101 protein-coding genes, 4 tRNA genes, 8 pseudogenes and 1 riboswitch (2 of these 114 only partly in view) are annotated in these 115,343 nt (G+C 35.3%); of the genes and pseudogenes, 65 read left to right on the plus strand and 48 right to left on the minus strand.

Annotated elements, in window-relative coordinates:
- The 5 genes from AAGD91_RS05465 to AAGD91_RS05485 all read left to right on the plus strand — a co-directional run.
- Positions 1–167 carry the 3' end of a hypothetical protein gene (locus tag AAGD91_RS05465; protein WP_341820911.1) on the plus strand. The gene continues 1,138 nt to the left of window position 1, outside the view, so the window shows 167 of its 1,305 coding nt (coding positions 1,139–1,305); the start codon falls outside the window, past its left edge; it ends in the stop codon at positions 165–167.
- A gap of 101 nt (positions 168–268) precedes the next feature.
- The gene (locus AAGD91_RS05470; RefSeq protein WP_187297371.1) at positions 269–640 is read left to right on the plus strand and encodes a hypothetical protein; all 372 of its coding nucleotides are present in this window, start codon (positions 269–271) and stop codon (positions 638–640) included.
- A gap of 44 nt (positions 641–684) precedes the next feature.
- Positions 685–3,039 (plus strand): type VI secretion protein, encoded by a 2,355-nt coding sequence (locus AAGD91_RS05475; RefSeq protein WP_341820912.1) that lies wholly within the window; start codon positions 685–687, stop codon positions 3,037–3,039.
- Positions 3,020–5,923: a hypothetical protein gene (locus AAGD91_RS05480; protein WP_341820913.1), complete on the plus strand. Its 2,904-nt coding sequence runs from the start codon at positions 3,020–3,022 to the stop codon at positions 5,921–5,923. Before AAGD91_RS05475 ends, AAGD91_RS05480 begins: the two co-directional genes overlap by 20 nt.
- A 121-nt stretch (positions 5,924–6,044) precedes the next feature.
- Complete coding sequence (locus AAGD91_RS05485; RefSeq protein ID WP_341820914.1) at positions 6,045–6,548, plus strand: hypothetical protein; 504 nt, start codon at positions 6,045–6,047, stop codon at positions 6,546–6,548.
- Here AAGD91_RS05485 and AAGD91_RS05490 read toward each other — a convergent pair.
- Positions 6,545–7,036, minus strand: a complete 492-nt coding sequence (locus AAGD91_RS05490; protein ID WP_341820915.1) for an SH3 domain-containing protein — start codon at positions 7,034–7,036, stop codon at positions 6,545–6,547. The genes AAGD91_RS05485 and AAGD91_RS05490 overlap by 4 nt on opposite strands.
- Before the next feature lie 70 nt (positions 7,037–7,106).
- Here AAGD91_RS05490 and AAGD91_RS05495 point away from each other — a divergent pair, with 70 nt between their 5' ends.
- The gene (locus tag AAGD91_RS05495; protein ID WP_341821521.1) at positions 7,107–8,426 is read left to right on the plus strand and encodes a pyruvate dehydrogenase complex dihydrolipoamide acetyltransferase; all 1,320 of its coding nucleotides are present in this window, start codon (positions 7,107–7,109) and stop codon (positions 8,424–8,426) included.
- A gap of 79 nt (positions 8,427–8,505) precedes the next feature.
- Positions 8,506–9,423 carry a hypothetical protein gene (locus tag AAGD91_RS05500; protein WP_341820916.1) on the plus strand — a complete coding sequence of 306 codons (918 nt, stop codon included), beginning with the start codon at positions 8,506–8,508 and terminating at the stop codon, positions 9,421–9,423.
- Between the two features lie 45 nt (positions 9,424–9,468).
- Here the strand turns inward: AAGD91_RS05500 and AAGD91_RS05505 are convergent, their stop codons facing one another.
- From AAGD91_RS05505 to AAGD91_RS05515, 3 genes and pseudogenes are all read right to left on the minus strand, one after another.
- Positions 9,469–10,689, minus strand: coding sequence for a P-loop NTPase fold protein (locus AAGD91_RS05505; RefSeq protein ID WP_341820917.1), 1,221 nt, complete (start codon positions 10,687–10,689; stop codon positions 9,469–9,471).
- Between the two features lie 3 nt (positions 10,690–10,692).
- Positions 10,693–11,292 (minus strand): recombination mediator RecR, encoded by a 600-nt coding sequence (gene recR / locus AAGD91_RS05510; RefSeq protein WP_410541932.1) that lies wholly within the window; start codon positions 11,290–11,292, stop codon positions 10,693–10,695.
- A gap of 262 nt (positions 11,293–11,554) precedes the next feature.
- A pseudogene (locus AAGD91_RS05515) lies at positions 11,555–12,997 on the minus strand (IS4 family transposase).
- A 164-nt stretch (positions 12,998–13,161) separates the two neighbouring features.
- Between AAGD91_RS05515 and AAGD91_RS05520 the strand changes: the two are divergent.
- The 12 genes and pseudogenes from AAGD91_RS05520 to AAGD91_RS05575 form a co-directional block, all read left to right on the plus strand.
- Positions 13,162–13,470 (plus strand): annotated as a pseudogene (locus AAGD91_RS05520) (major capsid protein); the annotation flags it as partial.
- Positions 13,471–13,572: 102 nt separating this feature from the next.
- Positions 13,573–13,878, plus strand: a complete 306-nt coding sequence (locus AAGD91_RS05525) for a hypothetical protein (RefSeq protein WP_341820837.1) — start codon at positions 13,573–13,575, stop codon at positions 13,876–13,878.
- Positions 13,879–14,349 carry a phage tail protein gene (locus AAGD91_RS05530; protein ID WP_341820836.1) on the plus strand — a complete coding sequence of 157 codons (471 nt, stop codon included), beginning with the start codon at positions 13,879–13,881 and terminating at the stop codon, positions 14,347–14,349.
- Positions 14,350–14,369: 20 nt separating this feature from the next.
- Positions 14,370–14,843 (plus strand): hypothetical protein, encoded by a 474-nt coding sequence (locus AAGD91_RS05535; RefSeq protein WP_341820835.1) that lies wholly within the window; start codon positions 14,370–14,372, stop codon positions 14,841–14,843.
- Positions 14,830–15,293: pseudogene (locus tag AAGD91_RS05540) on the plus strand (phage baseplate assembly protein V). The gene AAGD91_RS05535 and the pseudogene AAGD91_RS05540 overlap by 14 nt, the downstream one beginning before the upstream one ends.
- 8 nt (positions 15,294–15,301) lie before the next feature.
- Positions 15,302–15,556: a PAAR domain-containing protein gene (locus tag AAGD91_RS05545; protein WP_341820834.1), complete on the plus strand. Its 255-nt coding sequence runs from the start codon at positions 15,302–15,304 to the stop codon at positions 15,554–15,556.
- A gap of 4 nt (positions 15,557–15,560) precedes the next feature.
- Entirely contained in the window at positions 15,561–15,896 is a 336-nt protein-coding gene (locus AAGD91_RS05550) for a GPW/gp25 family protein (RefSeq protein ID WP_341820833.1), read from the plus strand.
- A 2-nt stretch (positions 15,897–15,898) separates the two neighbouring features.
- On the plus strand, positions 15,899–16,690 hold the full coding sequence (locus AAGD91_RS05555) for a baseplate J/gp47 family protein (RefSeq protein ID WP_341820832.1): 792 nt from the start codon (positions 15,899–15,901) through the stop codon (positions 16,688–16,690).
- Positions 16,690–17,850, plus strand: coding sequence for a phage tail protein (locus tag AAGD91_RS05560; protein WP_341820831.1), 1,161 nt, complete (start codon positions 16,690–16,692; stop codon positions 17,848–17,850). The genes AAGD91_RS05555 and AAGD91_RS05560 overlap by 1 nt, the downstream gene beginning before the upstream one ends.
- 194 nt (positions 17,851–18,044) lie before the next feature.
- Positions 18,045–18,599 carry an ankyrin repeat domain-containing protein gene (locus tag AAGD91_RS05565; RefSeq protein ID WP_341820830.1) on the plus strand — a complete coding sequence of 185 codons (555 nt, stop codon included), beginning with the start codon at positions 18,045–18,047 and terminating at the stop codon, positions 18,597–18,599.
- A gap of 212 nt (positions 18,600–18,811) precedes the next feature.
- On the plus strand, positions 18,812–19,084 hold the full coding sequence (locus AAGD91_RS05570) for a hypothetical protein (RefSeq protein ID WP_341820919.1): 273 nt from the start codon (positions 18,812–18,814) through the stop codon (positions 19,082–19,084).
- Positions 18,993–20,456: a recombinase family protein gene (locus tag AAGD91_RS05575; RefSeq protein ID WP_341820920.1), complete on the plus strand. Its 1,464-nt coding sequence runs from the start codon at positions 18,993–18,995 to the stop codon at positions 20,454–20,456. Before AAGD91_RS05570 ends, AAGD91_RS05575 begins: the two co-directional genes overlap by 92 nt.
- 170 nt (positions 20,457–20,626) lie before the next feature.
- Here AAGD91_RS05575 and AAGD91_RS05580 read toward each other — a convergent pair whose 3' ends face one another.
- From AAGD91_RS05580 to mnmE, 3 genes are all read right to left on the minus strand, one after another.
- A complete protein-coding gene (locus AAGD91_RS05580) occupies positions 20,627–21,643 on the minus strand; it encodes an NAD(P)/FAD-dependent oxidoreductase (RefSeq protein WP_341820921.1) in 1,017 nt (338 codons plus the stop codon).
- Between the two features lie 177 nt (positions 21,644–21,820).
- A tRNA-Ser gene (locus AAGD91_RS05585) sits at positions 21,821–21,908 on the minus strand.
- Between the two features lie 47 nt (positions 21,909–21,955).
- The gene (gene mnmE / locus AAGD91_RS05590; protein ID WP_341820922.1) at positions 21,956–23,284 is read right to left on the minus strand and encodes a tRNA uridine-5-carboxymethylaminomethyl(34) synthesis GTPase MnmE; all 1,329 of its coding nucleotides are present in this window, start codon (positions 23,282–23,284) and stop codon (positions 21,956–21,958) included.
- A 213-nt stretch (positions 23,285–23,497) separates the two neighbouring features.
- On the opposite strand from mnmE, the gene nuoI reads away from it, so the two are divergent.
- The 3 genes from nuoI to infC all read left to right on the plus strand — a co-directional run bounded on the left by nuoI (position 23,498) and on the right by infC (position 26,598).
- Positions 23,498–23,980, plus strand: a complete 483-nt coding sequence (gene nuoI / locus AAGD91_RS05595; RefSeq protein WP_038199316.1) for an NADH-quinone oxidoreductase subunit NuoI — start codon at positions 23,498–23,500, stop codon at positions 23,978–23,980.
- Between the two features lie 185 nt (positions 23,981–24,165).
- Positions 24,166–26,067, plus strand: a complete 1,902-nt coding sequence (gene thrS / locus AAGD91_RS05600) for a threonine--tRNA ligase (protein ID WP_341820923.1) — start codon at positions 24,166–24,168, stop codon at positions 26,065–26,067.
- A gap of 12 nt (positions 26,068–26,079) precedes the next feature.
- Positions 26,080–26,598 (plus strand): translation initiation factor IF-3, encoded by a 519-nt coding sequence (infC, locus tag AAGD91_RS05605; RefSeq protein WP_265032780.1) that lies wholly within the window; start codon positions 26,080–26,082, stop codon positions 26,596–26,598.
- A 28-nt stretch (positions 26,599–26,626) separates the two neighbouring features.
- Here the strand turns inward: infC and nuoF are convergent, their stop codons facing one another.
- Positions 26,627–27,880: an NADH-quinone oxidoreductase subunit NuoF gene (nuoF, locus tag AAGD91_RS05610; protein WP_253309962.1), complete on the minus strand. Its 1,254-nt coding sequence runs from the start codon at positions 27,878–27,880 to the stop codon at positions 26,627–26,629.
- A gap of 19 nt (positions 27,881–27,899) precedes the next feature.
- Positions 27,900–27,972: transfer RNA gene (locus AAGD91_RS05615), tRNA-Lys, on the minus strand.
- A 434-nt stretch (positions 27,973–28,406) separates the two neighbouring features.
- Between AAGD91_RS05615 and AAGD91_RS05620 the strand changes: the two genes are divergently transcribed.
- The 3 genes from AAGD91_RS05620 (at position 28,407) to AAGD91_RS05630 (ending at position 30,679) form a co-directional block, all read left to right on the plus strand.
- Positions 28,407–28,482, plus strand: a tRNA-Ala gene (locus AAGD91_RS05620).
- A gap of 395 nt (positions 28,483–28,877) precedes the next feature.
- Positions 28,878–30,146, plus strand: coding sequence for a magnesium transporter MgtE N-terminal domain-containing protein (locus tag AAGD91_RS05625; protein WP_341820924.1), 1,269 nt, complete (start codon positions 28,878–28,880; stop codon positions 30,144–30,146).
- A gap of 41 nt (positions 30,147–30,187) precedes the next feature.
- Positions 30,188–30,679 carry a hypothetical protein gene (locus AAGD91_RS05630; RefSeq protein ID WP_341820925.1) on the plus strand — a complete coding sequence of 164 codons (492 nt, stop codon included), beginning with the start codon at positions 30,188–30,190 and terminating at the stop codon, positions 30,677–30,679.
- Between the two features lie 74 nt (positions 30,680–30,753).
- Here the strand turns inward: AAGD91_RS05630 and ccmE are convergent, their stop codons facing one another.
- The 8 genes from ccmE to AAGD91_RS05670 are packed head-to-tail and all read right to left on the minus strand — an operon-like array spanning position 30,754 to position 37,557.
- A complete protein-coding gene (ccmE, locus tag AAGD91_RS05635; RefSeq protein ID WP_341820926.1) occupies positions 30,754–31,146 on the minus strand; it encodes a cytochrome c maturation protein CcmE in 393 nt (130 codons plus the stop codon).
- The gene (locus AAGD91_RS05640; protein WP_182158513.1) at positions 31,130–31,267 is read right to left on the minus strand and encodes a hypothetical protein; all 138 of its coding nucleotides are present in this window, start codon (positions 31,265–31,267) and stop codon (positions 31,130–31,132) included. Before AAGD91_RS05640 ends, ccmE begins: the two co-directional genes overlap by 17 nt.
- The gene (locus AAGD91_RS05645) at positions 31,264–31,986 is read right to left on the minus strand and encodes a biotin--[acetyl-CoA-carboxylase] ligase (protein ID WP_341820927.1); all 723 of its coding nucleotides are present in this window, start codon (positions 31,984–31,986) and stop codon (positions 31,264–31,266) included. The genes AAGD91_RS05640 and AAGD91_RS05645 overlap by 4 nt, the downstream gene beginning before the upstream one ends.
- 4 nt (positions 31,987–31,990) lie before the next feature.
- The gene (locus tag AAGD91_RS05650) at positions 31,991–33,376 is read right to left on the minus strand and encodes an NADH-quinone oxidoreductase subunit N (protein ID WP_341820928.1); all 1,386 of its coding nucleotides are present in this window, start codon (positions 33,374–33,376) and stop codon (positions 31,991–31,993) included.
- A complete protein-coding gene (locus AAGD91_RS05655; RefSeq protein WP_341820929.1) occupies positions 33,373–34,815 on the minus strand; it encodes an NADH-quinone oxidoreductase subunit M in 1,443 nt (480 codons plus the stop codon). Before AAGD91_RS05655 ends, AAGD91_RS05650 begins: the two co-directional genes overlap by 4 nt.
- A gap of 3 nt (positions 34,816–34,818) precedes the next feature.
- A complete protein-coding gene (nuoL, locus tag AAGD91_RS05660) occupies positions 34,819–36,666 on the minus strand; it encodes an NADH-quinone oxidoreductase subunit L (protein ID WP_341820930.1) in 1,848 nt (615 codons plus the stop codon).
- A gap of 4 nt (positions 36,667–36,670) precedes the next feature.
- A complete protein-coding gene (gene nuoK, locus AAGD91_RS05665; RefSeq protein WP_019236815.1) occupies positions 36,671–36,979 on the minus strand; it encodes an NADH-quinone oxidoreductase subunit NuoK in 309 nt (102 codons plus the stop codon).
- Positions 36,970–37,557, minus strand: coding sequence for an NADH-quinone oxidoreductase subunit J (locus tag AAGD91_RS05670; RefSeq protein ID WP_253309432.1), 588 nt, complete (start codon positions 37,555–37,557; stop codon positions 36,970–36,972). The genes nuoK and AAGD91_RS05670 overlap by 10 nt, the downstream gene beginning before the upstream one ends.
- A 385-nt stretch (positions 37,558–37,942) precedes the next feature.
- On the opposite strand from AAGD91_RS05670, the gene AAGD91_RS05675 reads away from it, so the two are divergent.
- The gene (locus AAGD91_RS05675) at positions 37,943–39,856 is read left to right on the plus strand and encodes an ATP-dependent helicase (protein WP_341820931.1); all 1,914 of its coding nucleotides are present in this window, start codon (positions 37,943–37,945) and stop codon (positions 39,854–39,856) included.
- Positions 39,857–40,064: 208 nt separating this feature from the next.
- Complete coding sequence (locus AAGD91_RS05680) at positions 40,065–40,946, plus strand: Rpn family recombination-promoting nuclease/putative transposase (protein WP_341820663.1); 882 nt, start codon at positions 40,065–40,067, stop codon at positions 40,944–40,946.
- 9 nt (positions 40,947–40,955) lie between these two features.
- Here AAGD91_RS05680 and AAGD91_RS05685 read toward each other — a convergent pair whose 3' ends face one another.
- The 3 genes from AAGD91_RS05685 to AAGD91_RS05695 are packed head-to-tail and all read right to left on the minus strand — an operon-like array spanning position 40,956 to position 42,737.
- Positions 40,956–41,351, minus strand: a complete 396-nt coding sequence (locus tag AAGD91_RS05685) for a cytochrome c-type biogenesis protein CcmH (protein WP_264735675.1) — start codon at positions 41,349–41,351, stop codon at positions 40,956–40,958.
- The gene (locus tag AAGD91_RS05690) at positions 41,335–42,375 is read right to left on the minus strand and encodes a hypothetical protein (RefSeq protein ID WP_341820932.1); all 1,041 of its coding nucleotides are present in this window, start codon (positions 42,373–42,375) and stop codon (positions 41,335–41,337) included. The genes AAGD91_RS05685 and AAGD91_RS05690 overlap by 17 nt, the downstream gene beginning before the upstream one ends.
- 2 nt (positions 42,376–42,377) lie before the next feature.
- Complete coding sequence (locus tag AAGD91_RS05695) at positions 42,378–42,737, minus strand: ferredoxin family 2Fe-2S iron-sulfur cluster binding protein (protein WP_064125547.1); 360 nt, start codon at positions 42,735–42,737, stop codon at positions 42,378–42,380.
- Positions 42,738–43,580: 843 nt separating this feature from the next.
- Here AAGD91_RS05695 and murD point away from each other — a divergent pair.
- The 5 genes from murD to AAGD91_RS05720 all read left to right on the plus strand — a co-directional run bounded on the left by murD (position 43,581) and on the right by AAGD91_RS05720 (position 47,022).
- Complete coding sequence (gene murD / locus AAGD91_RS05700; protein WP_341820933.1) at positions 43,581–44,987, plus strand: UDP-N-acetylmuramoyl-L-alanine--D-glutamate ligase; 1,407 nt, start codon at positions 43,581–43,583, stop codon at positions 44,985–44,987.
- Positions 44,988–44,993: 6 nt separating this feature from the next.
- Positions 44,994–45,593 carry a COQ9 family protein gene (locus AAGD91_RS05705; protein ID WP_341820934.1) on the plus strand — a complete coding sequence of 200 codons (600 nt, stop codon included), beginning with the start codon at positions 44,994–44,996 and terminating at the stop codon, positions 45,591–45,593.
- Between the two features lie 89 nt (positions 45,594–45,682).
- Positions 45,683–45,925, plus strand: a complete 243-nt coding sequence (locus AAGD91_RS05710) for a hypothetical protein (protein WP_341820935.1) — start codon at positions 45,683–45,685, stop codon at positions 45,923–45,925.
- Between the two features lie 44 nt (positions 45,926–45,969).
- The gene (locus AAGD91_RS05715; protein ID WP_341820936.1) at positions 45,970–46,209 is read left to right on the plus strand and encodes a hypothetical protein; all 240 of its coding nucleotides are present in this window, start codon (positions 45,970–45,972) and stop codon (positions 46,207–46,209) included.
- Positions 46,210–46,239: 30 nt separating this feature from the next.
- A complete protein-coding gene (locus AAGD91_RS05720; protein WP_341820937.1) occupies positions 46,240–47,022 on the plus strand; it encodes a hypothetical protein in 783 nt (260 codons plus the stop codon).
- Here AAGD91_RS05720 and rsmD read toward each other — a convergent pair.
- The 8 genes from rsmD to AAGD91_RS05760 all read right to left on the minus strand — a co-directional run bounded on the left by rsmD (position 47,019) and on the right by AAGD91_RS05760 (position 62,529).
- Positions 47,019–47,567, minus strand: coding sequence for a 16S rRNA (guanine(966)-N(2))-methyltransferase RsmD (gene rsmD / locus AAGD91_RS05725; RefSeq protein WP_253309159.1), 549 nt, complete (start codon positions 47,565–47,567; stop codon positions 47,019–47,021). The genes AAGD91_RS05720 and rsmD overlap by 4 nt on opposite strands.
- 120 nt (positions 47,568–47,687) lie before the next feature.
- Positions 47,688–48,320 (minus strand): hypothetical protein, encoded by a 633-nt coding sequence (locus AAGD91_RS05730; RefSeq protein ID WP_264731533.1) that lies wholly within the window; start codon positions 48,318–48,320, stop codon positions 47,688–47,690.
- Positions 48,304–51,714 (minus strand): type IV secretion system protein, encoded by a 3,411-nt coding sequence (locus tag AAGD91_RS05735; protein WP_341820938.1) that lies wholly within the window; start codon positions 51,712–51,714, stop codon positions 48,304–48,306. The genes AAGD91_RS05730 and AAGD91_RS05735 overlap by 17 nt, the downstream gene beginning before the upstream one ends.
- Before the next feature lie 90 nt (positions 51,715–51,804).
- Positions 51,805–54,771 (minus strand): type IV secretion system protein, encoded by a 2,967-nt coding sequence (locus AAGD91_RS05740; protein ID WP_341820939.1) that lies wholly within the window; start codon positions 54,769–54,771, stop codon positions 51,805–51,807.
- Complete coding sequence (locus AAGD91_RS05745; RefSeq protein WP_341820940.1) at positions 54,771–57,215, minus strand: type IV secretion system protein; 2,445 nt, start codon at positions 57,213–57,215, stop codon at positions 54,771–54,773. Before AAGD91_RS05745 ends, AAGD91_RS05740 begins: the two co-directional genes overlap by 1 nt.
- A 33-nt stretch (positions 57,216–57,248) precedes the next feature.
- Positions 57,249–59,825 (minus strand): type IV secretion system protein, encoded by a 2,577-nt coding sequence (locus AAGD91_RS05750; protein WP_341820941.1) that lies wholly within the window; start codon positions 59,823–59,825, stop codon positions 57,249–57,251.
- On the minus strand, positions 59,818–62,223 hold the full coding sequence (locus AAGD91_RS05755) for a VirB4 family type IV secretion/conjugal transfer ATPase (protein WP_341821522.1): 2,406 nt from the start codon (positions 62,221–62,223) through the stop codon (positions 59,818–59,820). The genes AAGD91_RS05750 and AAGD91_RS05755 overlap by 8 nt, the downstream gene beginning before the upstream one ends.
- A gap of 9 nt (positions 62,224–62,232) precedes the next feature.
- Positions 62,233–62,529: a type IV secretion system protein VirB3 gene (locus tag AAGD91_RS05760; RefSeq protein WP_253307377.1), complete on the minus strand. Its 297-nt coding sequence runs from the start codon at positions 62,527–62,529 to the stop codon at positions 62,233–62,235.
- A gap of 111 nt (positions 62,530–62,640) precedes the next feature.
- Between AAGD91_RS05760 and AAGD91_RS05765 the strand changes: the two genes are divergently transcribed.
- A complete protein-coding gene (locus AAGD91_RS05765) occupies positions 62,641–64,176 on the plus strand; it encodes a lysine--tRNA ligase (protein ID WP_341820942.1) in 1,536 nt (511 codons plus the stop codon).
- Between the two features lie 33 nt (positions 64,177–64,209).
- Here the strand turns inward: AAGD91_RS05765 and AAGD91_RS05770 are convergent, their stop codons facing one another.
- The gene (locus AAGD91_RS05770; RefSeq protein ID WP_253309168.1) at positions 64,210–64,806 is read right to left on the minus strand and encodes an RDD family protein; all 597 of its coding nucleotides are present in this window, start codon (positions 64,804–64,806) and stop codon (positions 64,210–64,212) included.
- Positions 64,807–64,830: 24 nt separating this feature from the next.
- Positions 64,831–64,913, minus strand: a tRNA-Leu gene (locus AAGD91_RS05775).
- A gap of 107 nt (positions 64,914–65,020) precedes the next feature.
- Between AAGD91_RS05775 and AAGD91_RS05780 the strand changes: the two genes are divergently transcribed.
- Positions 65,021–66,472 (plus strand): replicative DNA helicase, encoded by a 1,452-nt coding sequence (locus AAGD91_RS05780; protein ID WP_341820943.1) that lies wholly within the window; start codon positions 65,021–65,023, stop codon positions 66,470–66,472.
- A 120-nt stretch (positions 66,473–66,592) separates the two neighbouring features.
- The gene (locus AAGD91_RS05785; RefSeq protein WP_341820944.1) at positions 66,593–67,714 is read left to right on the plus strand and encodes a hypothetical protein; all 1,122 of its coding nucleotides are present in this window, start codon (positions 66,593–66,595) and stop codon (positions 67,712–67,714) included.
- A 60-nt stretch (positions 67,715–67,774) separates the two neighbouring features.
- Here AAGD91_RS05785 and metG read toward each other — a convergent pair whose 3' ends face one another.
- A complete protein-coding gene (gene metG, locus AAGD91_RS05790; RefSeq protein WP_341820945.1) occupies positions 67,775–69,364 on the minus strand; it encodes a methionine--tRNA ligase in 1,590 nt (529 codons plus the stop codon).
- Positions 69,365–69,529: 165 nt separating this feature from the next.
- Between metG and AAGD91_RS06405 the strand changes: the two genes are divergently transcribed.
- Positions 69,530–69,979 carry a TrbC/VirB2 family protein gene (locus AAGD91_RS06405; RefSeq protein ID WP_410541914.1) on the plus strand — a complete coding sequence of 150 codons (450 nt, stop codon included), beginning with the start codon at positions 69,530–69,532 and terminating at the stop codon, positions 69,977–69,979.
- Between the two features lie 28 nt (positions 69,980–70,007).
- On the opposite strand, the gene ubiG is transcribed toward AAGD91_RS06405, so the two are convergent.
- Complete coding sequence (ubiG, locus tag AAGD91_RS05800) at positions 70,008–71,177, minus strand: bifunctional 2-polyprenyl-6-hydroxyphenol methylase/3-demethylubiquinol 3-O-methyltransferase UbiG (RefSeq protein WP_341820946.1); 1,170 nt, start codon at positions 71,175–71,177, stop codon at positions 70,008–70,010.
- Positions 71,178–71,352: 175 nt separating this feature from the next.
- Here ubiG and dnaG point away from each other — a divergent pair, with 175 nt between their 5' ends.
- The 3 genes from dnaG (at position 71,353) to AAGD91_RS05815 (ending at position 74,615) form a co-directional block, all read left to right on the plus strand.
- Positions 71,353–73,101 carry a DNA primase gene (gene dnaG, locus AAGD91_RS05805; protein WP_341820947.1) on the plus strand — a complete coding sequence of 583 codons (1,749 nt, stop codon included), beginning with the start codon at positions 71,353–71,355 and terminating at the stop codon, positions 73,099–73,101.
- Positions 73,102–73,119: 18 nt separating this feature from the next.
- Positions 73,120–73,245, plus strand: coding sequence for a hypothetical protein (locus AAGD91_RS05810; RefSeq protein WP_341820948.1), 126 nt, complete (start codon positions 73,120–73,122; stop codon positions 73,243–73,245).
- 287 nt (positions 73,246–73,532) lie between these two features.
- Positions 73,533–74,615 carry an efflux RND transporter periplasmic adaptor subunit gene (locus tag AAGD91_RS05815; protein WP_341820949.1) on the plus strand — a complete coding sequence of 361 codons (1,083 nt, stop codon included), beginning with the start codon at positions 73,533–73,535 and terminating at the stop codon, positions 74,613–74,615.
- A gap of 73 nt (positions 74,616–74,688) precedes the next feature.
- Here AAGD91_RS05815 and grxD read toward each other — a convergent pair whose 3' ends face one another.
- From grxD to AAGD91_RS05830, 3 genes are all read right to left on the minus strand, one after another.
- Positions 74,689–75,012, minus strand: a complete 324-nt coding sequence (gene grxD, locus AAGD91_RS05820; protein WP_164224629.1) for a Grx4 family monothiol glutaredoxin — start codon at positions 75,010–75,012, stop codon at positions 74,689–74,691.
- Positions 75,013–75,027: 15 nt separating this feature from the next.
- Positions 75,028–75,246, minus strand: coding sequence for a BolA/IbaG family iron-sulfur metabolism protein (locus tag AAGD91_RS05825; protein WP_096641415.1), 219 nt, complete (start codon positions 75,244–75,246; stop codon positions 75,028–75,030).
- A gap of 78 nt (positions 75,247–75,324) precedes the next feature.
- The gene (locus AAGD91_RS05830) at positions 75,325–76,647 is read right to left on the minus strand and encodes a malic enzyme-like NAD(P)-binding protein (RefSeq protein WP_341820950.1); all 1,323 of its coding nucleotides are present in this window, start codon (positions 76,645–76,647) and stop codon (positions 75,325–75,327) included.
- Between the two features lie 126 nt (positions 76,648–76,773).
- Between AAGD91_RS05830 and pgsA the strand changes: the two genes are divergently transcribed.
- The 11 genes from pgsA (at position 76,774) to AAGD91_RS05885 (ending at position 88,377) form a co-directional block, all read left to right on the plus strand.
- A complete protein-coding gene (gene pgsA / locus AAGD91_RS05835) occupies positions 76,774–77,316 on the plus strand; it encodes a CDP-diacylglycerol--glycerol-3-phosphate 3-phosphatidyltransferase (RefSeq protein ID WP_253309177.1) in 543 nt (180 codons plus the stop codon).
- A gap of 108 nt (positions 77,317–77,424) precedes the next feature.
- Positions 77,425–78,411, plus strand: a complete 987-nt coding sequence (locus AAGD91_RS05840) for a hypothetical protein (RefSeq protein ID WP_341820951.1) — start codon at positions 77,425–77,427, stop codon at positions 78,409–78,411.
- 60 nt (positions 78,412–78,471) lie between these two features.
- Positions 78,472–79,179, plus strand: a complete 708-nt coding sequence (locus tag AAGD91_RS05845) for an outer membrane protein assembly factor BamD (RefSeq protein ID WP_264735694.1) — start codon at positions 78,472–78,474, stop codon at positions 79,177–79,179.
- Positions 79,180–79,238: 59 nt separating this feature from the next.
- The gene (locus AAGD91_RS05850) at positions 79,239–79,979 is read left to right on the plus strand and encodes a YebC/PmpR family DNA-binding transcriptional regulator (protein WP_341820952.1); all 741 of its coding nucleotides are present in this window, start codon (positions 79,239–79,241) and stop codon (positions 79,977–79,979) included.
- A 3-nt stretch (positions 79,980–79,982) separates the two neighbouring features.
- Positions 79,983–80,879, plus strand: coding sequence for a peptidoglycan DD-metalloendopeptidase family protein (locus AAGD91_RS05855; RefSeq protein WP_341821523.1), 897 nt, complete (start codon positions 79,983–79,985; stop codon positions 80,877–80,879).
- A gap of 7 nt (positions 80,880–80,886) precedes the next feature.
- A complete protein-coding gene (locus AAGD91_RS05860; RefSeq protein WP_341821524.1) occupies positions 80,887–81,732 on the plus strand; it encodes an SPFH domain-containing protein in 846 nt (281 codons plus the stop codon).
- Between the two features lie 76 nt (positions 81,733–81,808).
- A riboswitch (TPP riboswitch) is annotated at positions 81,809–81,911 on the plus strand.
- A complete protein-coding gene (locus AAGD91_RS05865; protein ID WP_341820953.1) occupies positions 81,900–82,175 on the plus strand; it encodes a SemiSWEET family sugar transporter in 276 nt (91 codons plus the stop codon). It overlaps the preceding riboswitch by 12 nt.
- On the plus strand, positions 82,156–82,845 hold the full coding sequence (locus tag AAGD91_RS05870; RefSeq protein ID WP_341820954.1) for a thiamine diphosphokinase: 690 nt from the start codon (positions 82,156–82,158) through the stop codon (positions 82,843–82,845). The genes AAGD91_RS05865 and AAGD91_RS05870 overlap by 20 nt, the downstream gene beginning before the upstream one ends.
- 755 nt (positions 82,846–83,600) lie before the next feature.
- Positions 83,601–85,004, plus strand: a complete 1,404-nt coding sequence (locus tag AAGD91_RS05875; RefSeq protein ID WP_341820955.1) for a malonyl-CoA decarboxylase — start codon at positions 83,601–83,603, stop codon at positions 85,002–85,004.
- Between the two features lie 79 nt (positions 85,005–85,083).
- Positions 85,084–86,880 (plus strand): translation elongation factor 4, encoded by a 1,797-nt coding sequence (gene lepA, locus AAGD91_RS05880; RefSeq protein WP_341820956.1) that lies wholly within the window; start codon positions 85,084–85,086, stop codon positions 86,878–86,880.
- Positions 86,881–88,020: 1,140 nt separating this feature from the next.
- Positions 88,021–88,377: a TrbC/VirB2 family protein gene (locus tag AAGD91_RS05885; protein ID WP_341820957.1), complete on the plus strand. Its 357-nt coding sequence runs from the start codon at positions 88,021–88,023 to the stop codon at positions 88,375–88,377.
- Positions 88,378–88,379: 2 nt separating this feature from the next.
- Here the strand turns inward: AAGD91_RS05885 and AAGD91_RS05890 are convergent, their stop codons facing one another.
- Both AAGD91_RS05890 and AAGD91_RS05895 read right to left on the minus strand, forming a co-directional pair.
- Positions 88,380–89,378, minus strand: a complete 999-nt coding sequence (locus AAGD91_RS05890; RefSeq protein WP_341820958.1) for a pyruvate dehydrogenase complex E1 component subunit beta — start codon at positions 89,376–89,378, stop codon at positions 88,380–88,382.
- A 263-nt stretch (positions 89,379–89,641) separates the two neighbouring features.
- Entirely contained in the window at positions 89,642–89,827 is a 186-nt protein-coding gene (locus tag AAGD91_RS05895) for an IS630 transposase-related protein (RefSeq protein ID WP_341812000.1), read from the minus strand.
- Positions 89,828–90,119: 292 nt separating this feature from the next.
- Here AAGD91_RS05895 and topA point away from each other — a divergent pair, with 292 nt between their 5' ends.
- Together topA and AAGD91_RS05905 are read left to right on the plus strand one after the other, a co-directional pair.
- Positions 90,120–92,570 carry a type I DNA topoisomerase gene (gene topA / locus AAGD91_RS05900; RefSeq protein WP_341820959.1) on the plus strand — a complete coding sequence of 817 codons (2,451 nt, stop codon included), beginning with the start codon at positions 90,120–90,122 and terminating at the stop codon, positions 92,568–92,570.
- Positions 92,571–92,869: 299 nt separating this feature from the next.
- On the plus strand, positions 92,870–93,322 hold the full coding sequence (locus AAGD91_RS05905; protein WP_341820960.1) for a hypothetical protein: 453 nt from the start codon (positions 92,870–92,872) through the stop codon (positions 93,320–93,322).
- A 124-nt stretch (positions 93,323–93,446) separates the two neighbouring features.
- Here AAGD91_RS05905 and AAGD91_RS05910 read toward each other — a convergent pair whose 3' ends face one another.
- The gene (locus tag AAGD91_RS05910) at positions 93,447–94,274 is read right to left on the minus strand and encodes a rhodanese-related sulfurtransferase (protein ID WP_341820961.1); all 828 of its coding nucleotides are present in this window, start codon (positions 94,272–94,274) and stop codon (positions 93,447–93,449) included.
- Between the two features lie 128 nt (positions 94,275–94,402).
- On the opposite strand from AAGD91_RS05910, the gene AAGD91_RS05915 reads away from it, so the two are divergent.
- Positions 94,403–96,001 (plus strand): iron ABC transporter permease, encoded by a 1,599-nt coding sequence (locus AAGD91_RS05915; protein WP_341820962.1) that lies wholly within the window; start codon positions 94,403–94,405, stop codon positions 95,999–96,001.
- A 10-nt stretch (positions 96,002–96,011) separates the two neighbouring features.
- On the opposite strand, the gene AAGD91_RS05920 is transcribed toward AAGD91_RS05915, so the two are convergent.
- Complete coding sequence (locus AAGD91_RS05920; protein ID WP_341820663.1) at positions 96,012–96,893, minus strand: Rpn family recombination-promoting nuclease/putative transposase; 882 nt, start codon at positions 96,891–96,893, stop codon at positions 96,012–96,014.
- Positions 96,894–97,065: 172 nt separating this feature from the next.
- Complete coding sequence (gene apaG, locus AAGD91_RS05925) at positions 97,066–97,467, minus strand: Co2+/Mg2+ efflux protein ApaG (RefSeq protein WP_341820963.1); 402 nt, start codon at positions 97,465–97,467, stop codon at positions 97,066–97,068.
- 96 nt (positions 97,468–97,563) lie between these two features.
- Here apaG and AAGD91_RS05930 point away from each other — a divergent pair, with 96 nt between their 5' ends.
- On the plus strand, positions 97,564–98,628 hold the full coding sequence (locus AAGD91_RS05930; RefSeq protein ID WP_341820964.1) for a 5-(carboxyamino)imidazole ribonucleotide synthase: 1,065 nt from the start codon (positions 97,564–97,566) through the stop codon (positions 98,626–98,628).
- Positions 98,629–99,138: 510 nt separating this feature from the next.
- Here AAGD91_RS05930 and AAGD91_RS05935 read toward each other — a convergent pair.
- The 5 genes and pseudogenes from AAGD91_RS05935 to AAGD91_RS05955 all read right to left on the minus strand — a co-directional run.
- Positions 99,139–99,351 (minus strand): annotated as a pseudogene (locus tag AAGD91_RS05935) (toprim domain-containing protein); the annotation flags it as partial.
- A gap of 160 nt (positions 99,352–99,511) precedes the next feature.
- Complete coding sequence (locus AAGD91_RS05940; RefSeq protein ID WP_341820965.1) at positions 99,512–101,443, minus strand: ankyrin repeat domain-containing protein; 1,932 nt, start codon at positions 101,441–101,443, stop codon at positions 99,512–99,514.
- A 188-nt stretch (positions 101,444–101,631) separates the two neighbouring features.
- Positions 101,632–101,787 (minus strand): hypothetical protein, encoded by a 156-nt coding sequence (locus AAGD91_RS05945; protein ID WP_341820966.1) that lies wholly within the window; start codon positions 101,785–101,787, stop codon positions 101,632–101,634.
- A gap of 38 nt (positions 101,788–101,825) precedes the next feature.
- Positions 101,826–102,992, minus strand: a complete 1,167-nt coding sequence (locus AAGD91_RS05950) for an aspartate kinase (protein ID WP_341821525.1) — start codon at positions 102,990–102,992, stop codon at positions 101,826–101,828.
- Between the two features lie 90 nt (positions 102,993–103,082).
- Positions 103,083–104,027 (minus strand): annotated as a pseudogene (locus tag AAGD91_RS05955) (IS481 family transposase); the annotation flags it as partial.
- A gap of 126 nt (positions 104,028–104,153) precedes the next feature.
- On the opposite strand from AAGD91_RS05955, the gene recJ reads away from it, so the two are divergent.
- Positions 104,154–105,893, plus strand: coding sequence for a single-stranded-DNA-specific exonuclease RecJ (gene recJ / locus AAGD91_RS05960; RefSeq protein WP_341820967.1), 1,740 nt, complete (start codon positions 104,154–104,156; stop codon positions 105,891–105,893).
- Positions 105,894–105,911: 18 nt separating this feature from the next.
- On the opposite strand, the gene AAGD91_RS05965 is transcribed toward recJ, so the two are convergent.
- On the minus strand, positions 105,912–107,084 hold the full coding sequence (locus AAGD91_RS05965) for an NADH-quinone oxidoreductase subunit D (RefSeq protein WP_341820968.1): 1,173 nt from the start codon (positions 107,082–107,084) through the stop codon (positions 105,912–105,914).
- Positions 107,085–107,358: 274 nt separating this feature from the next.
- Here AAGD91_RS05965 and AAGD91_RS05970 point away from each other — a divergent pair, with 274 nt between their 5' ends.
- From AAGD91_RS05970 to AAGD91_RS06410, 8 genes and pseudogenes are all read left to right on the plus strand, one after another.
- The gene (locus AAGD91_RS05970; RefSeq protein ID WP_341820969.1) at positions 107,359–108,537 is read left to right on the plus strand and encodes an aspartate aminotransferase family protein; all 1,179 of its coding nucleotides are present in this window, start codon (positions 107,359–107,361) and stop codon (positions 108,535–108,537) included.
- An 88-nt stretch (positions 108,538–108,625) separates the two neighbouring features.
- Positions 108,626–109,909 (plus strand): HlyC/CorC family transporter, encoded by a 1,284-nt coding sequence (locus AAGD91_RS05975; RefSeq protein WP_341820970.1) that lies wholly within the window; start codon positions 108,626–108,628, stop codon positions 109,907–109,909.
- Between the two features lie 13 nt (positions 109,910–109,922).
- Positions 109,923–110,189: a DUF2312 domain-containing protein gene (locus tag AAGD91_RS05980; protein WP_064125346.1), complete on the plus strand. Its 267-nt coding sequence runs from the start codon at positions 109,923–109,925 to the stop codon at positions 110,187–110,189.
- On the plus strand, positions 110,182–110,847 hold the full coding sequence (locus tag AAGD91_RS05985; protein WP_253309371.1) for a UbiX family flavin prenyltransferase: 666 nt from the start codon (positions 110,182–110,184) through the stop codon (positions 110,845–110,847). The genes AAGD91_RS05980 and AAGD91_RS05985 overlap by 8 nt, the downstream gene beginning before the upstream one ends.
- The gene (folD, locus tag AAGD91_RS05990) at positions 110,831–111,709 is read left to right on the plus strand and encodes a bifunctional methylenetetrahydrofolate dehydrogenase/methenyltetrahydrofolate cyclohydrolase FolD (protein ID WP_341820971.1); all 879 of its coding nucleotides are present in this window, start codon (positions 110,831–110,833) and stop codon (positions 111,707–111,709) included. Before AAGD91_RS05985 ends, folD begins: the two co-directional genes overlap by 17 nt.
- A 198-nt stretch (positions 111,710–111,907) precedes the next feature.
- Positions 111,908–112,009 (plus strand): IS630 transposase-related protein, encoded by a 102-nt coding sequence (locus AAGD91_RS05995; protein WP_213863610.1) that lies wholly within the window; start codon positions 111,908–111,910, stop codon positions 112,007–112,009.
- Positions 112,010–112,058: 49 nt separating this feature from the next.
- Positions 112,059–112,346, plus strand: a pseudogene (locus AAGD91_RS06000) (IS630 transposase-related protein); the annotation flags it as partial.
- 184 nt (positions 112,347–112,530) lie between these two features.
- Positions 112,531–112,749, plus strand: a complete 219-nt coding sequence (locus tag AAGD91_RS06410; RefSeq protein WP_410541925.1) for a transposase — start codon at positions 112,531–112,533, stop codon at positions 112,747–112,749.
- A gap of 9 nt (positions 112,750–112,758) precedes the next feature.
- On the opposite strand, the pseudogene AAGD91_RS06005 reads toward AAGD91_RS06410, so the two are convergent.
- Positions 112,759–113,218: pseudogene (locus AAGD91_RS06005) on the minus strand (winged helix-turn-helix domain-containing protein); the annotation flags it as partial.
- 75 nt (positions 113,219–113,293) lie between these two features.
- On the opposite strand from AAGD91_RS06005, the gene AAGD91_RS06010 reads away from it, so the two are divergent.
- A complete protein-coding gene (locus tag AAGD91_RS06010; RefSeq protein WP_341820972.1) occupies positions 113,294–113,797 on the plus strand; it encodes a hypothetical protein in 504 nt (167 codons plus the stop codon).
- A 425-nt stretch (positions 113,798–114,222) separates the two neighbouring features.
- Complete coding sequence (locus tag AAGD91_RS06015) at positions 114,223–114,993, plus strand: hypothetical protein (RefSeq protein ID WP_341820973.1); 771 nt, start codon at positions 114,223–114,225, stop codon at positions 114,991–114,993.
- Positions 114,994–115,034: 41 nt separating this feature from the next.
- Here AAGD91_RS06015 and AAGD91_RS06020 read toward each other — a convergent pair.
- Positions 115,035–115,343: pseudogene (locus AAGD91_RS06020) on the minus strand (IS110 family transposase) (it continues 714 nt past the right edge of the window).

Raw genomic sequence — 115,343 nt, forward strand, 5'->3', positions numbered from 1 at the left:
TTGTTGCAGCAGCAATAGCAAGATCAGGAATATTGTGTGTCATAGGAGCAGTATTTGCTATAGCGGCAATGACTACATGGTGTTTAACCCCTTCAAGTGAATTAACATCCACCAATTTGAGTCGTCCTGTTGATGATAAAGAGCTTACAGCATGTTCACATCTGTAAAAATTAAATATGTGTTACTTGTAGTGGATAAGTGAATTCAGTTCTTGCCTATTGATATAAAAGTTGTTATATTTGAGGAATATTTAAAGGGTATTTAGTTGATGCGCATTCAATTGAATAAAGTTTTGGTTTTTATAGCCTTATTAAGTTTCATTTTTGCATCATATTCTAGCGAAGCTTCGGTGAGTGATGAATTAAAGGATGTACAAGAAACGGTAAAAGATTTTATTTCTTCATTTTCAATTAAAGATACTGTAGAAAATATGAGTCCTTCAACAATCATAGGGTTGTGTATAGCTGCGGTGATACTTGCAGTAGTGTTCAGAGGTCTAATCTTTTTTATGATAATGTTTGGTGTACTGATCATGATGTTTGGTAGTACAGAAAAGGCAACAGACTACTTAAAAGAAAAATTTAATTTTGCAAAAGATATAAAATTACAATCCGATAGCGAAAAAAAAGATAAAAATTAAGATAGTATTTTTATCTTTTTTAATTATCTTTATTGAATACGCATATGCAGCTAAAAGCACAAGCAATTAACTCTAAGTTTGAAAAAAAGAACAACTTAGCATTACTAGAGAGCATTGATTTAGATTTCATTCCTTATGCTTGTCATTACAATGAAGAAACTATACTAACAAAACAGGGAGAGTTGTTAAAAATAATCAAGTTAAAAGATTATTCTTCTGTTGATAATTACAGCGACCTTAGAACTGAAATTAGAAAAAGCATATCAAAAAATATTAATAGCCTATATTTTACCGTTTGGATTCATACTGTCCGAAAGCGCAATAAATTGAGCTTAAAATGGAATAAAACTGAAGACTTCTCTGATAAGCTAAATTCAGCGCGGTTTGATAAACTCACTGATAGTAAATTACAGTATATAAATGAATTATATATTGTAATATTGTTTAGCGATTTTGGTAAGCATACTAATAATTCATTTTTTTTTAATAGAATAAAGAATAAGCATAAGCTGTCTTTACAAGAAAGCCACCAGGAGTTGCAAAAGATAACTGACTTAATTCACGATGATTTAGGACCTTTTGGAGCTAAAAAACTGGGTCTAAGATTTAGTGAAGGTAAAATATATTCTGAAATGATAGAATTTCTCCACTATATTGTTACATTAACGCACAAAGATTATCCAATACATGAAAGGGACCTGTCGCAATATATTAGAAATTTTAAAATAGCTTTTGGTTTCAATACGTTTCAGACAATCTTTGAAAATCAACAGAAATTTGGCTCTGTTTTCAGCATAAAGGAATACCGAGAAATCTCCTTAGGCAATATAGATAGGTGCTTGCAGCTTGAATCTGAATTTATCATTACAGAAATAATGATATTTACTAGTAATAGTAAGGCAATAAAAGAATTTAATAAACAAATTAACATGCTGCAAATTAGTGAGGATAATACCTTACTTAAAAGCTCAGGAATTGAAGAAATAATAGAGCTTGAAAAGACCTCTAGTCTAGACTTCTGCCAACAGAAAATTATTTTTACAATATTTGCAGACGATAGGAATAAGTTAGCCGAAAATATTAGTGATTTATCTTCTATAATGTCATTAATTGGCTTCATGATATTTAGAACTGATCTACATATGGAAAGTCATTTTTGGGTACAACTTCCAGGCAATTTTACCTTTATTACACAACCGAAAAATATATTAGCAAAATATGCTTGCAGTTTTGCTATGCTGCATGATTTTACGTCAGGTACATTAAAAGGAGGAAGGTGGAAAGAAGCGGTAACAGTTTTTTTCTCAAAAGAAGGAAATCCTTACTTCTTTAATTTCCATGGAAAAAGAAATAATGGCCATACTACGATACTTGGAGCTCCAAATTCAGGCAGAACTTCACTCATTAATTTCCTATTATCAGAATCAAGAAAGTTTAACCCAAGAATTGTCATATTGGATAACACTGGAAAGTCGATAATTTTTACTAAAGCAGTGAGTGGTAAATATTATATAATCGATCCGAAGTATAAGGACAAAAGCCTAAAATTTAATCCACTAAACATTGAAGATAGTGCTTCCAATCGCAATATGTTGGTTGAACTGATCAAAAGAATGGTAGCCGATACGAGCTTGGTGGACGTAGAAGAAAAGATAAGAAAAATTGTGGATTCTATATTTGCTATACCCAAGGAGTCACGTTCTATTGCGCAAATTTCTGAGGTGCTTTTGCTCCTCGGGGGTAAAATAAGTAGATGGTGTGACGGTGGTGAGTTTGCTTACTTATTTCAAGATGGTAATGAATCAGATATTGACTGGGAAACAAAAATTATATCTCTCAACACCGCAAACCTCACAAAACAAAAAGAATGTATGTCCGTGATACTTTACTATTTTTTATATTCTTTTGAGGCAAAATGTGATGGCTCGCCTGCAATACTTGTTTTGGATGAAGCATGGGAGATAAGTAATATCTTTCCTACAGAGAAAGAGTTTGATAACTGGATGCAAAGAATGACGGAACTAAATGTTGTAGTAATCCTAAGTACTGAAAACTTAAACCTCGCATTTGCTAGCAAATTTACTCAATATTTAGACAAGCATGTTGATACAAGAATCTTGATGCCGAACATCAATGCAAATAGATTATACATGAAGGCATTTTCTTTATCAAAAGAGGAGCTGAATATAATTCTGCAGACGCCAACACAGGAAGGTTTATTTTTGATAAAACAGTACAAAGGGTTAGTAACTTTAAATTTAGATTTGAAGAATATGCAGGAAATACACGTACTTTCAGCTAACAAAGAGAATATAAAGTATATGTACGAGGCAATAAAGGAAAAAGGAGAAGAAGTTAATGAGTGGTTACCGGTGTTTTATGAGAAGTGTAAAGCTTAATTTCTTATTGATGTTCTTTTTGATACTTGATCTTTCGTATCAAGGATATGCTGATTGTCCGCCTCTTGTAGAGAGTAATACTAAACTTGAAGCTGGAGGCAAAAAAGCTTTGGAGGGTTTTTTAGCAATTTTTACTTTTGGTACTAAAGGTAGTTTTAAAGTTGATGAAAAGCTATACCAATATATTACAGTAAGACAAGTAAAAGACCAAGGAATTGATGGTTATTTTAATCCAAAGATTCAAGTCTGTGATTATGAAGGAAAAGATAATTGTTATATATTACCTAGTGGAACATCCTGCCGCCAGATATATGGTACACAAGATACAGGAGGTGGAGTCTCTGCAGCAGTGTTTATTGATTGGGAAGGAGATAAAACATCTGTTAATGCAAAAATAGTAGATAGTCTTGAGTGGGAATGGGCAGACAATGTTACTGATGAAGAAAAAACGAAGTTTGCTAAGTCTCCTAAAATATGTGCTTGTAGCCAAAAAGGCGCTTGTATGGGTAGTTCTGCATGGTTTTCAAGAGTGCTTCAGGGAGAAAATATTTTCCGTCCAGGGGATATGGAAAACGTTTGTGATACTTGTTCATCATGGAGTAAAGGAAAGCAAAAGATAAAATGTGCTCCTGTGCCACTTGCACCTGGCCCCCCTCCGTTTTGTGAACAACTTGCGATGTCGCCTCCACAAGTTAGAATTGTTCCTATAACAGATGAAGACAATGATTACTTTAACCCTAAAGTTAAGGTAATAGCTGGTGATCTAATAGAAGAAGACGGAAAGATTGGAAAAGAATTAGATTTTCCCAGAAAATACAAAAAAGATAAAGCTGAGGAGCTCCCTACTTCGGATGAAGTTAGGAAGGATTCTATTTTGGATAAAGATGGCACGACACATTACTTCAAAACTTATAGAGAAAAAGATAAGCTCTGTGCTGAATACCATGGAACTCAAAGTATAGATGAAAAAAATCCACAGTTCGTCCGCTGTTTCCCGGCACCACCTGCTCCGGAGCCTGAGGTAGTAGAGATAGTAAAAAGTAACACCCCTGGAAAGCAGAGTGACACGTTAAAGATAAGAATGAAGATGAGCGAGAGCGCTTGTACTTATGAAGCACGTGGAACCTACAGTAATGGTTCCTGTACTTTTAATGTTACCAACCATCCTGTAAATATTGGCCCCCTATCTTTAAAAGTAGTAAAACCGAGAATAGTTGAAAGAACAACTAGTACTAGTGACAATAAAAGTAATATTAACGATATTATAGAAGGTATATTAGAAAGTAATCCGCAACAATTTAAAGTTCTGAAAAAATATGGCTATGTTCCTGATATTGAAACGGAATGTAAAGAGTTTCAGGGAGATAAGTGCAAATTGAACAGCTTAGGACAACCGGAAGTAGAAATAAAATATAAAGAAAATTCTAACAGTAGAATGCTTTGTCTTTCTGGATGGCAGCCAGAACCAGAGGAGTTTGTTCTTGAAAGAGAAAATAAAATAATACCACTAAAATTAATGGGAACAAAATATATTCAATACAATGCTGTTTACTCAAAGGAATCAAATCGGTTCTATTATCTTCCAAGCAAGGAAATAGGTGACCCATTCAAAAGAAGTCAAGATAAGTTGGATAAAATAGTGTTCAATAAGCAAGGATACGTTTTCTTCCCTGACGACAATAAACAGGAAAAGGGGAAATGCAGTTACTGCGTGGATTACGATAAAGACATAGATGAAAAATTTATAAATAACAAAGTCAAAGTAGTATACAAATTGACGGATGTAGAGCAATATTTAGATAAAGAAGATAATAGTACATTTTACTTAGAGCACGAGGAAGTGGATTGTAAAGATAAGGATGGTAAAGTATTAAGAGATGAAAAAAATGAAGTACAAAAGTGTACACAATTAAAAGATCAACTGATTAAAGCAGATAGAACAGAGGTCTTTTACGCTGATAAATTGTGTAGGTTCGATTTAGAAGGTTTAAAAAAGAAAGTAAAAGAAAAATTACAAGAGAAAAAATTACAAGAGAAATTAAAAGAGATAATCAAGAAACAGCTGGAAAAAAAGAAACAAGAACTGGAAAAAAAGAGCGAAAAACCCACTGAGTTTGGAAGTGGAGATTTTGATGTGGATGGCTCACAAATACCATCTAGCCATGTTGAAATAGAAGTGTGGGGATGTGGTGAAGCAGGTCACATAAAAGATACACCTCGCAGTTACATACCTTGTTCTACTGAAAATAGATTGGGAATGCCAGGAGATTATATTAAAGCTGAATTGGAAATTGATCCTGATTATCCTATCATTGACATTGAAGTTTCAGAGGGAGGAGGTAACAGAGAAAAGAGATACACAGATAAGGATGGGGGTCCTATTTTTATAAGAAAGTGTTGTGTAGGCAAACAAGAGTGCAAGGATTTAATCACTATGGGAGGTGGAGGCATCTATAAAGAGTATGAGTATAAAGGTCAGTATAGGGATTATATGGAAACAATAATTGATGATAGTGTAAAATTAAAAGAAAAAACCACAACAACAGGATTGCGGGTTACTGAAGATAATAGGATAGCGTATATAGAAAATGGTGAAATCAAGTATGAAACAGTAGAGTGTAAAATGGGTTTTAGAAGCAGTAAACCTGGTGCAGGTGGTTGCATTTATAAAAGCAAAGAAATTTATGGTAAAGGCTCTGCAGGGTATGTGAAGATAACGCCTATTATAAAGGGATTTGACATAAACATAATAGATGATGCTATTGAAAAAATGATAGGAAATCGATATGATCTCGGCAATGTTAGGGATTTTTTGACAGGTGATGCTGACACGAGTATAATTAAGATGATTGAAGAGGAAATCAAAAAAGAATTATTAAGGTAAAAAGATATAGCTCTGGAAATGATGCTCTTGTTTTAATAATTAATTAAAGTAAAGCATGTAGTAAATGGTGTAACTGTTGTACCTTAACAAAAAGGTATAACGAATGTAAGGAGGGTACTTTATGTCTCTAAAGAATAAAATTTCTGAGCTAATAGAACAACAATTTAGCATTAAATACCATGACAATTATTTGGCTTACACTATACACAAGTGGGCTGCAAATGAAATATCTAATTCTATTGCTTTTTGCATAATTGGTTGTGGAAATTGCAAGATTGGATATCAAGATGTTGCAAATTCATTCAACATAACAAAAGAAGAAATTGATCAAGTTAATATTGCAAGCATAGAAAGCAAAATAAAAAGTGAAGCTGAAAAATCAGGTAGTGAGTTTTCTGAGTTGATTTCTAGAATGGATCAATCGCTAAGAGAACAAAGTGGAAAGTCTATTGTACAAATTTTAGATTCATCTGCTGAGGAGATGTTACAGAGTTTTTGTGACAGCACTATATGGCAAAATAATTCTCCAGAATCTCAAGAAGTTATTGCAACTCCTGCTTCATCTGAAGAGTCTGCTACAGAAGGTTTGGAAACTACTACTAATCAAGGTCTTTCGCCAGTCTAATCAACTCCCCATATAGATTCTTTCTGTACCCATGCTTTGCGTTTCGATGAGGACAGCAAACACCATTTTTCACTGCATTTTTTTATTTCTATTACAACAAACTTGTCTATTTTCATAGTAATCTTGCTGTCTACACTCTGTTTTTGATATCCATAAGTATCTTCTTTTATCATTGCGTGGTGCTTATCACTAAGCAGATTGCCTTTTATCCATCCGCAGTCTTCATCTATATCGCAGACCTTTTTCCAACTCTCAAACTCTTCTATCACTTTCAGGGGCAGATTTTTGCAAGTGTATATCCATTTTACAGGATAGTGAAACCCTGGCCCCGTTCTCATGTTGATTTTATTTGATTTGGTTGAAACAAAGTTATTAGCAAACAAGCTATGGCTAAATAATAAAAACAATAGGATAATAGTACTGAACCAAGATCCCAGTGTCACGCACTGGGATGACGTGAGGGATAGTGTAACAGACTTATTCATCATAATTCACGATTATATTGACATAAGATAAAGAGTAAATTAAAAATTGAATAGATCTTTAAATGCAAAATCAATGCCTATAGAAATATTAATGCCTGCTCTTTCACCGACAATGAGCAAAACTGGAGGAAAAATTGTCAAGTGGCATAAAAAAGAACAAGACAAAGTTGAAGTAGGCAACGTAATGGCTGAGATAGAGACTGATAAAGCCATAATGGAGTTTGAATCTGTAGATGAAGGAGTTTTAGCAAAAATTTTAGTAACAGAAGGAACAAGTGGCGTGCCTGTAAATCAACCGATAGCTTTAATGCTGGAAGAAGGAGAAGATGAAAGTGCACTCGGTAACTATGTTTCAGCTTCTGCTACCAATATTGAAGCTAAGAAAGAAGTTGAAACCAATCCCTCAGTGCCATCCAATTCCTCAATGTTACCCAACTCTTCAATATCATCCAATTCTTCAATATCATCCCAGTGCGTGACACTGGGATCTAGAAGAAAAGAAGCATGGATCCCAGTGTCACGCACTGGGATGACAGAGGGTTATGTAGAAGGTAGAATAAAAATAAGCCCATTAGCTAAGAAAATAGCTCAAAATGAAGGGGTTAATGTGCAGCAATTAAAAGGTACAGGACCATATGGTCGCATAATTAGGGCTGATGTGTTGGAGTCTTTAGGTAGTGGTACACGCATTGAAAGTCGTGAAAGGCCCGAGGAAGATACCATGGTTGAAGTAAGCAATATGCGCCAAGTGATAGCACAGCGCTTAACTGAATCCAAACAGAATGTTCCACATTTTTATTTAACTGTAGACTGCCAGGTTGATAAGTTAATATCGTTAAAAAACGAGATTAGCTCAGCAGATGAAAATAACAAAGTAACAATTAATGACCTAATCATAAAAGCTGCAGCTTTCAGCATGAAAAAATTTCCTGATATAAATTCTTCGTGGATAGATAATAAAATACTTAAATACTCGAATGTAGACATTTCAATCGCTGTGGCACTTGAAGATGGGCTAATTACTCCTATAGTAAAAAATGCTGATAAAAAGGGTATTTTATCTATATCAAAAGAAGTGAAAGATTTAGTAAGCAGAGCAAGATCTGGAAAATTAAGGCCAGAAGAATTTCAAGGAGGTGGGTTTACTATTTCCAATTTAGGAATGTTTGGTATAAAAGCCTTCAGTGCTATAATCAATCCGCCGCAATCTTGCATTATGGCAGTTGGTGCATCCAAAAAACAACCAATTGTTATGAATGAGAAAATAGAGATAGCAGAAATAATGACAGTAACACTTTCTGTTGACCATAGAGCAGTTGATGGAGCATTAGGAGCAAAATTTTTAAATGCCTTTAAGCATTATATAGAGAGTCCTCTGGCGATGCTTATTTGAAACCTATTAGCATCGTTATTACAAAATTAATACCTCTAAGTTTATAATTCTACTAGTTAATAGGCTTAGAGGTAAAAAAATGAATACTACAGTAGAAAAAAATAATCCAAAAATTTTTCCTAAAAATGAAGGAAAGATTAACTCAAAAGGCATGGTTGTCCCACCGGTACCACCAAGAGCACCAGAGACCAAGTTATCGTCGCAGAATGAGTTAGAAAAAATAGTAAAGCTTAAGAAAGTTGCTCCACCTGTTCCTCCGAAATCTTCCCAAGCTAAATTTGCTGGAATAAAAGCGATTTTTGAGCGAAATGCATCTCATTCCCAAGCAAATGATAGTAATAAAACAGTAAGTAGCAATCTTGGAAGAACATTTGGCCCAACAATGCAAAAACTCATGAAAGACAATATTCATGTAAGCGTTAGCGCTTCTAACAAACAACGCCGTGATTCAGGGGATAGTGGTATCAGTGATGTTAGTAGCAGCACTTCTGATGATGAGGATAGAACAATAAAAGATAAAATGATGGAAAATGTTAAGCAGGATAACCATCAAAAAAGCTTTGATTTACATCAAGTACAAGCAACTGATGAATTAGAAACCGTAAAATTTCTCAAAACGCTAAGCAAGAAAGAAAGAGAAAAACCAAGTTTTTCTCCTAAACAGCAAAATAACCAAAAGGTTGAGACTAGCAAAAAAACTTACAATCCACTTGATTGGAATCCAATCTATCAAGGTAAAAAGCGCTTTAGCTTAGACAATATGTCGAGTAATTCGTCTTCATGTAGTGAAAAAAGCAATATTTCAGATATAAGCGATAAGTCTAATAATTCAAACATTGTCAGATGTAATATTACTAGGAGTAACAGTAAGGAAGACCTTCGTAAACCTGATGCTTCACATAATGACAAATCTGCAGGTAAAAAATTATCTAATGTCAACGTAAGCGAATTAATCAGAAAGTTTGAACAAGGTAATAACATAGTAAAGGGGCGTTAATCAAATATTACCCTATCTTTGTATATGCAAAGGTAGGTTATCTTTTCAAAATATTATATCCTTTATAGCTTTGTTAATTTTTGATTCCTTCTCTGCAAAAGCAGCTTCTAGAGAGGTTTTAAGTTTTTCCCATTCCTCTTGACCATTTAGAATTAAAGATTTATATTCATTTTCAATTTTTTCCAATGCTCTTTGACATGAGGAATCTAACTCCTCATACAAATCAGTATTTACTGATTGCAGTATTACCAAAAACGAAAACAAATTTGGAGCAGGTAATTCTTCTCTTGTGTAATTCAGAAGACACAGCTTTATTTTTTTTACGCAGTATTCTATTGTTTTTAACGATAGTAAAAGGCTTTCTGCATAAAATATAAAACTATCTACAATCAAATTTTTTGACTTTTTCGGTAATTTAATATTTTCAAATAGTTCTTTTGTAAATTTTTCTATCGGTTGCTTCGGTAAATGTAAAGAGAGATCAGTAAAAGATTTTAGGTCAAAATTTGGTCCAAGTATCGTGCTAATGGCTTTATGCACATTGCTCTTATCTTTACTTACAGAAATAATGAAAACCAGCCCCTCCACATCAAGCATATACTTTATAGATTCCAAAAAATCGACAACGAATTTAGGGCGGCACACATCAAGATTATCCACCATTATATAAATGTTTTTGTCTTTTCTAATTCTATTAACTACTTTTGCCAATTGTGTTTTAAAATCCTTAATGTTTTCTTCTCTTCTTTGAAGAGTATTCAACTCTCTCAGTACAGAACCAATATCTTTCCTATCAGCCTCTTTTGTAGCGTCAAGCAATACGGAAAGCATAGCAAGTGGAGATTTACTGATCAGCTTTCCTAGTGTGTTTAGAGAAAATAGTTCTTGGTTTATGTTCTTGAACTGTTGTATAACGCTTCTTTTTACTTCATACGATGCAAATAAATCTTCAAATAGAAAATTTAAAAAAGAAGGAAGTGGTTGATCCAGTGCATTGATATCCCATGCGTTATAGTAAGCTGCAATTTCATTTTGCTGTTTTAACTCTTTTACCCACTCTTTCAGAAAAAACGTCTTACCCCATCCGTCATATCCTTCTAAAGATATTATTGTAAAAAACTGATCAATCGTTTTAATTATAGTGTTGAATTTGCCTGAAAATTGCTTATAGTTTAGACGGTCATTTTTCCAAGCCGCCACTTGAAGTGGTGGCGCTGTTTCTTTCTTCTTGAACATTATTAACGATGCAAGTTTTTTTAAGCACATACCTTATTTTATATTTAACTCATATTCTTGTCTTGAAGTGAGGGCTGCTTTTAACGTTCCTTCATCTAGATAGTCAATTTCTCCGCCCATTGGTATGCCGCAAGCAAGACGTGATATTTTCACATCCAAATTTTTTAGCAATTCAATTATATATTGTGCAGTAACTTGACCCTCTAATGTCGGATTAATTGCAGTAATTATCTCTTCAACTTTAGATTTTGTCACTCTTTCCAGAATAGTATCAAGGTTAAGTTCTTTTGGACCTATGCCGTTTATTGCAGACAATCTGCCCCCCAAAACATGGTATAAACCTGAATATATATTTCCTTTTTCAAACGCCCATAGATCACCCAATTCTTCTACTACACACAGTAACTTAGTGTCACGTTTTGGGTTAGTACAAATAGAACAAGGTGATTTAGTATCTAGATTTCCGCAAATCTCACATTCTACTATAAGATCTGCTAGCTCTTTAATCAAAGATACAAGTGGTAGCATAACTTTCTCTTTGTTTTGGAGTAAATGTATAACCAACCTGCGTGATGATGATGGTCCTAAACTTGGCAATTTAGAAAAAGCATGAACTAGATTCTTTATGTTAATGTTCATTCAATAAATTCAGAATAGTTCATCAAATGGTAACATCAAACCCTTTGTAAAGAAAGTGGTAAGTTTCTCTTGATCCCACTTTGATTAGCTATAGAAAAAATTTTTTACTCTAATGCAAAAAATTACTTCCGCACACTTAAAGCCTGATTATAATAGACTTCTTGCATAACCCAAACTAAGTAGAAAAAAGGTATAGCTGACCCAAGCAACACGTCATACCGCCGCAGTATCTCTAGATCCCGCTAACAACTTACTATTACCCACAAGTATAGAATTCATGAGCAAGTCTCCATCCTTCTGCTAAATCAAAGAGACGTTTCCATCCCTTCCACAAAGCTATAGGGCCTGGTTCTAAGTCATTTTTGCGAGCTAAAAACCCTCCTAACTTGGCCACCCACCTCACAATTTCTCTTATAGGTGGTGGAGTCTCAGGATAGTTTTTTGTCTTAAGCATTTTGGTATATAAAACCTTCCATTCGTCATCAGTCAGTATGACAGTGCAAGAAAGATTCGCTAGCTACCAATGTGATAAAAAATATTCTCCATGCAATTATACTCACAATTGTAAGAAAGCGGATCAATCTATCTGCTGTTTGGAGCCTACATTCTTCAACTTTAAGACCGGATTTCAAAATTTTATGAAAAACCTCTATTCTCCATCTTAAGCAATACCATTGTATTTTTTCTACTGCTTCTTCAAAATTATTAATATTTATATTTGTTAACAAAATCCAGTTCATGGGCTCTTTGCCAAATGGGGGATATTTTTCTATAACATAGACAGCATTTAAATTTAAATTAGGAAGTTTTTGGGTTTTACGTCTAGCGTTGTTTTTTGATGCATTCATCACAAAGTTACTAAACCTTACTTCTAAAACTGTTGTTCTTTGAGGTTTGTTATCGCGAGCAGACTTGAATTTCTCCTTGACAAGACATGCGATTCATCAAATCCCACAATCTTTCACCACCTTTTTCAGAATAAGTCGACTTCTTGTTTACTGTTCTGTTTTGATTTCCTCTTACTACAAAAAGAGATTGATTAGTGGAAGCAACTTCAAATAAATCATAAATATCTGCTTCTCTATCACAAACGGTAACTACCTTAACATCCTTTAATCCAGGATGTTTAGTAGAGTCTTTAAGTGATGCTATCTACCGTATGCTTTCTTTCTCTTCTATGGGAAGAGCAGTATTATGGCTTCTTCTTTTCAACTCCTTTAGGTCTTCAGCTAAGGAAGGTCTAGTACTAATTTTTTGATCCAATAATCCTATAGGTAGTCCTTCTGTTGTAACTGCAAACGTTGTATGCATCATGGGTTTTAAAATTAGTTGTTTTAGATGTTAATCTTGCTGCTATAATCCCTAACCCTTCGGTCTTTTTATGATTTTTATATGAAATATAACTCGTGTCCTGGATAGCTAAGATAGTTGAGTATTCTTTAGCTCTTTCAACAGTTTTAATTATATGACTGTCTAATATCTTTCTTTCAGAAACGGCATCGTTTTGGAAAAATCTATAAGCTGCTTTACTTTGATGCCACTCTTCACAAACTTGATTTATTGAACGCTCAGGCGATTCAGCAAAACTATTAACTATTTTTAGAAGCCTTTTACTTAATCTTATATCACCAAAATTAACAATTCCAAATTCACTTTCTGCCCATTCGCCAGTTGAGGTATTTATAGTTCTTTTCATCATATATTCCATTTTTAGACCATAGATCTATTTATAATAGAAAGTTGAATTAGTAAAATAGCAGCTTTTTCTCCATTTTTAGATTTATGGGTAATAGTAAGGTTCTTGCGGGGGAGTTATAGAAGTAAAACTCAATCAAGGGGGATAGGACTATGACTTTTACCGAACGATCAGGATTTACGTTCTGTGGAATAACATTTGAGGAGTACAGAGGACAAGCAACCGATCCTGAAGGAATTGTGAGAAGGTTTATAGAAAAAGATACAGGACATTATTTTTCACTAGGAACAGCAAGCACATTTACTACTTACTTTGCGCCAGCGGACTTTAATGAGACGGTAAATACCCTAGGACAGCCATTATATGCAAAACAAGAGCCAAGAAGATTTGATAGAGGGACCGATTTACATACTCAGTCAAATCCTTTACCAATGTGCCATCTTCCAGGAACATTAATCAAAGTCGTTGCAGCATAACAATACTGGTAGAGCAACTATAAAAGTGGTGAGGCATGAGAATGCTCTACCAGTATGCCCCTTCTTAGCGTCCATGTAGAGATTAGTGCATAAAGGTAAAATATGCAAGAAAAAATAAAAAGATTATTTGCAGATTGTTTTACACATCTGGGAGAGCAAGCTTTGTATGAATCAAGGGATAAGTCATACATGGTACAGGTATTAAAACAACAGCCAGATAAATTATATGGAATTGGTGAAGGACAATTTGTAGGAGAAATTTTGACTTTAGAAGTAAGTGTGTTTGATGTATTAAAGCCAATGGTAGGAGATACTTTTGTTATTGGTAACCGTAGATACAAAGTACATTCACTGCCGCTTAGGGACAATTCAGGAGTATTGTGGAAAATTCAAGCATCGGGGGTGTGAATGCGTATTAACGTTGAAGTTACCGGTAGTATTATACAAAGTATAGATGCTGAAAGGAAAAAAGTGGAAAAAGCAGCGGTGAGTGCATTAAACAAAACAGTACTATGGGTAAGATCGCAAACTGTCAAACAAGCAAAACAAATACCAAAAAAAGCAATGAGAAAAAAGTTAAGTGTGGATAAAGCAAATAGAAAGCGTTTATGGTCAGTAGTGAAGCTGAGTTCGCAGTGGATAGGAGTAGCAAAACTTGGGAGTATAAAACAGACAAAGATAGGAGCAAAGGTAGGAAGCCGTACGTATGAAGGAGCATTTATAGCAACAATGAAAAATGGTCATATAGGAATATTCAAAAGAAGGTACATGACACCGTTACCAATAGATGAAATTAAAGTAAACACGCAAGCTCGGGAAATAATGAAAGAGTTAGTTGATAATGAAGTAGAAAGAGTATTTGAGAAGTATTTTGATTAGCAAATGAGTTATATGAAATAATGTTCTGGGGAAATTTATATCAAGCAATCTGTAATAAGCTCAGGGAAGAAATCCCAGCAATACAAACGTGCGAAATGTATCCAACAGAACGTCGGGAAATAATAGCGCCAGCAGTGTTTGTAGAGCTTGTGAGTTTAGAGCCAGGAAAAGATCCGGGGACTGAGGAATTAGCGTTGAGGGCAAGATTTGAAGCGAGAATTGTAGTTGATGGAACAGTTGAAGATTCTCAGGTAGTGGTAAGGTCACTGGCAGCGGAAGTTGCAAGGGTTGTAAGTAAAAATACTTGGAACGTGAAAAATATTGCACCTGGAGAGTTTTTATCAGCGGAAGTAGACGATTTTAAGCCAGAGTTGGATGCATACCTTGTGTGGTTAGTGGAGTGGACTCATGAGCTACATATAGGTCAATCAATGTGGTTAGAAACTGGTATTATACCGCATATCATCAGTGTAGGGGAAAATGTTGGACCATAATTTTGCCATTGCAGAGCTAAATAGAAGGCTAGCGAACATTATTCGTATAGGTCTAGTTAAAGAAGTAGACTATGAAAAAGCGAGAGTGCGGGTAAAAATAGGAGAATTTTGACCGATTGGTTGCCGTGGATAACAACAAGAACGGGAGAAGATAGAAGTTGGTTTTCCCCAGATATTGATGAGCAGGTGATGGTATTATCGCCATTTGGAGAGTTGTCATTAGGGGTGGTGTTACCGGCAATATATCAGCAAAAGTATCCTCCTCCGGAAAGTAAAAAAGAAGTAAGTAGTGTAGTATTTAAAGATGGAACAAAATTATCGTACGACAAGGAGAATCATCATCTTGAGATTGATGTAGTAGATAAAATAACGTTGAAAGTAGAAGGATCAAGCGTAGAGATGACAAAGGATGGAATAAAACTTAAGGCACAAAGAATAAATCTAAATTAGAAAAAGGAATGAATAAATCAGTTATATGCCTAGGAGATCACTGCGGGGAAGCGTTGCCGCATTTTTGTATAAGTGGAAGCAGAGATATATTTGTAAACGGAAGACCAGTTTGTCGGCAAGGAGATAGTTTTACAGAAGGTAAGGTAATGGCACAAGGGTCAAAAACAGTGTTTGCAAATGGTCATGGTATAGGAAGAGTTGGAGATACAGTTTCCTGTGGATTTAAGGTAATGAGCGGAAGTAGCAGCGTTTTTTCTGGATAAAGATATGAAGGGAATGAGTGCTGAAACAGGTAAGGAATTAGAAGATTTGGAACATTTAAAACAATCAATTACTGATATTTTAACCACTCCTATTGGATCACGTATTATGAGAAGAGAGTATGGTTCTCGATTATTTGAATTAGTAGATAAGCCAGTAAATCGTGATTTTACATTAGAAATTTACGCAGCAACCGCTGAGGCATTGCAGAAATGGGAAAAGAGGCTCAAACTGGAAAAGGTAAAAATTACAGAGGTAAAAGAAGGGAAAGTCACAATTTCTTTGGATGGGATTTATCTACCAAATGGGGAAAAGATTCGCTTTGATGGAGTTGTGGTATAAAGATGGAGCAGCCTAACATTATTGAGCCACTGAACTTCGAAGAAATCTTTTCACGTATGAAGGAGGAGTTGATACGTCGAGACTCAAGTTTCACAGCATTGGTAGAAAATGATCCAGCAATAAAGATTTTGGAAGTGGCAGCCTGGAGAGAGCTTTTGGTGAGACAAAGAATAAACGAAGCGGTAAAAAGTAATTTACTTAAGTTTGCGACGGGAAACGATCTTGATAATTTAGCTGAATTTTACGGAGTTGAAAGAGAAAAAGAAGAAGATGACGAACGTTTTAGGAAAAGGATTAAAGCAAAGATAGTTGGCTGGTCAACAGGAGGAAATTATCGGTATTATGCATTATCAGCAGATACGAGAGTAAAAGATGCATTAGTAGAATCACATGTACCAGGAAAAGTACAAGTTTCAATCTTATCCACAGAATTATCCACAACTGGCATACCCCCAGAAGAATTACTAGAAATTGTCAGAAATCAGCTAAACAGGGAGGATGTGAGGATTTTAACAGATACAATTGAAGTGGTAAGTTGCAATATTATAGAAATAGATATCCACAGTAAAATTAGCATTAAAAGACCAGATATTATTGAAACGGTGAAGAAGCAATTTATAGAAAAATTTGAAACAACGAAAAGATTAGGATGGAAAGTAACGAAATCATGGATTATAGCCAACCTGTTTGTGGATGGGGTAGAAAACGTGGAATTAATCGAGCCAAGAGAGCATGTTGTGGTACTGGGGAATGAGTGTGCTTTCTTAAAAAGTTTAAATGTTGAGTTGAATTAATGCTATTACCACCAAACGCAACAAAGCAAGAAAAAGCGCTGATTGATGGAATCGATTACAAAGTAAACCCAAGCTGTGTAAAAGGATTTAAATTTAGCCCAGGGGAAAAAGTATTGCCGTGGATAATAGAGGAATATGGGTTAGAAGAGATTCTGCGTTGGGCAAAAGAGAAAAGAAGAGCGATAAAAGAAGGGGTAGAATTTCAGCGTTTAAGAGGAACACCAGCGTTACTAAAAATAGCATTAAAATGGGCAAATATAGAAGATATTACAATTATTGAAGAGCCACCCGGAGAACACTTTTTTGAATTACAGATAGGGATAAAAGATGTTCCAAAAGACTTCTTTGTTGATGCAGTAGTAGAACTAGCAAAACTATCATTACCTGCAAGATCACAGCTAATGAGGCTTTTCAATGACCACTATAATATTGGAAGATTTATTTTAGATGAAAGTTTTTTTTGCAGTTTGTTATCGGATTATTCAGGGGTAAAAATAGAAAAAGATAGGCCAGTGTTGTCATTTGGAAGAGTAAATTTTTTCATGTCTCATGGTCCAGTTATTAGGATTGTAGAAAACTATCTACGCGATCATTATGAGCAGGCATTAAGTAATGATCTGTATAGGCTAGATGTAGCAATCCTTGGAGAAACCGAGCCTCACACAAAGAATTATAACGGTATTTATGAAAGAAGTCATCAGTGGAATAATTTAAAAACGTTATATCCTCTACCACAGAGCTTATTACCTGAGATTAAGTTTGCTAAAGCGCAGATAGTATTATCGGACAGTTGGAGTTTAGGAAAAATAAACGCATGTTTTCCAGTTGGTGGTGTGGAAGAAAAAGGAAGTAAATTTTTACTAGGAAGTAGTAAACTGTCTGAAGAACTGTGGAACTTAAAGTACAAGCCAATTTTAGAAAGATTTAGCGTTACTCATCATTACAAGGTAGAGAATTTTACTGGTCAGAGGATTACAAGATATAGTTTAGCAGAACACAATATTCATTATGAAAGCGATTTAGATTCAAAACAAAAGGATGCAATACATGAACCGGAAAATTACATTTTAGTGTTTTACCCAGGTGTACTAACATGGCACGAACGTCGTCATTTAAACAGAAGTTGGGAAGAGACGCAAGTTATATGTTTAATACGCTAAATACTTATATTTATATCTTCATATATTACATTAACATTCGGTAAAAATGTGTGTTTTTTGAAAAAAAGAAGTTACTTTTCCATGCCAAAACAGCTATAAATTAGGTAGGTGTAGGTAAACATAAGAAATTGATCTTGCACTGAAGTGAGCCAAATTGGCGACTTTATGTATGTTTTTATAGTGGGGTAACTAAAATGTTCAATTTAAATAAAAGACTGGAAAAATTAAAGGAGAATTCATTTAGAAAAATAGATGAGAGAGGAGAAGATGGTAACACTGTGTTGCATTTAGCAGCATACCTTTCTGATATAAAGTTACTAATAAGAAAGGGAGCAAAAGTAAATATAGAAAACAATAGCGGAGAAACACCATTACACCTAGCAGCATTCTATGGAAAGGTAGAGAATGTAAAAGTACTGTTGGAAGAAGGAGCATATGTAAATGCTAGAAACGGTAAGAGAAATACGGCATTACATTATGCGAGCCTAATGGGATATGAAGAGACGGTAAGGGAGTTAATAAAAGCAGGGTCAAATGTTAATACTGGGAACTACATAGGAAGGACCCCCCTACATGAAGCAGTATTTATGAGGGAAATAGGGAACGTGAGAGCAATATTAGAGGGAGGAGGAGAAGTAAATGCGAGAGACCAAAAAGGATATACACCAATAGATCTAGCATATGTGGCAAATAGTGAGGAAATAATGAGAGAGTTAGTAGCGAAGCAGAAGGTTATGGAAGTTGATTGAGAAAAGGAAGGAAATGGTGGAAAAGGAGGTGTTGTCATTAGAGAGAAAACCGTTGGCAGAGCTGAGGGAAAAGGCACAATTATTTAATGATTTGGGAGAGTGCTCAATTGATGAAAGATAGCGGATGCAGCTATGTGTTTCCAAAATTGTGCATAAAAGTAAAACAAAACGAAGGTTAACAGTTGCGTCTTTTTCGGAAGAGTAATGGATTTATGGAAAAAAGGAGTGCCCGAACTATAAAAATATTTACAGGAGAAACAATGAGAAAAAAGGTATTAACTGTAACTTGTCGATATGAGCCTGATGAGTTAGCAGAGCAACATCTAGCAGACGCTTACAAGCTGTTACTAAGATATGCGGTAAAAAGAACCAATGAAAAGGAGGTGAAAGAAAATGACAACAGTAGCATTATATGCGAGAGTTTCATCGAAGAAACAAGCGCAGAACAATACAATAGAGAGCCAAATTGCCGAGCTCAAGTGTAGAATTGTTGCGGATAAATATGAGTTATTAGATAAGTATGAATTTAAGGACAATGGTGCTAGTGGGTGGATTTTAGAGCGTGAAAGTTTAGATGCGTTACGTGACAAAGTAGCAGAAGGTGAAATTGATAAAATTTATATTCATTCACCTGACCGGTTGTCAAGGAAATCTGCACACCAGATGATATTACTTGATGAATTTGAGAAAGCAGGAGTAGAAGTAATATTCTTAGATTATAAGGTTGAAAATAATCCAGATTCTAAATTATTGCTAGGAATGAAAGGATTATTATCAGAACGTGAAAGTACAATTATTATGGAACGTAGTCGAAGAGGAAAACTCCATAGAGCAAGGAAAGGTTGTATAAGTGTAATTGGTATTGCGCCTTTTGGTTATAAACGTGTGAAGCATGCAGATAGAGAAAAGACAAAATTTGAAATAAATGAAGAGGAGGCAAAAATAGTAAAGCAACTGTTCATGTGGATAGGACAAGAAAGAATAAGTATAAGGGAAGCTATACGTAGACTAAAAGATATGTCAATTAGAACAAGAACTGGAAAGAAGGTTTGGCGTATAATAGTAATTTGGAAGATACTAAGAAATACTGCATATGTGGGACGAGCAGCGTTTGGTAAGTTAAAAAGGGTTGAAAGAATATCAAGAAAAAAAAGTAAACAAAAGGTAAAAAATGTTTCTGTTTATCGTACAGATGAAAAAAGTTGGATTTATATACCAGTACCAAAGATAGTTGATGAAGGATTATTTAATAAAGTACAAAAGCAACTGGATGAAAATAGAAAAAGAGCAAGAATACAGAAAAGGAAAGAGATAAATCTACTACAAGGTCTAACTATATGTCAAAACTGCAAAAGTACGTATAGTGGTGTGCATCATAGGGATGGGGAAAAAACGTATAGCTATTATCGCTGTAGTAGTATAGTACGCATTACTGATGATGAGGAAAAATGTAACAATAAATTAGTCCGAGCAGATATGTTAGAAATAGCTGTATGGGAAAAGGTGAAAGATGTACTAAAAAACCCAGAGATGATAAAAAAGGAATACCAACGTAGAGTATTAGAAAATAAAAATGATGAATCATCAGAGAAAAAGTTTGCAAGAAGAGAAAATCAAATAAAAGAAGGTATCGAAAAATTAATGGAAGATTATTATAGTCAAGAAAATGCAGGAAAGAAAGGATATATAAGCGAGGAAGAATTTAAACAGACAATGAGAAAAATGAAAGAACGCTTACAAGGGATAGAAGAAGAGAAAAAAAAGGTAGTTGATCAGAAGGCAGTAGAAAAAGGAATAAGTCTTATTATAAATAGCATAAAGAATTTTTATTCTAGTGTAAAATCGAACCTGGAATAGCTAGATTGGCAAACTAAGCGCGGCATTATTAAAGCATTAATAGGACAAATTAACATTGGTCGTGATCAGGTAGAAGTAGGATTTCAGATCGAAGAACCAGCGCAGGATGGGGGAATTCTTAATTTGTATCATTGTACTACACGTCATGATAAGGGGGCTGGCGAAGGGTGTCAAGTAAGTTTTTCTTTCCCGTGAATTCCATTTGAAGTCGAGTATTGAAAATTGACTGGAGAGTTGCGGATTACTTTGTATATGTCATAACAAGCCATGGCACTCTCGGCAAAACCACTTAATATTAACTTTAGTTTGCCTGAATAAGTAGCTATATCTCCGATTGCATATATTCTATCTCTACTGGTTCTAAGTGTAGCTGGGTCGACAATTATGCGGCCATATTCTAACTCTATACACCAACTGTTTATTGGACCAAGATTCATTGACAATCCAAAAAATGGCAGCAAAGAATCAGCGGATATTTCTTTTTCTTCCTTAGAGGCAATGTTTTTTACTATCACTGCGCTCAACTGCCCATTACCTCCTGCTAGTTCGTGTAATTGATATGGCACTACCAGTTCTATCTTTCCATCATTTTCAAGTGATTCTAATTTATTTCTAGTTTCAGGAGTGCAGCGAAATTCCTTTCTTCTATGTATCACATAAATTTTCTTTGCAACTTTAGAAAGTTCTACAGTCCAATCAGCTGCAGAATCACCCCCCCCTGCAATGACTATAGTTTTGTCCTGAAAATCAGAAATTTTATTTACACTGTAAAATACAGATTGATTTTCATATTCTAATATACCACTTAAGGGTGGACGGTTAGGTTCAAACATTCCGTTACCTGCAGCAACAATAACAGCCTTACATTTTACCTCTGTACCTGTGTTAGTTATGATAGTAAAGCTTTGATCACAGTTATTCGAAATCTTTTCCACTTTTTGACTTAAATGGTAAACAGGCTCAAATGGTGAAGCTTGCTCCATTAATTGCTCAATTAATTTTTGGGCAGTAATTACAGGATAACCAGGTATATCATATATTGGCTTTTCTGGGTAAAGAGCTGTGCATTGTCCTCCTGCTTGATCCAAAACATCTATTATATGACATCTCATATCAAGCATTCCCGCTTGAAAAGCAGTGAATATTCCAATAGGCCCTGCACCTATTATTACTATATCGGTTTTCATATTCAGATGGTAATCTATTTATAGATATTAGCTTTCTTCGCTAATAAGGTCAATTTACAAAGGGATGTATTTTTAAAAGATGTGGCTAGATTAGATAAGATTTCCAGCGTTATGAACCAAATAGTCCAAATAAGCTCTAAAAATCAGCTAACATAGCGGGATGCTAAAAGTAGCGTGCGGACGGAATGGGATTCGAACCCATGGTACGCTCATCACGTACGTCAGTTTTCAAGACTGGTGCCTTAAACCGCTCGGCCATCCGTCCATTTCTTTTCTATCACAACATTTGATTTTAAGCAATCTATAAAAGCTTTACTTGCCCACGCAAAAGTTGCTAAACACACTACTCAATATTTCCTCAACATTAATAATTCCAATCACCGCACCAAGTTCAAATGCAGCAAGCCTCAAATCTTCAGATATCAACTCAATTGGATTATCGATATTAAAACGTTGTAAATGTTCCAGTGCTTTCTGCATGTGACTCCTATGTCTTTGCCGAGTAATCACAGAAGTGTCTCTATCATGCCCAAATTTTTCCTCTGCCTTCTTTTTTATGAGAGAGATCAACTTGTTTGTACCTATTCCCTTTAAAATAGAAATAGGTAGAAAATCTACACCGCCAATCAGTATATTTCTGTCATTAATTGCATCGTCAGCTTTGCTCAATACATAAATAGTATCGCTATTTACAACGTTGCAATTGATATTATAACGTTGTTCAAAAGGAAATAGTTCTATTCTTAGATCAGCTTCAAAAGACCTCTTTTTTGCTCGACTTATGCCTTCTGATTCTATCGGGTCTGAACTCTCACGAATTCCAGCAGTATCAGAGAGAATGATTGGGTATCCGCCAATGTCAATATGAGCTTCAAGCACGTCTCTTGTTGTGCCTGCATATTCAGAAACAATAGCAATATCACGCTTGGCTAAGAAATTAAACAGAGTTGATTTACCGACATTTGGTTCACCAGTTATTACAATATGTAAACCCTCACGCAACCTTTCGCCCCGTCTATTATCATTTAAATGCTCTTGTATCAACTGCACGAGAGATTGCACTTCATTATTAATTTTTTTCAATTCACTTTTTTCTGCCCAAATGTCCTCTGGAAAGTCTATATATGCTTCGATTTTGGATTGTATCGTTATTAATCTTTGCCTCCAATTGCTGTATAGTCTCTCCAATTCTCCCGATATCTGCTTAATCGCTTGTTTAGCTTGCATTTTCGTCTCAGCATCAATTAAGTCTGCAATCCCTTCTATTTGCGTTAAGTCAAATTTACCATTTAGAAAAGCCCTAAGTGAGAATTCTCCAGGCCTGGCCATAACAAAAATTTTTGATAATTCCTCCAAGATGATTTTTATGACTGCCTTGCTTCCATGCACTTGTAACTCTATAACATTCTCGCCAGTGAAACTGTTTGGAGCAGGGAAATAGATGATTATTCCATTATCTATCAATTGATTGGAATCATCATATAGATCAACTAAAGTAGCAAATCTTGGTTTAATTTCTTTCTTAATATGAAAATGATTTAAAGCTTTAAGCGCGTAGTTACCTGAAATTCTGATTACTGCAACTCCTGACTTACCCAATACGGTCGATAAAGCGAAAATAGTTTCATTTGTGTTTGTCATTATTTATATAAACTACTTAGCAATATTACACTTAAGAAACCAAAATACCTAATTTGAAAATATTCAAAATTTTTATCTATCTTGCTAGTTTATAGTAATATCATATTAATAAATACATTATATAAAAAACTGCAAAGGTCACTCAGGTGAAAATATTTATTTTGAAAACTGATAATATGATTTATAATTATCAACATAGGTTTTAAATATTTTATGCTCAAGAAATTAGCTTGGTATTGGTCTTTTGTAGAGTTAATTAAAGGGTTTGTTATTACATTAAAATATATGTTTAAGCCAAAGGTTACTTTGAGGTATCCTATGGAGAAGGGCCCTTTAAGTCCAAGGTTTCGTGGTGAGCATGCGTTGCGTAGGTATCCAAACGGTGAAGAACGATGCATAGCTTGTAAATTATGCGAAGTTATCTGCCCTGCTCAAGCAATAGTTATTGAAGCAGAGGAAAGAGAAGACGGTAGTCGTCGCACCACGCGCTATGATATTGATATGACAAAATGCATATACTGCGGACTTTGCCAAGAGGCATGTCCAGTTGATGCAATTGTGGAGGGTCCTAACTTTGAATTTGCTACTGAAACAAGAGAGGAGCTAATGTACAATAAAGAAAAGTTATTGCGTAATGGTGAAGTTTGGGAAGACGCAATTGCACTCAGGTTAAAAAAGAATAGACCGTATTATTAACTAGGTATGTCAACAATTAAAATTTCTTACAGCAAGTATGTAATAGATCTCTTGTACAACTGTTATTTAAGTGAAAGATCAGTAGCTCACCTTTTGGTGTCATTCCAGCGCGTGACGCTGGAATCTAGAAAAAAAAGAAACATGGATCCCAGTGTCACGCACTGGGGTGACAAAAGGTCTGATGAATGATAAAAGTTACCTTTTCAACCGAACAAAAAGTAAAAGAATACAGTGGTAGAGTCACTGGCTTTGATATATTACAACCGGATGCTTTGAAAGAAGCAGTTGCATTGAAAGTAAACGGTGAGTTGTATGATCTCTCACGTGAAATTGAATCTGATGAAGAGATAGAGGTGATACAACTGAGTGACGAAGCGGGTTTAGATATAATAAGGCATGATGCTGCTCATATAATGGCGCAGGCAGTGAAAGAGCTATTTCCTAATACTCAGATTACTATTGGCCCAACAATTCAGGACGGTTTTTACTATGATTTTGCTACAGATCGTACCTTCACTACGGATGATCTTGCTGCAATAGAAAAGAAAATGAAAGAGATTGTAAAAAGTAATCACAGATTTGTTCGAGAGGTTTGGACTCGCAAGCAGGCAGTTGATTTCTTTAGTGGTATAGGCGAAAAATATAAGGTTGAAATTATATCCTCTATATCAGAGAGTGAAAACCTAACTGTTTATAGACAAGGCGATTTTGTAGACCTATGCCGTGGTCCGCACTCACCATCAACCGGCAGAGTTAAAGCGTTTAAACTTATGAAAGTAGCGGGTGCATACTGGCGAGGTGATGCAAAGGGCCCAATGTTGCAGCGAATATATGGCACAGCATTGAGAAATAAGGATGAATTAAACGCTTATCTTGAGTGTCTCAAAGAAGCAGAGAAACGTGATCACCGCAAAATTGCCAAGGATATGGATTTATTTCACATCCAAGAGGAAGCTGTCGGGCAGGTTTTTTGGCATGAACAAGGATATATTTTATATAATGTTCTTGAGTCTTACATCAGAAAAAAGCTAATAAATAATGGCTATTTTGAGGTAAAAACTCCTATTTTAGTAGGCAAAGAGCTGTGGGAAAAGTCTGGACATTGGGATAAATTTCGTGAAAATATGTTTATTGTTGATGAATCTGAAAGCAAAAAGCTAGCAATAAAACCTATGAATTGCCCTTGTCATGTGCAGATTTTTAATTCTCACACCAGAAGCTATCGCGATCTACCAATACGTATGGCAGAGTTTGGCACATGCCATAGAAATGAAAGCTCAGGCTCATTGCACGGACTGATGCGAGTGCGTGGTTTTACGCAAGACGATGCACACATTTTTTGTATGGAAGAACAAGTAAATTCTGAAACTGTAAAGTTTTGTGACCTTTTAAAAGAAGTATATTCAGAGCTTGGATTCAATGAAATTTCTGTGAAATTTTCAGACCGTCCAGATATTAGAGCAGGTAATGATGAAGTGTGGGATAGAGCTGAAAAAGCGCTGCTTGAAGCCGTTAAAGAAGCGGGCTTAAGTTATAAACTTAACCCTGGTGAAGGTGCATTTTATGGTCCAAAGTTAGAGTTCGTTTTGAAAGACGCAATAGGCAGAAATTGGCAATGTGGAACATTACAAGTTGATTTCATTTTACCAGAACGTCTGGGAGCTTTTTATATAGGGGCAGATGGGCACAAGCATCACCCTGTCATGTTACATAGGGCAATTCTTGGGACTTTTGAGCGTTTTATCGGAATTTTGATAGAAAATTATGCAGGAAAATTTCCAGTTTGGCTTGCTCCAACGCAACTTGCTATTCTGACTATTACAAATGAAGCTGACGGTTACGCCACAGAAATTAGCAATATTTTAAAAGAACAAGGTGTGAGAGTCAAGACTGATTTGACCAATGAAAAAATTGGTTATAAGATACGTTTGCATAGTTCAAACAAGGTTCCTATATTGTGGATTGTAGGCAAAAATGAAGTTACAAGTAAAACTGTGTCAGTAAGAAATTTAGGATCGGAAAGACAGGAGTCTTTTTCTTTGGAAAAGGCTACTGAATCGCTGTTAAAAAGTATTAATTTGAATTAAGGGAGTTAAAGTTTGCAAGTTAAAAAGAACAATAAAAACAGAATTAATGGATTCATCACAGCTAAGGAGGTACGCTTAGTTGATCATAGTGGTGAAATGGTCGGAATCGTGCCAATAGAACGAGCTTTGGAATTTGCACAGGGTGTTGGTTTAGACTTGGTGGAAATTGCACCTGATTCAACCCCTCCAGTATGTAAAATTCTGGATTATAGCAAACAAAAGTATGATATAAAAAAGAAAGCAAGTGAAGCAAAAAAGAAACAAAAAACATTAACTATAAAAGAAATTAAACTGGGTCCTAATATTGGTGATCACGACTACGAAACAAAATTGCGTCAAGCAAGAGACTTACTTGCCCACGGACATAAAATCAAAGTTACAATGAGATTTAAGGGCAGAGAGCTTATAAACACTGAAGTCGGACTGGAAAAATTAGAACGGCTAATTAGAGACACTGAAGATATTGCAAAGGTAGAATTGGCACCTAAAAGAGAAGGGAATCAATATTTTTTAGCTCTGGTTGCTAAGTAGCAAGACGGCTTAAGAAGTATAAGTAGAGTTAAATTATCGCTCTCTCTTTGATAACATGGCGAAAATGTCTTATTAATCCTTGAATCGGCCAAGCTGCAGCATCACCAAGCGCGCAAATTGTATGTCCTTCTATTTGAGTTGTAAGGTCAAGCAGCTTATCTATTTCATCAGGCTTAATATCTCCTGCCACCATCCTCTTCATAATCCTCCACATCCATCCAGTACCTTCACGGCATGGTGTGCATTGTCCACAGGACTCATGCATGTAAAAGTGTGATAACCTCTCTATTGCAGCTATTATATCAGTTGATTTATCCATCACTATTACAGCAGCAGTACCAAGCCCTGATTGTGCGGTTCTTAATGAATCAAAATCCATTTCAATAGTATCGCATATAGATTTTGGAATTAATGGCACTGAAGACCCACCAGGTATTACAGCAAGTAAATTATCCCAACCCCCTCGCACTCCACCTGCGTATTTTTCAATCAATTCACGTAGTGGAATTCCGAGCTCTTCTTCAACATTACACGGGTTGTTTACATGTCCTGAAATACAAAAAATCTTAGTACCAGTATTATTTGGTTTACCAAGAGATGCAAACCATTCTCCTCCGCGATTTAGAATATCTGGAACCATGGCTATAGTTTCAACGTTGTTTATTGTGGTTGGACAGCCAAAAAGTCCAACACCTGCGGGAAATGGAGGTTTCATGCGAGGAAAGCCCTTTTTTCCTTCAATTGATTCGAGTTGAGCTGTTTCTTCCCCACATATGTAAGCTCCTGCACCCCTATGGATAAACACATCAAGATCATAACCTGATTTGCAGGCATTTTTTCCAATTAAGTTTTCTTTATAGGCTTCCTCAAGTGCTTTTTTTAGAACTAAATATTCATTATAAAATTCACCCCTGATATAAATATACGCAACTGATGCGCTGATCGCTTTGCCGGCTAGGAGAATTCCCTCAAGTAACTTATGTGGCTCATATCGCAATATATCTCTATCTTTACATGTACCAGGTTCTGACTCATCTGCATTGACTACTAAATATGCTTTTGGGAGATTTTTGGGCATAAAGCTCCACTTAAGGCCGGTGGAAAATCCTGCACCCCCTCGACCTCTCAAACCAGATTTCTTTACTTCATCAATGATCTTTTCTGATCCTAAATCTAGTAACTCCTTTGTTTTTTGCCAGCTACCACGTTTTTTTGCACCCTTAAGTAGTGGAGTTTCTTTACCATTTAGGTTGGTGAATATTTTGTCTTGTTCTTTTAGCATGTTTTTCAAAATTTGTGAGTGATCCCGACGCGATTCGAACGCGTGACCCACTGATTAAAAGTCAGTTGCTCTACCGGCTGAGCTACGGGATCATTTCATTTTTCAGCTATACTAAACATCAATACAGTTTTTATCCGTTTTAATCAAACTAAAATTTTCATGTGTGGTTAAATAAATTATATAATATACTGCGTTAGTGATAATTTAGTTAAAAAATCTATGGATAATTTAAAAAATTTTTAAAGGAAAACTTCTTGTTAATTTTCAGTTCACAGATTTATTTGGATGGTGTGAAGTATAACGCTAAGGAGATAAGAAAAATAGAAAACTGTATATACCCTGCAGAATTTGTGCACTATTATAATGCTTAGCAATAGCCTATAGCTAACACGTCATACCGCCGCGGCGCTAACAGGTAGCGGAATGACGGTTTTTCAAATTGTCAGTAAATCTAAGTTAGTTTAGCTATAACAGATAAATATTTCTTGCATTTCAGCCTGAGTGATTTATGCTTTAAGCAAGAATTGGGGGCATAGCTCAGCTGGTAGAGCATCTGTTTTGCACGCAGAAGGTCAGCGGTTCGATCCCGCTTGCCTCCACCAGTCTATATTAGCTCTAGCACGCCACAAAACCTGTCAAAACAGCTTATTTTAATCTACTTTCCTAAAAATCCCTATTTCTTTTCGTAACTTTTCTCTATACAAGTAATATTTGTTATTATAATTCTAATATATATCAACTTAACAATAAATTAATCAATAAATGTTAGAATAACTATAATTAAATTTATTAGGTAATACTTATGAGTGGAAAAAAACATGTTTTTAAGATGGTGCCTGGACAAAAGTTTTCATGTGAAATGGGTAGGTATACTAAGTATTCTCAAATTGAGAATACTTAATCTCTGAGAAAAGTCAAGCTTATACCACTCAGTGAAGAAGACAATAACCTAGAGTTATCTATAAGATTATGTAACAGTTTTCTTCAGAACGGAGTAATGTATTGCGTAGAAGAAAAACAAAATCGATATGTTCACCGTGGTACACCTGGTTATTCCGAGAACAGTAATTCATTTGCATATGACAATGATAGATTGCTTAAACTATCATTAGGGTGGACCATTGAGGGTAAGACTTCTTATAATAATTTTATAGCAGAAGAATTGAAGTGCAAATATTTAACATGGGAGGAATCAGGTATTGATGACGATAAATATTATTTTTCAGATAAAGAGGGAAATGTAATCGATTCACCTGACAAGAAGTTATTACAATACAGTATGCCACACCATGATACGGCAAAGGTGATAGAAGATATAACATCACTTAAGATACCAAAGAGTGTACTAATATCAAATGAGTTCGCCGAAACTTTTTTGAGGAACTTAACAGGAAATCAGTTAAAGACTCTTACCGATATTCTTAATAATGAGAAATTACAGATTTTAGCAAAGAGCTTAACAAATAAACAACTACAGGTTTTAGCAGAGAACTTAACAGATGGACAATTCCAAGCTTTAGTGGATCATCTAACCAACCACCAATTACAAACCCTCGTTCAGGAACTAAATCCAGAAAAATTACAAATAATAGTTCCTCTTTTAGATAAAGATCAGCTTACAAACCTAGTGAAAGACTTAAATCTAGACCAAGTAAAAGAAATTTTACCTCACATAAAAATGGATCAGTTCAGGGTGATTATCAGTACAATAAGCAATGATCAGTTTGTAGAATTAATAAAAGATGCAGATGAGAAAATTTTAAACACTCTTTTTGATGAAGCGTTGAAAGATCGACTTCCAATCCTAGTACACAATTTAGAAGGAGATAGATTACATGATTTAATTAATAAGCTAGACCACAAGAAACTTGCAATAGTAGCTCGAGATTTAACTGATCCTAATAAGATTCAGATGATTATTAAGTCTTTAGTTGATAACCCAGACAAACTTCAAGCTTTTGCTCGCAATATGTCTAATGAGCAGTTTAAAGAACTTTTGGATAACATAGGCGCAGAAGAGCTTAAAGACATCATTCACAAACTGCCTTATGAGAAAGTGACAGCTGTGATTGGTGATCTCAGCAATCAAGATCAGTCTAAAGCTATTATTGATGCATTAAAAGGGAAACTTGACGAGCAGAGTAAACAGAACGAGGAAATGATTGAGATGCTCAAGCAAATCAAGGGCGATATGCCAGGCATTGCAGAAGCTCCAGATTTTACAATAGTAGAAAACAATAACGATTCAATGCTACTTGTATGGTAGCAATTTATGAAAATCAATTTTTTTATAGTAGGTAACTTATTATGAGTAAAAACAATGTAGAATTATATTTTAATGAAAAGATTTCAGACCAAGAGAAATTAATAGAACTTAAGGGCCCGAGTTTTACAAAACCAGATTTTGTAAAACCAAATATAGATTCAATAAAAATTGATAATAAAGACAAAAATGCTGATATTAAGAAGTTAGATTTTGATATAAATCAGCCACTGGACAAAATACCTGTAGAGCAAATGAAGACAACAAACGTAGGTATAACATACCTTAAAAGGGTTTATGATGGCTTGATGAAAAGTATTAAACAGTATAACACAAATTTAAGCAGTCAAATTACAGATGGCATAGTGAACCCACTGTCAGTAACTATGTCCAATATAGGGGAAAATACAAGTAAAATAAACAGTCGACTTCAAGATCTTCGAACTGAGTTTGACGAATTTCGTGATGCTCAGCCGAGCACTGCAGAAGCTCCCATATTACCTCATGCTACTGGTGAAGAGAACGGATTGCTTTAATAAAAAAGGTAATAGCTTGCTAGCAGGCTGTTACTCTCTCTACATATCGTTTCAATACAGCTGAATTAGGGAATCTATTTTAAAACTTTCGGCATATAGTTCTCATCATGTTTTGCAAACACTGTATCTGCAAGAAAGGTACTATTATCAAACATTTTACCTTGCACAACAACACCACTTTTTTCTGAAAACATTGGTGGAAGTATTCCCTGATATTTCACCATAACGCTCTTATTAAAATCTGTCATTTGAAAAATCACTTCACTTTCGTTGCGTATCACGCTATTTTCAACGACCATTCCACCAACACGGATTGGCTTTTGATTATTTGGTAAAACTATTGCCTCACTTACTGTATAGAAAAATGAGATATTTTCTTTGAGCGTTATTAAAATAAAAAAGACTATGCAGCTTAAAAAGCAGAAAATTCCTGAAGTTATAAGTAATCGCTTATGTTTCTTCTTCATTATTATCTTTCAGGCTTTCTAGAATTTTTTTACTTTTAGTATAGCAAGAAATGGTAAAAATCAGTTCTCCGGTAATCAACGTAAAACTAATAAGGTAAGCAAAAATTACATATGTATTCATAATGCATTATCAATAAATAACTCACCTGCATCAAAATAAATTAAGCTTCCATCCTTTTGCTGCAACACCAATTTACCACTTTTATCTATATCAGCAAAAATTCCTTCATACAATTTGTCAGCTAACTTTACACTGATTTGCTCATTCATTTTGAATGCTTTTTTTAACCACATTTCTCTTATAGCATAAAACCCATCAAATAGCCATTGCTTTCTTAGCTTATTAAAATTTATTATTAATTCCTTTAACAGATCTATGTTAGACACAGATTCACCGTAATTGCTAATGCACGTTGTTCCTGGAAGTGGTGCATGATTGACATTAATTCCAATTCCTATAATGATCCAATTCGAATTGGATCTTTTTTCAAGCAATATTCCACTTATTTTCTTGCCATCGATTAGAATGTCATTTGGCCATTTATGTTGAACGTTACTGTCACTTATAAATGATAGTAACGTGTTGCCAACAGCAAGAGCAGTAACAAAAGTCAATTCTGTCAATTTGCTGACATCCGTTTCTTGGTTAATTATCAAACTCGCATAGAGATTACCCTCTGGAGAAATCCAGCTTTTTCCAGTGCGTCCCCTACCTTCTGTTTGTTTATCAGCAATAATGACAGTTTCATTTGATATTCCTTTATCAATTAAATCTAACGCTTCTTCGTTAGTGCTTGAAACTTCTTTGTAATGATGAATATGAAAGCCCTCAGGGATCACCTTGTCAGCCCTTTAGTTCAATGAGTGAGTAAAGATCTTCTGTGTATAAGAAAAGAACGAGGTTGATCAGTGAAGCCACTGAAGTGATAATGAATAGACCCTTAGAATAAGCAACCTTATTACCACTAGCTTTATCGAAATACATAGCTTTTATAATATTTAGATAATAGTAACACGATACAACACTTGCCATTACAAGGACCAAAGACAGGCTGATAAAGCCAGAATTTATTAAACTTTTGAATATAAAAAATTTAGCGATAAAACCTGCAAGTGGAGGTATTCCCGACATCGAGAGTAACAGTACAGAAAGATGAAATGCTACAATTGGGCGTTTCTTCCCTATACCAGATAAATTTGCAATATCACAATCGTCATCGTCAATTTGTACGAGATATGAGAATAGCCCTATGCTTGTGATGATATATATCACCAGATACATTAAGGCACTATCTGTTCCTGCTTGTGTAAAAATAGAAAGTGAAGCAAATATAAAACCAATGTGACCAATTGAACTGTAAGCAAGCAGCCTTTTTAAGTTTTGCTGACGCAAGGCCCCAAAAGCTGAGATAAGCACAGACAATGCTGAAACGTATAAGAAAATAGGCTGAACATAACTTTTTACATTTACTAACTCTTCATTCATCAATTGAATTAAAAATGTTACAAGTGCAGCTTTTGGGGCCGTAGAAAAAAACGCAGTTACTATGGTAGGTGCACCTTGATAGACATCTGGAGCCCACATATGAAAAGGAGCAATAGCAAGCTTGAAACACAAACCAATAAGGATAAAAACTAACCCAAAAACTATTCCATAAGTTATCTGATGGTTTTGCAAGAATGAACAGAGCTCAGAGAAATTGACTTGTCCTGTATATCCATAAAGCAGCGACATTCCATATAGCATAATGCAGGAAGATAGTGCACTAAGTGTAAAATATTTCACTCCTGCTTCACATGAATAAGCTGAATCTTTATTAAAGCTCGCAAGAACATACAAAGATATACTCATCAACTCAAAAGCTAAATAAAAAGAAATCAGACTATTTGCTGAAACCAAAGTTATCATGCCAAATAGCGCAAAAAGAATCAGTATTGAAAATTCATATTTATAGTCATATTTTGATAAATTCAGCATCAAAAGTATTAAAATTCCTGTGCTGAGAATTAACCCTTGGGCTGACCTGATGTATAAATTGAGTTTTAACAACGAATTAAAGAGAAAAATTTCATTGTTTTCTGCCGAAATAATTAAAATAATCAAAGTTACCACTGTGCAGCCAAGTGCTAATAAGTTGATAGTTCGGCGGTTAAATATGATTCCAAGCAGTAGCAACACTAACGAGGAGATAATAGAGAACGTTTCCGGCAATATCTGTATATAATTCATAGCGCATTATATTTGACTAACAAATTTGCCATACATGGCTTCAAATAATTCAGTGCAAGGGTTGGGTAGAATCCAAGCAAAATAAGAAACACTGCAAGCAGAATTAAGACAGAAAATTCTATGCTATCCAAGCGATTATTTAATAATTTAGAATAGCTAACCCCCCATATTATTTGCTTACATAAATTCAGCATATAAACTGCGCTTAAAATAGTGCCAAGTGCGATAAATCCTGTAAAAAACCCTATGCTCTTAAACATTCCAACCATAGCCAAAAACTCACCTATGAATCCAGATGTTCCAGGTAGCCCTATTGAAGCCATTGAAAATAAAATGAACATAAAACCAAATTTTGGCATTGTGTTTACTATGCCAAAGTACTTTGCAATCTCCAAAGTTCCAGTTCGAGTATATAGCATTCCAACACACAAAAATAAAGCAGCAGAAATAAGGCCATGACTAATCATTTGAAATATGCTACCCAGTACTCCTTCCTCACAAAATGAAAAGAGGCCAGCGGTAACGATTCCCATATGTGCTATTGAAGAATAAGCTATTAACTTCTTTATATCATCTTGAGCAAACGCAACTAGAGAAGCATATATCACCGCAATAATGCTCAGCACAACAACGAAATTTGAAAAATACAAACTTGCCTGAGGAAGCATTGGAATAGAAAACCTTAAAAATCCATATCCCCCCATTTTAATAAGCAAGCCAGCTAAAATCACAGATCCAGAAGTTGGTGATTGCACATGCGCATCAGGAAGCCAAGTGTGAAATGGAAACATAGGTACTTTTATTGCAAAAGAAATAAAAAATGCAATCCACAGCAATGACTGCACTTCAAGATCAAGGCTTGGCACTAATGTAGCTAATTTTTGTATACTAAACGTTCCAAAAACACTATAGATGTATACCAACCCAAGTAGAAATAATAATGAGCCAGTTAATGTATAAAGAAATAACTTAAACGTCGCATATATCCTTTGCTTCCCTCCCCAAATGCCAATAATAAAGAACATTGGTATTAAGACAGCTTCAAAAAACACATAAAAGCTTATAGCATTCAGTGAAACGAAAAAACCGACTACAAAACTCTCAAGCAGTAGAAATAATGCCATATATGGCTTGAGGGTCGTATAACTCATTTTGCAATTATAGAGCATACAAATAACAAACAAGAAGGTCGTAAGTAGAAGGAAAAGCAACGATATTCCATCCACCCCTATTCCAATATCTCTTACTGGATAGCTGACAAACTGAAAGTCCGCATTGTTATAATCAAATTCTATACAAGCTATAATGCTAAGCAAGAATGGAAGTACAGCAAAAAATAGGGCAAGGAATCTTAGGTGTATAGATTGATGATTAATCCTGATCGAGGATAAAATCAACGCTCCTATCAGTGGAAGCAAGAATATACTAAGTAACAACACCTTCTATTTAATTCCAATAATATATAAAGCACCGATTATTAAAGTAACAAACATAATAAATGCATAATCAAATATATAACCAGTTTGTAACTTTATAGAACTTTTTGAACATTCATTAACCAACCTTACAACACCATTTGGTCCAAATGAATCAATAGCCTTAACATCAAACTTCCATAGAAGCCTAGATATAAACCTTATCGATGCAATTATAACAAACTCATACACCTCATCAAAGTACCATTTATTCTGCAAAAACTTAAGTAAAAATTTACTCTTAATTTGCCTAATTACTTGATATTGGTAAATCAGGTACGCAAGAGCTATTCCACTTAGGCTTGCCAAGGTTGGTAGTAATTTTATAAAGAAATTATGAACTCCATGCTCATCAATCACCATTAAACTTGATTTCCAAAACGCATTACTAGTTATGTTCAAAATATTTGCTCCCCACACTCCAGAAAATACCGATCCAAAAGCAAGTATCAGTAATGGTATAAGCATAATCTTCGGTGCTTCATGTATATTAATTTTACTTTGTTTTTGGCTATGGAACACAAGAAGCAATAGCCTCCAAGAGTAAAACGCTGTGAAGAATGCAACAACTAAGCTTATTACAAAAGCAAAGCTATCCGTGCTATAAGCATGTTCAATTATCAAATCCTTTGAGTAAAAACCTGCAAATGGAAATATTCCAGAAAGCGCAAGAGACCCAATCCACATGAGAGTGTAAGTGCAAGGGATTTTCTTCCAGCAATTTCCCATTTTCTGAATGTTTTGCTCATGATGCATTGCATGAATTACATTGCCAGCACCAAGAAATAGTAGAGCTTTTAAAAAAGCGTGTGTCATTAAATGAAAAATAGCAACATTGTAAGCAGAAAGCCCACATGCCATGAACATATAACCAAGTTGGCTGCAGGTTGAATAAGCAATTATTTTTTTTATATCGTTCTGAGTAATCGCAACTGTAGCTGCAAAAAAAGCAGTAAGTGCCCCAACAATAACTATTAATTCTCGTGCCACATTTGATAGCTCAAACAATGGAGAACATTTTGCTACTAAAAATATACCTGCTGTTACCATCGTTGCTGCGTGAATGAGTGCAGAAACAGGGGTTGGCCCTTCCATTGCATCTGGCAACCAAACATGTAAACCAAGCTGTGCAGATTTACCCATACAGCCAATAAAAAGTAATATGCATATTATATGAATTATTTTAAATTCACAGCAGAATGCCCTAATGTTCTGTGCGCCAAGAAGATCAGCTGTGTCAAAAACTTCAGTAAATTTCAAAGAGTGAAATGTATAATAAATGAGAAAAATCCCAATCAATAGTGCAAAGTCTCCTACCCTATTCACAACAAATGCTTTAATTGCTGCATTATTTGCAGAATATTTTTGGAACCAAAATCCTATGAGTAAATAAGAACATAGGCCAACCCCTTCCCAGCCAAAAAAAAGCTGCACGAAATTATCGCTTACAACCAGCACAATCATGCAAAACGTAAATAGCGATAGGTAAGAAAAAAACCTCGACTTCCCTTTGTCATGCTCCATATAACCGATAGAATAGAGGTGGACTACTAGTGAAACGGTGGTAATAACAATAAGCATTAAGGATGAGAGAGCATCCACACTAATTGCCCAATTTACTTTTAATACACTTAATGAAAATAGAGTAAATAAACTCAAGTGATAATTTTCAGAGAAGGTGAGAAAAACATACCAAGATAAAACTGCAGATATTCCAATCCCTGCCGTTGTAACTAACTGACTTTTTCTAAAAAGTGCTGCAAATAGCGAACCAAAAAGTGGCAAAAATACTATTAATTTCAGTATATCCATCATACTTTCATTCTTTCATTAAGTTCGCTTGTTCAACATCTATATTGCCACGACTTCTATAATATACAACCAATATTGCAAGCCCAACTCCTGACTCTGCTGCCGCAACAGTCAACACAAACATCACAAAAATTTGCCCAACTATATCATTCATAAAGGCAGAAAAAGCAACTAAATTGATGTTAATCGCCAGCAATAATATTTCTATTGATAATAATATATTGATTATGCTCTTACGGTTAATGAAAATACCGCACACCCCAATAGTGAACAAAATAGCAGCAACTATCAAAAAATGATTTAATCCTATTTCCATTCTACTCCTTTTCCAAATTTAGCCTTAACCAATTTTACAGATGAAGATTGTGTCAATTGCTTTAATACATTCTGTTTTTTAACTCCTTTTTTCTTGTCCTGCAAAGTAAGAGCAATTGCACCAACAATTGCAACAAGCAGCAGAATACCAGAAAGATGAAAAGCGTACATGTAGTCAGTGTAGAGCAAATTACCGATAGCTTTCACGTTATTGGCATTATAGTTTATAACATTACTTATATTCAGCGTTGAGCTGCGGATTACAAAACTGATAATCAGAAAAAACACAACACATAATATAGCACCAGGAGTGAAATGCTTCGCAAAACCCTGGCGCAACCTTATGTAGTCAATATCGAGCATCATAACTACAAAGAGGAATAACACTGCAACCGCACCGATGTATACTATCAATACCATCATAGCGATGAATTCAGCTCCAAGGAGAATAAAAAGAACTGCAGAATTAACGAAGGTGAAAATTAAAAATAATACTGCATGCACAGGATTTCTTACACTAATTACACAAACAGCAGATAAAATGCTAAGAATTGCGAAAAAATAAAAGAAAAAAGGCATCGATACTTTAACTGCAACAAAAATTACTAATTTAAAGTGACTATCGTTGTAAAGTCAATATTATATTAAACATTTAAAACACTGTACTACAAAGCCATTTTAAATTATTATAAAGCTGAAGAAATAGAAATGAAGGCGTACATATAAGCCATTCCAAACTCCACCTATCCACCCAACAAGCAGAAGTTCTGGTGCCAATACCTCAAATCAAGTTGTTGTTACTCGACATACACCTGAAACTACTAAAACAAAATAGATGCAAAACCTTACATTTAAATATGTAGTACTTGAGTGAAGCATTCTTTAACTGTTCTATTCAATAAAACCTTTACAATATTTCGATCATAGGTTTAACTTTACGGAGTTATAATCTATAGGGCTGCAAATGAACGATTATCTCTCACTGCTAAATCCAGAACAACAATCAGCTGTAACTAACATAGATGGACCGGTTTTAATATTGGCAGGAGCCGGAACGGGAAAAACAAGAACGATTACTTCAAGAATAGCGCACATAATTAGAAACGGTCATGCTTATTCTGATGAAATATTAGCTGTTACATTCACAAACAAAGCAGCAAATGAGATGGTATCAAGGGTACTTGAGCTAACAGGCACAAACATACCATGGCTTGGCACTTTCCATGCAATTGCAGCAAAAATTCTACGTCATCATGCTGAAGTCGTGGGGCTAAATTCCAATTTTACAATTATTGGTGTGGATGACCAATTACAGGTAATAAAAAACATTATGAATGAAATCAGCCCTGATTACCTATCAGAAAAATGTAAGACCATTATGAATATTATTCAGCAATGGAAAGAGAAGTGCTTATTGCCATCTGAAGTGGAAGATATTCAATCATTTAGGCCAGTGTACGTAACTGCACTCAAAGTCTATCACCAGTATCAGGAAAGGTTGAAATTCCTTAACTCTGTCGATTTTGGTGACTTATTGCTATATAACATACAACTCTTTAATCAAAAGACCGAAGTTCTGTCCTACTACCAAAACAAGTTTAAGTATGTCATGGTAGATGAGTATCAAGATACAAATGCAATACAATATCTTTGGCTAAAATACCTTGCAAAAGAGCATTCAAATATTTGCTGTGTAGGAGATGATGACCAGTCGATATATAGTTGGCGTGGTGCAGAAGTTGAAAATATTTTGAAGTTCTCCGATGATTTTAAAAATGCAAGAACCGTTAAACTAGAGTGTAACTACAGGTCAACATCCCACATACTTGCAACTGCGTCATATGTTATCAATCACAATAAGACTCGCTTAGAAAAAAAATTGTGGACAATAAACGTTGAAGGGGAAAAGGTAAATCTAATAAAATTATGGGACGGAAAAGCTGAAGCAAGGTTCATAAGCGAACAGATATTAAAGCTCAATAAATACAGATTTAGTGACATTGCAGTGCTGGTAAGGGCCACTTTTCAAACTAGAGTTCTCGAAGAGTATTTTATAAAATATTCAATTCTCTACAAGATTATAAGTGGCGTAAAATTCTACGAACGTCAGGAAGTCAGGGATATAATTGCATATTTAAGACTCGTTACAAACAATAACGATGACTTAGCTTTCGAAAGGATCGTAAATCGGCCAAAAAGAAGCATAGGAGCTACAACTCTAAAGAAAATATACACGACTGCTCAGGATAACAAAATTTCTTTTTTTGAGGCAGCAAAAATATTAGTTAATAGTAATCAAGTAACCGAAAGAATTAAACTCTCACTAAATGATTTTTTAAATAAAATTAAAGCTTGGGAAGAAATAGTAAGCGTAAAACCACTGCATGAATTCGTTAAAATCATAGCAAACCAATCAGGGTATATTGAAATGCTTGAAAATGAGGAGGTAACAGGCTTAGCACGAATAGAAAATGTCAAGGAGCTCATCTCATCTTTAAAAAATTTCGATAATGCCACAACTTTCTTGGAGCATATAAGTCTAGTGATGGAAGTGGATAATATGAATAACGATGACACCGTATATGTTATGACTCTTCATGCAGCCAAAGGACTTGAATTCCCGTGCGTGTTTCTACCTGGTTGGGAAGAGGGATTATTTCCTCATCAAAGATCTTTTGAAGATAAAAGTGGTAAAGCTTTAGAAGAAGAAAGGAGACTTGCATATGTTGGCATAACCAGGGCAAAGGAAAGGTTAATCATTTCATGTGCAGATAGGAGGGAAATTAACAACCAGTGGCAACCGATGCGCACTTCTCGGTTCATTAAAGAATTGCCAAGAGAAAATGTTGAGGTAATCAAGAGTAACGCCTACTGTTGAAGCTATAACTGCAGATAAACATATCTTACAAATCTGAATTACTTCAACTATATGTGTAACCAGACTGCATTCTGTGATTTTTAGCAAAACATGATCTTTCATTTGAGCTTTCTTCAATTTAAAATAAATACAGAAACTAGCTATCTTCAAAAATATGGTTGAATAATTGTTAATAATAGTGTATAATTATTAATATTTTCCAAGCATTATGGCTCTTTCAAAATTTCTCGATCCTAGCAATGATTTGTGTTTCAGAAAAATCTTTGGAACGGAAAAAAATAAGAATATCCTGATCCACTTTTTGAACGATATTTTAGGGTTTACTGAGATAAATGCAATACAAGAAGTTGAGTTTCTTAGCACTATTATGGATCCCGAAGTTGCCTCTGATAAACAAAGTATTGTTGATGTTCTCTGCAAGGATTCTCACGGAAATAGATATATAGCAGAAATGCAGCTCGCTAGAGACAAGGGCTTCGAAAAACGCGCTCAATTATATGCCGCTAAAGCCTACTCAAGACAATTAGATAAATCTGGCAACTACATTGATTTAAAGAAAGTCTTCTTTATTGCTATTTCCAATTGTAACTTACTTCCTGAAGAAGTTGGTTATATCTCTACTCATAATATACGTGATATAAAAACTAACGGCCATTACTTAAAAGATTTTCAATTTATCTTTATAGAATTGCCCAAATTTTCAAAAAGTAAAGTAGAGCAGTTAGAAAGTATAGTAGAAAGGTGGTGTTTCTTTTTTAAATACGCAGAAGAAACAACAGAAGAGGACTTAAAAGAGATAGCAGAAAAAGCGCCAATAATAAAGCTAGCATATGATGAATTAGACAAGTTTCGTTGGAACGAAAAAGATTTAGTAGCTTACGAAGAAAGAATAATGGATCTACGGAAAGAAGAAGCCATTCTTGAATACAGACTTGATCTTGCTGAAGAGAAAGGTATACAAAAAGGTATAGAGAAAGGAAAAATTGAAGTCGTAAAAGCAATGCTGGCTAATAATGTTGATGTCAACACTATTGTCAAATTTACTGGCCTTTCTATTAGTGAGATTGAAGAATTAAGTGGAAATCTGTGAACGGTTACATTACATAAAAGGTTTAAATATACTGGACATACTGATATACTTTCGTATTAAAAAACACCCAATAAGCAGAGTTGTGAGTGGAATAAACCACAAAATGTAAGTGCTAGGTGGGGTAGTTATAATTGAATTGCCGTAAGAATTTTTTAACTCTGAGATTATCTCTTCATCTGTGTATCCATCATTGATTTTTTTACGAATTGCTTCTCGCATATCATACGCAATCTGAGATCCAGATTCAGACAATGATTCGCCAGAACATATTGGACACCTTATTATTTCAAATAAACTGGTTGCTCGTTTTTCCATGCTTTTATCTCTGAGTTTATTATCCAGAGTAAAAGCGTTTACGCCTGAGTGAAATATCAATATGAAAAGTAAACTAACTACTGCTCTCATCCTTGGTTAATTGGGTTATTTTACTGAGTTGGTTCATAAAATCAGTGGTGGATAACTTTCCAATAAAGCTTGACCCTATATCATCATCGTACTTTATTGAAAATTGAACGCTGTCATCAGTTGTTTTTTCTGATAAGAAAGACATTAATTTTTCAAACGCATCTGAAGTTTTTGAGTTACCAATCATAAACGAGATTAATTCTTTATAATTTGATATAGCCACGTTGATTTTGTCTTTAAATGAAGACGTAACCAAATTATAATTTTGCATTCCACCATCTGCAGCAAGAGAAAAATTATTACTTTGAATTAAAAATTTCTCTATGTTGAAATTAACTCTAGAAGCTGAGATGTGGTTTACAAATTCGTAATCAAATTTAGTGTCGATACTAAGGTAACTTTCAGGACTTGCAGTATTTTTATACCGATAAGTATAAAAATCAAATCCTAGTTTAGTATTTCCACTTGGTTCTTTATCGAGGTGAAATTGAATGTAATTGCTTTTATCATTCACTTCAGTTATAACACTTTGCTGATTTTCTGAAACATCACATTTTAATCCATAATCTGCGTAACGAAGTGTATCTATATAGTCTATCACGGTACTATTTCTGTTGAATCGCAATGAAGATGGTAAATCATTTAGTCTAACAACAAAGTGGCTGCTATCGTTTGTGTGGCATTTTATATTCTTTTTCTCATTACCATGAACAACAATGTTGACTTCATTGCTTGGTATGTAGATATATACTGATTTATCAAACAATCTATTTTTTATCAATAAAGCATCAGATGAGATGGTTAATTGCTTATTGGAAAATTTTGGGTTTGTCACACGGAAAATTAGGTTAGAAGGAAGTCCACTGAAATCATGTGAAATATCAAACTTTTCGTCGTTAATGTATAGTATTGCTTCAGCTAAAAGATTTTTTACCTTACATGCAGAAAAATACCAAAAACCACTATACGCTACAGGAATAAACAAAAGTAAAGAGATGATAATATAGATAAAAATCTTACGCATAGCTAATTATTCCCCTGTTTATCCAATGATATATTTCTTGTACCCCTTGGTATGGTTACACACAAACCGTCGATATCTTTTGTAATTTTTATTTGGCACCCAAGTCTTGATGTCTCTGTTAAGCCGAAGGCTAGATCTAACATATCGTTTTCCTCATCAGATATGGGATTATGCGTTTCTACAGCATCATAAAATTCTGGATCAACAATCACGTGGCATGTAGAACAAGCAAGAGAGCCTTCACATGCACCTTCAAGCAGATCTGGATCACTTCTGTGGGCTAAATTAAGCAGAGTTTCTCCCTCTGCAGCTTCATAGCTTTTCTTACTCCCATCAGGTAAAACAAAAGTAACAGATGGCATATTATTCCTATTAAAATCCTTACTAATTTCTCTGTATTCTACAGGTAATAACTAATATTTGCAAACTCTTTGCAATTCCAGTGCCTATTTTTTGTCATCCAAGTACCCCTTTCTTGTCATTCAAGTAGCCTCTTCTTATCATCCCAGTGCCCCCTTTCTTGTTATTCCAGCGCGTCACGCGCTGGAATCCAGGAAAGTTTGCTTGTAAGCAAGCAAACTAGCATAGAAAGTGGTTGTTAAAACACAACGTTTTCGATGAGATTATATGGAAAACTAGATTCCAGCGTCACGCGCTGGAATGACACCATTTTCGGTCTCTTAAATTGCTTTAGCTACAAACATTAAGAAATTTACCAAACGAAAAAAAAGGCAAAAGAAGCCCTGGTCATTGTCTATTTTCTGTATTGGCGTTTTTTAAAGTCTTAAACACTGCAATTTAGCTGCTTTTAAGTGCAACTAACCTTAGTTCAAATGTTTAAGAAATTTACTAAGCAGAAAAAAAGGCAAAAGAAATCCCGTGTTAGCTAGTTGTCACTCTCTAATCCTTCAAATTGGCGTACTATACTGTCTTAAATGACTTATAAGCGCGTTTCAGCTTGTGTAGGTAAAAACCTAGAAATATTGTGAAGACATAAGGTGCACATAGTGCAAAAAATTAAAAATAAGACGCCAACTACGTTGTTTTCTTGCTGTTTAATCTGCACAGATGAAGATAACTGAATACCTTCAGTTTCATGATAAGGGGGCTGGCGAAGTTTGTCAAGGAAGTTTTTTCGTTTCTACTGAATGACAGTTGTGACCTATGCAAGAAGTCTGTTGTAGTTTGTACGATATCTTTATAAAATGGTTCGCATAAGTTATCTAGCAGTGCAACTAAACAAATACAAAAATCAAAACGTCGCGGTTTTTGGTCTTGGTAAAACTGGTTTATCCGCCATTAACGCTCTAATAAAGAATGGTGCAAGAATATATGCATGGGATGATCATGAAGAGCAAATAGCAAATGCAAAAATGATGTATAAAAAATGTAATTTTATTCATCCCAAGGAATACAATTGGCATGAGATCAGTGCATTGGTTTTAAGCCCTGGAGTGCCAACAGAGCCACATTGGATAGTAAAACTTGCAAGAAGCTTTGATTGCAAAATAAAATCAGACATTGAGCTATTTCTTGAAGCTAAAACTACGAACCAGAAGGTAATAGGCATCACAGGAACAAATGGTAAATCAACCACTACATCACTAATAGGGCACATATTAAAATCTGCAGGGAAAAAAGTGGCTATTGGCGGAAATTTAGGTGTTCCTGTTTTGGATCTAGAAAGAGATGCAGAAATTTATGTAATTGAATTTTCCTCTTTTCAATTGGAGTTGATGAATGAAATTAACGTGGACATTTCAGCACTGTTCAATATTACACCAGATCACATAGATAGGCATGGAAGTATGGAGAACTACATAGCAACTAAATTAAAACTGATAAACGGTAGTGAGGTTGCCGTAATAGGATGTGACAATGAGATTACTGCTGACATATTCAACAAATTCACTGGAAACAAAATTCCAATCTCAGCTTCGATGTCATCCTCTTTGTCATTCCAGCCACTTCTTTTGTCATCCCAGTGCTTGGCTACTCGGATCCAGAAGATCTCGTTAAAACTAGAGAATCATAGCTTATCAGTAAGCGACGTGAAAATAAACCTAATATCCAATGCAGAAAACATAGCAGCCGCATATGCCGTATGTAAGCTACTTGGAGTAGATAGCAACACTATTATCAATGGAATCAAGTCCTTTTCAGGACTGAGGCATAGGAATGAACTGCTTGGCAAAATAAGAAATGTGTTTTTCGTGAACGATAGCAAAGCAACTAATGCAAAGTCGAGCGAAAAGGCGATCTTATCTTATGAAAACATAAATTGGATCGTTGGTGGAAGAAGCAAAAAAGGTGGAATAGAATCATTAAGCAAGCATTTCACGAGGATTAGAAAAGCTTTTCTTATTGGGGAATCAACCGAAGCCTTTGCAAACACTATGGAGAATAAAGTAGATTATGTTAGATGTTGCAATCTAGAAGATGCATTCAGATTGGCTTTTGAAGAGGCCTTAAATAGCGCAGAAGAAGTAACTATATTACTTTCTCCCGCGTGTGCTTCTTTTGATCAATGGAAAAATTTCGAGGAACGTGGTGAAGCATTTTGTAGAATGTTTGAAAATCTCAGGTACAATCATACATGCTGTTTAGTATAATGTTGCGTGGAACAAGATGAAATAAAGTTAATAATAGATAAGCTAATTAGGGTTATTCCATTTGAAGGGATAAGCGATGAAACCCTATTAAAAATTTGCACAGACCTTAATCTAGCTAATAGCTTTTGCAAATTTCAGAATGGAATATATAGCGCTTTGGAGCACATAGCAGAGGACTTAAATAGCTCAATGGAAGCTGAACTAAGAAATTCCAATTTAGAAGATATGAAAGTGCGAGAGCGGGTAAAGTTAGCTATTCAAATACGCCTTTCAAACTACGCTAAGCTACCGAATTATAGAGAACTTTTAAAAAATGTTTTATCATTCTCCGTATCACCAAAAAATACATATTTTTCTAGTAAACTTTTATACAGAACTATTAGTGCGATTTGGTATGGCATTCATGATCAATCAACAGATTTTAACTACTATACAAAAAGAGAAATATTAGCTGGAGTGTACTTAAGTACGATACTTTTTTTTATCAATGATTATTCAGAAGATTTTGCGGATACTTTATCGTTTCTTGATAACCGTATCAACAATGTCATGACATTTCAAAAATTCAAAACTCGCTTAAAAGGAATCATAGGAAATTTCTTATAAGCTTTTCATCATACTGGTTATTCATATTTATATTCTCTTGTTTTTTTTGATCTTTATGTTAAAATAACTAAATATTCATTAACGATAAAATGAAAGTTATTTATCATACCAATAGTGATATCAAGCCAGAAGAAAATACAAAACACGTGATAAACTTTTTTGGAGTACTTGGGTGTATTAAGGTTAATGCACTTGGTAAAGGTGCACCTAATGGGCAAGAAAGTAAGTTAGTTAAGCATTATTTTGACTATCCCTATTTCTCTAGAATTGTTAATCCAAGATTCTTTCAAGAAGAATTAAATGCTGAAGAAAAAAATTCAATAGGAGAATAATCTCACTATGGTTATGTTCTGCTATATTGTCCACTGCTTCTATTGTGTCGTTATACTTGGCATACCAGAATCAAAAATCAAAAAAGGTACTTACAGGGTTAGCTTTTGCATCAGTAGTGCTATCAATTTTGGCTACCATATGTTTTATCGTACTTTGCCTATGGATGCTTTTTGACTTTATTAAGAAGAGATTTGTAGTACACAGAATTAAAAGCTTTTTGGAAAATGAAGTCAGCCCTGAGTGGATAAAGCGTTATAAAAAAGAACTTATAGATAAAGATTAGAAAAGAGATGCAGAAGCTTGTGATCAAGAGTTGGAAAAAGATATAGAGGATATTATAGAGTTCCTCTTGGAAAGAAAGAAAATTGTAGCGCTATATGAATTTCTAACAAACGGTGAAAAGTTAGTTCAAGCTGGAATGGCAATGGTAAACATGTTACTTGTAAAAGGTGTGCATCCAAACAATATAATTTTGGATACTAACTCTCTTGGAGGAAGAATTGCAGCAGAAGTTTTAAAAAGATTTGAAAAACAAGGTATCTATTTAACATTAATTCATAGTAATTCTTGTAGCTCACTTAAGGATGCAACTAATAACTTTCCTCATGGGGTAGGGGATTTTTTCATGAGACGGCTTCCTGCAAAATTCTTGAATTTTTGGTTTAATCGTTACGGATTAGAATTTAATTCACGAGAGATTATAGAGAATACAAAATGTCCTGTATTGATTGTTGGTAGAAAAGGTGATACTGTAATTCCACAGGAAGCACAACTCGTCGGTAAACTCGACGATGATCAATCCACTAGCAAAACGTTCAGACAAAATATAGTGCTTGAACATGATCCTACAATACCTTGCGAGAGTAAGAATATTCATGCTGATCACAAAGAACATTTGATTTACCGTCAGGATAACGTTAATGCAACAAGATACGAAGAAAAGGAGAAGCAGTTTATCGAAAAAGCACATAAATATTTGTTGGAAGGTGAATTTAATGGAAATTTTAAGCTAAAAGACTACTGTAAAAGTAGTATCTCCGGAAGCTTGACGAAAATAGAACTGAAACCCATCAATGAAGAGTATATGCAAGTTTAAGTTAATAGAGAAAGAAAAATTATTCTTGCTATACCGTAGGTACGTTCCAAGATTATACTGAAGTTTTTATTGCACTCAAAACCTTCGTTTTTCCTAATCTCTAGAATTATCAATGCATCATCACTTAACCAGCCTGAGTGAGCTAGTCCATTCAACGTTGATTCAACTAGATTGCTATTGTAAGGTGGGTCTATAAAAACTACATCGCACTTTGAAATAGGTTGTGGCAATTTGTTAGCACTGCAACAAATTAGTGTGACATTGTTCGTAATTCCAAAATCTTCTGCTGTTTTTTTAGGCAGTTGCAAATTGTAATAATCTGAATCCACCATGAATGCATGTTTAGCGCCGCGAGAAAGTGCTTCAAATGAAAAAGAGCCACTTCCGCAGAATAAATCAAGTACATTCAAGTTATAAATAGGTTTTCTTGAGGAAAGTATACTAAATATTGCTTCTCGGACAACACTCATAGTTGGCCGTGCAGCTAAATGCTTACCTGTAGTTATTTTTCTTCCGCGATATTTGCCTGCAATGATGCGTAGCATACTAAATAAGCTCCAAAATAACTAATTATTTAATACTATATGATTAATGTCAATATGGCTTTAGCAGTTTAATAGAGAGAAGCTATCGAGTCGCTTGTAAGAAAAACACAAACACAAAACTCATCCGTTATTTTTTTCTGATTTACCTACTGCATTAATTGCTTGACCAATCTCATCTTGTAAACCACCATAATCATTTCTTTCATCATGATTTATCCCTTCAATTCTGCTTTCTAACTCCAGCTTAATTATAGTATTAATTTTATCTATGTTATCGAGAAAGCTTTTACATTCTTCATCACTATACTCTTCGCCAGATGCTTTTTTTTCTACAAATAGGTTTTTAAATCCTACTAAATCGGAATTCTGATCGGTATTCAGTACAACATTTCTCTCTACGAAGCTAAGATCTGATAGTAATAAACTAACCTCTAATAGATCTTCACTTTTAATGTTTGCAAGATTATCAAGATTGTCTAAAATATTAAACACCTTAAGCCTTTCTTGTGCAATCTCTTTGTCTTCCTTATCAAATTCAGACAATAAACTATGATTATCTACAAATTTCTCACTCAAAGCTTTATTTAATTTAGTGAGGTCGATATTGTTGTCTGGTGTGTTGTCTAATAGTAGATCTACTCTTGCCCTACGCGCATTTAAAATGTCATCGTAGTCATTTAACTTTATATTACCATCACCGTCTTGCTGCAGACCATAATAATTTAATCCTTTAAAGTTATGATTCTTCGTCATTATCACCCCTGTTATCAGCCCTTTCATTATTCTCACGTTCTGTATCTTCTCCAAAAAATAATGAGGTGTCATAATTTTCGCCTTCTCGATCTTTTTCTTTTTTTCTTCTAGCTCTTTCAGCACGTTTTTCTATAGCTTCCGGAGTATTAGTGTATTTTTCTGTGCCTAACTCTCGTGCTAATTCATTTGATTGATCAGACTTATTTTCCTTTAGTGGTTGATCAAGCTTGTCTTTTTCTGGTTCTCTCTTACGTCCGATAGTGTAATCATGAAGTTTTTCTAAGAAATCTCGCCTATGCGATTTTGCTCTACAGAGCAGATTACCTTGGTAACCATCTTTTTCTCCTGTACGGTGGCTAACTCCTATAGAATCAAGGCCATGCTCCCAAGTAAACTTCATAGCATCTTCTATTGTATAGCCCAAATGTGACCCTACATATCCTTTATAATAATCTAAATATTTACCAATCCTTCTATGTGTAATATCTTCTTTATCAACTCCAAACGCCCTGTAGATTTTTTCCTCGAGCTTATCAACATCATTTTCAGGTGATGTCACAAATTTTGTTGCTTCAATAGTAGCATCTACAAATTTACGTGGCACATCAATAGCGTATTTCAGCACTCCTCCAACTCTTGTTATCCTACCCAGTAGATTAGCTGTACCTCCGGCTAGTTGATTAGGGAGCCCAGTAGCAAATTTACCTAAGGCTTCTAACTTGCCACCAACTGCACCTTGCCACATATGCTTAGGTAGAGAAATAGCATCCATTAAGCTAATATCTTGCCCGCCTACTTTAAATGGCAGCTTAATTTGAGATAATATACCACCCCCTGCATACATGATAGATATATTGTAAACGCTGAATCCACCACCAGCTATACTTGAGCCCATTTGTTGTACGAACTCGCGTAAAGAGAACATTAAAAATGAAAGCAAGAATAATATAAAGATTTCCCCTGCATTGATTAAATAACCTCTCTGTATGTCTTGCACCCTTTGGTAATCACTATTTTCTCGATAGTTTTTATTTACCTTATAAAAATTCTGTGATTGGCAGCTCGCATCTTGTTTAATTATATCTTGCACTAAAGACCTTATTTTACTTTTTAGATCTAGTCTTATGATACCATTTCTATAATCATTTATCATCTTTCGATAATTGTTGCATTCGGTTCCATCTTGTGTAGATTGACAGTAGTGCTTTGTTATTTCACTATCCATACTACCTATCTTTTTTTCTATATCGTTGATTAACAATAGGATATCAGCCTTTTCTGACGCATGGGATAAACTATTTGTTAAGCGTACTAGATCTTTTGCACTACAGCCATTACTAACTATCATATCACTTTCCGCAATATAGTGGTCTGCTGGATTCTTTTTAGTACCAGGAATTGGGTTAAAGAAAGGGTAATCTATATAACGAAAACCTTTTGCAATGTAATCCGGTGGAAGAGGGATATACCCAGCACCGCCAGTAAATTTTATTGTACCACCTTCTCTGCTTATCTTTTCTATACCTTCTATGTTCTTATCTACGTTCAGCGGAGAAGCTTCTCCAATAGTGTAAGGTACGAAAATTTGCCCTGGGGTCCAACCAAAGTACTGCTTATCAATGATGCAAAAACCGCCAAACACCCATTTTGGAGCACATAACCTTACCTCGAACCATTTATTGTAGCATACAGTAAAACCTAACTGCCTATAAAAGGTATTCATTATAATGGAAGCCAGTAATGACAAGAGAGCAAATATCATAATCGACTGTAAACAAAAGCTGATGCAGAATTTTATCCAACCTTCAAACAGACTTTTCAGCGGTGAAAATAAAATAGAGATCAAGAACAATGGCATGATAGCTATAAGAAAAGCTATACCCATAAAGCCAGAGAGAAATATTATGTAAGCATATAAGCACAGCAAGAAATATAAAACTATCCCTATGAAAATTGCTGGTATCATAAGTAAGCTTGCCCACATTTGGTAATGTAAAAACGCTGCAAACTTTTTCCAAACAGAATAAGCAAAAAACTTATTGAACATGTCCTCCATGAAGCTAAACAACTTAGCTTCATTTCCTTGAGCAATACTTCCGGTGTTCATGTTGGGAGCAAAATTAGTAATTATACTTATCAGTTGTTCAAGACCTTTAACGAATAGAACGAGAAAATGATCATAGAAAAATCTAAAACTTCCAGGAGATATAAGCACTATTACTAGAGTGATTTTCATCATTCTGATGAGCATATCATGCTTAGTTTCTCGTATCATGCCAAAAAGATAAAGAAGCGATGAAATCATTACAAATAGAACAAGCAAGGAAAGAACAAAATTGTGAAAGCTCGTACTTTTTTCAGCTATATTTTCGAACATAGCTTGTGCAACTGCAGGATCATTGCTATTAAAATGTTCTTTGCAATTTTCGTTAATCAATAATACACATTTTAGATAGTTATAAATGTAATCAAAAAACCCAAAACTACTTGGCTGCTGCACTCCACCTAAGAACTCAAAAGAGTAGCCGCCTACATTATCTAGATAATATCTATCTAATATTTTTACATATATTTTCCATCCCTTTTTTAACTCCAACGCATTACAATTTTCATCCTTTAATTTTTTCTCGCCTTTTTTCAAAGTAAAAAGTCCATTGTTGCCCTCTGCTGTGGAGTTATAACCTAGATGTACAGTAGGAGATGAAGGATTACGCATTAACTTTAGATTGTCATTAGGGTCTTGATCTATAAATACTTTTTTACCATCAGCATCTATAATGGATCTTCTAAATAAAAGGTAAGCACCATGACCATTGGTAAACCAACATGGAGCACCACGTGATACTGTATTTGCGCTATCATCTTCATTAATGCACTTGCAATTTACAGTGCAACTTGCATTAGGCTTACTTGAAAATTTTTGTATGCTAGGTTTATAATCATTACAAACCATGTGAAAGTTAGGCAGACTGTTGTCACCTTCGCCTCTTTCAAATTTGGTTGCATATTTTAACTGCTCCAAGCTCTGCAAGTCATAACTGCCTTTAGATTCTTTCTTGTTATTATTACTCCAAGATGTCCATGCACCATTAACTCGCACTATTAAGCTATCTCCATTGGTTTCTAATCCAGTATCTTTCCACTTCACCACTTGGTTATGGTGGAAACCATAATTAATTTCTCCAGTTTCAGAGTCAATAACTTCTCCATCTTCTGGAATAAACGCATCGTGATCATTTGTAAAATGAGCGCTTACTGCAATAGGTTCAGGACCAAAATAATCGGCAGATATGCACCTTGGAAAAGGCATATCGTTCTTACTACAACCTGTGATCAGCACATAAGCTGCAAGAAGTAATACCCTAAACCAACATTTGCCTAAGCGTGATTGCATATCTAAACTTTTTCCAAATATAGAAATAAATTTCTAAAACTTTACTTAAAATATCTTTTTAATTAGTTACTCCATAACATCATTCATATCTTACTTCTCTCCATTTCCTTCCTTGTTTTTAGCTTTATCACTAGGATCACTTCTTATTGTTTCATCAGGATTTTTTTCCTTGCCTGATTGTTTTTTAGGTCTATCAGAATCATCACCCGTTGTTTTATCAGAACTTCCTTTAGAATCTTCTTTTTTGTTTGATTGATTTGGTATGCCAGGCAATCTAGCCTCAATTTTTCCCCGATCTTTACTCATTTTCTGCTTGATATTCTGTATCATACTTTGGGTCTTATCATCAAGGCCAACGGTTGACAGTATAGCTTGTGATGCGCTACCGGCAACTTTGCTAACACTTTGAGCAACTCCCCAACCAGAGCTGAATAGTGCTTGTGCCATAGTTTCTGATATAGAAACAAAAGCTTCCATTGCATTAGCAATAATTAAGTACATAAATGCTTGGATCAGATCTATGGGCAACGCTGCAAAGTGCCCACCAGCCCTTTCTCCGGTACTGAGTGCAACATCAACATTAGTGCCAGGACTGTATCCAAGAGGCAGTATTGATTTCATCAAGCACAGATCATACGATAAGAAATTTACGCTAATTAAACATTGATAGCATGCAGAAAAATTTGTGAGATTGTATAGAACTGAATACATCAACTGATTTAAAAGAGATAAAGATGAAAATAAAATAACTGGTTGTACTGCAACGTGAGCCAGCGTTTTTATCCAGTTATCAAACAAGGGTTTAGTCTGTTGAAATAAAATAAACACGATAAACAAAGGTGTTAATGACAGTAAAAACGCTACTAGAACAGTAGATATTACATATTTAAACGTAGCGCTAATAATGCATTTTAAAAACGCAAAAGTAGCGTAGAGTATTGCCAAAAATGCAATAAAGCCAAAAGGACCAGAGAGCATCAACGATAAAAACTTTAACCAAGTTTCTGCTGTGAATAATACTCCTGCTGTCAAGTCTAAGAATGCAAATTTTCTCTCCCCTTCCCCTATATAGCCAGAAAAGCTATCAACTAAATAAGTGCTACCATCTATAAAAAGTCTGGATAAAGTTGTACCAAAAAGTTCCCAGCTTCTATCGCTAAAGGCAAAAGCTATAAATGCTATCTTGAACATTCTTACAATGAAATCAAATTTACTTAGCTGTATTGTTCCAAGCATATAGCCAACGACAGTAAATATAACGTATAGAGTAAGCAAAGCTCTTACTCCTTGAAGAAGACCTCTTGCATATCCTTTGTATGAATCTTTAACGCTGTCCCCAATTACTTCTTCTTTTATAAGTTTAAGTACCCCGTTTACATTCGATGAAATAAAATCATTAATTTTTCTTTTGACAAATAAAGTTACTGTGTACTTATTATTTTCATAATATTTGCCATTTTTATCTGTAATGTCATCTTTCTCTACGTTGCTTACATCAATACCAAAATATATCTTCTTAGATTCTTCGTTCTGAAAGTGTTTTCCGCTTATTACATCTAATATGGTGTACTCATCTTTTCCGTTTACTCTCACTCCTACCACTTTGAAATCATTAGTTCCCACACTATGAAAATCTTTAGGTGGCTCATCACCTAAATATACATATAATTTTTCGCCATTAATGTATTCACATGATCTAGTCACTTTAACATGGTACCCACCCCTATTAGCTCCATAATGAACATAATCTGCAATGGCAAGCATCACACTGCTACCAGGTGTTACACTTCCTATTGGATAGTCATGATTTAATTTCAAGGAAAAATGTTCAAAATCATCACTAATTTTTGAACACACATTATCCTCTTTTGCACCCTTTTCCTCTGGAAGACATTGAATACCTTTAGCAGTATCTTGATCACCAAGATCGCCAACTTTTGCAACAAGAGCTTCGGCCCAGGAAATATCTTCTTCAGTGTTTGATGCAAAATCAATAATGTTAATCTGCTTGGGATCCCCTTTATTTTTCTTAATCTTTTCAAGTCTATCTTCAACCTCTTTAAGGTGAGGATACATATCACATTCGCCGTTTTTACTATCATATTTGTTGTATCTTATAGAAGAGACGCAACTCCCCGGACGACTTATACCCTCTTTAGTATAGCACACATTCTGATAGTAACAGTTAAGCTCATAAGAGCTGTACTTTTTTATCTCGTTAAGATCGCAGTTTCTCCCGTTACATAATTCATTCAATCCTATCTTAGTTCGTCGTAAATCTAATAACGCACCATTCATCCATGGCTTTTCTGTTTGCTCGTCAATATATCCGAAGTTAAAATGCACCTTATTATCATATGAAGTGTATCCATTGCCAACCAGCACTTTTCTTTTTTTCATGTTCTTTTTGCTAAGCTGAGGAAATTCTACTTTAGTCCTTTTACCATTGTCCCCACAAAAGAACGTTCCTCCATTGAGCATGTCTTTTATTGTAGCTTTTTTATCTCCTTCTTGAGTGTTATAACAATTGTCATCAAAGCTGATTCCCTTCCCTCCTGGATTATCATAATCAATTGTCATCTCTCTTGGAACTAAGCTGAAGCTTAACTTATCACCTGGATTTACTTTAATTCCAGTGTCCACATAACGTCTCTTACTATATGATTGACCGTTTCCGAACCCTATGTCTTTACACACTTCTTGTTCATTAACACCATAATCGTTAGGTACACTATTAATATTTACAGCTTTACTATAAGCTGGTTCTGAACCATCAGCACAAAATACAGCAGGCACAAGTACTTTCCTTGGATTTTTGTCTTCTTTAAAAGGGCAAAAATTTACTGATCCATCGAGGGTGAATTTGATTTCCTTACCCTCACTAATTACCTGACCAGAATCAACCCAATGAATTTTAACTCTTTCATCTGCTTTATGAACTGGAACATCCACATTAACTCTGGTGTTTCTGCTCTGTAACCCAGGCTCAACACAATCCATAGTACAACCAGTGATTGCAAAACACAGTATCAATAATAGTGATCTTTTACTTATCATTATGAGCCCCCTGGTATCTTAGGTCCTTGAGGTTCTTGAGCCCTTTGCGGTATTTGAGGTCTTGACGCACCTGACTGTTGAGAAGTACCTCCTCCTCCTCCTCTTCCGCCTTCTGCTCCTCTTCTTTGAACGGTTTGTTCATCTAACCCTACTGTTCCCATTAAGCTTTGTTGATATTCTTTTCCAGGTTCGTTTTGCACATAAGCACCAAACAACGAGTCAGATATTGCCGAAGAAGCTTTAACTAAAGCTTTCATAGCGTGTCCCAAAATAACAAAAGCCATCATAGCGGTAATATTAGGTGTATATTTGGAAGCATAACCATAGAAGATACAAGGGTTAAAAATCTTTAGGTTAATACTAAGTATACACGTAGAGCAGACTTCAAAATCAAATACTGAATATATGATATAATCCATAACCTGACTTATCAGTGATATAAAAATTAAAAGCACTACTGGATGAATCGCAAATCTTGCTAAATTTTTAACCCAGTTGTGAAACATCTGCCTAGTATACGCAAATAAAAGACAAATAATAAAAATAGGTGCTAAAGAAAGCAATAACGCAACTATTGCTATAGATGTAATAAAAGAAAATAAGGCATTAAAAATAGATAAGCTCACTGTGATTAAACCCCAAATCACCAAGCAAAAAGATACAATGCCCAAAGGGCCAGAAAATATAAGAGATACTATTAACAATACTGAATGCGATGACAGAAATCTATTTAACGGCAAATCAAGAAACTCAAAAACATTTGAAGTAGTGCCTCTGAAATTTGCTATTTCTATTAACTGTTTTGGGGTGTTAATAAAAATAGAAAATGCATTATTATAAAAAAAATTCCAACTGTTGTCCTGCAGCAGCTGGGTAATAACTCCTATCTTTACGCATATAATTAGAAACTCATATATAGAAATATGAGTTAATCCAAAAAAGTAGTAAAGGGTATATAAGATTATGTATAATACTAACAGTGATATTATCATAGATCTAATGGTGTTTGTTTTGCTTGATTTTACAAAACTTTCGTAAAGATGCTTTACAGGACTAGTATCAGAGTGAATCGCGTTGGAGTCTTTATAGCTGGAACCAAAAAATGCAGTTTTTACTTTTTCGTCAAAAAAATTATAGATTGCACTAAAAGTTCTTGTAGGTGGCTCTTTAGTTGTTAGGTTAATGCTAAACTGACCTTCATTTTTGTAATCGCAGCCATGGTCTCTTATTCCGTAATATATGGTGCCTGTTTTGTCTTTTAACTTTTCTTTTAAGCCTTCCATGTACTCAGTATCATGAACTTGGCTAATATCCACAGATATATCTCCCTGGGTTTCATCAGGGTTATGCTCAGGAAGTTTGTCAGAGACGCGTATATACAAGTTATTTTTTAGGCTATGGTTCTTTGTTACTCTTATGTTGAAACCACCCTTGCCAGTACCATCACCTAACGTAAAAATTAATCCTGAGTTTATTGCATGGCTATCACTTATCTCGTGATTACAACTAGTACATATACCATCATCTTGCGCATTTTTAAACTTTACACCATCCATATAAACACTTAAGTGTTGAACATAAGTTTCTATTTCTGCATTCTTTAAAATGTCACTAATAGCCTCACCAACAGATTCTTTACTAACAGACTTTAAAGCACTTGTAATGGATTTAACCAGATTGCGTTTTGTAGCATTCTGTGCAAGACTAGACAAACAAAGCTTTTCTCCACGATTATCAAGAAAGCATGCATATTTACAGGTTAGGTCTAAGATATATGTATCTATCTTGCTTGCTTGATTACTTGAAAGCGAGCTGCAGTCTATATCTTTTCCTTGTTGTTTTATAGAATTGACAATATCTTCGATCTCCTTTCTTCTTTTATCTTGATCTGATCTTGAAAAATCTGGACTCTGATATTCTTTTCCATTTTGATGCAGCCAGTATTCATTGCTTCGTATGTACTTATTAGAACATATTCCATCCTGACATCCTTCTCGATTTAAAACATGTGCAAAATACTCCTCTTCTTTCTCGCTGCACTTTTCATCAATTTTCACGTACCTGATTTTTGTATCATCCTCTTTATCTTGACACACTTTACTTCCAATAACACTAAAGCTTATAAAATCACCAGCTTTAAGTGCAAATGGTAATGTAACGTCATTTCTCCCAGGCCCAATTGCAAAATCTGCATACTGCTTAGGACAAAAATTAACCTTACTAGGCACTATATTAATCTCTGTTACGCTTCTTATCCCATCTGAGATGTAAACACCAGAATCAACCCACTTCTGCTCTGTTGACACTATATCTAGTTTTTCACGCAAACCTGATAAATTTTCTGGCTTAATACAGTGATCCTCCCCGCATCCAGACAATAAAAAAAGCACCACAAAACTTATGCATAGCTTACCCAAGTTTTGGTTACTTAAACGTTTAAGCATCTGTTACTTACCTTAACTAGCATCACCGCCACCTTAGTTAATCTTTTCGCTGGAACCTTTACCACTATCTCCACCTCCTCCACCAGTACCTCTTGCCTTCTTGACAGCCGCAGCAGCAGCTTGACCAACACCTCCAGCAGCAGCTTTGGCAGCAGATAAAGCTTTGCCCACCATTTGTCCAGGTGTACTACCAGAACCGAGTAATGCTCTATGGTTACCAGCAAGTTCAGCAGCCATGTTAGGAAGAATGTTTAAAAAGTGGTAAAAGAGGAATAACACTAGACACAACTTTAATAACTCTCCGATGAGAGAGCTGCCAAACTCCATGTATGTAAAGTCGAATAGACCAAGTATGCTGCTCTTTTTAAAGCTATAATTTTGCATCATACATGCAAGAGTAGTTTCATTTTTATCACATTCCCCATCTTTCAATTTAAACCACTGTTTTTTCTTACTATATGAGATTTCTGCTTGTTTCTTTTCATATGACTTGTCCGGTTGTTCATTTTTATATGACTCGTCCAGTTCAAAATTTAAATTTTTAAAATAGATTTTATCACATGCTATGAACATAAAGGACAAAAACGCAAAAAGGATAACCGTGTATAAGCTATAGGTAATCAACTCTTTCACCCAGCCGTCAAAATATCCTTTGGTGTGTTGGAATAAAACCATAGGAATAAACAAAGGTGATAGAATAACAATTACACTTAAAGCAACTAGAGATAAAATAAATACATAGCACAGCCACAAAATAACCATCATCATCAGAACGGCCATAAATATACAGACAAGAGCTACTAAAATTTGTCCACCAGCGAAAATAATACCAATCACCGAACTTGCAACTAACAAGACAGGAGCAGCACCAAGCAAGACTGCTAACGTTGCAACACCTCCAGTACCAATTTTGCCACCAATTCCATCTAAAGGGGCACCTAAATAAAATAAAATTCTACAATCAAGCCTATCCCAAGGTGCAAGATAACTGTAAGATACCTTCTTTCCTGCACGAGTATATTCATAATCTGTACCTGCTTTATAATTACATATGCCTTTACTTTCAGATGACGCTTTTAGCACTATCTCTGACAAACCATTTGAGAGACGAGTTAATTCCCCATAATAATGAGACATGGTACTGCCTGTTGTGAAGTAAATCACTAAAGCGAATTTAATAATCAACATGTACATTTCTTGTGGGCTGCGAACTCCACCAGACATAGCTTTTATAGAGAACAGTATTAAAGCTAAAACCAAAACAACAGTTACAGTGTTTTTCAACCTCTTTTGTGCTACAGATAAGAAACTGCCCTTGTTATGTCCATCTTTATCTTTAAGTGGGCTGCCACTTGAATCAATACCTGCAACTAAATTATCTAACGATTCCTTAATGCATTGCACTATCATAGAAGTCACGGGAATAGGAGCTAATGATTTACTCCCTGCCTGGTTATAGCAAGCTTTAGAGACATACGAGCTAAAACAGCCAGCATTATCATAACCTACAAAAAATTTCCCCCCTTGTCCGTTGAGTCCTTTTTCTTTAGATCTGATAGTAGTTTTATAGTCATCATTATTACCAATAGAAACTTTTTCCTCTCCTGTACCATCTTTATTTTTGAATGTCATCATAGATTTTTCACACATAGGAGCAAGTGGGTCAGGTGGCAATTCCGTGCACCCCATATCAACCCCTTGCGGCCAAGTAGTCATTTCGATACCAAGCATGCTCACACTTCCCAGCTCCACACACAACCTGCCCATTTTTCTTACTGCTTTAAATGTTGACCCATGTATGGTTTCGCTTTGCCCAGCTTTAAGAACTTTACATTTCATCTCACCATCGACCGTCGGGGACCATGACCCATCTACATATCCAGTATCTTTTTCCCTTACATCAAAGTCTATGTATCCAGGTTTTTCTCTGGAATCAAAGTCTTTCTTGTTAAAAAGATTACCAAAAGTTAAAGGATTTCGATGACATATTTCTATATATTCACTGTATTGCACACCGTTTTTTGGCCAGTAATAACTTTCTGTACTCTCCTGAACGTTGAAATTCAAGGCTTCTTTTTCTGCTCTTTTCCCGTCATAGTCTTTTTTGTTCACGTCTTCCCGAGCTTTATCTTGCAAACAAGAAAAATATTCATCTTCTGTTTGGTAATTTTTATTGGTGCAGCCACTATAACCTGTGTCTTCTTTAAAATTTTTGTATTTTCCATCATGACCACGTGCAACTGGGTGTTTAATAAAACTATGTTCACAAACAACAAGCCCCCCTATTGCTTTCCAGACTCCAACAATTGCAGCTATCATTCCAACAATAACAAAAGCAGTAAATAAACCAGCAGAAGAGACGCTCAAAACAATGCCAGTAAATATTACACCAACAGCAATCTCTATTCCAGCAAGTGCTGCAGCTGTTTTAAACGCCCCACAATCAGGGTTAGAGGCACGGCTAAAGTTGCCAGTAGAATTAAATCTACTAACAAATTCTGTCTTGTCAGTACCACTTACTTCATCTGCAAGTACTGGATATGAGAGTAAAAAGTCTATATTTAGTAAAAATATTGCAATTAATAGCAATGACAGCTTAGTCTTAAACATTTTTCACCTTCTGATAAAATATAGGCAACCATACTTTTGGGTTATCCCCAACTTCTTTTAATATATCATGTAACAGTATGACACTTTCTGCACGTCCAGATAATACGTTGATTATATCATCTAAGTCTTTTAAGTCTATTCTAGCTACCACAGCATTGACTCCTTGTTTCACCAAAAAGAATCTAGTACTTGGATCTGTGTGTTTAATTAATATATACTCACGTTCAGTTAACATAAAAACATCCCGATAGACACTAGTAGCTTTCAGATTTGGTAAAAAAATCTGTGTCGCTGTTTGTTGTACAAGCGTATCGCTAATAGCACTTTTACTTGCATCCTCAACACTCTGAGTAGCAAAAATCACAAAAGCATTTAGTTTTCTCAGTACCTTCAACCAGTCTTTTATCTTGGGTGCAAAAACTGGATTATCTATTAATGCCCATGCCTCATCAAGAATGATAATAGATGGAGTGCCATCAAGAGATATACTAATCCTATGAAATAAATAAATCAATACTGGTCCAAGGGCAACAGGATCTTTGAGCAAGCTAGCCATCTCAAAACCAAATACTCTTGCTCGTGAAAAATCTAGCAAATCTTCTTTATTGTCAAATATTGCAGCATGAGAACCATTATCATGCCACATAGATATTGCCCCAGCTAGAGTATCAGGACCTGCAAGTCCTAAAAACGGTACAAGGTTTCTCAAGAACCTGTCTTCTTTTCTTAATTTAAAATTTCCTTCAATTGCATCATTAATTCGTGCAATATCTTCTGAAGTAAATTTATCATTATATACCGAAATTAAAGACTTTATCCACTCCATTAAAAATGTTCTATTATCAGAGGTGTCATAAAGTTGCAAAGGATTAAAATTTGTTTTAGTTCTTGGTTCTATTACAGTATAGATACCACCAAGTGCTCTTAAGAAAATCTCTGCACCGCGATCTTTGTCAAAAAAGAATATCCTTGGAGAAAATTTTATCGCTTGAGCACATAAGAAATTCATTAAAACAGTTTTACCAGCACCAGTTGGGCCAATTATCATAGTGTGTCCAACATCCCTTATATGAAAGTTGAAAAAAAATGGAGTACCAGATGTCGTGTCGAAAACTGTAACGGCATCTCCCCAGTGGTTATTGAATTTATTACCAGTAGGATAATTATGTTGAGATGCAAATCCAGCCAAATTAAGACTACTTATTGTAGCTTTTCTCACTATATAATCGAAATTACCAGGAATTTGCGCCCAAAATGCTGGTTCAAGGTTAACTCTCTCACGGACAGGGTAAACACCGCAATTAGAAAGCTCTGATTCTACCAACGACAGAGCGTTATCCAATGATTTAGGACTTTTTTCTATACATAAAATAGTCAGGTGATGTTGACCAAATGCAATCTTACCACTCATTGCGTCATCAAGCGCTTGAGAAATTTCTGCTATTTGAGAAATAGCTTTATCTGCAGACTGTATCATTCGATTTTGCTGTATCTGCATTTTTCCAATCGCCATTTGCCTGTTTATAAATTGAAAAGATTGCGTAATTATAAACTCGTAAGGAAGTTGTAAAAACGAATCAAGCATTCCTGCAGAAGTATGATTTCCATATTCTTTGATACTAACTACTCCAGCATATTTACTCTCATTATGAGTCACAACCTGTATCATCTTACGGCCAAAGAATAACCTATGTACTGGTAAGTATCTTGATATTTCAGTTCTTAGCGGAAAAAGCGTATTTGTAACGAAGCCACAATTTACGATTCTAGATAGAAACTCCATTATTTCGCAGAACAAACCATCTGGAGTTTCTTTTACTCCAAGAATTTTAGGCGAATAATTTCTAAGGCTTGTCACTACACGATTTGTCGTTTCCTCTAAATCTTCATACGTAGCACGCATATCACTTTCCCAAGCATGTTTTGAAGTTACATGTCCGAATTTTTTTAGTAGATATGACAAAAATTCTACTCCTTTTGTGTCTGCTCTACGGATAATCGTAATGTATAGGTCATTAATAAATGATTGCCTTGTTGCGTGTTTTTCTCTCCATTTTAGATTTACATGATTAGCGAAAAAATTCGGCAAACCTTGACTTGCAAATTCATCAGAAAAAATATTTTTTTTACGTCTGATAGTATGAAAATACAAACTAAATGCCGGAGATGAAATGCTTCTGAGCATCTGATTCCTGATATTATTTTGTATTACTAAATCCTCGTCATCGGCGGTTTCAAATGCAAAGCCACTTAATTTTATAACCTTAACCAACCAATTTTCTTTTGTCATCAAGGTTGTGCTATTCCAATAGCAAGAATAAGGAATAAATTCAGCAGCGTGAACTTCCCTGCTCAGAGTAGATTTACTCTTTGATTGAATAGCCCTAAACCTCAGCATCACACAACATTAAGCAATATCATAAGAATTGGCTCCATGATAAAAACGATTTAAACATTTCGAGCACTTTCCTAATTTTACCATAAATAATTCAATAAACAAAGGTTCTTTTGCAGAAGCTATATAGCCAAGTCCATGTATACCTGGTAACATTAAGAGAATCACTCTCAAATCATTTGAATTAATGAAAATTAGCAGGCAAATCAGGACGTTTAATATTGCAAACATATAACTCACACCAAAGAGCATTGCAGGTCTTGTAAGACCTTTAAATAATTGATCTGTTTGTATACTACCTGTGGACATATCTTTAACCTTCTAATAATAGCTCTAACACTAATACTATATCATTATATTAAAAATCCATTGAAACTAGTAGCACTTTAAGATACATTGATTAATAATTTAACCCAGATAATGACAAGTTGGCCATTTCAAGAAGCAGAAAAAATATTGCAAGAGTTTCCTAATAAAAAAGAAATAATATTTGAAACTGGTTATGGACCCTCTGGTTTACCCCACATAGGAACCTTTGGAGAGGTTTTCCGCACTACAGTTGTTGTAAATGCATTAAAAAAAATAGCTCCTGGTATAAAAACCAAAATCATTGCAGTTTCAGATGATATGGATGGTTTGCGAAAAATACCAGATAATGTGCCAAATCAAGAGATGCTAAGGGAGCACTTAAATAAACCATTGACTATGATACCCGATCCATTTGGCACTCATGAGAGTTATGGTCATCACATGAATTCGTTGTTGTGTAAATTTCTTGATTTGTTTGAATTTGAATACGAATTTAGGAGTGCAACAGAGTGTTATAAATCTGGCGTTTACGATGAAAAACTTTTACTCCTGCTGAAAAATTATGATAAAGTGATGGACGTAATGCTTCCATCATTTCGGGAAGAAAGGCAGCAGACTTACAGTCCATTCTTGCCGATATGCCCAAAAACTTCCCAAGTTTTACAAGTTCCAGTAATTGAAACAAATACAGATAAAGGAACAATCACGTATGGAGACCCAAACGGGGAAAAAATAGAAGTTCCAGTGACAAAAGGAAAATGTAAACTGCAATGGAAACCTGATTGGGGAATGAGGTGGGCCGCATTTGGAGTAAAGTATGAAGCTCACGGAAAAGATTTAACTCCATCTGCTGTGCTTTCAAGTCAAATATGTGAAATACTTGGAGAAAAGCCACCACTTCTGTTTTGCTACGAGCTTTTCCTTGATAAAGAAGGAAAGAAAATATCAAAATCAAGAGGAAATGGCATTTCAATTGAAGAGTGGTTAACTTACGCACCGACAGAGAGTTTAGCATTTTACATTTTTCAGAGCCCTAAAAAAGCTAAACGTTTATATTTTGATGTGATACCAAAATCAACCGATGAGTATCTAGAGTTTGTAAGGTGCTATAATGAGAGTAAAGAAAAAGATATAAATAATCCTGCATGTCATATTCATCAAGGTGAAGTTCCCAGTATAGAAACTTCAGGTATAAATTTTACGCTACTTTTAAACCTAGCGGCGGCTTGTAACGCTGAAAACAAAGAGATTCTCTGGGGTTTTATATCCACTTATGCACCAAGCGTCACACCAGAAAATAATAAAATGCTCGATAGACTTTCAGACTTTGCAGTAAAGTATTACCACGATTTTATCAAACCAACAAAATCATATAAAACTCCAAATGCAAAAGAGAAAGAAGCGTTACTAGATTTGAAGGACACTTTACATTCTCTATCTACAACTGTTACTGCTGAAGAAATTCAATCTCAGGTATTTTCTATTGGAAAAAAATATGATTATACCAACTTACGTGACTGGTTTCAGCTATTATATGAAACGTTACTTGGCCAAAAAACCGGTCCAAGAATGGGATCTTTCATAAAGCTTTATGGAATAGATAATACGATTTCTCTCATAGAAAGCGCTACTAAATGTATACTTTAGAGTTTACCTTCTTTCATTTGATCTCTTTAGTTTTTAGTTCTGCCTTCTAAGGCTTTTACTCGTGACAACCACTGTGCCTGCGATCTTGTCGTGCCAAGTTTGACAGCGTTTGTTGAAATTTGACCATAAAAAGCCCAAGAATAATGGTGCAGCTGACAATATAAAGGAAAAAAATCTCTTTGTTGCTTGTCTTAGGGTCATCTTTTCGAAAGTTTGTGCATCCACAACTCTAAGCCCAAGTAATAGTTTTCCAGGTGTAGCAGCAAACCTTACCCACATATATGTTACATAGCAAAAGAGCATAATGCATTGGACTATTTGATTTAGGATTTGTAATTTTATAAGTCTACTCTGCGTTGTCTTTTCTTCTGCAGACAGTGGCGCTTGCATTTGGTATTTTGCAGCAATTTGACTTAATATTTTGCTATCCTCTGAGTTCATAAAGAGCTTATTTAAGGCTTGGCTGCAAAACTGCAAGAACAAAACGATAATAATCAAATCAAGCAATACTGATATATAGCGCCTAAGTCCTGTTACATAACATATCCCATTTTCATCTTTCTTTACCTTTTGAATAACATTTATAGAAGAAAAAATAGAAAATAAACGATTAAAAAATTTATGTAACATATATATACTTTCCAATATTTAACGTGCCCCTGGCTGGACTTGAACCAGCATGCTTTTGCAAGCAACAGATTTTGAGTCTGCCGTGTCTACCATTCCACCACAGGGGCATTAAGTTTTAATGCTATAGGCAACACGGAATTAGTCAAATTTTATATGTCTTTCAAATGAGGACTAAATATTCTACAATAATCAACAGTTACTCTCAAAACTTAAAATGAATGAATTAGCTAGTCTCCTCAGTTCAAGAAGTGTAGATAAGGAAATATGTAAATTACCGCATAATTTAGAAGCTGAACAGATACTTATTGGTGCAATGATTCGTGATAATAGAATCTGTGATGCAGTTGAAGACACAGTCACAGCAGAAAATTTCTATGATCCATTACATCAAAGTATTTTTACGCAGATATCCAAAACCAGGAAACACGGTATAGTTGCCAATGAACTAAGCCTCAAAATGTTTTTTGAGAACGACCAAGCGTTTACCGAGTGTGGTGGGGTAGAGTACTTAGCAAAGCTTGCAGCAAAGGCAAGTATTGCACTTGATATCTATAGTTTGACTAGAATAATCCGTGATACTTACTTAAGGAGATGTTTAATTAAGCTCGGGCAAGAAATAGTTGGTGATAGCTACAACTACGATATTGAAAATCCTGCACAGGCGCAAATTGAACAAGCAATGACAAAATTGTTCAACTTAGCAGTAAAAAAACAAGGTGAGAAAACATATATAAAACTTGCAAGTTCAATTAAAGACGTAGTTGAGAAGATCAGCACACTGAAAAATAATCCAGAAGCGCTGGGCGTTACAACCGGACTTCAAGATCTAAATCAGCTTCTTGGTGGCCTACAAAAATCTGATTTATTAATTTTAGCTGCAAGGCCTTCTATGGGTAAAACAGCACTGGCGCTAAACATCGCACTTAATGCTTGTAAGATGTTGCAAAAAAGAGCAGATAAACAACATTATGTAGCGTTTTTCTCACTTGAAATGTCAGCAGAACAATTAACCGCAAGGCTGATCACTATAGATTCAGGGATTAGTTATTATAAGGCATTAACCGGGAGAATTAGTGATTTTGAATTGCATGAATTTATCAATGCTAGTACAGAATTATCTGAACTGCCTTTCATCATAGATGACACCCCTGCGCTATCAATTAGTGCCCTTCGCACCAGAATACGCTTGCTGTATCAATTATATAATGTAGAAGTGGTATTCATTGATTATTTGCAGCTAATCAGAGGAACAACAAAAAGAAGTAATGAAAATAGAGTACAAGAAATCTCGGAAGTGACGCAGGGTTTGAAAGCAATTGCAAAAGAGCTGAATATTCCCGTTGTTGCACTATCTCAGCTCTCTCGTTCTGTTGAGCAGAGGGATGATAAAAAACCACAACTTTCTGATTTACGTGATTCAGGAAGCATAGAGCAAGACGCAGATATAGTAATGTTTCTCTATAGAGAAGAATACTACGAATTGAGAAAGCAACCAAGTGAAGGAAGCAATAAACATCGAGAGTGGCAAGAAAAAATGGAAAAAATTAGAAATATTGCAGAGCTTGTTATTGCAAAGCAGAGAAATGGGCCAATTGGCAGTGTGAAGCTATATTTTGACTCTAACAGAGGTTCGTTTAAAGATTACACGGAGAGGCATAGTGTGTAGCTTGGCAGCAATCTTCTTATTTCTAAATTTACTAGCTTATATCTTATCGTATCAAAATTAACTTGACTTTACTTCTTAATTGATGTTAAACTCATTTAACATAATACGTGAGGAATAATCATGATAAGTAAAAACAATGTACCCTATCTTGTAGCTGGTGCTCTGGCTACTCTAACTTTATTAGCATCTGGAGTGTTTGCTGCAGCTCCTTATATTGGTTTCTTAGCTCCAGTTGCAGCATTAAGTGTTGGCCTGCCATTTATTATTGGTTGTGCTGTATTTTCTGTTGTAACTATTGCACTTTCGTATAAAGCAATTAGTAAGAACAAAACTATTTCTGAGAAAGATGTTCAACTGGCTGAGAAAGTAGAAGAAATATCTAAAAAAGATGCTCAACTAGCTAAAGAAGAAGATAAAGTACAGGCTCAAAAGCAAACAATTTCTGGGCAAAATGACCAACTGACTAAAAAAGAAGCGGAAGAGGAGAAAAATTCTAAGCAAAAATTTGAAATTAATCAAAAAAAAGAAATAGAAGAACTTAAACACAAGAAAACTTTTGTTCAGCAAGCAATGAAGAATATCAAAGAAGCATCTCAAGAAGTATTTGCATATGTAGCAGAAGCCTACAGTAGTGGGCGCGTTCATAGTACTATTAAGCAGCGCCGTAGTGATGTTGTGAATGACTTAAAAAATGTCGTAGGTAGTGCGAAAAATGCTTATGGCACATCAGTTGAGTATACAAAAGGAGCACTTAACAGCGTTGGAAGCAGCTTGTACAGTGTACTTTATGGTACTAAGGTTTCTAGTCCGGAAGAGCAGTTTAAGCGTGAAGATGGATCTAAACCTAGTATGCAAGAACTAACTCGTTTGGATTACTTAGATCTTGCAGTTTCTTCCAGTGAGCAAAAGCAACGAGCTAATAGTTTGGATTATTTAAATATTGATAACGACGTTCCTAAGCAACCTGATCATTTAAGTATTGATGCTGCTAAAAGGTATTTAATGAGTCTTTCTGAGGATCAGGATGTATTTTATGATGCAGAATCTGGTGATGAAAAAGATCCTAAGATTTCTAGCCCAGAAAGTCAGCCAACTAAAGAAGAAAATGGTCAAGGCTGGTTTGCATGGAGCCTAGGAAAGGCTAAGTCGGTAATGACTGAAGTAGTAGTGGTAGGTGCTGATGTTACTAAACCATATTTTGCTAAAATAACTAAGGCACTTGCACCTAACTTGAATATGTAGATAGCGGTGTGCACTGTCGTTAACTAGAGATAATCTCATCCAGGAGAAATAGTGTAAAAACTATTTCTCCACTTTAACATCAAACTTCGAAAAGAACGGCGTAGGTTTAGGTAGTGTAATGCCTGAACTTACGCATGCATTGTACAGAGATTTTAAATCTCGTTGCTCTTTTGGAATTTGTAGTTGATTAAGTATCATTTCTGCTGACTTGGGAACGATTGGCTGCAATAAAATGCCAATTATCCTGATATATTCTAGTAATTTGTAGATTACTAAATTCATGCGTTCTCTATCAGTTTTGCTTAATATCCAGGGTGCATTTTTGTCTATATAAGCATTGGCTTCAGAAGAGATGTTGATAATTAGAAGTATAATCTGGTTAAACTCATACTTTGATAGGTAATTCATTACCTGATCGAGTATAGCTTTGCAACCTGGAAGACTTTCTTCACCTTTAAGTAGGCTTTGATCAATTGTTGGTACAATTCCAGAACATTGCTTGTGTAAAAATGAAATTGTTCTTTGTACTAAATTGCCTATATTGTTTGCAAGTTCTGAGTTTATACGGCTGATCATGTTTTTCTTACTAAAGTTGCCACCCTGGCCAAAACTTGCTTCTCGAAGGAGAAAATAGCGTAGTTGATCAACACCAAACTCTTGAGCGAGGCCAATTGGATCTATGACATTACCAAGGGACTTGGATATTTTTTCTCCTTCGTTTAGCCACCAACCATGAACTGCAATTTGTTTTGGCAGTGGCAAATCTGCTGCAAGGAGAATCGCTGGCCAATACACAGCATGAAAGCGCAATATGTCTTTGCCGATTACATGAACGTTGAAAGAGTTGTCAGCTAGGTTTGCAGTGCTTGACACTGGAATCTGTATTTCTGGTTCTGCCCAAAACTTCTTATATTCTTCACCTTCAGTAGTAGGGAAACCTATTGATGTAAGATAATTGGTTAATGCATCTATCCAGACATAGATTACGTGTTTGTCATTACCTGGTACTTTTATTCCCCAGTTAAAACTAGTGCGAGAGATTGAGAGGTCAATGAGCCCTGATCTTACAAATGATACCACTTCATTTTTTCTGCTCTCAGGAAAGATAAAATTTGGCTGATTTTCATATAGTTCTAGTAATTTATCCTGCCAATTCGACAAACGAAAAAAGTAGCTCTCTTCTTTTACCCATTCAACCTCAGCACCTGTTGGTGCTTTGCCATCTATCAGCTCTGATTCCTGATAAAATGCTTCATCACGAACTGAATACCAACCCGAATAGGAATCCAAATATATTTGTCCTCTCTCTTCAAGCCTATTCCATAAAGCTACCACTGCTTTTTCATGACGTTCCTCCGTAGTGCGAATAAAATCGTCATACTCAAAATTCATGAACTTAGCTAATTCTTTAAATGAAACACTCACTTCATCTGTAAATTCTTTTGGCTGCATTTCCTTTGCTTTAGCTGCTTTTTCTATTTTTTGTCCATGTTCATCTGTACCGGTGGTAAATTTGACATTTTTCCCAGCTAGTTTCATGAACCTTGCCACCACGTCACACAAGAGAGAAGTGTATACATGACCGATATGCGGCTTATCGTTTACGTAATATATTGGCGTGGTGATGTAAAAGTTCTCAAATCGATCCATGGTTTAGCATTTTGATAAAAATCAACTGAGTTAATTATAGTATTAAAAAGGCAGTAATAAATAAATATTGATTGGGTTAAGCATAATTTTTGAAAAAAGCTATTTACTGAAATTTTATTAAAATAAGAAACAATCAGGTATGAAATAAAGATTATTGAAAGAACAGTGGGAAATTTTCTTGTAATTCTATTTATAGTTTTCTATGCATTTGATGCACACGCTGATGGAGCAACAGATGTAATGTGTAATGTAATAGGTTACGTTCATGGAATAGGTGGACCAATGATTACAGTGGTAATAATTGGTTCAAGCTTGCTTGCAATATTTGGCAAAATGCCTTGGCCTGCACTTTTCGCACTGGGTATGTTTGTTGCTGTGTTTTTTGGTGCTCCTCAAATTGTAACAAAGGTAACAGAAAAAGAAGTTTGTTGTCTTGATAAGAGACAAACATTGAATAATGGAAAGTGTGTTGCTGCTCCTGGATATGAATACATAGGTCGTGATCGTTGTGGCCCTTCGAGAAACGGGGTTCAAGGATGTTGTTCTAATGGCTGGGTGATCACTAGTAAGGGCAACTGTAAGAAACCTGGTCTAGATCCTTCAAAGTATTGGTAGTGAAAATGGTGCTTTTATAGAGTTAAATCTAACCACTCATCAAACCACAAAGTATATAATTAATATCCACACCTTTAGTTAAATTCCACTCACGCTTTATTACGTTGTACTCCATGCCAGCCATGTTTTGCAGCGTTACATTATTTTCTCTTAAGTGATTTGCAATTTCTGACGGCTTGAGAAATTTATTCCAATTATGCGTACCCTTAGGCAGCCAATTTAATATGTACTCTGCGCCGACTATTGCAAGACAGAAGGATTTGATAGTTCTATTTATTGTGGATATAAAGATTAGCCCTTCTGGTTTCAGCAATTCTATTGCTCTTCTCATAAAGAATTCTAAATTATCTACATGCTCGACTACTTCCATCAGCAGAACCACGTCGTACTTCTTGTCATTGCTTAGCTCTTCAATGCTGGTGTGCATATATTCTACATTAAGCCCTACTTTTTTCGCATGTGACTGTGCCACTTTGATGTTTTCTTCACATACATCTATTCCCACAACATTAATGCCAACGCGTGCCATTGATTCTGACAAAATGCCACCACCGCATCCAACATCAAGCAATGATAATTCTTTTAAATCGCATTTTTTTAACTCTTTTATTTTCTCAATAATGTAAGATACTCTAATAGGATTCATCATGTGCAATGGCTTAAATTTACCATTCTCATCCCACCATTCACCTGCCATTTTAGCGAATTTTGATATTTCATCTTCGTTATAAGTTTTTGTTTTTTTTTTCTTAGAGATTATATTGCTGAGTTTATCAAGGCGTTTTTTATGTCTGCTTTCTTTTGAAAATTCTGTTTCGAGGAATTGTTTGACTATGTCTTTTGCTAATCCACTCGCAGTAAATCCTGCACCAAGACACAGTACATTTGCGTTGCCATGCTCGCGAGCTAATTTTGCAATCTCAACACTATTGCATAAAGCAGCGTAGATTCCTTCAAAACGATTTGCCACAGTACTCATGCCCAAACCTGTACCACAAATTAATATCCCATAATTTGCTTTTTTGCTTGTTATATCTTCTACAACTTTAACAGCATAGTCTGGGTAATCTACACACTTTTGCTTAGCAGTGCAGCCTTGATCTACCGCTGTGTAACCCAGGGTTTCCAGGTAGGATTTTATTTCTGATTTTAATTCATAACCAGCATGATCTGAGGAAATTGATATTATATCTGACATATAAAAAGTTGATCTTGCATAACTTAAGGATATTTATATGGGTAATTTATTTTGATCTTTCTGTCAAGCCGTTTTAATACTCCTGATCTTTCGGGAGTCCTAAAGCTTGAAATAAATTTCGAGTCAGATGTGTATAAATTCTATATAATTTTTATCCTACTACTAATTCAAAAAGATGGATCACATAGATATTATAAAATCAAAATTATTATTATCTGACATAGTAGGTAAAAAAGTCAGGCTAATAAAAAGAGGAGATAGTTTTGTTGGGCTCTGTCCATTTCATAACGAAAAAACCCCATCTTTTTCGGTGAGCAATACTAAGGGGTTATATTACTGTTTTGGTTGTTCAGCTAGTGGTGATGCATTTGAATTTATTTCACAAACTGAAGGATTAAGCTTTAAAGAAGCATTGGAAAGATTAGCATCGGTTACAGGTGTTGAACTGCCCAAAAGTCTTAGTATTACAAAAGGGGACAATAAACTATTTTTAGCGCTTGATTTAGCTGCAAATTGGTTTGCACAAAAAAATCAGGGCATTGTAGATTATTTAAAGCAGCGCAAGATTTTACCTGAAATCATAGATAAATTTAAGATAGGTTATGCACCAAGCTCTGGTTTGAAAGAGTATTTAAACTCTTCAGGTATTGAAGACAAAATTTTAATTGATATTGGATTAGTAAACAAAAATTTTCATGATTATTTTTATGACCGGCTGATATTTCCTATATACAACATTGCAGGAAGAGTTATTGGTTTTGGCGGACGTGCGCTGAGTTCTGAGCAACAGCCAAAATATTTAAATAGCCCAGAGAGTCAGCTCTTCAAGAAGAGGGAGAATTTATACGGATTAAACTTTGCTTTAAGCGAAATACGTAAAAAACAGCACATATTTGTTGTTGAAGGATATATGGACACTATAGCGCTACATCAAGCGGGAATTAGTAATGCAGTTGCTCCACTTGGTACCGCAATTTCTGCAGAACAGATAAAAAATCTATGGAGATTTGCTAAAGAAATCTCCATCTGTATGGATGGCGATAGTGCTGGACTTCATGCTGCTAACCGAGTTGCAGAACTTGCTCTGCCAATATTAGAGCCTGGATACACGTTAAAGTTTGTGACTTTGCCGAGTAATAAAGATCCATACGATATATGTAACGAACTGGCATACAAGAAAGAAGACGTGTTGACTGCTCTTGACCATTCAACAAAACTGCATTCTGAATATTTATGGCGTCACATAATCGATAGCAACTTTCAAAATTATGAAAAACTTGCTCCGGAAAAATATTCAATTCTTGAGCACAAGTTCATGGAATATGTAAATACTATTAGCAACAGCAGTATTAGAAGGTATTATAGAGATTATTTTTACAATAAGGCTAGTGAACTAAGAAGTAGCTTCAAAAAACAGATTTTTAATAGTAAAACTAGAGCAACAAAAGGTGAGTATCTTCATAACAAATCTCCAGAGCTAATTGAGGCAGAGCAAAATCAGGCCATAATTTTGCATATAGCCGTAGAATTTCCTGAAATCTTGAACCGTCCTATATTTTTTGAGCAATTTTCTCATTTTAAATTTACTAATGAGATGAAAAGATTACAACAGCGTGTAATTGATGTAATAAGTAACAAAAGCAAACTTGGTAAAGAGGCTTTGTTACAAGAATTGAAACAGTTTGACGTTATAAAGTATGTATTTGAAAAAACTAGTGTACTAAATAGCCAACTGAACGAGAGAAAATCTGCAGAAATTGTGTGGAATAATATAGTGTTACTAAAAGAATTAAATGCGTTACGAAAAGAAAGAACCGAAGCGAGGCTGAGCGGTAATCTTGACTTAGAGGAAAGGTTGATAGAACAAATAGAGCAAATAGAAAGTAATATACAAGAAATGCAAATGGAGTTTATTAAAAAGTAGAGCTGTTATAAAAAGTTTATGCCAAATTCCAATAAATATAGAGTTTTAATGAACATAGGACAGGCTAATGAATTTATAAAGGACACTTTACAAATTGAAATTGATAGTGTTGAACAATTGGGTATCCGTTTAATGGAGCGTTAAAACTGACCTCACCCTATTTAAATATATGCTAATATATTGAGTTTTGTTACAATAATTTTATATTCTTATTTCCATAATATCATTCTATGGAAATTTTTTAAAATCCAGTCTTATGTACAACTTTATTTGCAATTTTACATTTTTATTTGATTAAAAATTGCATCTTAGCAATAAAAAACTTACTTATTGTAGGAAAATGACATACTCTTGTGTTTGTTCTCATATAAAACTATTTATGGAGTGACAATGGTGCATGTATTATACTTACATTTTTGATTCGAAAATTTATGCAGTTGTTTCTAACAAAATTAGTCAACAAATTCTATTGTTTAAAGATGAGAAATAAAGTAATCATCATTTCTAGTATTGCTTTTATTCTACTGTTTTTTATCAGCAGTGCATTTTTAAAAAAAGATCAGGCGGTTCATAGTGATAATGCAACTAGTAGCTTTTCAGTAAAAACTCAAGAATGTGCGCCGCAAAACCGCACTATATATTTAAATTTTTCTGGTACAGTAAATCCCTTACATAGAGCTAGCCTTGTCTCAAAAATAAGTGGTAAGATTATTGCTATTTATTTACCTGATGGTGAAAAGGTAAAAAGAGATGATGTAGTGTTAAAGATAGAAGATTATGACAGGATTGAGCAAGCTCAGAAAGCCAAAGCTTTATTAAAGCAGCGTGAAATTGAGTATGATTCCTCTCACAAACTGAATAAAACAGGCTATGGAGCACAAATACAAGTAGAAGCAGCTTTTACTGCGTTACAAAGTGCAAAAGCTGACCTAAAAAGGCTAGAATTGGATTTAGAAAATACTGCAGTCAAATCTCCTATAGATGGTTATATTGATAAAATCAATGCAAACGAAGGGGATTTTGTTAATGCTGGGCAAAAAATAGCTGACGTGGTTGATTTCGATCAAATTCTTGTGGTGTTATACGTTTCGGAAAATGAAGTAAATAAAATAGAGCTAGGCAGCACAGCTCAAATTAGTTTACTGGACGGAAAAAAATTGGCAGGTGAAGTAAGTTTTATTAGTAAAATTGCTGAGCCTAAAACTGGGTCTTATAGGGTAGAGGTAAAAGTAATTAATAATAAAATGATATCCTTGCAGGGACTAACTGCCAACGTAAGACTACCTTCAGGCGAAAGATTTGCATATAAAGTTCCTTCTTCAGCCCTGAGCTTAAGTGACGAGGGTGCTCTTGGAATAAAGATTGTTGATGACAATAATTATGTAATATTTGTACCAATAGAAATTGTTGATCATGAGAGCGATGGGGTTTGGATAGTAGCAAATAACGAAGGTAAACCCATAAAGTTAATAGTATTGGGCCACCTATTTGTTAAGCCTGGTGATAAGGTTTAAGACATAAGATCCTTTTTCATAGCTTATACTACGTTATACCAATCCCAGCATCTGGGCACTGGTTTCTTGGTACTTATTCCGCAATAATTTTTTTTTCCTTCAATAAATTTTGCAGTTCGCCTTTTTCGTACATCTCGCGAGTGATGTCGCAACCACCGATAAACTCTTCCTTTATATATAATTGTGGAATTGTTGGCCAATCAGAAAACTTTTTTATAGATTCACGTATTTCATCATTCTCCAACACGTTAATATACTTAAACTTCACGTTCAATTTTTTTAGGATTGACACGACGAGTCCAGAGAATCCGCATTGAGGAAAATCAGAAGTGCCTTTCATGTACAACACCACATCATTTTCCGCTATATCTTTTTTTATTTGTTCAAAACTGCTCATAAATTCACCTTATTTTTAAGTATTAGTTTCCAGTTGCAAGGCGTGTATAGACTGACCTTCCAGAGCTTTATATACCATTTTATGCTGTTCTATTTTTGTCTTTCCAAGAAAGCGCTTGGAGGTTATTTTTAAATGATAATGATCATCATCTCCAGCAAGGTCATGAACCTTTATATCAGCGTCGGGGAACGATTGTTTGATGATCCTTTCTAATTCGTGAATTGCAATAGTCATTGATTTGCTTTAAATTACAATACTTTCATTATAAATCTAAAATGACTGGGTGCAATTGAATTATTGATTATATGGTTACTAATATTGTGAAGACAGTAGATTCAGCGTGTTAAGTGCACTAGCAAGGCGAGATTTCAATTGATTTTCATATTTACTCCAATCTTGTATTGCCTTTCTTGCAATACCTGAATCAACTGCGGCTTTTGCAACAGCAGGAGATACTATAGAAATTAATCTTGGGTCAAATGGAGTAGGTATTATATATTCACGTCCATAGCTCATTTTACGAGCGCCATAGGCTGCAGATATCTCGTCAGACACTGGCTCACGGGCAATCTTTGCTATTGCATCTGCAGCTGCAATTTTCATCTCATCATTTATTATTGTTGCATGTACATCAAGCGCTCCTCTGAATATATAAGGAAATCCCATTACGTTGTTGACTTGATTGTTGTAATCTGACCTGCCAGTTGCGATTATTGCATCTGGCCTCACAGATTTTGCAAACTCAGGCCTTACTTCTGGATCGGGGTTGGCGAGAGCGAAAATAATTGGGTCTTTGCCCATACTCTTTAACATCTCTTCATTTAACACATCTTTTGCAGATAATCCGATGAATACATCAGCGCCTTTTATTGTATCAAGTAGAGAACGTTCGGAAGTATCAATTGCATATTTTTCCTTCCACTCATTCATGTCCTCGTTTCTACCTTTGTATATTACTCCTTGCTTATCACACAGCACTATATTTTTAGCGCCCATGGACTTTAGTATTTCTAAACATGCAATACCGGCTGCTCCAGCACCATTCATAATGATCTTAACGTCCTCTAATTTCTTTCCGACAATATCAAGAGCATTTTCTATACCAGCTGCAACAACCACTGCAGTTCCATGCTGGTCATCATGGAACACTGGAATATCCATCAGTTCATTCAGACGTTTCTCTATTATAAAACAATCGGGAGATCTTATATCCTCTAAATTTATCCCCCCCCAACTTGGCCCAAGGTACCTTACTGCATTGATGAAATCTTCTATATTTTCTGTACCAACTTCTATATCAACTGCATCAATATCAGCAAAACGCTTAAATAAAACAGCTTTGCCTTCCATGACAGGTTTTGCAGCAAGAGGACCGATATTACCAAGCCCAAGCACTGCAGTGCCATTTGAAATGACAGCTACAAAATTGCTTTTTGCCGTATAATCATAAACAACCTCAGGATTTTTAGCTATTTCAAGGCACGGAGCTGCAACGCCAGGAGAATAAGCAAGTGACAAATCATACTGGGTAGATAAAGGTTTTGTTGGCATGATTGAAATTTTACCAGGGTTACCACCTCTACTGTGATACTTAAGTGCCTCTTGTTTTGTGGTATTATCTAAATCATCGTTCATTCTTATATTTTAAGCTTGTAATTTTTAAGTATATGGAGTTTTTATAAATGTTCAATTGTAAACTATTAGCTTGTGAACTCTGTTGTACTTCTGTATAAGTTTACCTATTACGTAAGATGATATTACATGCTTAAGAAAAACGTGCCTAATTTGCTTACAATTTCTCGTGCACTTGCAATACCAGCAATAATATTAAGTTTTTATATAGAAAATAAATATGCAGGCCTGATAACAATATCAATCTTTGTATTTGCGTGCATTACGGATTTTTTTGATGGTTACTTGGCGCGTGCGTGGAAAGTCCAATCAAAGTTTGGCAAGCTATTTGATCCAATTGCTGATAAATTAATAGTGGTTTCAACGATAATTATGCTAGTTTATAAGCAGAAGATAAATGATTTTACAATAGTACCATCGATTATCATCATCTGTAGGGAAATATTAGTTTCGGGTTTACGGGAGTTCCTTATAGCTATAAATGTTAGTCTACCTGTAAGCAAAGCTGGCAAAATTAAAACATTTTTGCAGATGGTTGCTGTAGTAGCGCTAATAATGAACGATTACGACACAACTCAATATATAGGTGCAATTTGTTTATGGGTTGCAGCTATTATAACTATGTGGTCAGGCTATAATTATATCCTAGCCGGCATCAAACAGGTTGACTGAATTTCTTGAGAAACAGTTAATATACAAAAGTGGTTAACATCTTTATAATATTGACTGAATAGTTAAAATCCTGTATAATATATTAGTTCATAAATCAACGGGATCTATATGACTGGTAACCCTAAGACTACGTTTTCTCCTGGAGATTTTTGGCTGACAGTTGATAAGGAAGTCAAAAAAGAAAGGTCAGAACAAGAGTCATTAACACTAAAAGAAGAAGCGGGAAAAAAGAAGAAACTCGAACAGGAGTTATTAATGCTAAAAGTAGGAGAAGCAGAAAAAAAGAAGAAGCTAGAACAAGAGCTATTAACACTAAAAAAAAGAGAGCTATATAGACAATGTGTATCATTGGCAATAATGGTCCCATTTGCATTGCTGATGGCGATTGAACTGGAAAAAACATGTAGCGATCAGGTATTACTTGGCGTGATAAGTGGCGCGCTAAGCCACACTATATTACCTTCTATGGTCCTATCTCTTATTTGTACGCTATATTTAATTTACAATAATAGGAAAATAGCACAAAAAGAACGAGAGTTGGAGAATATTGAAAATGGAGAGGAAGTAAAGGAAAAAGAGCACAATATTTCTGATATAGGTCAGTGTTTGATCTATATTGAGGCTATACCAACTGCACTGATTATTGTAGGTATGATAATGGGTGAAACATCTTCACTTGAAGCAGCAGAGGATGCAATTTTATTTCTTGCCAATGCAATTGCTTTTCTTGTAACTCTTGTTTCTTACATTGATGAGCATGAAAAAAATAAGAAAAAGGAAACAGAAAAATCTAATCTTGATGAAAAATCTAGCAAGAAAACTAGCAATATGTCTGTAGCCGGATTGGCGCTTGCTGGTTCTTCTATATTTTTAATAAGAAGGATAATGTTAATGGCATTAGCATCGTCCTTAAATCCTTCTGTTGGGCCTACTTTAGGCTTGATAGGTATTGCACTTTTTATGGTTGTACAGATATTAACTACACATTCCTACAGCAAAACGCTGAAAGATCCAAAAGTGGAAGGACAAGGTAAATCGAGGAATGCAGGTAGTTCTGACCGTAGTTATAAAGAGGAAGGGCCGGCTATTGCCTAAGAAATTTATTTATTTAAGTAATATTTAGGTCTATACTTTATTTTGATCGAAAAAAATCTTATGTATAAGACTTTAATCACGTGCTTTATTTTCCTAATTTGCTCCTTTACACAATCGTATGCGGATGATCTTGAAAAAACTGAAGCTGAACTATATGAGGAAGCAGTTGAACTTTTTGACCAGAAAAAATATAAACAAGCTATTAGGGCATTTCAAAAGATAGAAGATTTGTACCCTTTCTCTTATTGGGCAAGGAAAGCAAAATTATTATCTGGTGTGTCTCATTATAACATGGGTAACTATAGCAGTGCTGCAAGTGATATGGATGATTATATATATGTTTATTCAAATGGTGAAGATTTACCATATGTATACTACTTAAGAGTATTATCTTGTTACATGCAAATTAATAAAGTGCAACTTGGACAGCAAACTGCATATAAAACTTTAGAGCTGGCTACAGAGTACATTAACCTTTTCCCAGACAGCGAATATATAGATGAAATCAAGGAAAAAGCAAAATTAATCACAGAACATATATCAATAAAAGAGTATTCTATCGGTAAATTTTACCTGAGGCGTGGTGAATATTTAGCAGCAATTAAGCGTTTCCAGAATATAGCAAGCTATAAGGATTCTAAATATTTTTCTAAGTCTATTAACTATTTAATAGCAGCCCATTCAGCTCTTGGTCTTGACTTAGAAGCTGAGCAGTATGAAAGTATGTTATTAGCAGAAAACCTGCAAGATGCCAAGCCGGAGGCTTGAAAATTTGCTTTAGTTTTTTCTATGCTTTGATATATAATTAGGTTTTTAACTATTTGAATATGGCTGGTCATTCACAATTTTCAAATATAAAACATCGGAAAGGCACTCAGGATGCACAGCGCTCTCAAAAATTTACGAAGCTGATTAGAGAAATAACAGTTGCTGCAAAGCAAGGGCTACCCGATCCCGAACTCAACCCGCGCCTTCGCTCTGCTATATTTGCTGCACGCAAGGAAAATCTACCAAAAGATAAAATAGAAACAGCAATAAAAAATGCAACTGGTAACGTTGCTGGAGAAAATTATGAGGAAATCCAATATGAAGGTCATGGGCCTTCTGGCACTGCACTTATTGTCCATGCCTTGACTAATAACCGCAACCGTACTGCTTCTGAGGTACGTTATATATTTTCTCGCAAGGGTGGAAACTTGGGAGAAACAGGAAGTGTTAGTTACCTTTTCGATCATGTAGGTTTAATCGTCTATAAAGCAGAGGGTGTGAATTTTGATGATTTATTTAATTATGGGATCGAGTTAGAAGTATTGAATGTTGAGGAAAATGACAAAGAAGGATTACACGTTATAACTTGTGAAATAAAAGATTTTGGTAAAGTACGCGATGCCTTTTATGCAAAATTCGGAGAACCAGAACTTGCTCGTCTTTCGTGGCAACCAAAGGATCTAGTTGAAATTAGCGATAAAGAGTTGATCGCTAAATTATCCACATTGGTTGAAGAATTAGAAGATAATAATGATGTACAGTATGTTGAAGGTAATTTTACTTTTGTTGATGCTGTTTAAATGATGAAGCTGATTATATTTATACTGCTTTATATTTTACCAATATTTAATATACACGCCCTTAAGACTCCAGATAACAGTAAAGAGGCTTTTTTAATATCCAGCACCATAAAATCTTCTTTTTTTGCCACGGGAATTGAGCAAGGGTTGGCGCCAAATACAGTGGTAAAATTGATCAACATATATAAAGATTTTGGTGTTGATTTTAAAAAAGACATTGTGCCGAAGAGTAAATTGGAGGTTCTTTTTGAGAGATCGCTCAGTAATCAGAAGACTGAAGAAAAGATTTTATATGCTTCACTGACAATAAACAAGAAAGCTATTAGTTTATATCATTATAAATCGCAAGACGGCAAAGAAAGGTATTTTAATAAAGAAGGAATAAGCTTAAAAAATGGCGAAATTTTTGCAAATCCTTTAAATGGAGATTATCGCATATCCTCAAAATTTGGCAATAGAAAGCATCCTGTTCGCGGTAAAATTGCTTTTCACAAAGGAGTGGATTATGCAGCTAAGCTTGGCACTCCCATATACGCTGCTGCAGAGGGTGTGGTAGAATATATAGGAAAGAATGGTGGCTATGGAAATTACATCAAAATAAAACACAAAAATGAATATTCAACCTGTTATGCGCATATAAGTAGATTTAGTGGCGATATAAAGTTAGGCTCTAAAGTAAAGCAGGGGCAGGTCATCGCCTATGTTGGTAGCACTGGTGTTGCAACAGGAACCCATTTACATTACGAAGTTATATATAACGGCAAACACATCGATCCGCTTATGATAGCGCATAAAACTGAAGTAAAATTGCCTGATCATGAATTAAGAGAGTTTAAACTATTTGTAAATAAGATAAATAAAACGATCAACAGAGAGGGTTCAAGTGAAAAAGAAGTTTAAAGACAATATGGATAAGAATACGATAAACGATAGAAATTTAAGTCAACTCCGGTTTTTTCCTGTACTAATAGTGCTAGGATTAATTTTATCGCTGCTTTTTTTGGCATATGACAGCACAATTGCGCTTGGAGTTGCTGCTGTTTCAATTTTGACTTTTCTTCAAGGATTTTTTATTAATGACCCTAATGAAGCAAGAGTGATAGAGTTTTTTGGTTATTATATTGGAACTTATTTTAAGTCTGGAATATGTGTAACGCTTCCCTTTTCAAGCAAATATATAGTTTCCCTAAAATTTCAAAATATCAACACAGAAAAAATAAAAGTGAATGATGCAAATGGAAGTCCAATAGAGATTTCTGCAGTAATTGTTTGGAGAGTAAACAGCCCTGCAAAGGCGTATTATAATGTTAACAACTATCACGAATTTGTTTTTGTACAAAGTGACTCAGTAATAAGAGAATTAGCAAGCAATTATCCGTATGATAGCGAAAGCGATGAGGAATCTTTACGTAAAAATTCTGATAAAATTTCAGATGAATTGCGGTCAATGTTACAACAAAGATTAGATATTGCAGGAATTGAGATTACAGAAGCAAGAATATCGCATTTGGCGTATTCGTCCGAGATTGCACAAGCAATGTTAAGGCGTCAACAAGCACATGCTATCACTTCGGCAAGAAGGCATATAGTGCAAAATGCAATAGGAATTGTCGAGGAAGTAATAGCTCATTTTGAAAAAAATAAAAGCTTACAATTAGATGGCAAGCAAAAGGTTCAATTGATAAATAATTTGTTGGTTGCCCTAATCTCTGAGCAAGATGCACAACCGACGATTAGTTTGGATAATAATTAGCATAGAAGCCGATTGGGTTTCATGAATGCAAGTCACTATTAATTTCTTGATTAATAGACTAAATGATGTTATAAATTACACGCATTAGGGGTGCTCTAGAAAAGCTGAGAGTACATAAAGTACAACCCTTTGAACCTGATATTGTTAAAGCAAGCGTAGGAAAATGTATGTATATAAATATTGAAGAAAGCTTCGGCTTCATTGCGTTAATTGCATCTCTAATTGGATTATCACCTCAAGTATATAAAGCATATATCACGAAAGTTACTCGTGATGTATCGATGCTAATGTTAGTAAACTATCTTATTTGTTCATTGTCTTGGATTGGCTATGGTCTTTACCAGAGCTCAATTTTTGTGGTGCTTAGCAATATTGCTGGATTAGTGATTAGCATAATATCAATTATTCAAAAATGTTACTACGATGCAAAACCTGCACCATGATCATGTGCTACACTGCAGTACACAACAACAATATCGTTCTATTGTAGTGCTAAATGGAGAAATACCGAGCTCATCGTTTTTTAAACGAGATATACCTATTATTGCTGTAGATGGAGGAGCAAACAAGCTTCTATCAATTGGCGTAAAACCTGATCTTGTAGTAGGAGATTTGGATAGCGTAAATCTGGATTTACGTGCTAATTTGAATACGATATATCTACCTGATCAAGATTATTGCGACTTTTCTAAAGCAATGGCTCACTTAAAAACAGTAAAGTTATTGCCATCAATAGTAACGGGTATTACTGGAGGAGCAATTGATCACATACTACAGAATATTAACATTTTTCTAAGTACGGGCAGTATCTTTTACACACCTTCACCTCCCATGGTAGGTTACATCCTACAAAAAAGTATTACCCATTTTTCTTTGCCGAAAGATACTAAAATATCTTTACTTGGTATACCGAGAGCTCAAATATCAACCAAAGGATTAAAATGGGAACTGCATCTTAGCAACCTTGCTTTTCCAGGAAAGAATTCTTGCTTTAATCGAAGTTTAGGCAATAAGTTATCTATAGAAGTACACAGTGGTATATGTTTGGCGATGGTTTATTTAGAAGCAGTAGATGATGCTGCAAGACATCATGTGCGTCAAGTTAAGAAGTAAATAGACTTCTTGCATAACCCAAACTAAGTAGAAAAAAGGTATCATCCGAGTAGCTGACACTGGTTCCTTTATGACGTGTCATTCCAGTGCCCTGACTACTTGGATCCAGAAAACTTAACTTTAAATAAGTGGCTGCATAATAAAGACTAGATTCCAGCGTCACACGCTGGAATGACACCATTTTTGGTCTCTTAAATTGCTTTAGCTATAAAGATTAAGAAATTTACCAAGCGGAAAAAAAGGCAAAAGAAGCCCCGTGGTGCGAGTTTTGACTCTATATTACTGTAAGTGGCGCTGCAATAATGTGCTAACGCTTAAAATAAGCGCGATTTGGCTGAATGTAGAAAAAATTTAAAAGACATGCAGCCGCTATAATTTTATGTAATCCGCCAAAAAATACCCTAAGTTTTTTACTGAATTTTGTCATTGAGCCTGCAGGTCAAAAACAAGTTTTGAGTCATGAATACCCTTGTTATGATAATAAGGGGGCTGGCGGAGTTTGTCAAGTAAGTTTTTTGTTTCTACTGAATGACAGTTGTGGCTTGGGAGGTAGTGCAAGAAGTCTATTGTATTACTGAATTATTAATAATTCAGTAATAATGCCTGCTATGTAGCTAAAATAACTTGGGTTTACCGACGATTTGACAAACGACAAATTCGTCATCACTCTGCTTGTTAGCGGGATCTAGAGATACCGCGGCGGTATGACGTAGGGAAACCTGACTTGCATTAGCCATGTATAATAAAGGAAATCTATGACAAAAGAATCATTGGTAAAAACTGATATAGTGAAAGTTGAAGACAAAAAAGCGGTAAGAAGCTTTTTTAAAATACTAGGTGAAGTGGCAGATGCTGTAAGATCGTGGATTGGTAACATCGGTCCTGATTTAAGCAACAGTCGCAATATCGATAGTTTAGTCTTGAAGATGAACGAGTGCTTAAATCCAAAGGGAGGGGAGGTTTCAGCACGTAAGAATGCTGTATCTCTTGGTAATTTGTACTTAAGCTTATCAGAGAAAGGTAAAATAAAATTTCTGCAAACCCTGGCAGAAAAATTTAGTCTACATAAAGAAGAAATAGATGAGAAAATAAAAGAGTACAAGGAAAATCAAGATCCCGAGTTAAACTATAAATTTGAACAGGATTTAATAAAAATTCTTGAATCACCGCGTTCTAAAATATTGAAGCAATTTATTTCTCTACCAGAAGGCCTCAAGTTTATTGTTGATATGCGTTCTGATGTGCTTAAGCTAAAGAACCAGTATAGAAGCTTGAATCCACTAGAGAATGAATTAAAAAATATACTCTATACTTGGGTTGATGTTGATCTACTCGATCTTCGTCAAATCACCTGGGATTCACCTGCATCATTGCTAGAAAAACTTATAAAATATGAAGCTGTGCATAAAATTTCCTCTTGGGATGACTTAAAAAACAGACTAGATTCTGATCGTCTCTGTTTTGCTTTCTTTCATTACAAAATACCAAACGAACCTCTAATTTTTGTAGAGGTTGCATTGGTGAATAAGATTGCAAATAGCATTCAACACCTTTTAGATGAATCAGTACCTTCAAGTGATCCAAGTAGTGCAAGCACTGCTATATTCTACTCAATATCAAATACTCAAGCAGGGTTATCTGGAATCAGCCTTGGTAATTTTTTGATCAAAAGGGTTGTAGAAAAGCTATCGCAAGAGTTTAAAAGTATAAAAACATACGCAACTCTTTCTCCAATACCTGGCTTTACGAAATGGCTAAAAAACAATCTAAACCAAGATGTCACTTTATTGGGCAAACTAAATATAAAACAATCTAGTGCAGAAATCTTAGAAAGTGCAGAGCAATTAAAAACTAACGTTGAATGTACAAATGAAACTAAACAATGCATGCTTAAACTGTGTACATATTATTTACTAAAAGTGAATAATAGTAATGGAAATGCTTATGATCCGGTGGCACATTTTCATTTAAGCAATGGCGCATCAATAAAACAATTAAACTGGATGGCGGATACTTCTGAAAAGGGTATTAGTCAGTCGGCTGGAATGATGGTGAATTATCTGTATAAGTTGCCTAAAATAGATAACAATCATGAAAACTATATGGTTAATAAAGTGATTTCCTGCTCGAAAAAAGTGTCGTCTATGTTGAAGGAGTAAATAGTCTCTTAATAAATAATTGCCCTCACAACACTTAAAATGTAAAATAGTTTTACTAATTAAGTATAGTAGGCCATAAATGAACAACATAAGAAATTTTGCAATAATAGCGCATATAGACCACGGTAAGTCAACGCTTGCTGACCGTTTAATAGAGAAATGTAACGGCCTTGAAGCAAGAGAAATGATCAATCAAATACTCGATTCAATGGATATAGAGCGTGAACGTGGCATTACAATTAAAGCACAGACGGTAAAACTCAATTATACGGCAAACGACGGTAATCAATATTGCCTAAATCTCATGGACACCCCAGGTCACGTTGATTTTTCTTATGAGGTAAGTCGAAGCTTAGCTGCATGTGAAGGTTCACTTTTAGTGGTAGATAGCAGTCAAGGTGTTGAAGCTCAGACTCTTGCAAATGTATATAAAGCTATTGACAACAATCATGAAATAATAGTTGTACTCAATAAAGTTGATCTCCCTGCTGCAGATCCAGAAAAGGTAAAACTCCAGGTTGAGGAAGTAATTGGCATTGACGCAAGTGAGTCAGTTTTAATATCAGCCAAGACTGGTCTTGGAATAAGGGATGTATTAGAAGCTATAGTGACAAAACTTCCAGCTCCTAAAGGTGATGTGAATGCTCCACTACAGGCAATTTTAGTTGATAGTTGGTATGACACTTATTTGGGAGTAGTAATTTTAGTACGAATTAAAAATGGAGTGCTAAAAAAGGGCATGAAGATTTTTATGATGTCTAATAACTCTACATACCAAGTAGACAATATCGGTATTTTTACTCCTAAAAAAGTAATGACAGGTGAACTCTCAGCAGGTGAAGTTGGTTTTATCACTGCTTCAATGAAGGAAGTTGCAGACTGTAGAGTGGGAGACACTATTACTGAAGAGAAAAGACCGTGCAGCAAGGCATTGCCTGGTTTTAAAGAAGTTCACCCTGTGGTATTTTGTAGTATTTTTCCTAATAAAACGGACGACTTTAAATATTTAAGAGAAGCACTGGAAAAATTACATTTGAATGATGCAAGTTTTACATTTGAAGCAGAAACTTCAAATGCGCTAGGCTATGGATTTCGTTGTGGTTTTTTGGGAATGTTGCATCTTGAAGTTATTCAAGAAAGGCTCGAGAGAGAATTTGATTTAGATCTAACAGCAACTGCACCGAGTGTTATATATAAGGTTACAACGCAAGGTGGTGAAGTTCTGAGCATTCATAATCCTAGTGACATGCCAGATCCAACAAAGATTGAAATGGTAGAAGAGCCGTGGATTACTGCAACTATAATGGTCCCTGACCAATATTTAGGTGAGATTCTATCATTATGTGAAGAGAGGAGGGGAGAACAGGAAGATTTATCTTACATTGGTAACACAACAACAGCATTGTTAAGATATAAGTTACCACTGTCTGAAGTTGTTTTTGACTTTTATGATCGATTAAAATCAATTTCCAAGGGGTATGCAAGTTTGGATTGGGAAATTTCCAGCTATCTGGTAAGCCAAATAGATAAATTAAGCTTTTTAATTAATGGAGAACCCGTAGATGCACTGGCTTGTATCGCTCACAAAAGCAGAGCAGAAAAAAGGGGGCGTGAAATATGCGCACGCTTGAAGGATCTAATACCACGTCAGCAATATAAAATCGCGATTCAAGCGGCAGTGGGCAGGAAAATTATTGCCAGAGAAACGATTAATCCATATAGAAAAGATGTAACAGCTAAACTCTATGGTGGAGATGTAACGCGAAGAATGAAACTACTTGAAAAGCAAAAGAAGGGTAAAAAAAGGTTGCATTCTATAGGGAACGTAAATATTCCACAGAATGCTTTTATTCAAGCTTTGAAGATAAGTGATTGATCTTAAAAGACTTCTTGTATAGTTTTTGGCAACAACCGTTAGAAACGAAAAAACTTCCTTGACAAACTCCGCCAGCCCCCTTATTATGATAATAAGGGTATTTATGACTCAAAACTTGTTTTTGACCTGTAGGCTCAATAACAAAATTCAGTAAAAAACTTAGGGTATTTTTTGGCGGATTACATAAAATCATAGTGGCTGCATGTCTTTTAAATTTTTTCTACATTCAGCCAAATCGCGCTTATTTTAAGCGTTAGCACATTATTACAGCGCCAGTTTAAATTATTATAGGGTCAAAACTCGCACCACGGGGCTTCTTTTGCCTTTTTTTCTGTTTGGTAAATTTCTTAATGTTTGTAGCTAAAGCAATTTAAGAGACCGAAAATGGTGTCATTCCAGCGCGTGACGCTGGAATCTAGTCTTTATTATGCAGCCACTTATTTAAAGTTAAGTTTCCTGGATCCAAGTAGTCTGAGCACTGGGATGACACCTTGACGATTTGAAGAATCGTCATCCCGCTACGTGTTAGCGGGATCTATGCTAAGAGATACCGCGGCGGTATGACGGTTCGCGGTGGCATGACGATAAGCTCGTCATCCCGCTATGTGTTAGCGGATGAGATACCGCGGCGGTATGGCGGTTCGCGGCGGCATGACGATAAGCTCGTCATCCCGCTGCTTGTTAGCGGGATCTATGCTAAGAGATACCGCGGCGGTATGACGTAGAGTCAGCGTTAGCCATAACACAACACTTTTATACTCACCAACTCAGTATCCAATCTGGATTCCAGCGTCAAGCACTGGAATGACACCGAAGGGGCTACTCGGATGACACCGTCTTGGATGGAAACCAGTGCCAGCTATTTGCATAACACCCTCCTTTTTCCTGGATCCAAGTAGTCAAGCTACTCGGATAACATCTTTTTTTCTTGGTACAATTACTCTTATATCTCAATGTTCGTACAGTTATGTGTCAGCTACTTTCATGACATCGTTGTAACGCTGTACCATATTACAATGTTCGTGCAGTTGTGTGTCAACTACTTTTGTGGCACCGTTTGTTATTCAATCTTTATGCTAGTTTTACTAAAAATTATAGTATTTTAGGTATAATTGCAATATCTAAATTTAAGGTATAGGGATGAACCCTAGGAAAGTTTTTAATATTCTTTTTATAATATTATTTATTTCTTTTTCTCATGTTGGGAGTGCTGCCGCTGACACTAATGCTGATACAACTGCTCAAGTAATATGTAATATTATTGGCTACGTTTGGGGAATAGGCGGACCGCTTATGACCGTAGTGATAATAGGTGCAGCTTTGCTTGCGATATTTGGTAGAATGCCATGGCCAGCTCTTTTTGCACTCGGTATATTTTGTGCTGTATTTTTCGGTGCTAAAACTATTGTGACAAAAGTAATGGGTGGTATAGGCAGCACTGGAAATACTTCCTTGATGGACCAATGTGGAACAGGAGACACAAAAAAGAACCAATAGGGTTATTTTTTTCTAAAGCAGACCTGATGCACGGCTTCAACTATATCTTCCACTTGCGGTAATGCTTTTTTTTCTAGGTTTGCAGCGTAAGGTAAGGGGATGTCCTTGCCAGTTACGCGCATAACTGGAGCATCAAGGTAGTCAAATCCTTGTTCCATAACAACGGCTGACAGCTCTGCTCCTATTCCTGCAAATGGCCATCCTTCTTCTACACTAACTAACCTATTGGTCTTCTGAATAGAGTTAATAACAGTTTGAGTGTCAAGTGGTCTTAAGGTTCTGAGGTCAATAACTTCAGCTTCTATACCTTCACCTGAAAGTAAATCTGCTGCGTTTAAAGCATCCATTAATTTCAGTGAGAAAGTAGTGATAGTTACATCCTTTCCTTCCCGTATTACAGCAGCCTTGCCTATCTCAAGTAGATAATCTTTATTTGACAGCTCAGAGTCAGAAACTTCATGTTCATGTCCGTAAGCTATTTCGTTTTCTAGAAATATTACCGGACTCAGGTCACGAATTGCAGCTTTAAGCAGACCTCTGCAATCGGAGGCAAAGTAAGGTGCTATCACTTTTAATCCCGGTATATGCGAATACCAAGATGCAAAGCATTGAGAGTGTTGTGCAGCAACTCTTGCTGCAGCACCATTTGGCCCACGAAATACTATGGGGCATCCAAGTTGTCCACCTGACATATAATTTGTTTTTGCTGCAGAATTCACGATTTGGTCGATAGCCTGTATAGAAAAATTAAAAGTCATAAATTCGACAATTGGCTTTAATCCAGCGAATGCTGCTCCAACAGCAAGGCCAGCAAATCCATGTTCGGTAATAGGCGTATCAACCACTCTATTTTCTCCAAACTCTTTCAGTAATCCTTTTGTTACTTTATAGGCACCATCATACTCTGCAACTTCTTCACCGATGATCAACACGTCAGGGTCGTTTTGCATTTCTTCTCTGATCGCTGTGCATAAAGCTTCTCTTACACTTAAGGTTGCCATTTATAAACTTTTATAGACTTTAACTAAAGTAACTATATCAGAATTACTAGGGGTGAGTAAAGCGTACAAATTAAGTTTTATAAACTGACCTTACCCAGATGATATGAATAAGTATTACTTGGTTGAAAGCAAGAGAAGATAATAACTTCTCAGAGTGGATAGGTGGCAGGTTGGTACTTCTTTTGAGGCACTTTCTGCTCTTACATGGAGTGTAGGAAGAAGACCTCGTGACCCATATTAACCACCCCTGCCACCGGTGAGGCTCAGTCACCTTTTTGATAGCCTGAAGATGGCTTTATGTTTCCTGTTTCTTTTTTCCTTTTCCTCCATAAATATATTGTTTTTATATTCAGTTTAAATATTTCACTAATTCTTTTTATCGTCATTGTTTTTTCATCAACTGCTTTGAGAACTCGTTCTCTGAGGTCTTCACTATATGGGCTTGGCATTTTTCATCTCTTTAATATGCCATTATAACCTATTCTATCCTTCAGGTAAACCTTTCTTGGGTTAGCTATAGCAGTGGGAATAGCAGTTGGAGCTTGTTGTCTGGTTGCTGCTGCAATCATATACTATTGTAATAGACCTTTAAATTCACTTGAAAATAGCAAGGTCCAAGGGTTTTCTGGAAACCATGAACAACCTACTCTGTAAAATCTACAAGACCTATTAAAATATTTTTTTACTTTTCATCGTATATTTCTCAACATATTATCTTTAAATACTAAAATAATTAACAATATGGCATTATTAATAGTTGAATCACCTGCGAAAGCAAAGACAATAGGCAAATATTTAAGTAAAGAGTTCAAAGTAGCTGCATCCTTTGGACATGTGAGGGATCTTCCAGCAAAAAACGGTTCTGTCGATCCGGATAATGATTTTGCTATAAAGTATGAAACCATTGAAAAAGCAGAAAAGTATATAAAAGAGTTAGTAAAAGCAGCGAGTAAAGCATCAGATATATATCTTGCAACAGACCCAGACAGAGAAGGGGAAGCAATAGCTTGGAATGTGATAGAGGCACTAAAGGAAAGGAAAGCAATCAATGATGAAAGCAACATTCATAGAGTAGTCTTTAACGAAATAACAAAAAGAGCAGTGCAAGAAGCTATAAAAAATCCACGTGGAATAAATATGGACTTAGTGCGCGCACAGCAAACACGCAGAGCTTTGGATTATCTAGTTGGATTTAGCTTGTCACCGCTGCTGTGGACAAAATTGTCGGGAAGTAAATCTGCGGGGCGAGTTCAATCTGTTGCATTAAAGCTTATATGCAAACGAGAAGATGAAATCAGTAAGTTTATAACACAGGAGTATTGGAGCATAAAGGCAGAAATGCAAAATAGCAAAGATGAGGCTTTTTTTGCTATGCTGAGTCACTATGACAATAAGAAGCTAGAAAAATTTGATATTAAAAATGAAGAAGAAGCAAAGAACTTAGTCAGGGAGATTGAATCAAGGCAATATGCTGTAAGCACAGTAGAACGCAAGCAAGTTAAGAGAAATCCGCTTCCTCCATTTATTACCTCTACTCTACAGCAAGATGCAGTGAATAAGCTGTATTTTAATGTGAAAAATGTTATGCGCATAGCGCAAAATTTATATGAAGGTATCGATATTGGTGGTGAAACTGTAGGGTTGATAACTTACATGCGCACGGATGGGTTTCATATTGCAGATGAGGCTATAAACTCAATTAGAGGGTCAATTAAGTCGTTATATGGTGATAAATATTTACCACAGTCTCCTCGTAAATATGTAAAAAAGGTCAAAAATGCTCAAGAAGCACATGAAGCAATTCGTCCAACTGATATCAATAGAACGCCGGGTAGTATTAAGGATTACTTAACGCCAGAGCAATTTAAATTGTACGATTTAATCTGGAAAAGAACCATTGCAAGTCAAATGGAATCGGCGATTCTTGATCAAGTGGTAGTTGAAATTAGTTCTACTGATCAGAAAGTGATTCTGCGAGCAAGTGGATCAAGTATATTCTTTGATGGTTTTTATAAAGTCTATCAAGATAACATGGAAGCCGAAAATGAAGGCCTGCTACCTGCCATGAAGGAAGGGGAAGCGTGTAAGCTGATTTCAGTTGAGCCAAAACAGCATTTCACTCAACCGCCACCTCGTTATAGTGAAGCAAGTATCGTTAAAAAAATGGAGGAAATCGGTATAGGCCGTCCATCAACTTATGCGACAATTATTTCGGTATTGCAGGATCGTGAGTATGTTACACTGGATAATAAAAGATTTATTCCACGCAGTCGTGGTAAGATCGTTACCATATTTTTAGAAACTTTTTTTCAGCGTTGTGTAGAGTATGACTTCACAGCACAAATGGAAGAGAAGCTTGATTTAATCTCAAATGGACGTGCAGATTGGAAAAAAGAACTAGGCTACTTTTGGGTGCCATTCTTTAGTCTTGTAAACTCTGTCAAGCAAATGACGCATGATGAGATTTTTAGCGGTATTAATGACTTGGTAGTCGATTGGTTTTGTTCAGAGGAAGGAAAAGAAGAAATAGGTAAGAAATGTCCTGATTGTTCCGATGGTATATTGAAATTAAACTTTGGAAAAGCCGGGGTGTTTCTTGGATGTTCTAACTATCCTGCATGCAACCATACAAAGGAAATTACAGGTAGTAACGACAATTCAGAATATCCAAAAAGTTTAGGCGTGGACAATGTAACAGGTCAAGAGGTGGTAATCAAAAAAGGCCCTTTTGGGCTTTACCTTGAGTTTAATAGTGAGTCCAAAAAGAAAAAAACAGTTTCCATACCAAAGGATCTAAATGTTAATGATATTGATCTGAATACCGCTACTCAGTTACTTTCCTTGCCAAAAGTAATCGGAGAACACCCTGAGACCGGAAAGGAAATAAAAATAGGCCTTGGACAATTTGGGTACTATATTTTTTATGATGGTAGATATTTTTCTCTTAAAAAAAGCTCTAAAGAGGTGCTGAATACAGAATTGAGCGAAGCTGTACAAATTATTGCAAACAGTCCACGCAAAGAGTTAAAATCTCTCGGGGTTAATGAAAAAGGAAAAGAAGTTTTCATCTGCAACGGTAGGTATGGATTCTATATAAAATGCGGTAAAACGAACGTTGCTTTGGGCAAGAGTGCAGATATTGAGAGTATAGATTTGAAGAAGGCTTTAGAGTTGATTAAGGATAAGAAGTAGACTTCTGTTGAAATATTATGTAGAGTTGAAATATGCTCTAATAATGTGGTGGAATAAATGACATTCGAAATATGGGGTAACACTTTAGTTTTACGTGATTTAGATTACATAAATGTAAGTTAGTAGACCTTTTAAGAGACAGACCAAATACTGCAGGGCTTTATTTAACTAAGTGCAAGATTAGTGTTAAAGTTGCAAAAGAACTAGCCAGGCTCAAAAATCTTACTTCACTTTATTTAACTGGGTGCAAGATTAGTGTTGAAGCTGCAGGAGAATCAGCTAAGTTCACAAATCTTACTTTGCTTAGTTTAGTTAGGTGCAAGATTAGTGTTGAAGGTGAAAGAGAATTAGCTGAGCTTGCAAATCTTACTTTTCTCAATTTAGTTGATTGCAAGATTAGCAATGGAGTTGCAGAAGAATTAGCTAAACTTACAAATCTTACTTTATTCGGTTTAAAGATTAGCGATAAAGGTGCAAACGTAAAACTGCAGAATGAGGTGCCGAACTTGCAAGAAAAACTTAAAAGCAGTAGCAAATACTATATTTGTGGAGCAGCAGTTGGTTTAGTTATTGGTTTAGTTGCAGCATATTGTTTAGGAGCTGCTGCTTTAACTCCTATTGGCGTCTCTGTTGCAGTGTTTATTGCATCTGCTATGGTTGGCGCGTTACTCGGAGCTGGGGTGGGTTATACTGTGAGTACATATCTTGAAAACACTGAAGTTAAAAATATGCAACCTCACAAGAGTTATTGAAGATCTGTATTAAATACTAGCACAGGGGCTTTCTTCTATAGCTAACACAAGACTATTTCAAGACCTCGTCATCCCGCTGCTTGTTAGCGGCTGAGATACTGCGGCGGTATGAGGTAGAGAGATCTTACTTATTATAGCTATAACACTGAAGTTTACAATCAGAACAAACCACTTGGCCACGTAGAACTGACTTCAGCTTGTCCGTTGAAACTTGATTTGAGCAGAATATACATTTTATTGTGTTGCTTGGAGTAAGTGAGTTATCAACAGTAATTCTATCATCAAAAACAAAACACTCACCTTCCCAATTACCATTTTTATTATAAGTTTTTTCAAGGTAAGAAAGAATGCCGCCTTTCAGGTGGTATACATTGTTAAATCCAAGATTTTTCATGTACGCTGTTGATTTTTCGCATCTAATCCCACCAGTGCAATACATAGCTACTTTCAGGTCTTTACTCTCAGAGAAAGACTTTGCCCACTCAGGAAAATCGCGAAAACGCTGAGTATGTGGATTGATTGCATTTTTAAACTTGCCTAACTTCACTTCATACTCATTTCGTGTATCTATTACTAAAACGTCAGGTTGAGAAGTAAAATCATCCCAATGCTCTGGATCAACATATTTACCCTTAAGGGAAATATCAAGATTGCCTACACCAAGATTCACAATCTCTCTTTTTAATTTTACCTTCATCTTGCTAAATGGTTGATATTCTGCTGCACTCTCTTTCCATGTAAGGTCCCTTAGCCTATAATCAGAACGTAGAAAATCGAATATTTTATCAATCGCGTTTCTTTCACCAGATACGGTTGCATTAATACCCTCTTCTGCAAGGAGTATAGTACCCTTTAATTCAATGTTGTCGCATGCAGTTTTTATTTCGTCTTTCATGTCATAATAATTAGAGAGTTCTACAAAGTGATAGAAAGTTGCAATGACGAAGCTCATGATTATTCACTTATCAACTAAAAACATGATATACAAAATTATAAAGATATTCAATAGTACGGCTGTTAATTACTGGATATCTTCAGTTTTTACATATAACATTTAATATCAAATATAGATCCAAATTAATGTTTTTGAGAGTATTTAAAAATATATTCTTATTTTTAGTAAGTATATTATTCGTCTGTCCTATACTATCGTTAATATCGATTCTATTTACAGAATCAGCAAATTCTGGATGGGTAATCAGCACACTTTTCCCTGAATATATACTGAGTACGCTAATTTTGATGATAGGAGTGGGGGGGATATCCTTCATATTTGGAGTGATTCCAGCATGGCTCACCACATTTTTTTCATTTCCTGGAAGTAAAATTTTTGAGATTGCTTTGTTCTTTCCGATATCGATTCCTGGATATATAGTAGCGTTCGTCTATGTAAATACACTAGAATTTTCAGGTCCGGTGCAGAGCTCATTAAGAGACATTTTAGAGTGGAGCAAAGGTGACTATTGGTTTCCTGAAATAAAATCCCTAGGTGGTGGAATATTAGTAATGGGATTTAGTTTATATCCATACGTTTATATGCTAGTCCGCTCAAGTCTAAAGAATATTAGTAACTCAGTCACTATTGCGTCAACACTTGGGTTCTCCTCATTACAGAGCCTGTTTTCTGTCATCATACCTTCCATACGTCCATCAATTATAGCTGGGTTGTCCTTGGTACTAATGGAGGTAATTACGGATTTCGGCACACCACAGTTTCTTGCTATCGATACTTTTACGACAGGAATATATCGCACCTGGTTTTTGCTGCATGATAAATATTCAACTACTGTTTTAGCAGTTGCAGAATTGATTTTCGTTGCAACACTAATAGCTATCGAAAAGAAACTACAAAAAAAAGGAATATCTTACTCTTCAATCAACACTAATGCAGATTATCACAACAAATGGAGTGTAAGTGGCACTATACCATTGATCTTTGCTTACCTTACGTGTGTATTGCCGATATTAATAGGTTTTATTTTGCCAATGATTTCGCTCATATATTGGAGCATAGAGAAGGGGTTTTTCATATACGAAGCAAGGTTCTATAATATAATAGCAAATAGCGTTAGTTTATCATTTATCACCGCATTAATCTCAATTAGCATTGCAATAATGATTGGATATACGGCGCGTAAAAGTAAGGTAATCAATAATGTAGCACGTCTCATTTCTTTAGGCTACGCAATTCCAAATGCAATTATCGCAATTAGCATAATAATATTTTTAAGCAGAATATCTTCTTTCATTACTCAATATATTGTGGAAATTAGCTTGGTAGGAACTATTGGCGCATTAGTTTACTCATATTTATTTCGTTTTTTTGCTATATCTTTCAAGGCGGTAGAATCAGGGCTCAAAAAAACACCAAATGAAATTGAGTGGACTGCATATACCATGGGTCATGGGCCTATTTCCACATGTTTGAATGTTCATATCCCTCTCATCAAGAAGAGTATATTATCGGGATTTTTGCTCGTATTTATGGATACTATCAAGGAGCTCACAGCAACACTCATTATAAGACCATTTAATTTTGAAACTATATCAACTAGAATATATGAACTTGTAAGCGATGAGCGCTATAGAGAAGCTGCCCCATTTTCGTTGATAATAGTTGTAATAGGCTTAATCTCTACAATAACCTTATTTACACTTGATGATAAGGATAAAAAATAAACGTAACCGTTCACAGATTTCCACTTAATTCTTCAATCTCACTAATAGAAAGGCCAGTAAATTTGACAATAGTGTTGACATCAACATTATTAGCCAGCATTGCTTTTACGACTTCAATTTTTCCTTTCTCTATACCTTTTTGTATACCTTTCTCTTCAGCAAGATCAAGTCTGTATTCAAGAATGGCTTCTTCTTTCCGTAGATCCATTATTCTTTCTTCGTAAGCTACTAAATCTTTTTCGTTCCAACGAAACTTGTCTAATTCATCATATGCTAGCTTTATTATTGGCGCTTTTTCTGCTATCTCTTTTAAGTCCTCTTCTGTTGTTTCTTCTGCGTATTTAAAAAAGAAACACCACCTTTCTACTATACTTTCTAACTGCTCTACTTTACTTTTTGAAAATTTGGGCAATTCTATAAAGATAAATTGAAAATCTTTTAAGTAATGGCCGTTAGTTTTTATATCACGTATATTATGAGTAGAGATATAACCAACTTCTTCAGGAAGTAAGTTACAATTGGAAATAGCAATAAAGAAGACTTTCTTTAAATCAATGTAGTTGCCAGATTTATCTAATTGTCTTGAGTAGGCTTTAGCGGCATATAATTGAGCGCGTTTTTCGAAGCCCTTGTCTCTAGCGAGCTGCATTTCTGCTATATATCTATTTCCGTGAGAATCCTTGCAGAGAACATCAACAATACTTTGTTTATCAGAGGCAACTTCGGGATCCATAATAGTGCTAAGAAACTCAACTTCTTGTATTGCATTTATCTCAGTAAACCCTAAAATATCGTTCAAAAAGTGGATCAGGATATTCTTATTTTTTTCCGTTCCAAAGATTTTTCTGAAACACAAATCATTGCTAGGATCGAGAAATTTTGAAAGAGCCATAATGCTTGGAAAATATTAATAATTATACACTATTATTAACAATTATTCAACCATATTTTTGAAGATAGCTAGTTTCTGTATTTATTTTAAATTGAAGAAAGCTCAAATGAAAGATCATGTTTTGCTAAAAATCACAGAATGCAGTCTGGTTACACATAAACTATTTTGATAGTTAATGGGGTCTAGTTTTGACGTATGGACTATCCAAAGAAAAGGGTGGTATCATAACCTCAAAAATTTTTATGCTTTCTTCATTCAGAAATTCATACTTACCCTGCATTATTCCTGACGGTGCATTTAAGTATGTTCCACTTGTGTATTTAAATACCTCTCCAGATTTTATCACAGGTTGTTTTCCGATAACACCAACTCCGGCAATTTCATTTATTTTTCCCTTATAATCTATTATTTGCCAATGACGACTTAATAATTGAATAGTTGATTGGCTTTTGTTTTTTATCTTAACGTTATACATCCATATATAGCAATTTTCATAAGGAATGGATTGCTCTTCAATATAAATTGGTAAAACTGTAACTTCAACAAAGTTGGTAGTTAGTGTGTACTCTATCATTATAGAATATTCATGATAAAAAGATAGTATTTTAATTATATACTTTTTTCATAGATTTTTCAAGTATACTCTAATTAGGAAATATCAATTTATAGTATGAACGAACCAGATGCGCTTAGCAAAAAAGTAATAGGAATAATAGGTGGTGGACAATTAGGTAAAATGACTGCTATCGCTGCAACAAAACTTGGACAAAAAACACATGTTTTTGCCAGTGCTAAGGACGATCCGGCTTGCTCTGTTGCTGATGATTTCACAATAGCAGATTTCTCTGATAAGAAAGCGCTTGAATCTTTTGCACAGAGTGTGGATTTGGTCACTATTGAGTCTGAAAATATTCCATGTAGTGCAATTGATATCGATGTAAATTTTTATCCGGGCAAAAAAGCGTTACACATTGCGCAAAATAGGCTTAGAGAGAAAGATTTCATTAGAAGCTTGAGTATAAAAACTGCTGAATACAAAAGTATACAAAATTATAATGAGCTACTGAAAAGCAGTAGAACTTTTGGCTATCCAATAAGGCTGAAAACAACAGAAATGGGTTACGATGGAAAAGGGCAATATGTGCTTGAGAATGATTCTGAAGTGAAGCAATTTGCTTCCTTTGATTGGAATACAGAGTACATTCTTGAAGCAAGTGTTGATTTACTGAAAGAGGTTTCAATAGTCGTTGCAAGAGATAAAAACGTTAAAGTAGCTTTTTTTCCTATAGCAGAAAATTACCACGTTGATGGAATACTTGATACTTCAACAGTGCCAGCTAAAATAGATAGCAAATTAACTCGAGAGGTACAACGAGCTGCAAAGAAAATAGCAAATGCGCTCGATGTAATAGGAATTCTGGCTATTGAATTTTTTGTTACTAAAAATAACGAATTGTTAGTTAATGAACTAGCTCCAAGACCTCACAATTCTTGCCACTGGAGCTTGGATGCATGTAACGTTAGTCAATTTGAACAGCTGGTTAGGATAATATGCGGGCTACCTATGCAGGAAGTAGTATTACGCTTTCCTTGTATGATGAAAAATATAATAGGTAACGATATATATGATTCTCATAAGTATTTGAGCAACGAAAAAGCTAGTTTAACCATATATGGGAAAAAAGAGGTTAGAGATAAGCGTAAAATGGGACATGTCAATATAGATTTAAGTTAATAGTTTTTCTACGTCATTCCGCCACAACTGTACGAACATTGTGATATGATGAGATGTTACATAGTAAACGGTGTCGCTCTAGCACGTATTTGTACGAACATTGTTATTTGAGCACACCAGGAAGGATGTCATTCAAGTAGCCCCTTTGTTGTCATCTGAGTAGCCCCTTTCTCGTCATCCCGCTACGTGTTAGCGGGATCTCATTTCACTTTATGAGGGTGTCATCCAAGTAGCCCCTCTTGTCATCCCAGTGTCAAGCACTTGGATCCAAGATTGGATACTGAGTTGGTGAGTATAAAAGTGTTGTGTTATGGCTAACGCTGACTCTACGTCATACCGTCACGGTATCTCTAGATCCCGCTAACACGTAGCGGGATGACGGTTGTCAAGGTGTCATCCCAGTGTCAAGCACTGCCTTTGTGTTTGTACGAACATTGAGATATAAGAGTCAAGAAAAAAGATGTCATCCCAGTGCCCAGACACTGGGATGGATCTGTTGCAAGGTGATGTTTTACTCGCTTGCTTTGCCAGCTCTTTTACATATTTTTCTGCTTTCTCAATAATCTCATACTTTATGGCAAAATCATTATCTGGATCAACAGAGCCGTTTTTTGCTGGAAGATCCCTCACATGTCCAAAGGATGCAGCTACTTTGAACTCTTTACTCAAATATTTACCTATCGTCTTTGCTTTCGGAGGTGATTCAACTATTAATAACGCCATATTGTTAATTATTTTAGTACTTAAAGATAATATGTTGAGAAATATACGATGAAAAGTAAAAAAATATTTTAATGGTTCTTGTGAATTTTACAAACTGGGTTATGGAACGTTTTCAGAAAATCTTTGGACCTTGCTATTTTCAAGTGACTTTGAAGGCTGATTACAACAATATATGATTGCAGCAGCAATAAGACAACAAACTCCAACCGCCAACAATTTCTAAGTAAACTGCAATAGTTATTCCTAAAGCAACTCCAGCTATTGCCAGTACAGAAGCAGCTATAATAGTTCTCTTTTCACTTCGTGGAGCAGCAGCACTTGGTTTACTTGGTTGTTGATTATTGTTTTGAATACCAATTTTTTGATCTGAAACTAGTATTTTAGTACTGTCACCTTCAGAAACTTCACCATGCTCACTATCACTTGCACTTATGTGTTCAATAGTGCCAGTTGTTTCACTTGCAAGCTGAGGAACTTGTTCGTCAACGCTAGAAGAACAAAAATTGACCAACTGCTGAAGTTGCTTAGTGCTTGGATTGCCAAGGTTTCCGCTTGATGCATTATTTTTGATCACTGCTGAAACAGCTGCACATAATTCCAGCCTTGGAGTGTGCCGTACTGCAACATCTTTAAAGTCAACAAAATCAATCAAAGGTTTTTCATGAACCCCAAGTTTTACTTTTAACTTCTCTCTGTTTTCTTCCAGAAAAGCTTTTATTTCATCAAGCGTCTTCCAAAGGTAGTGTGGTGGCAAAACGTTAATCAATAATGGTTCATGGTTATATAGGAATATACTTACCTCTATTTTAGGCATTATTTCAGCTTTAAGCTGCAGATTCTCTGGACTGACATATAAACCATCAGCTTCCAGTTTTGTTATGTGATTCACTATAGGCTCACACACGTCTATTTTATATTCGCTAACAGCCCAACTTAATGGAGTACGCCCGTGTTTATCTGCTTTATTAACATCAGCCCCTTTTTTAAGTAAAAGTTCTACTACCTCTTTACGACCTTTGTAAGTAGCAGATAATAAAGGAGTCGTTTCACAATCTCCTTCCATCGCATCAACATCAACTCCTCCTTCAAGTAAAAGTTCTACTACCTTTTTATGACCTCCGTAACTAGCATTATGTATAGGTGAATGAGTCCAATTAGTTAAATTAACATTAACACTTGCTCCATTGTTGATTAGAATTCTTACTACACCTACGTGACCATATTGAGCAGCTAGAGATAAAGGGGTATACCTACCTTGACTTATTTTGTTAACATCTGCTCCTTTATTTATTAGAGCTTCTACTATATCTATATAACCATTTTCAGCAGCCCAAAGTAATAGAGTCCACTTACCGCTTGCTTTATGAAGGTCTGGTACTGCTCTATCAACATCTGGCACTTTGTCTATTAAAGCTTTTACTACGTCTCTATAGCTCTCTCTATAGCCACCTTTAAAATGACCCTTTTTGAAAGCTGAAAGTAATATAGTCCACCCATCTAACCCTGCTTTATTAACATCTGCCCCATTGTCTATTAGAGCTTTTACTACACCTCCATGACCATATTCAGCGGCTAAAATTAATGGAGTACATTTACCCAAACGCATGTCAAAAGTATCTATATTAACATCCACCCATTTGTCTATTAAAATATTTAATATGTCTATATAGCCATGTTCAGCAGCCTGAACTAACAATCTTCTGCCATTTCCGCTTGTATCAACATCTGCTCCTTTGTCTATTAAAACTTTTATTATTTCTGCACGGCGCCAAAAATAAGCCAAAGATAATGGGGTATCTTTATTTCCATTTAGCAGTGAGTTAACACCTACTCCTTTATCTATTAAGACTTCCACTATTTTTACACAGTCAATTTGAATAGCTAACTTTAATAATGGTTCATAATGACTATTCGATGAGCAGTAATAACAAAAAAAATGATTTACACTAAAATTAGCCTTTCTCCATTTTTCATATACGACTAAATCCGCTGCCTTCAACTCCTTTCTTATTTTTTCGATTATGTTATCCTGATTTAGATCACCATCAGCATTTACTGCTCTTAATATTTTTATCCACTGTCCATATTCCATAACTTCTTTCACTCAACACTATTATGTAAACATTCTACCCAGTATCTCAGTAATTGTCAATTTTGCTAACAAATTACGTGAAAGTTTGTAGAAAACACTGAACTCTGTAGCATTACAAAAAATCCAATTATTTTCTTGCATTACTCTCTGTCATCCAAGTAGCTAACATTGGTTCCTTTATGACGGTGTCATCCAAGTAGCTGACACTGGTTCACTTTATGATGGTCAGTACCTTCTCCTGTCATTCCAGTAGCCCCTCTTCTTGTCATCCCAGCACCTTCTTCTGTCATCCCAGTGTCAGCTACTTGGATGAGAGGAGAATGACACCCTCCTGGTAGGCCCAAATTGCAATGTTCGTACAGTTGTGGACGTCGAGCCTATCCTAGTGTTGCATATCAAGCTCATACTCAGTATGTAAATCTTTGACCAAAGCTATAACGTATTCTTTTTGAATAATTATACTGATTTTGATTTCGGATGTTGTGATAGCAAGTATTTCTATCTTTTTTTCGCTTAAAACCTTGAGTGTGCGTTGCATCACCTCAGTGTTAGACATAACACCAATACCAATTATTGAAATTTTAGCTACATTATCGTTTATAGCATAATTTTCATTCTTATTCAGTAACTTTTCCATTAAATCAATATCAAATTTGGAGATAACAAAACTTGACCCATGTATCATATCAATTTTAACGTTTGCCCCTACTATATCTCTTAAAGTACACAAGTTATTTGCAAGGTTAGTGAAAGTTACAAGAGCTTCATTAGTGCTATAAGCTATTCCAGTAATTAAGTATCTCTCTAGTACATCCCTTTTGTGTAGTACTGTGGTGCCTTCTACTTCTTTAAAAGTGGATAGCACTTGCACTTTAATGTTATGCTTCATTGCAAGTTGTACTGAACGATTATGCAGTATTTTAGCACCAGATGACGACATTTCCAACATTTCATCGTAAGAGATAAATTTGAGCTTGCGTGCCTTTGGAACAATTCTCGGGTCTGCTGTATATATTCCATCAATATCAGTAAAAATTTCGCAAGTTCTAACACCAAAGGCTACCGTGAAGGCAACTGCTGATATATCAGAGCCTCCTCTTCCAAAAGTAGTGATTCTATCATCATTTATACCCTGAAAACCAGCGATGATCGCAGCAGTATAACCCTCAGCAAAAGATCTTTTCACACGGTCAATCTTTATTGTTTTTATTTTAGACTCAGAATAAAAATCATCAGTTACAATCGGTAACTGCCAGGCAAGCCACGATTTAGCATTAACTCCGATCGATTGGAGAGTGATAGCTAATAGACCGCAAGAAATTTGTTCTCCTGCTGAAAGCATAACGTCATACTCTGATAACTCTTGTCTGCAACTTAAATTTGAGATTTGCCTAGCCTGAAAAGCCATTTGGTCAGTAAATCCTGCAACAGCAGATACAACAACGATTACATTACCACCTTTCTCAATATCGTTTTTTATCAAATTTGCAACTCGGTTTAAATCAGTTAGCGAAGTCCCACCAAATTTTTTTATGATTATTTTGTCCATAGTTACAATATAACTTTCTTCTGAAGAAAAATATAGTTTTTGTAGAGATAGAGGTTGTCCGGAAACTAAAATTAAGGTAGAGTATAAGATGTATGGTTCCAGAGTGTGATGGTGTGGATCTATTATAAATAATTCAGGAGACTTTGTCAACTGAGAACATATAAATTCAAAAGGTGTAAGACCCCTAAGAGTTTTGAGTCTCTTTGCATAATTGTAGGCCATAACAAAGTCATAAAGATGCTCCTTAAGTTGCTGATGCGAACGATACTAATATTTCTTAACTGTAGCATTCTTTAAAGTTTTATTCATACGTTCAACTTGTCCATTTGTCTAAGAATGGCTAACTTTTGTCAGACGATGTTCAATGTTATTTTCTTCACAAACTCTATCAAATATGTGTTGGAAGGCGTATTTATGGCGCTTCTGATTTGTAAATTGTATGCCATTATCTGTCAAAATAGTGTGGATTTTATACGGTAAAATTCTAATCAGATTACCTAAAAACTCAGCAGCTATGGGTTTTGTAGCACTTTTGTGCAACTCAACGTAGGTGAATTTGGATGTTCTATCTATTGCAACAAACAAATACAGCTTTCCTTCTTCTGTTCTAACTTCCGCGATATCAATATGGAAATAGCCTATAGGATATTGTTTGAATTTCTTTCTTAGTTTAACTTCACCATCGACATCTGGTAGTCTGCTAATGTTGTGCCTTTGTAAACAACGATGTAAGCTGGAGCGACTCAAATGTGGGATTGAGGTTTGCAAAGCGTAGAGACAGTAATCTAACGGCAATAGAGTATGCTTACGAAATGCAACAATTATAGCCTCCTCTTCTAAAGTTAAAACAGTTGATCTTGGATGCTTTGGACCCATACCAGCATCTTTGGTAAATGAGCGTTTTCTCCACTTAATAATAGTTTTTGGTTTAAGGTTATAACACTTGGAGAGTTTTGCTATGCTCTCTTTACTATTTTGTATTGCTCTACGAATTGTCTCTGTTGTTCTGGCGCACCCATGTAATACTTGTCCCATAATTCCTCCCTTGATGATATTTTTTTCTCACATTTTATCATACCATCACACTCTGGAACTGTGCATCTAATAGAATTATAGAACAAGTTTAAAAGTTCTGGTAAAGTAGTTTTATTTACAAAGAATATGCTACTTGAAATTGAAAAGCGCAGCATAACAAATGCATTGTGGAAGTTGCAAGAAGCAGATCAAAGGGAAATCTTAACTCTTATACAGAGATTTGAGTTGCCAGAAGTACTAGCAAGAATATTGGTTACTCGTGGTGTTAACATAGAAAATGCGAGCGACTTCTTATATCCACTAATCAGATCGCTATTACCAGATCCCTTTCACCTTCTTGATATGGATAAAGCTGTTTCTCCTATAATACGGGCAATAAAAAATAATGAAAACATTGCAATATTTGGTGACTATGATGTTGATGGTGCAACGTCGTCAGCATTGATTAACAGGTACCTGAGAGCAATCGATATACACTCTATAATCTACATTCCAGATCGTGTTGATGAGGGCTATGGATTAAACACAGATGCTTTATTACAACTTAAAAAAAACGGGATCGATTTATGTATTTCCGTTGATTGCGGTACGCTTGCATATCAACCAATAGAAGATGCAAAGGTCTTTGGTCTTGATATTATAGTTGTCGATCATCATCTTGGTACGGAAAAGTTACCAAGCGCCGTAGCAGTTGTTAACCCAAACCGCCCTGATGAAAGCTCTCCTTATACTAACCTTGCAGCAGTTGGAGTGTCATTTCTGCTGATTATTGCTCTTAATAAAAGCCTACGTGAGCAAGGATTTTTTACCAACAAAAAAGAACCAGATTTATTTGATCTGCTGGATTTAGTTGCCCTTGGAACTGTTTGCGATGTTATGCAGATTACAGGCCTCAATAGAGCATTTGTCTCACAAGGATTAAAAGTTATGTCAGCAAGAAAAAACGTTGGCTTGCGTGTTTTATTTGATGCTTTGGGGATCCTTGAAAAACCAAGTGTTTCACGATTAGGGTTTAGTATTGGGCCATGCATAAATGCTGGAGGAAGAATTGGAGAAGCATCGCTCGGTGCAAGGTTGCTTTCCACCGATGATGATGAAGAGGCACATTCAATCGCGCTAAAATTAATAGATTTGAATAATGCAAGGAAAGTGTTAGAAAATGAGGTTCTCTTGGAAGCTACAGCACAAGCGGAAAAATTTGCCCAATTAGGTGTAAATTTTATAATGGTAAGCGGCAACTGGCACCAGGGAATAATCGGTATAATTGCATCGAGGCTAAAGGAGCAGTTTCACTTACCAACAATAGTGATGTCTTTAAACAATGGAATAGGAAAAGCAAGCTGTAGATCAATTTTGGGAGTTGATATCGGTGCTGCAGTCCTTTCCGCAAAGTTTACAAATTTAATTATTGAAGGTGGTGGCCATAGTATGGCGGCAGGATTTTCAATTAAAGAAGACAAAATAAATGATTTGCATGATTTTTTTACTGAAAGATTTTCAAACTCTATAAATGAGAAAACTTTAAAAGCTGATAGTATAGTAACTGCTAAAGCAATAAACTTATCTCTGTGGAACCAACTGCAACGCTTGGGACCATTTGGAGTTGGGAATCCTGAACCAAGGTTTATCATTCAGGGAGCAAAGATAAGAAAGCCTGAAGTTATAGGAGTTGACCATATAAAATGTTTTATTGCTGATGATAATGTTATGGTAAGAGCTATTGCATTTCGCTCTGCAAATACTCACCTTGGCTCTGCTATCATGCAGGGTAATGTTAAAGCCATTTTGGGTAAAATCTCTATGAATTACTGGGATGGCAATGAATTTGTACAATTTTTAATAGAAGATGTATTGACCATTAGTTGAGTTACTATTTTACAATAATTACCTATCAATCTCACCAAAAACTATATCGAGTGAGCCAATAATTGCTGCAACGTCGGCAAGCATGTGTCCTTTTGCCATAAAATCTAAAGCTTGTAAATGTGCAAAGCCAGGTGCTCTTATTCGGCATCTATAAGGTCTATTGGTACCATCTGAAACTATATACACTCCAAACTCACCTTTTGGTGCCTCAACAGCTGCGTAAGCTTCACCTTTTGGTACGTGATATCCTTCTGAGTAAAGTTTAAAATGGTGAATCAGAGCTTCCATAGATTTTTTCATCTCTGCTCTTGGCGGTGGAGAAATTTTTCTATCTTCAGTTTTTATTGGGCCTCCAGGCATTTTCTCTATACACTGCTTCACCAAGCTAACAGACTGCCTAATCTCTGCCATTCTAACTAGATAACGGTCATAACAATCGCCATTTTGGCCAATAGGTATATCAAAATCTAGCTGATCATATATTTCATATGGCTGGCTTTTTCGCAAATCCCAAGCAAGCCCAGCAGCACGCAGCATTGGTCCACTAAAGCCCCAGTCAAGTGCCTGTTTAATTGATATTTCACTGATTCCTACAGTGCGTTGCTTCCATATCCTATTTTCTGTTAAAAGTTCATCAACATCGTCTATATACTTTGGAAATTGCTCTATAAACTTTGCAATATCCTCAATCAAGCCTTCTGGAACATCTACTGCAACTCCACCTGGTCTGATGTAAGCTGCGTGAAACCTTGCGCCTGAAGCTCTTTCGTAAAATTCCAGTATTTTTTCTCTTTCTTCAAAGAGCCATAAAAGAGGGGTCATTGCTCCAACATCAAGCGCTTGAGAAGAAACGTTCAGTAAATGATTTAGTATTCTCGTCAGTTCACAAAACAAGACACGTAAATACTTTGCCCTAATTGGAATTTCGCATTGCAACAATTCCTCTACACATAGTGAATACGCATGCTCTTGTGACATTGGTGACACATAGTCAAGGCGATCAAAATAAGGCAAAGCTTGAAGATACGTTTTATGTTCTATTAATTTTTCAGTACCACGATGCAAAAGCCCAATATGAGGATCAGCTCTCTCAACCACTTCGCCGTCCATCTCTAAAACAAGGCGCAACACTCCATGTGCAGCTGGGTGCTGAGGGCCAAAATTTAACATCATTGTCTTTAGATCGGGCATGTCCAGTAGTTTAAGATATTAAAATTGTATAGGCTAAAGTGTGCTCAAAGTCAATAGACTTCTTGCATATGCTACAACTTTCATTCAATAGAAACAAAAACTTTTACAATGCTAATAAGTGTTGGTAAAACTAAGTCACTTTAGCTATAGAATGACAGAAAGGGTTTGAATTAGCCAAATTTTTAGTTGAGGTAGCATAAGAGGTTAAAGGAAAAGCTTTGTGTTAATGGATTCATTTCAGGTATAATACAGATAATACCACAATACTTATAAAATGGATCATGTTGTTAATGCGTACAATAGACTTGACACTCCTATAGTTAGGGGAGAAGGGGCATATCTTTTTGACAAAGATGGTAAAAAATATTTAGATTTTGCTGCAGGTATTTCTACAACTTCTTTAGGGCATTGTCATCCATACATTACAGACAAACTGAAAGAGCAATTGAGCTCACTATGGCACTGCTCTAACATTTTCACTATTCCCAAGCAAGAAAGGCTTGCTGACCGTTTAACAACCCTTACTTTTGCAGATAAAGTTTTTTTCTGCTCAAGTGGGCTTGAAGCAACAGAAGCTGCAATTAAGTTTATTCGTCGTTACTTTTATTCAAAAGGGCAAGCAACACGTAATCGTATTGTTACAATTGAAGGAGGGTTTCATGGCCGCAGTATTGCTGCAATTTCTGCTGGAGGCAATGAAAAATCACGCGAAGGTTTTGCTCCGCTCCTTTCTGGTTTTGATAAAGTGCCAAGAAATGACATTAAAGCTTTAGAGAAAAAAATCAGCGATGAAACAGCTGCTGTGTTTTTAGAGCCCATACAAAGCGAAGGCGGAGTATATCCACTAGACGTAGAATATCTTCAAAAAGTAAGGAAAATAACAAAAGCTCAAGGGATAATTTTGTGCTTTGATGAAGTGCAATGCGGATATGGACGCATCGGTTCTTTATTTTATTATCAAAATGTCGGCATTGAACCTGATATGCTAACCTGTGCAAAAGCTATGGGTAACGGTTTTCCTCTAGCTGCATGTTTAGTAAAAGATTACATAGCAGAAGCAATCACTCCAGGAACTCATGGATCAACCTATGGTGGCAATCCACTTGCCATGACTGTTGGTAATGCAGTGCTCGATATAATGCTAAAAGAAGGCTTTTTTGATCATGTTAAGAGAATTAGTAAATATTTAAAAGAAAAGCTGTTGCCTTTAGCTAAAGAATTTCCTGAGATGATTTCAGAAGTTCGTGGAGAAGGGCTACTAATGGGAATAGAACTAGCAACTCCTGTAGCTGATAAAGTTATTAGTCGATCTCTTGATAAAGGTTTAATAATAACTAGGGTTTCAAACAACAAAGTAGTAAGGATAACCCCACCACTTATCATTGAGGATGAGCATGTGAATGCGGCGTGTAATATGCTTTATGATTTATTTTTTAAGATTAAAGATATATAAAATTCGGCAATATAAATTCAGGCTTGCAAATACCTCTCAGAACATGTAAAATTAATTTTATTTTTTATCACAATAACATCGTACTTTAATGGATTGGTTATTGGTCTTAGTATCATCAGCAATTTTTATTTTGTTAATTTTATCGTTTTTGTTCTCAGGAGCAGAAATAGGCTTAACCTCAATTAGCCGTTCTCGAGTTAATAAGCTAAAGCTAGACGGTAACAAAAGAGCCAGGATAATAGACCGCTTATTAAATAAGAAAGAATTGACAATAGGAACGGTATTGCTCGGCAATACAATTATTAATATTACTTGCTCTGCTTTATTTACAGCAATATTTATCAATCTTTTTGGAAATGAGGGCATTCTCCTATCAACAATTATAATGACATTTTGTATTTTATTATTCTGCGAAGTTCTACCAAAAACTTATGCTATTCAAAATCCTGAAAAATTTGCATCATTTTCTGCTTATTTTGTATTGTTTTTTGTAAAGATTTTTTCTCCATTGACGCTAGGTATTCAATTTATTGTTAACCTCATCCTGAAATTATGTGGGCTGCATAAAGATAAGGAAGTAATATCTGCAGCGGATGCAATGCGTAATATGATTACTCTTCACCGCAGTGAAGGAACTATGTTACAACAGGATTTAGATATGCTAAGCAGCATACTTGATTTGGCTGAGACAGAAATATCACAAATTATGACCCATAGAAGAAATTTATTTTCTCTTGATATAAATCGAAGTAAAGAAGAGTTGATAAGGGAAATTTTAACTAGCAGTCATAGTAGGATACCTTTATGGCAAAAAGAACCAGATGATATTATCGGTGTAATTCACGTGAAGGGTCTAATAAATGCCTTGCGTGAAAAGAATAATAAAGCGGAAGAAGTTGACATTACCCAAGTTATGTCAAAGCCTTGGTTCATACCAGAAAGTACGCCGCTTAGTGTACAACTTCACAATTTCCGTAAGAATAGGAAACACTTTGCACTTGTTGTTGATGAATATGGAGCATTGCAAGGAATTGTAACTCTTGAGGATATATTAGAAGAAATAGTTGGAGAAATTTCCGATGAACATGATTTGATTACGGAGAATTTTATAAAGAAGATGTCTGACAATGTGTATTATATAGAAGGAGAATCCACGATTAGAGATATTAACAGGCAGTTACACTGGAATCTCCCTAGTGAAGAAGCTACAACTCTAGCAGGTATGATTGTGAATGAAATAGAGCGCATTCCTGACGAAGGCGAGGAGTTTTCCATGTATGGTTTTCGCTTTAAGATTTTAAAAAAAGATAAAAATATTATTACTGTTGTTGAAGTGCAAGTAAAAACTGGTAATACTAGTAGCAGCAATTAATTAGTGGAGTTTCATGGAAGATACAGTAAAAATAACGGCTGAAGAGTTGAAGGGTTACATAGAGAGAATCGAAAAACTTGAACAAGAAAAGAGGGATGTGCAAGATCACATTCGTGATGTATATGTAAAAGCCGCAGATGAAGGTTGGGATATAAAAGTGATGAAACAAATTATTAGGCTGAGGAAGATGGATGATGATGACAGAGAGGAACAAGAAATATTGCTTGATACCTATAAACGTGCATTGGGAATGAGCTACGAAGAAGAGTTAAGTGAATAGCAGAATTGTAATTGGAATAAGTGGAGCATCTGGTTCTATTTACGGTGTACGTATTTTAGAGGCGTTAAGAAATATTAATAGATCTCTTATCCCTGTCATCCGAGTAGCTGACACTGGGATCCAGGGAAAAAGAAATATAGATTCCAGCGTCACGCGCTGCAAATTTGGTTATGAAACTCATTTAGTGATAAGTCGTGCTGGAAAAATAACTCTAGCTCATGAGATTAAAGAAAAACTTGAAGATATTACATCACTTGCAGATTTTTACTATTCTGAAGAAAAAATAGGAGAAAAAATAGCAAGTGGCTCATTTAAAACCTCAGGAATGATTGTAGCACCATGCTCTATGAAGACAATGTCTGAAATTGCATCAGGTGTTACTTCCAATCTATTGACAAGGGCTGCAGATGTAACGCTAAAAGAAAGAAGAAAATTAATTCTTATGGTGCGAGAGTCACCACTACATCTTGGGCATTTACAAAATATGTTAAAATTAACGGAGATGGGAGCAATAATTGCTCCACCAGTGCCTGCTTTCTATATTAAACCAAAATCGTTGGATGATATTATTAATCATTCTGTTGGCAAAGTATTGGATTTATTTGATATCAAATTACCTGACTTTAAGGAGTGGCAAGGAAGTGACAATTATTATTGATGGTAAAAAAATAGCAAACGACCTATGTGAGAGGCTATCACAAAAAATTGATATTTTAAAGAGAGAGTATAACATTTTTCCTTGCCTGAAAGTAATTCTCGTGGGCAGCAATCCAGCAAGTCAGGTTTATGTTCGCAACAAACAGAAAAAAGCAGAATCAATAGGCATAAGTTCTGAGACCATTGTTTTGCCTAATAATATTTCAGAAGATGAATTGATTGAAAAAATCAATGAGTTAAATGAAGATCGATCTGTGCATGGCATTTTAGTACAGTTGCCTTTACCAAATCATATTAGTGCAAGCAGAGTAATTAACGCAGTAAGTATTGAAAAAGATGTAGATGGCTTCCACGATGAAAACGTTGGTAGATTAGTTAAAGGTGAAAAAAACTGCCTTATACCTTGCACTCCTAAAGGTTCTTTGCATTTAATTAAATCAATTGAAGAGAACCTTTCCGGTAAAAACGCAGTGGTGATTGGTAGGTCAAATATCGTGGGCAAGCCAATGTTTCACCTATTGCTGCAGGAAAATTGCACTGCTACCATCTTGCACTCACAGAGTAAAGATTTAGCTGAATATTGCTCTAAAGCGGATATAGTAGTTGCAGCAGTCGGAAAGCCAAATTTTGTTCAAGCAGACTGGATAAAGAAAGGTGCAATAGTGATCGATGTTGGCATAAATAGTGTTAATGTAGGAGAGCTTGTAGGTGATATTGACTTTGAGGGAATAAAAGGGAAAGCCAAAGCTATTACCCCAGTACCCGGAGGCGTTGGCCCAATGACAATTGCATTTCTAATGATGAACACTGTTATTGCTGCTTGCTTGCAGAAGGGAGTTGATGCTTCTAATTTCATTAGTTGAGGTATGAAGAGAAAAGCTATATGAAGATAGAATGTACCACATCTCACAATTAATAAAAAATTGAGATTTTTGAAATTCCTCAGTAGTCAAATTTATTAAATATTTAGGATCATCATCTATTCTTTTTTCTCTACAAGTATAGTATTTTCAAAAGCGAATGATAAAGGTATAATATGTTTTTTTAAAGTAGGGAAAGCTATGGTATATAGTGTAGATTTAAGGGAAAAAGCAGTATCTTTGGTAGAAAAAGGAAAGTCAAAGGTTGAAGTTGCAGAGGTTTTTGAGATAGACACTATATAGATGGTTAAAAAAGAAAGCTACTGGCCAAGGTCTCAAAGCGGTAAAAAGTACTGGTTTTATTCGGAAAATAGACCCAAAAATACTTGTAGACTATGTTAAAAAACACCCGGATCACACACTAGCAGAAATGAAACAAAACCTTGGCTTTGGAATAAGTGCAACTTGGTATAGGTTAAAACAGCTAAAAATAACCTTAAAAAAAGTCACATTCTATCAAGAGCGCAATCAAGAAGATAGGCAGCAATTTATCGATAAAGTCTCAAAAATAGACCACTGTAGCATTTTATATATAGATGAAGCAGGAGTTGATAATAGACTATACCGAGAATATGCATGAGCTCCAAGAGGAGAAAAAATATATGCTGATGTTCCAGGAAAAAAGTGGGAAAGAGTGAGTATAATAGGTGGATGGATTGAAAAGAAGTTTATTGCACCAATGACCTTCACAGGAGGGTGTAATAAAGATGTATTTAATGTATGGTTAGAGCAAACCACAATTGCAGCGTAATACAACCATAGTTATGGATAATGCTATATTCCATAAAACTCCCAAAACAAAGTCATTAATAGAGTCTTTTGGCTGTCATTTGCTTTATCTTCCAACATATTCACCTGATCTAAATCCGATAGAGCATTGTTGGCACACCATCAAAAGTCGCCTCAGACCTCTAATGCATCAATGTACAGACTTACACCTTTTAGTTGGTAATACCATTTTAGACGTTTATCATTCGTTTTAGAAAATACTATAGTTTCATTAAGATTTTTTTTAACTCCTCTTGTTTACTTTTATCTTGTCCGTTATGCACTGGTCTTGGTGTGATATATGAGAATTTCATTCTTTGCATATTACGGTGTACTGTAGACTTGCTAAACCAAACTTTTCCTGAATTCTTATTCTCGTTTCTTTAATGGTAATGTTGGGATTTTCTTGTATCCATGCTTCAACTTGTTCAAGTTGGCTTTGGTTCAATATAGTTTTTCTACGGCGTTGAGGTGGAGCAAATAATTTTTCTTCTCTGCCAAATTTTAGGTCATGCAGTAAGTACCTTTCTTGAAATGCAACATATTTTTGCTACGGCTGTTATACTATGCTTTTTTGCTGCAATTACAGCATTTAGTTTTTTTGCAACATATGCATTATTTCTTACTTTCTTCAGCATTTCTTTTGCTCACTTTTTCATCCAATAATTTTGATCTTAATGCCATTTAAACCTCGCTATTTTACTTACTCCAGTATGGCTTTTTTCCATTATTGTCTATCCGTTACTTGTATAGCGGGAATTGGTATTAGGAGATTTATTTGACTTTCTTTTTGGTAGTTTTAAAGCTAATCGCCAATTTGAAAATAATATCGGAGTACAAAAAGAATTGTATGGTCGGTACAATAAATTCATGGATAGTCTTGGGGGCTTAGGAAAAGATGGTCCAGGAGGATTTATTAATCAAATAGCATCGCAATATCAAGGCAATCCTTACCAGCAGTTTATTAGCAATCAAATGATTGGCAACCAATTAAGAGCAAGTGTGCTTGATCAATCAAGCTATGGTCTATCTAAAGTTGCAAGTTTAAACTCTGAACTTGCGTCGCGTGGCTTGAATGACTTTATCGGTTCATCTTTAGGAGGGCTGCAAAGTCTTATCGGAGCACATGGTCTTGGTGCACAAATTGGTCAAAATCTAGGTGGTGGTTACACTTCTTACGGAAAATCTTTAAATGATCGTTGGATAGCTATAAATCAAATGTTGGGTGGACTTGGTCAGGGTATTGGTAGGAATTTAATTTGATTTTTTATACTATACATAATATAATATTAATATATTAATATTATATGAGACAAAATGATGTCAGAAAGTACTTTTGTTGGAGCTATATTTATATTCTGGGCTTGCGTTTTGGGTTTGTTTTTCGGTTTTGGTCCATGGATACAGGGTCTAATTTATTTTGGATTGTTTTTAGCAATTGATGTAGTGTTTATGGTAATCTCCTGTGTTGTCGTGGGGTATTTGATAGTTGATCTGTTGTTTCTTAGTGATGCCCCCTTGCTTCTGCAGGTTATGCTTTTAGGTCCTCTGCTTTTACTAATTATAGCAGAAATTATAGAAATTTATTTATCTCGCAAAAGATTAAAACATTGAAAACTACAATTCAAAAAGACCTAGATTTATGCCGCAAAGATTTTGGTTTCTTTGCGTTTCAAGTCATGCTGCGAGTGTTTAATATCAGATTAAATTTAAAAAGAGAAGATGGCAGCAAAAACCATTTGTGCGTGCTGTTCAGCAGCATTAATCGCTTGGTGTTTGAAAAAGCACACAGTCAATGGTGGAACATACCACCACGCTGTGCTAAGACAACACTGGGTTTTATATTTCATGTGGCGTTTGCCCTCGGTAATAATCCAAGGGCAAAGTTTATGTATATTACACACCAAAGAGATTTGATGCGTGAAAAAATCAATGAACTGCACATTGTCCTTGAGTCTCCATTTTACCGTCAAGTCTTTCCAAACGTAAAAGTAGTTGGTCGCAAAAGTACGCGAGTAATTAGAACTAAAGAAGGAGGTTTTGTTAATGGCTTTTCAATATCAGGGCATGTAACAGGTACAGGAGCTGGGGATAGTTCTCTTGATTTTGATGAAGGTCGAAAGTACGGTGGTTGCATTATCCTTGATGATTTACATGATGCAAGCTGCGCTTATAGTCGGGTATCGCTGATCAGTGCCTGTCAAAAGTTTGAACAATGCATAACTTCAAGGCGTAACACTGCTGATACGCCATTTTTAGTGATTGGTCAAAGGATCAGTGTTTACGACATATTTGGTTATTTAGAGAAAAAATCAGAGCGACAGTTTGAGAAGATCATAATACCTGCAGTACTTGAAGATGGCACGAGTATTGATGAGAATAGATTGCCAATGCAGGAACTTAGGATCAAGGAAAAAGCAGATACCGTCTCGTTAGTCAACAAGAAAATTACAAAATAAGGCAATATTTCATATAAGATTGAAAGTATTTTTTTTAACAATCAGCTAAGTAAACCTTCCTCCAACAGCTTTGCCCTGTAGTTTTTGATATGATCTGAATCAAAAGCCTTCTTTGAACTTAGAACGCCAAAAACAATATGGAGTAACTTACGCATCGCAGCTCCCACAATGGCCATATTATGCTTGCCTTTTTCTTTTAATCTCTTGCAAAAAGTCATAATAATAGGATTGTGATTTTTAGCTACTATAGCAGGAAAATACATTGCCTTACGTAGTGTTCGTTAACCTGATTTACTTAATCTGGGCTTGGCATATACAGAGGAACCTGACGTTATATTTCGTGGTATAGC

The sequence above is a fragment of the Wolbachia endosymbiont (group A) of Myopa testacea genome (assembly GCF_964027115.1).
In the GTDB taxonomy this organism is placed as follows: Bacteria; Pseudomonadota; Alphaproteobacteria; order Rickettsiales; family Anaplasmataceae; genus Wolbachia.

Bases quoted from the DNA above. Each gene is read 5' to 3' on its own strand.
- AAGD91_RS05470 (WP_187297371.1), top strand. From the start codon at position 269: ATGCGCATTCAATTGAATAAAGTTTTGGTTTTTATAGCCTTATTAAGT.
- AAGD91_RS05475 (WP_341820912.1), top strand. From the start codon at position 685: ATGCAGCTAAAAGCACAAGCAATTAACTCTAAGTTTGAAAAAAAGAAC.
- AAGD91_RS05480 (WP_341820913.1), top strand. From the start codon at position 3,020: ATGAGAAGTGTAAAGCTTAATTTCTTATTGATGTTCTTTTTGATACTT.
- AAGD91_RS05485 (WP_341820914.1), top strand. From the start codon at position 6,045: ATGTCTCTAAAGAATAAAATTTCTGAGCTAATAGAACAACAATTTAGC.
- AAGD91_RS05490 (WP_341820915.1), bottom strand. From the start codon at position 7,036: ATGATGAATAAGTCTGTTACACTATCCCTCACGTCATCCCAGTGCGTG.
- AAGD91_RS05495 (WP_341821521.1), top strand. From the start codon at position 7,107: ATGCCTATAGAAATATTAATGCCTGCTCTTTCACCGACAATGAGCAAA.
- AAGD91_RS05500 (WP_341820916.1), top strand. From the start codon at position 8,506: ATGAATACTACAGTAGAAAAAAATAATCCAAAAATTTTTCCTAAAAAT.
- AAGD91_RS05505 (WP_341820917.1), bottom strand. From the start codon at position 10,689: ATGTGCTTAAAAAAACTTGCATCGTTAATAATGTTCAAGAAGAAAGAA.
- AAGD91_RS05525 (WP_341820837.1), top strand. From the start codon at position 13,573: ATGCAAGAAAAAATAAAAAGATTATTTGCAGATTGTTTTACACATCTG.
- AAGD91_RS05530 (WP_341820836.1), top strand. From the start codon at position 13,879: ATGCGTATTAACGTTGAAGTTACCGGTAGTATTATACAAAGTATAGAT.
- AAGD91_RS05535 (WP_341820835.1), top strand. From the start codon at position 14,370: ATGTTCTGGGGAAATTTATATCAAGCAATCTGTAATAAGCTCAGGGAA.
- AAGD91_RS05545 (WP_341820834.1), top strand. From the start codon at position 15,302: ATGAATAAATCAGTTATATGCCTAGGAGATCACTGCGGGGAAGCGTTG.
- AAGD91_RS05550 (WP_341820833.1), top strand. From the start codon at position 15,561: ATGAAGGGAATGAGTGCTGAAACAGGTAAGGAATTAGAAGATTTGGAA.
- AAGD91_RS05555 (WP_341820832.1), top strand. From the start codon at position 15,899: ATGGAGCAGCCTAACATTATTGAGCCACTGAACTTCGAAGAAATCTTT.
- AAGD91_RS05560 (WP_341820831.1), top strand. From the start codon at position 16,690: ATGCTATTACCACCAAACGCAACAAAGCAAGAAAAAGCGCTGATTGAT.
- AAGD91_RS05565 (WP_341820830.1), top strand. From the start codon at position 18,045: ATGTTCAATTTAAATAAAAGACTGGAAAAATTAAAGGAGAATTCATTT.
- AAGD91_RS05570 (WP_341820919.1), top strand. From the start codon at position 18,812: ATGGAAAAAAGGAGTGCCCGAACTATAAAAATATTTACAGGAGAAACA.
- AAGD91_RS05575 (WP_341820920.1), top strand. From the start codon at position 18,993: ATGACAACAGTAGCATTATATGCGAGAGTTTCATCGAAGAAACAAGCG.
- AAGD91_RS05580 (WP_341820921.1), bottom strand. From the start codon at position 21,643: ATGAAAACCGATATAGTAATAATAGGTGCAGGGCCTATTGGAATATTC.
- mnmE (WP_341820922.1), bottom strand. From the start codon at position 23,284: ATGACAAACACAAATGAAACTATTTTCGCTTTATCGACCGTATTGGGT.
- nuoI (WP_038199316.1), top strand. From the start codon at position 23,498: ATGCTCAAGAAATTAGCTTGGTATTGGTCTTTTGTAGAGTTAATTAAA.
- thrS (WP_341820923.1), top strand. From the start codon at position 24,166: ATGATAAAAGTTACCTTTTCAACCGAACAAAAAGTAAAAGAATACAGT.
- nuoF (WP_253309962.1), bottom strand. From the start codon at position 27,880: ATGCTAAAAGAACAAGACAAAATATTCACCAACCTAAATGGTAAAGAA.
- AAGD91_RS05625 (WP_341820924.1), top strand. From the start codon at position 28,878: ATGTATTGCGTAGAAGAAAAACAAAATCGATATGTTCACCGTGGTACA.
- AAGD91_RS05630 (WP_341820925.1), top strand. From the start codon at position 30,188: ATGAGTAAAAACAATGTAGAATTATATTTTAATGAAAAGATTTCAGAC.
- ccmE (WP_341820926.1), bottom strand. From the start codon at position 31,146: ATGAAGAAGAAACATAAGCGATTACTTATAACTTCAGGAATTTTCTGC.
- AAGD91_RS05640 (WP_182158513.1), bottom strand. From the start codon at position 31,267: ATGAATACATATGTAATTTTTGCTTACCTTATTAGTTTTACGTTGATT.
- AAGD91_RS05650 (WP_341820928.1), bottom strand. From the start codon at position 33,376: ATGAATTATATACAGATATTGCCGGAAACGTTCTCTATTATCTCCTCG.
- nuoL (WP_341820930.1), bottom strand. From the start codon at position 36,666: ATGATGGATATACTGAAATTAATAGTATTTTTGCCACTTTTTGGTTCG.
- nuoK (WP_019236815.1), bottom strand. From the start codon at position 36,979: ATGGAAATAGGATTAAATCATTTTTTGATAGTTGCTGCTATTTTGTTC.
- AAGD91_RS05670 (WP_253309432.1), bottom strand. From the start codon at position 37,557: ATGCCTTTTTTCTTTTATTTTTTCGCAATTCTTAGCATTTTATCTGCT.
- AAGD91_RS05675 (WP_341820931.1), top strand. From the start codon at position 37,943: ATGAACGATTATCTCTCACTGCTAAATCCAGAACAACAATCAGCTGTA.
- AAGD91_RS05680 (WP_341820663.1), top strand. From the start codon at position 40,065: ATGGCTCTTTCAAAATTTCTCGATCCTAGCAATGATTTGTGTTTCAGA.
- AAGD91_RS05685 (WP_264735675.1), bottom strand. From the start codon at position 41,351: ATGAGAGCAGTAGTTAGTTTACTTTTCATATTGATATTTCACTCAGGC.
- AAGD91_RS05690 (WP_341820932.1), bottom strand. From the start codon at position 42,375: ATGCGTAAGATTTTTATCTATATTATCATCTCTTTACTTTTGTTTATT.
- AAGD91_RS05695 (WP_064125547.1), bottom strand. From the start codon at position 42,737: ATGCCATCTGTTACTTTTGTTTTACCTGATGGGAGTAAGAAAAGCTAT.
- murD (WP_341820933.1), top strand. From the start codon at position 43,581: ATGGTTCGCATAAGTTATCTAGCAGTGCAACTAAACAAATACAAAAAT.
- AAGD91_RS05710 (WP_341820935.1), top strand. From the start codon at position 45,683: ATGAAAGTTATTTATCATACCAATAGTGATATCAAGCCAGAAGAAAAT.
- rsmD (WP_253309159.1), bottom strand. From the start codon at position 47,567: ATGCTACGCATCATTGCAGGCAAATATCGCGGAAGAAAAATAACTACA.
- AAGD91_RS05730 (WP_264731533.1), bottom strand. From the start codon at position 48,320: ATGACGAAGAATCATAACTTTAAAGGATTAAATTATTATGGTCTGCAG.
- AAGD91_RS05735 (WP_341820938.1), bottom strand. From the start codon at position 51,714: ATGCAATCACGCTTAGGCAAATGTTGGTTTAGGGTATTACTTCTTGCA.
- AAGD91_RS05740 (WP_341820939.1), bottom strand. From the start codon at position 54,771: ATGATAAGTAAAAGATCACTATTATTGATACTGTGTTTTGCAATCACT.
- AAGD91_RS05745 (WP_341820940.1), bottom strand. From the start codon at position 57,215: ATGCTTAAACGTTTAAGTAACCAAAACTTGGGTAAGCTATGCATAAGT.
- AAGD91_RS05750 (WP_341820941.1), bottom strand. From the start codon at position 59,825: ATGTTTAAGACTAAGCTGTCATTGCTATTAATTGCAATATTTTTACTA.
- AAGD91_RS05755 (WP_341821522.1), bottom strand. From the start codon at position 62,223: ATGCTGAGGTTTAGGGCTATTCAATCAAAGAGTAAATCTACTCTGAGC.
- AAGD91_RS05760 (WP_253307377.1), bottom strand. From the start codon at position 62,529: ATGTCCACAGGTAGTATACAAACAGATCAATTATTTAAAGGTCTTACA.
- AAGD91_RS05765 (WP_341820942.1), top strand. From the start codon at position 62,641: ATGACAAGTTGGCCATTTCAAGAAGCAGAAAAAATATTGCAAGAGTTT.
- AAGD91_RS05770 (WP_253309168.1), bottom strand. From the start codon at position 64,806: ATGTTACATAAATTTTTTAATCGTTTATTTTCTATTTTTTCTTCTATA.
- AAGD91_RS05780 (WP_341820943.1), top strand. From the start codon at position 65,021: ATGAATGAATTAGCTAGTCTCCTCAGTTCAAGAAGTGTAGATAAGGAA.
- AAGD91_RS05785 (WP_341820944.1), top strand. From the start codon at position 66,593: ATGATAAGTAAAAACAATGTACCCTATCTTGTAGCTGGTGCTCTGGCT.
- metG (WP_341820945.1), bottom strand. From the start codon at position 69,364: ATGGATCGATTTGAGAACTTTTACATCACCACGCCAATATATTACGTA.
- ubiG (WP_341820946.1), bottom strand. From the start codon at position 71,177: ATGTCAGATATAATATCAATTTCCTCAGATCATGCTGGTTATGAATTA.
- dnaG (WP_341820947.1), top strand. From the start codon at position 71,353: ATGGATCACATAGATATTATAAAATCAAAATTATTATTATCTGACATA.
- AAGD91_RS05810 (WP_341820948.1), top strand. From the start codon at position 73,120: ATGCCAAATTCCAATAAATATAGAGTTTTAATGAACATAGGACAGGCT.
- AAGD91_RS05815 (WP_341820949.1), top strand. From the start codon at position 73,533: ATGCAGTTGTTTCTAACAAAATTAGTCAACAAATTCTATTGTTTAAAG.
- grxD (WP_164224629.1), bottom strand. From the start codon at position 75,012: ATGAGCAGTTTTGAACAAATAAAAAAAGATATAGCGGAAAATGATGTG.
- AAGD91_RS05825 (WP_096641415.1), bottom strand. From the start codon at position 75,246: ATGACTATTGCAATTCACGAATTAGAAAGGATCATCAAACAATCGTTC.
- AAGD91_RS05830 (WP_341820950.1), bottom strand. From the start codon at position 76,647: ATGAACGATGATTTAGATAATACCACAAAACAAGAGGCACTTAAGTAT.
- pgsA (WP_253309177.1), top strand. From the start codon at position 76,774: ATGCTTAAGAAAAACGTGCCTAATTTGCTTACAATTTCTCGTGCACTT.
- AAGD91_RS05840 (WP_341820951.1), top strand. From the start codon at position 77,425: ATGACTGGTAACCCTAAGACTACGTTTTCTCCTGGAGATTTTTGGCTG.
- AAGD91_RS05845 (WP_264735694.1), top strand. From the start codon at position 78,472: ATGTATAAGACTTTAATCACGTGCTTTATTTTCCTAATTTGCTCCTTT.
- AAGD91_RS05850 (WP_341820952.1), top strand. From the start codon at position 79,239: ATGGCTGGTCATTCACAATTTTCAAATATAAAACATCGGAAAGGCACT.
- AAGD91_RS05855 (WP_341821523.1), top strand. From the start codon at position 79,983: ATGAAGCTGATTATATTTATACTGCTTTATATTTTACCAATATTTAAT.
- AAGD91_RS05860 (WP_341821524.1), top strand. From the start codon at position 80,887: ATGGATAAGAATACGATAAACGATAGAAATTTAAGTCAACTCCGGTTT.
- AAGD91_RS05865 (WP_341820953.1), top strand. From the start codon at position 81,900: ATGTATATAAATATTGAAGAAAGCTTCGGCTTCATTGCGTTAATTGCA.
- AAGD91_RS05870 (WP_341820954.1), top strand. From the start codon at position 82,156: ATGCAAAACCTGCACCATGATCATGTGCTACACTGCAGTACACAACAA.
- AAGD91_RS05875 (WP_341820955.1), top strand. From the start codon at position 83,601: ATGACAAAAGAATCATTGGTAAAAACTGATATAGTGAAAGTTGAAGAC.
- lepA (WP_341820956.1), top strand. From the start codon at position 85,084: ATGAACAACATAAGAAATTTTGCAATAATAGCGCATATAGACCACGGT.
- AAGD91_RS05885 (WP_341820957.1), top strand. From the start codon at position 88,021: ATGAACCCTAGGAAAGTTTTTAATATTCTTTTTATAATATTATTTATT.
- AAGD91_RS05890 (WP_341820958.1), bottom strand. From the start codon at position 89,378: ATGGCAACCTTAAGTGTAAGAGAAGCTTTATGCACAGCGATCAGAGAA.
- AAGD91_RS05895 (WP_341812000.1), bottom strand. From the start codon at position 89,827: ATGCCAAGCCCATATAGTGAAGACCTCAGAGAACGAGTTCTCAAAGCA.
- topA (WP_341820959.1), top strand. From the start codon at position 90,120: ATGGCATTATTAATAGTTGAATCACCTGCGAAAGCAAAGACAATAGGC.
- AAGD91_RS05910 (WP_341820961.1), bottom strand. From the start codon at position 94,274: ATGAGCTTCGTCATTGCAACTTTCTATCACTTTGTAGAACTCTCTAAT.
- AAGD91_RS05915 (WP_341820962.1), top strand. From the start codon at position 94,403: ATGTTTTTGAGAGTATTTAAAAATATATTCTTATTTTTAGTAAGTATA.
- AAGD91_RS05920 (WP_341820663.1), bottom strand. From the start codon at position 96,893: ATGGCTCTTTCAAAATTTCTCGATCCTAGCAATGATTTGTGTTTCAGA.
- apaG (WP_341820963.1), bottom strand. From the start codon at position 97,467: ATGATAGAGTACACACTAACTACCAACTTTGTTGAAGTTACAGTTTTA.
- AAGD91_RS05930 (WP_341820964.1), top strand. From the start codon at position 97,564: ATGAACGAACCAGATGCGCTTAGCAAAAAAGTAATAGGAATAATAGGT.
- AAGD91_RS05940 (WP_341820965.1), bottom strand. From the start codon at position 101,443: ATGGAATATGGACAGTGGATAAAAATATTAAGAGCAGTAAATGCTGAT.
- AAGD91_RS05950 (WP_341821525.1), bottom strand. From the start codon at position 102,992: ATGGACAAAATAATCATAAAAAAATTTGGTGGGACTTCGCTAACTGAT.
- recJ (WP_341820967.1), top strand. From the start codon at position 104,154: ATGCTACTTGAAATTGAAAAGCGCAGCATAACAAATGCATTGTGGAAG.
- AAGD91_RS05965 (WP_341820968.1), bottom strand. From the start codon at position 107,084: ATGCCCGATCTAAAGACAATGATGTTAAATTTTGGCCCTCAGCACCCA.
- AAGD91_RS05970 (WP_341820969.1), top strand. From the start codon at position 107,359: ATGGATCATGTTGTTAATGCGTACAATAGACTTGACACTCCTATAGTT.
- AAGD91_RS05975 (WP_341820970.1), top strand. From the start codon at position 108,626: ATGGATTGGTTATTGGTCTTAGTATCATCAGCAATTTTTATTTTGTTA.
- AAGD91_RS05980 (WP_064125346.1), top strand. From the start codon at position 109,923: ATGGAAGATACAGTAAAAATAACGGCTGAAGAGTTGAAGGGTTACATA.
- AAGD91_RS05995 (WP_213863610.1), top strand. From the start codon at position 111,908: ATGGTATATAGTGTAGATTTAAGGGAAAAAGCAGTATCTTTGGTAGAA.
- AAGD91_RS06410 (WP_410541925.1), top strand. From the start codon at position 112,531: ATGGATAATGCTATATTCCATAAAACTCCCAAAACAAAGTCATTAATA.